The following is a 113039-nucleotide window of genomic DNA, read 5'->3' on the forward strand; positions in this document are numbered from 1 at the left end:
AGGCGACCGTGGAGGACGGGCAGACGGACGCCTCGCTCGTCTCGGTCGGCATGCTCCCGATCCGCGTCACGGCCGTCGGCGGCACGAACGTCGACCTCGTCTCCGGCCAGGTCGGCAGCATCCAGGTGCCGGCCAACGGCGAGGACTTCTACAACGTGTCCTCGGCGCTGCACCTGCCGCTCTGGGGCTGGATCCTCTTCGGCGCGGTCTGCGCCACCCCCGTGCTCTGGACGATGCTGGTCGGACTCCCCGCCGAGGCCGAGCCGCGCGGCGAGCACGGCCGCCGGGCCCGCGCCGCCGAGACCGAGACCACGCCCGCCGAGACCGCCGAGACCGCCGAGACAGAGTCGGCCGCCCGATGAGCCGCCACCGCCGCACCCGCTCCGGCCTCCTGGCCCGCCTCCGCTCCGCAGCACCGCGCACCCCGCGCACCACCCTCGCCGCGCTGCTCGTCGCCGCCCTCTCGGCCGTGCTGTTCCTCGCCCCCGCCACCTCCGGCGCCTACGTCGCCTCCATCCGCAACTCGAACAACACGGTCGGCAGCGCGGCGGCCTTCTTCACCTGCGACTCGGCGCTCGCCGCCGACAGGGGCGACGCACTGTTCTCCTACACGCTCGCGCAGGCCACCGGAGCGACGACCGCCGTCGACACCGACTCCGGCGCCTACCCCGGCACCTACCGTCCGGCGATGACCAGCTCCGCGACCACCCCGAAGGCCTGCCCGCGCGACGCCGGCGGCTCCTGGCTGCTGAACGGGACGAACGGCTACCTCAGCACGCCGCTGCAGCTGGCCAACCCGACCACCTTCAGCACGGAGATCTGGTTCAAGACCACCGTCGCGGGCGGCAAGCTCTTCAGCTTCAACAGCAGCCGCGACACCGCCGGCAGTCAGTACGACCGGCACACCTACATCGGCGCGGACGGCCGCCTCGTCTTCGGCATTTACAACAACGGCGTCCAGTCGATCACCAGCCCGAACCCGGTCAACGACGGAGCCTGGCACCACGTCGTCTCCACCCTCTCGCCGACCGCCGGGACGAGCCTCTGGCTCGACGGCGTGAAGGTCGCCGGCAACACCGCCTTCCGCAGCGCGGAGAACACCACCGGCTACTGGAAGATCGGCTACGACACCCTCGGCGGCTCCTGGACGAACGTCGGCCCCGCCTCCTTCTCCGGCAGCCTGCGCTACGCCGCCGTCTACTCGACCGCGCTCACCGCGACCCAGATCCAGAACCACTACAACGCCGGTCGCTGAGTCCCTGCTCCGCACCCGCACCGCTCCGCCCTGCACCGCCTCGCCCGCTCCCCTCCGCACCCGAACGGATCCCGCCATGACCAGCACCCCCGCGCCCGGACTCTCCCGCCGCTCGCTCACCACCACCGCCCTCTGGACCGTCCCCGTCGTCGCCATCGCCACGGGCGCGCCCCTCGCCGCCGCGTCGACCACCCCCTGCACGAGCGTCACGCAGTTCGCCGCGACGAACGCGAGCGGCAACCCCGCCGTCCTCGGCGCGACCTCCGCGTCCGGCCGCACCTCGACGATCCGCATCACCTCGACCCTCGCCGCCGGCACGACCGACCTCTCCGGCGGCACGCGCTACAACATGAGCCAGAACGGCTCGGGCTGGGCCGGGAACGCTCCCGGCGGCGTCCCCTCCGAGTACTCCTTCGCCGGCTTCGGTCCGGCGGGAGCGCTCGTGCTCAATCAGCGTCGCGAGGGCGACCTCGCCGTCCTGCCCACCCCCGGAGCCGACGCGCAGACCCTGACCTTCGAGTTCCGCGACGCCGACGGCGCGCTCTTCGACCCGGTCGACTTCCAGCTGACGATCTTCGACATCACCTCGAACACCGACGCGAACTCGTGGGTGCCGACCTACTGGGACGCCGTCGGCTTCAGCACCGAGCCGACCTCGATCGCCACGTCCGGCTCGCTCCCCGGCGCCGGCGCCGGCACCCTCGCCGACCCCTTCCGCCGCGCGACCGGGAACGAGTACACGACGGACGGCGTCACCCGCTCCGACACCTTCCGCTTCGGCGTCTTCCCCTCGGGCAGCACCCTGACCTACACCCAGCACGACGGCCGCCAGGGCTGGCACTTCGTGTCGCTCACCGACCTCCGCTTCGGCGCCGACGACTGCTGACTCGCTGCCAGGATGAGGGCATGCGCGCTCTCGTCCTCGACTCCGTCCGCGGCGAGCCGGAGGTCCACGACGTCCCGACGCCGGTCGCCCCGGCCGACGGCGTCGTCGTGCGGGTGCTGGCCACCGGGCTCTGCCGGAGCGACTGGCACGCCTGGGCCGGGCACGACGACATCGCCTTCCCGCATGTCCCGGGGCACGAGCTCGCCGGAGTGATCGCCGAGGTCGGGCCCGAGGTCCGGAACTGGGCGGTCGGCGACCGGGTGACCGTGCCCTTCGTCTGCGGCTGCGGCCGCTGCGAGTGGTGCCTGCAGGGCGACGCCCAGGTCTGCCCGGACCAGGAGCAGCCCGGCTTCACGCACTGGGGCTCGTTCGCCGAGTCCGTCGCGCTGCACGCGGCCGACACCAATCTCGTCGCGATCCCGGAGGGCGTCGACTTCGCGACCGCCGCGAGCCTCGGCTGCCGCTTCGCCACGGCCTACCGCGCGCTGGTCGGGCGGGCCCGGGTGCAGCCCGGCGAGTGGGTGACGGTGATCGGAGCGGGCGGCGTCGGCCTCAGCGCCGTGATGGTCGCGCACGCGCTCGGCGCCCGCGTCATCGCGGTCGACCGGAACGCCGCGGCCCTCGAGGTCGCCGCGAGCGTCGGAGCCGAGCACGTCCTCCTCGCCGACGGCCGCGATCTGCCGGCCGCCGTGCACGCGCTCACCGGCGGCGGGAGTCACGTCGCCGTCGACGCCGTCGGCAGCGAGCAGACCTGCGCCGACGCCCTCCTCAGCCTGCGCCGCCGCGGCCGGCACGTGCAGATCGGCCTGCTGCCGCCGGTCGAGGGCCACCCGCGCGTGCCGATGGCGCGCGTGATCGCCTGGGAGCTCGACGTCCTCGGCAGCCACGGGATGGCGGCGCGCGACTACCCGGGGATGCTCCGGCTGATCGAGCAGGGCGTCCTCGCCCCGCAGCGCCTGATCGAGCGCACCATCGGACTCGAGGAGGCGGCCGAGCTGCTCCCCGTCTTCGACCGCTCGAACCCGGCGGGCATGACGATCATCGACCCCACTGGTCACCGGTAACCACTTTCCGATACGCTGGCCGGATCATGCAGAGCAGACGAGACGACCGCAGCCGCCCGCTCTCCGGAGTCCGACCGTGATCCCCCGGATCGGGCTCGTCGGCATCGGCGGCTACGGCGCCTCGCACCTCGGCGCCGTCCTCGCGGCGCACCGCGACGGCCGCGTCCGGCTCGTCGGCGTCGCCGACCCCCGGCCGCCGGTCGAGGGGCTGCTCCCCGACGGCGTCGCGCACCACCCCGACGCGACCGGCCTCTTCGCCGCCGGCGGCACCGACGTCGTCATCATCAGCACCCCGATCCACACCCACGCCGCGATCGCCCTCGCGGCGATGGACCACGGCAACGACGTCCTGCTGGAGAAGCCGCCGGCCGCCTCGCTCGCCGAGTTCACCGCCATCACGGGGCGCGCCGCGGCGACCGGCTCGCTCGTGCAGGTCGGCTTCCAGAGCCTCGGCTCCTCCGCGATCCCGGCGATCCGCGCGGCCGTGGCCGACGGCGAGATCGGCGACGTCCTGCGCTACGGCGCCTCCGGAGTCTGGGTCCGCGACGACCGCTACTGGTCGCGCTCCCCCTGGGCCGGCCGCCGCACGCTCGACGGCGCGGTCGTCGCCGACGGCGTCCTGACCAATCCCTTCTCGCACGCGACCGCGACCGCGCTCGCGATCGCCGGCGCCGACCGGCTCGAGGACGTCGTCGACGTGCGGCTGGACCTGCGCCGCGCGAACGACATCGAGGCGGACGACACCTCGGTCGCCGTGCTGACCCTGGCCGACGGCCTGCGGGTCACGACCGCGGTCACCCTCTGCGCCGAACGACCGGAGGAGCCCTCCGTCGAGATCGTCGGCACCCGCGGGACGCTCCGCTTCTACTACACGCTCGACGTGGTGCAGCTCGTGCGCGAGGACCTGCCGCCGCGCACGCTGCAGTACGACCGGATCACGCCGTTCGAGGGGCTGCTCGCCGCTCGAGAGCTGGGCACGCCGCTGCACGCCGGGATCGAGCGCACCGGCGGCTTCCTCCGCCTGCTCGACGCGGTGATGGCGGCTCCGTCGCCGCGGGCTCTGCCTGCGGACGCCTGGCGCGAGGTGCAGGACGTCGAGGGGCGCCACCGCGTGGTCGACGGCGTCGAGCACGCACTGCAGGAGACGCTGCGCCGCGAGACGACGTTCGACGCGCTGGATCTGCCGTGGAGCTAGGCGCGTCGCATCTCTAGAAGGCCCCTTTAGGAGAAGGAGCCCGGTCCGCCGCTCACCCTCCAGCGACGGCGGACCGGGAGTTCAGGGGTGCGCCGCTCAGAGGTACGGCGACACCGTCTCGGCGAAGGCCGCGACGACGCGCTCGGCCACCTCGGGGTACGCCGTGTCCCAGACCTCCTGGTGGAAGATCTCGACCTCGACGTCGCCGGCGTAGCCCGCCTCGACGACCGCGCGGGTGAGCGATCCGAAGTCGATGACGCCCTCGCCCGGGTAGCGGCGGGCGAGCAGCACGTCGGCCGGCAGCGGGGTCGCCCAGTCGCAGACCTGGTAGCTCGCGATCCGGCCCTCCACTCCGGCGCGGGCGATCTGCGCGAGGACCTGCGGGTCCCACCAGACGTGGAAGGTGTCGACGACCACGCCGACCGCGGCCGCGTCGAACGGCGCGGCGAGGTCGAGGGCCTGACCGAGCGTCGAGACGACAGCGCGGTCGGAGGCGTACATCGGGTGCAGCGGCTCGATCGCCAGCTGCACGCCCGCCGCCGCGGCGTCGTCGGCCAGCTCTGCCAGAGCCTCCTGCACGCGGGCCCGGGCGCCGATCACATCGCGCGAGCCGGCCGGCAGCCCGCCGGCGACGAGCACGAGCGCGGGGGCACCGAGCGCGGCGGTCTCCTCGATCGCGCGGCGGTTCTCGTCGATCGCCGCCCGCCGCTCCGGCCCCTCGGGCGCGGTGAAGAAGCCGCCGCGGCAGAGGGAGGAGACGCGCAGGCCGGAGTCGGCGACGAGGCGCACGGCCTCCGCCAGCCCGACCTCGGCGACCGGCTCGCGCCAGAGGCCGATCGCGGACATCCCCGCCGCGACCGTGGTGTCGAGCGCCTCGGCGAGCGAGGCGTGCTTGATCGTGGCCTGGTTCAGCGACAGGCGCGGGTCGGCGCTCATGCGGGCACCGCCTCGACCAGGTGCAGCCCCTCGACGGCGCGGGTCACGTCGACCCCGTTCAGCGCGAGCAGCCCGGTCCAGCGGTCGGCCGCGAGCTCCGGCCGCTCCAGCGCGCCGGACGCGTTCGCGAGCCGGACGATCTCGGACAGGTGCGGCAGCGAGCGCGCGGAGTGCAGGCCGCCCACCATCGAGAAGGCAGGCTGGTGGCCGTTCAGCCAGGAGAGGAACGCGACTCCGGTCTTGTAATACTGCGTCGGCGCGGCGAAGACCTGGCGCGAGAGCGCCTCGGTCGGGCCCAGCACACGGCGGTACTCGGCGGTGTCGCCCGCGTCCAGCGCCTGGATCGCGGCGGAGGCGCTCGGCGCCAGCGCGGCGAAGGCGCCGAGCAGCGCGTCCGACCAGCGCGGCGTGCCGTCGGCGTCGGGGGCGCCCTCGATCAGGCCGACGTAGTTGAAGTCGTCGCCGGTGAAGAGGGTCGCGCCCTCGGGCAGCCGCGAGCGCAGCGCGATCTCGGCGTCCGCGTCCAGCAGCGACATCTTGATGCCGCGCACCGAGTCGAGGTTGTCCTCGATGATCCGCTGGACGACCGGGAAGGCGTCGACCGGGTCTGCCGCGCCGAAGTAGCCCTCGAGCACGCCGTCGAAGGCGGTGCCGAGCCAGTGCAGGACGACCGGCTTCGTGGCGCGGGCGAGCACGGCGGCGTAGACGCGCTCGTAGTCGGCGGCGGTCTCCGCGGCGCGGGCGAGGTGCCGGCTGGCCATCAGCACGACCTCCGCCCCCGCGTCCTCGGCGAAGGCGAGCTGCTCGACGTAGGCGTCGATGACGGTGTCCAGCGGGACGACGTCGTCGGTGAGCTGGTCGGTGTTGATCCCGACCACGAGCGCCCCGCCGACCGACGCGGCCTCGGCGGCGCTGCGGCGGATCAGCTCCTGGGTCGCAGTCCAGTCCAGGCCCATGTTGCGCTGCGCGGTGTCCATCGCGTCGGCGACGCCCAGGCCCCAGGACCAGACGTGGTGGCGGAAGCCGAGCGTCGCGTCCCAGTCCATCTGGGCCGGGTGGCCGGGCCGGTTCTCGCCGTGCACCAGCGGCACGACGTGCGCGGCGGCGTAGGCGGTGCGCGAGCGCAGCGGCGCGGTGGGCCTCGCGTGCGCGGGCGCCGGGAGCAGCTCGATGGAGCGGGTCGCGCCGTCGGCGCCGAGGAGGGTCAGCCCGCTCACTGGACGGCGCCCGCCTGCACGAGCACCTCGGCGTCGGCGGCGGCGTCGAGCGCGGCGACGTCGATCCGGCGGCCCTCGCGGGAGGACTCCAGGCCCAGCTCGGCGAGCCGCACGCCGCGCGCACCGGCGAAGAAGTCGTACTCGTGCGGAGCGTCCTCGACCACGTGGCGGATGAACTGCTCCCACTGGGTCTTGAAGCCGTTCTCGAACACGTCGTTGACGGGCAGCTCCTGCCAGTCCTCGGCGTAGTCGTGCGTCTCGGGCAGGTCCGGGTTCCAGGTGGGCTTGGGGGTCGCGACGCGCGGCTGGATCTTGGCGCCGAACAGGCCGACCACGGCCGAGCCGAGCGTGCCGTCGACCTGGAACTCGACGAGCTCCTTGCGGTCGACCCGCACGGCCCAGGAGGAGTTGAGCTGCGCGGTGATGCCGCCGGCGAGATCGAAGATCGCGTAGGCCGCGTCGTCGGCCGTCGCGGTGTAGGGCGCGCCGTTCTCGTCGACCCGGGTCTCGATGTGGGTGGTCGCCTTGGCGTAGACGCCCTCGATCGGTCCGAAGAGGTTCTCGAGCACGTAGTTCCAGTGCGGGAACATGTCGACGATGATGCCGCCGCCGTCCTCGCTGCGGTAGTTCCAGCTCGGACGCTGGGCGGCCTGCCAGTCGCCCTCGAAGACCCAGTAGCCGAACTCGCCGCGGACGCTGAGGATGCGGCCGAAGAAGCCGGAGTCGATGAGGCGCTTGAGCTTCTGGAGGCCCGGCAGGTAGAGCTTGTCGTGCACGACGCCGTTCTTGATGCCGGCCTCCTTGGCCAGCTCGGCGATCTCGAGCGCCTCGGCGTAGGACTCCGCCGTGGGCTTCTCGGTGTAGATGTGCTTGCCGGCGGCGATCGCCTTCTTGATCGCGGGGACGCGCGCCTTCGTCACGAGGAAGTCGGCGTAGACCTGCCACTTCGGGTCGGCGAGCGCGGCGTCGAGGTCGGTGGTCCAGTTCGTCAGGCCGTGCTTGCCGGCGAGCTCGGCGAGCTTCGCCTCGGAGCGCCCGACCAGCAGCGGCTCGACCTGCACGCGGGTGCCGTCGGAGAGCAGCACGCCGCCCTGCTCGCGGATCGCCAAGATCGAGCGGACGAGGTGCTGGCGGTAGCCCATCCGGCCGGAGGCGCCGTTCAGGATGATCCCGAGGGTGGGGGTGGTCGACTCTGACACGGTGCGCCTTTCGAGGAGTGGGAAGCGTTTTCCTGATGGTAGCCGCGGAGCGGCCCGGCGGGCAAGCGCTTTCCCATCCAGCGGAGGAACGGTGGTGGCCGGGTCTCGATACGCCCTTCGGGCTACTCGACCAGCAAGGGACGGCCCACGTCGACGCGTTCGCCGCGCACTCCATGCTGATCGAGTAGCCCGCGCAGCGGGCGTATCGAGATCCACCCCCGTCAGAACAGGCGTCTGCAGACCTGCCCTTCGGGGGACGGCGGGTCTCGATACGCCCCTGCAGGGCTACTCGACCAGCACGACGCGCGCTACGCGGGCGGCGCGGCTCGCGGCGGGGTGCTCGCGCGCAGGACGACGCGGGTGGGCAGCTCGACCGAGGCGCCGTCGGCCTCGTCGCCGAGGGCCGCGGCGACGGCGCGCTCGCCGAGCGCGGCCAGCGGCACCGCGACCGTGGTCAGCCCCGGGTGCACGTCCTCCGCGATGGGCGCGTCGTCGAAGCCCGCGACGCCCATGCCCGCGCCGGGCTCCACTCCGGCCGCGCGCATCGCGGAGGCGACGCCGACCGCCATCAGGTCGGTCACCGCGAAGACCAGGTCGATGTCGGCGGAGCGCCCGGCCAGCAGCGCGGCCGCCGCGTCGAACGCGCCGTCCCGGGTGAGCGGCGCCTCGACGATCAGATCCGGATCGACGCTCACACCGGCCGCGGACAGCCCCTCGAGGAACCCCGCGACCCGGTCGGACGACGTCAGCACCGCCTCCGGACCGCGCACGATCGCGCAGCGCCGGTAGCCGGCCTCGGCGAGCGCCGCCGCGAGCGCACGCGCTCCGGCGCGGTTGTCCACCTGCACCGAGGGGAACGGCAGCCCGCCCTGGCTGATCATGGCGACCCGCCCGCCGGACGCCTCGTAGGCCTGCAGCTCGGCGATCAGCGCGTCGCGGTGCCGGTCGGCGGCGAAGCGGCTGCCGGCCAGGACGATCGCCCGCGGCCGGCCGCCGCGCAGCGAGCGGACCAGGCCGAGCTCCTTGTCCGGGTCGCGGTCGGTGACGGCGATCCGGACGTCCAGCCGCGACGCGTCGGCCGCGCCGATCACTCCGGAGGCGATGCCCGAGAAGTAGGGGTCGGTGATGTCGCTGACGAGCAGCGCGATCGTCGAGGTGGTCCCGCGCGCGACGGCCTGCGCCGCCGGGTTCGCGGAGTAGCCCAGCTCGGCCGCGGCCGCCTCGACCCGCTCGCGGTACTCGCCCTGCACCTTGCGCGCGCTGCCGTTGAGCACCCGCGAGGCGGTGGCCAGGGACACCCCCGCCGCCCGGGCGACGTCGTGCAGCGTCGCGGCGGCGGTCGTTCGTCGTGCTGCCACGGTGCTCCTCGGGGTCCGGCGGCGGCTTCCCGCGCGCTCGCCAGTGTACGGAGGAGCCGGGATCGGGCGGGAGCGGGTGTCCTCGACGGGCGGTCGCGCTCAGCTCGCGTCGAGCGGCGACACCCCGGTCAGCTCGACGGCGCGGTCCCAGAGCCGGCGCGCCGTGTCCCGGTCGCGGGCGGCGCGGTTCGGGTTCACCTGGCGCGGCGCCCCGCGGACCTCGCCGAGGCCGCCCGGTCCGTAGTAGGCGCCGGAGCGCGCGTCGGGCGAAGTCGCCGCGAGCAGCGTCGGCAGCGCGCCGTCGTCACCGCTCTGCCCGACCGTGCGCATCAGGGCGCCCATGATCGCGCCCTGCCCGTCGCCGGTGTGCGTGTGCAGCTCGGTGACCGACATCCCCGGGTGCGCGGCCATCGAGCCGACGCTCGAGCCGGCCCGGCGCAGGCGTCGGTGCAGCTCGAACGCGAAGACGAGGTCGGCCAGCTTGGACTGTCCGTAGGCCGGCCACGGGCTGTAGCGGCGGCGCTCCCAGTTCAGGTCGTCGAAGTCGAGCGCGCCGAAGCGGTGGGCGAGGCTCGAGAGCGACACCACGCGGTCCGCGATCCGCGGCAGCAGCAGCCCGGTCAGCGCGAACGGCCCGAGGAAGTTCGTGCCGAACTGCAGCTCGAAGCCGTCCGCGGTGCGCCCCTCCGGGACCGCCATGATGCCGGCGTTGTTGACCAGCACGTCGATCGGCCCGGTCGCCTCGGCGAACTCGCGCACCGAGGCGAGGTCGGCGAGGTCGAGCCGCCGGACGACGACGTCGCCGCCCATCCGCTCCGCAGCCCGCTCGCCCTTCTCGACGGTCCGGCAGGCGAGGACCACGCGGGCGCCGTGCTCGGCGAGCGCCCGCGCGGTCGCCTCCCCCAGTCCGCTGTTCGCGCCGGTGACGACGAACGTCCTGCCGGTCTGGTCGGGGATGTCTGCGGCGCTCCAGGAGGTCATCCGCCCACCCTAGATTCCGGGCGTGCACGCCACCTGGACGCCGGTCGGTCCTCGGTCCACCGGTACCAGTGCGCCAGGACGACCGGGCCGAGCTCGAGAAGAGGAGAAGCGTCCCGTCGCCGGCGCTCCTCGGCGCTCCCGGTCAGGCCGATCCGCGCGTCGGGCGACATCGGCAGGATCTCCAGGACGACGTCCCCGGAGCCCGCGTTCAGCTCGTCCAGGTCGAGCACCCACGGCCCACCGTCCCAGAACTGATCGGCGACGACCTCGCCGCCGACGAGGATCCGGGCGACGTCGCCGGCCCAGTGGATCTCGAGCTCGCGGCGCTGCGCCGCCGGATCGGTCTCCGGCAGCTCGAGCCGGTGCGCGGCCGCGGCCGCGAAGTCGGCGTCCCGGGGTGCGGAGGCGCGCCCCGCGGACTCCCCGTAGGACACCGGCACGGCGTCGCTCGCGCGGAGCAGGGGCGCCTCGACCGCCTCCGTCTCCGGCCGCATCGACGCCGCCGATCCGGCGACCGGGACGAAGCGCCGCCCTTCCGGGTCGTAGTCGCGCGGCAGGCGGCTCCCCGCGCGGACGTCCCCCGCGATCCGCCCCGCTCCGTCGAGCCAGACCGGGTCCTCCGACAGCACGAGGCGGCGCTTCCCCGTGCCGGCGGCGATGAGCACCGACGCCTCCTCGCCCGCCTCCGCGGACAGGACCAGCACCGAGCACGCTCCGCCGTCGCCCTCCGCCCGCACCAGCACCGGCTCGTCGACGTCGAGGCGGAGGAGCGCGCCGTCCTGCCGCTCCCCGTCCACCTCCAGCCGCGTGCCCTCGGCGAAGGCCAGCTCGGCGACGACGCCCGCGGCCGCCACCAGGACCAGCGTCGGCTCCGCCCCGTCGAGGAGCGTCAGCGGCGTCGCGGTCGCCCAGTCCAGCCGGACCCCGCCGACCGTCAGGCGCACCGGCCAGACCGCCAGCGTCCCGGCCGGCACGGGCGTGCTCACCGAGGGGAACCGCACGACCTCGTCGTCGAGACCGATCTCGAGCACCACGCCCGGGTGCTCCGGCAGCGGCTCGTGCGGCTGGTGCCAGGTGACGAAGACGAAGCCGCTCGCCCCGTCGCTCCGCAGCGCCCAGCGGAGCGTGTCCGTGTCCTGCTGATCCGTCGGCAGCTCGTCCGGGAGCGTCGACGGCATCTGCGCGAGCCGCTCGCCGAAGGCCTCGAGGAAGGCGTGCTGGCGCCGCAGCAGCGCGAGGGTCGGCGACGGCCGGCCGCTCGCCCCGATCGGCGCGCGGAAGTCGTAGTCGAACCGCGGCAGGTCGTTCGGGTAGCCGGTCGCCTGCGACTCCTGCAGCCCGTCGGCGACGGAGCCGCGCGGGTTCGTGCCGCCGGCGTACATGTAGTAGCCCTGCCAGGCCGAGCCGTTGCCGATCTTGGTGTGCGCGACCGCCGCGATGTCGAGCGGCTGCACGGCCGGGCGCCGGTGGTAGGCAGTGGCCATGCCGCCGCCGAGCTCGCAGGTCGCCGGCGGGTAGTCGAGCGAGGGGGCGCGGGGCGTCACCGCGTCCGTCGTCGCGCCGCGGACGTCGGCGCCGATGCCCGGGTCGTCCCACTGGTGACTGAAGAAGAAGTGGTCGCGGAACGTCGAGTCCCACGGCGAGTCCGACTCGACCCAGAAGCCGTCGGCGTAGCCGCCGAACAGCGGCAGCACCTCGTCCAGCGGCAGATCGGCGCCGCCCCAGCCGGTCGACGTCCAGATCGGCGCCGTCAGCCCCGCCTCCCGGACCAGGCCCTTCAGGGTCCGGATGTGCTCGGGCTGGTCGTAGATCTCGTTCTCGATCTGGATCGCCACCACGTTGCTGCCCGGTCCGCACCGCCACGCCAGCTCGCCACCCAGCGCGCCGAACCACTCCCGGACGAGCGCGAGGTACCCCGGGTCGTCCGTCCGGTGCTCCACCTCGGCGGCCTGCACCCAGTCCGGGAAGCCGCCGTTCCGGACCTCGCCGTGGCACCACGGCCCCACCCGCAGCACGACGTCCAGGCCGATCTCCGCGCACAGGTCCACGAACGCGCCGACGTCGAGGTCGCCGTCGAAGCGACGCTGCCCGCGCACCTCCTCGTGGTGGGTCCAGATCGTGTAGAACGCCACTACGCTCACGCCGCTCGCCCGCATCAGCCGCAGGCGCTCCTCCCAGCGCTCGCGCGGCACCCGGCTGTAGTGCAGCTCACCGGAGACCGGGATGAAGGGCCGGCCGTCGCGCAGCACCGAGCGGCTGGTCAGCCGCCAGCGGTCGTGGCGGTCGACCGCGGTGCTCATCGCGGGCTCCCGCGCGGGCGCGGCCCACGGGAGGTGCCGCACAGTGGCGGTGCTGACGGTGTCCTGGTGTGCTGCGGTCATCGAGATGCTCCTTCGGATCCGGTCGACGATCCCGTCCACGCTAGCGGGAGCCCGATCCGCGGCCGCCGCCTCAGCGCCGCGCCCGCGTCGACGCCCGCGCGACCAGCTCCGGCAGGAACACCGTCTGCCGCGGGATCAGCTCCGGGTCCGCCGCCTCCTCGAGCAGCACGCGCAGCGCCGTCCGCCCGATCACCGAGCTCGGCTGCCGCATCGAGGACAGCGGCACGGCGGCGGCCGCGGCGAAGGAGATGTCGTCGAAGCCGATCAGCGCGATCTCGTCCGGCACCAGCATCCGCCCGTCCACGGCGAGCGCCTGCAGCAGCCCGAGCGCGACCAGGTCGTTGGCCGCGAAGAGCGCATCGGGGCGGTCGCGCCGCGGCCGGGCCAGGATCCGCATCCCGGCGGCGACCCCCTGCGCGACGGTCAGCGCCGTGGTCGCCACCACCTCGAGATCGACCGACGCATCGCTGTTCTCCACCGCGACCCGAGCGCCCGCCAGCCGGTCGGTGACCTGGCGGATCTCGAACGGCCCGCCCACGAAGGCGAGCCGGCGCCGCCCGGTCTCGATCAGGTGCTCGGCCGCCATCCGCCCGCCGGCGACACTGTCGACCGAGACCGAGCTGTAGCGGCCGTCCCCGCTGAAGCGGTCGACCAGCACGACCGGCACCCCGCGCCCGCGCAGCTTCTCCAGCCGCTGCGAGATGTCACCGTACGGCGCGATCAGCACGCCGCGCACCTGCTGCTCCTCGAACAGGTCCAGGTACTGCCGCTCGCGCGACGGGTCCTCGTCGGTGTTGCCGTAGAGCACGGCGATCTGGTGGCGGGACGCCTCGTCCTCCGCCCCGCGGACCACGTCGTTGAAGAACGGGTTCTGCCCATCGAGCACCACGAAGCCGACGGTCGAGCTCACGCCGTTGCGCAGCTTCCGGGCAGCGTCGTTGCGCACGTAGCCGAGCGACTCGACGGCGGCGTTCACCCGGGCGAGCGAGTCGTCGGAGACCTCGTCCGGCCGGTTGAGCACGTTGGAGACCGTGCCGACCGAGACGCCGGCGCGCAGGGCGACGTCGCGGATGCTCACTCGCGCCACATCGCCTCCCCTGGGACGCCGAGCCGCATCTCGCGTTGACCGCTCCGGCTCGGCGTCCCTATAGTAGCGATGAAGCTGGATGAATCGATTCAGGTCCTCTTCATCCGAAGCCGGGACCTGACCGCGATTCCCCTCGATGAGGAGGTACCACCCGTGGCATCAGATCCGCCACCCGCACTCGAGCTCGCCCGCGTGGTCAAGGCGTTCGGCGCCGTCGTCGCGCTGCGCTCGGGCACCATCGCCGTGCACCGCGGGTCGATCCACGCGCTGGTCGGCGAGAACGGCGCCGGCAAGTCGACGCTCGTCAAGATCATCGCCGGAGTCCACCAGCGCGATGCGGGCGAGTTCCTCCTCGACGGCGAGCCGGTCGACTTCTCCTCGACCTCGCAGTCGAAGGCCGCGGGGATCGCCGTGATCTACCAGGAGCCGACGCTCTTCCCCGATCTCAGCGTCACCGAGAACATCTTCATGGGCCGGCAGCCCCGCGGTCGCCTCGGCCGCATCGACCGCAGGGCGATGCGCACCGAGGTCGTCGGCCTCTTCGAGCGCCTCGGCGTCCGGATCGACCCCGACCGCCCCGCCGAGGGCCTCTCCATCGCCGACCAGCAGATCATCGAGATCGCCAAGGCCATCTCGCTCGACGCGAAGGTCCTCGTGATGGACGAGCCGACCGCCGCGCTCTCCGGCGTCGAGGTCGAGCGCCTCTTCACCGTCGCCCGCTCGCTCCGCGACGAGGGCCGCGCGCTGATCTTCATCTCGCACCGCTTCGACGAGGTCTTCTCGCTCTGCGACACCATCACCGTGATGCGTGACGGCGCCTACATCTCCACCACCGCCACCGAGGACGCCACCGTCGACGGCATCGTCCGCGAGATGGTCGGCCGCGACATCACCGAGCTCTTCCCCAAGCAGGCGACCGAGATCACCGACGTCCTGCTCGAGGTGAGCGGCCTCACCTCGGCCGGCGTCTTCCACGACATCTCCTTCACCGTCCGCGCCGGCGAGATCGTCGGCCTGGCCGGCCTCGTCGGTGCCGGCCGCAGCGAGGTGGCCCGCGCCGTCTTCGGCGTCGACCCCTACGACTCCGGCTCGGTCACCCTCGTCGGCGGCCGGATCCCGGCCGGCAGCCCCTCGGCCGCGATGCGCGCCGGGCTGGCGCTCGTCCCCGAGGACCGCCGCAAGCAGGGCCTCGTGCTCGACTCCTCCGTCTCGCGCAACATCACGATGGCGATCCAGAAGTCGCTCTCCAGGGGCGGCCTGATCACCGGCCGCCGCGAGAACACCGCCGCGCGCGACTGGGCCGCGCGCCTCGAGGTCAAGACCGACGCGCTCGACACCGTCGCCGGCACGCTCTCGGGCGGCAACCAGCAGAAGGTCGTGCTGGGCAAGTGGCTCGCCACGGATCCGAGGGTCCTGATCATCGACGAGCCGACCCGCGGCATCGACGTCGGCACCAAGTCCGAGGTGCACCGGCTGCTCTCCCAGCTCGCCGGGGAGGGAATGGGCATCCTGATGATCTCGTCCGAGCTGCCCGAGGTGCTCGGCATGGCCGACCGCGTCCTGGTGATGCGCGAGGGGCGGATCACCGCCGAGCTCGACCGCTCCGACGCCACCAGCGAGACCGTGATGCTCGCCGCCACCAGAGGGGCAGCCGCATGAGCACCGCCCAGGCGCCGGCGCAGAAGCGCGTGCCGGCCGCGAAGCCCAACGCCTTCTCCTCCGGCTTCGGCTCCTTCATCCGGGCCCGCGAGACGGGAATCCTGCTCGCGCTGGTCCTCGTCGTCATCGCGACGACCGCGAAGAACCCGACCTTCCTCTTCTCCCCCGACGGCTGGCGCGACCTGCTGCTGACCCCGTCGATCCTGATCCTGATCGCGGTCGGCCAGGCCATCGTGATCATCACCCGCTCGGTCGACCTCTCGGTCGGCTCGATCCTGGGGCTGACCGCCTACCTCACCGGCCGGCTGTTCCTGGACGTGCCGGGGATCCCGATCCTCGCGGTCTTCGCCGCCGGCGTCGTCTTCGGCGGACTGCTCGGGCTGATCAACGGCGCGCTCGTCGCGTTCGCGAAGGTCCCGGCGCTGGTGATCACCCTCGGCACGCTCTACGCCTACCGCGGCATCAACGTCGCCTGGACGGGCAGCGACCGGATCAACGCGTCCGATATGCCCAAGGACTTCCTCGCCCTGGGCACCGGCCAGTTCCTCACCATCCCGTACCTCACGATCATCGCCCTCGTCGTGCTGGTCGCCGCGGGCTGGTACCTGCGCAACCAGCGCGCGGGCCGCGAGTTCTACGCGATCGGCTCCGACCCGGACGCCGCGCGGCTCTACGGCCTGCCCGTCACCCGGCGCATCCTGGTCGCCTTCGTCGTCTCCGGCGCGCTGACCGGCCTGGCCGGCGTGCTCTACGCCGCCCGCTACGGCACCGTCAACTCGCAGGCCGGCTCCGGCTACGAGCTCGACGCGGTCGGCGCCGCGGTGATCGGCGGCGTCGCGATCTTCGGCGGCTCCGGCACGGTCTGGGGCGCGGCGATCGGCGCGGTGCTGCTGCTCACCATCAACCGGGCCCTGCCGATCCTGGGCGTGCCCGACTTCTGGCAGCGCGCGGTCGTCGGCGTGCTGATCATCGGCGCGATCGTGCTCGACCGCGTGCTCTCCCTCCGACAGTCCCGCAAGCTCCTCGAAGAGAGGGACGACTCCTGATGAGCCTCGTCACCGACACCACCGCCGTGCGCACCGCGCGCGAGTACCGCGACTACGCCCGGCCGGCCTGGCAGCGCGTCCTGTTCAGCCGCGAGACCGCGATCGTCGTGCTGCTGATTCTCGTGATCGTCGTCGCCTCCGCCTCGGTGAAGAGCTTCGACAAGCCGATCACCATCACCTACCTGTTCCTCGACATCGCGCCGACGCTGCTGATCGCGCTGCCGATGACGCTGATCATCATCACCGGCGAGATCGACCTGTCGGTCGCCTCCACCGTGGGCCTCGCGAGCGTGCTCACCGGCACGCTGCACCAGGCCGGAGTGCCGTTCGAGGTCGCCGCGCTCATCGCGATCGTGGCGGGCGCCGTCGGCGGAGCGCTGAACGGCTTCCTGGTCACCGTCGTCGGGCTGCCCTCGCTCGCCGTCACGATCGGCACGCTCGCGCTCTACCGCGGGCTCGCGGTCGGACTGCTCGGCACCACCGCGGTCACCGACTTCCCCGAGTTCTGGACCGACCTCGCGAAGGCGAAGCTGGTCGGCCCGGTGCCGCTGGTGGTGCTGCCGTTCGCGATCCTGGCGATCGTCTTCGCGGTGGTGCTGCACTCCACCCGCTTCGGCCGCGGCGTCTTCGCCATCGGCCTGAACGACGAGGCGGCGATCTTCTCCGGCGTGAACGTGAACCGCACCAAGTTCATCCTCTTCGTGGTCTCCGGCGCCGTCTCCGCACTGGCCGGCATCTACTACACGCTCCGCTACGGCTCCGCCCGCGGCGACAACGCGACCGGGCTCGAGCTGCAGGTGATCGCGGCCGTCCTGCTGGGCGGCGTCTCGATCTTCGGCGGCCGCGGCGCCCTGCACGGCGTGATCGCCGGCGTGATCCTGATCGGCGTGATCGCCTCGGCCCTGCGCCTCGCGAACGTCACCTCCGACGTCATCAACATCATCACCGGAGTGCTGCTCGTGCTCTCGGTGGTGTCCACCAGCTTCCTGGCCTGGCTGTCGCGACTGCGGCGCTCGGCCAGGAGACGCCCCTGATCCCGGATCACCGGCACAGCACCCGCACCACCCCGCACCACCCCCACAGCACCTCGACGAAAGGCAGACGATGATGTTCTCCTCCCGTGGGCGCCGCTTCGGCACCCTCACCGCACTGGCCGTCTCGGTCGCGCTCGTCGCGACCGGCTGCTCCGCCTCCGACGGCGACGCCGGCGGCGACTCCGGTGGCGACGCCGGCTCCGGCTCCGGCGACTACTCGATCACCTTCCTGCCGAAGAACCTCGGCAACGCGTACTTCGACACCTCCGACGCCGGCGGCGAGAAGGCCATCGAGGAGTTCGGCGGCACCTACGCCGAGGTCGGGCCCGCCGAGGCCTCCCCCGACGCGCAGGTCTCCTACATCAACACGCTCACCCAGCAGGGCGCCGGAGCGATCGTCGTCTCGGCGAACGACCCGAAGGCGATCTGCGACGCGCTGAACGAGGCGCGCGACAACGGCACCAAGGTCGTCACCTTCGACTCCGACACCAACGCCGACTGCCGCGACCTCTACATCAACCAGGCCACCGCCGAGGGCATCGCCAAGGCGCAGGTCGACCTGATCACCGAGCAGATCGGCGACAGCGGCGAGGTCGCGATCCTCTCCGCCTCCGCGAACGCCACGAACCAGAACGCCTGGATCGAGCTGATGGAGGAGGAGCTCACCGCGAACCACCCGGACGTGACGCTCGTCGACACCGTCTACGGCGACGACGACGACCAGACCTCGTTCGACAAGACCGCGGCCCTGCTGCAGACCCACCCCGACCTCAAGGGCATCATCTCGCCCACGACGGTCGGCATCGCCGCCGCCGCCCGCTACCTCTCCACCTCGGACTTCAAGGGCAAGGTCGCGCTGACCGGTCTCGGCACGCCGAACCAGATGCGCGAGTTCGTCGAGGACGGCACCGTCACCGCGTTCGCGCTGTGGAACCCGGGAGACCTCGGCTACCTCGCCGCCTACGCCTCGAAGGCCCTGATCGACGGCGACATCACCGGCGCCGAGGGCGACACCTTCGAGGCCGGCGACCTCGGCTCCTTCACGGTCGACGCCGACGGCACCGTCCTGCTCGGCGACCCCTTCACCTTCACCGCCGACAACATCGCCGACTTCGACTTCTGACCCGTTCCGCAGCCATGCTGATCGAGTAGCGCCCACAGGGCGACCCCGTTCATGCTGATCGAGTAGCGCCCGCAGGGCGCGTATCGAGATCCACCGTCCCTGAAGCGGTGGGTCTCGATACGCCGCTCCGCGGCTGCTCGACCAGCGAGGCTGCATGCCGCTCGAACAGCTTCCGCAGGGCGACGCTGTTCATGCTGATCGAGCAGCGCCCGCAGGGCGCGTATCGAGATCCCCCACCGAGAGGCCCCACCCCATGCAGCGCGTCTGCTTCCAGCTCCAGGTGCGACCCGAGCGCATCCCCGAGTACACCCGCCGGCACGCCGCGATCTGGCCCGACATGGCCGCCGCCCTGAAGGCCACCGGCTGGAACAACTACTCCCTCTTCCTCCGCCCCGACGGCCTGCTGATCGGCTACTTCGAGACTCCGTCGCTCGAGGCCGCCCGCGCCGGGATGGCCGCCACCGAGGTCAACGCCCGCTGGCAGGCCGAGATGGCCGAGTTCTTCGTCGAGCTCGACGGCGCTCCCGACACCGGCTTCCTGCAGCTGACCGAGGTCTTCCACCTCGAGGACCAGCTGCCCTGACTCCTCCCCTCCTCCCCGACACCCATCGGACAGAGCCGCGGCTCCGAATGATGCACGGGGCCGATCGAGGAGGTAGTGCGGAATGTCGTTCAACAGCCGCCGCTGGCAGGTCCGCACCATCGTGGCGCGGGTCCAGGCCACCGCAGCACTCAGCACGTCGACGCTGGACACGGCCGGCCGCGCCGACCGCAAGCTCGAGATCCTCCGGATCGCGGACGGCGTCGACGCCGGGCGGGTCAGCAACGACGAGGCCGTCGCCGCATTCGAGCGCCTGGCCCAGGACGTCGGCCACACTCCCGAGGCGCGGCTCGGTTGACGCCTCCGCACCCGGGCGCACCGTGACGGACGGCGCCCCGTCCGCGCAGGACGACCTCGTCCCGACGCTCGCCGACGGCGACCACGCCGCGTTCCGCCGGCTCTACGAGCGCACCGTCCGGCGCGTCCGCTCGATCACCGTCGGCATCCTGCAGGACCACGCGCAGGCGGAGGAGGTCGCGCAGGAGACCTACTTCGAGCTCTGGCGCTCAGCAGCCCGGCACGCGGTCCTCGAGGAGCAGCAGCACCTCGTCGCCGTCATCGCCCGCCGCCGCGCCATCGACCGGGTCCGCGCCGCGCAGTCCTCCCGCGAGCGCGACCACCGCTACGCGATCCACAGCTACCTCCGCGAGATCGACGAGGCGGAGTCGCACGGCGAGATCGTCGGCGAGTTCCGCCGCGCCGCGGCCGAGATCCGCCGCCTCGCCCCGAAGCACCGCGACCTGCTCTTCCTCGCCTACGTCCGCGGCCTGACCCACGCCGAGATCGCCACCGAGCTCGGCCTGCCGATCGGCACCGTCAAGACCCGCCTCCGCGACACCCTCGCCCGCCTCCGCCGCGAGCTGACGCCCCCGCCCCCCTGACGCCCCCTGCACGCCGGCCGAGCACCCTCGCAGCGCCCCTGCATGCTGGTCGAGCACCCGCGCAGCGCCCCTGCATGCTGGTCGAGCACCCGCGCAGCGCCCCCTCCAGGCTGGTCGAGTAGCCGCGCAGCTGCCCTGCATCCTGGCCGAGCACCCGCGCAGCGCCTCCTGCATGCTGGTCGAGTAGCCGCGCAGCAGCCCCTGCATGCTGGTCGAGTAGCCGCGCAGCGGCGTATCGAGACCCACATCCTCAGCCCTACGGCCCTGCAACCTCCCCTCCGACGTCGTCATCGTCCGACGCGGACGCAGAACATCAGCCAGGAGTCCGTCTCATCGCCCATCAGCGATGACACGCGACTCCAGCGGATGTTCTGCCGACGTGGCCGCGCAACGGCCCCACCCCTGCTGCTCGAGCACCCGCGCAGCGCCCTTGCATGCTGGTCAAGTAGCCGCGGAGCGGCGTATCGAGACCCGCCCACGCCGAAGCCCCCGCCCTCCGAGAGTGGAGAGCGGGGGCCACGGCGAGACCGTCAGCGCGTCAGAGCGTCTGCGCGAACGGGTCGAAGTCCACCGGCACCGCGGGCACCGGCGCGGAGAGCGTGCTGTCGATCGCGACGAACTCGCCGCTCTCGGCCGACTCCTGCGCCGACAGCATGACGTCGAGCACGTGGAAGCCGAGCTCGCCGGTGGCCACGTGCGGGCGGTCCTCGGCGATCGCGCGGACCATGTCGAGCAGGCCGAGGCCGCGGCCGACGACCGTGCCCTTCTGCTCGATCTCGGTCCACTCCTGCTCGCCCCACTGGCCGTCGGCGATCGAGGTGCGGGCCTTCACGTAGGCGGTGCGCCCCTCGAACTGGTTCGGGTCGGGGATCACGATCGACCCCTCCGTGCCGTGGATCTCGAAGACGCCGTGGCGCTCGAGCGCGGAGTCGAAGCTGAGCAGGCTCGACGCCTGCTGCCCGGCCGCGAACGAGGTCAGCACCTGCAGCGAGGTGGGCACCTCCACCGGGAACGTCGTCCCCGCGTCGGGGCCGGAGCGGATGACCCGCTCCTCGAGCTTCTTCCGCCCGAGGGCCGCGACCCGCTGGACCGGTCCGAACAGGCTGACGAGTCCGGTGAAGTAGTACGGACCCATGTCCAGCAGCGGGCCCGCGCCCTCCGCGAAGAGGAAGGCCGGGCTCGGGTGCCACAGGTCCGGTCCGACCGTCTGGAAGACGGTGGACGCGAACATCGGCTCGCCGATCACGCCGTCCGCGATCGCGCGCTTCGCGGTCTGGAAGCCCGGGCCGAGCAGCGTGTCCGGCGCCGAGCCGACGCGCAGCCCCTTGGCGGCGGCGTCCTGCAGCAGCTGCGCGGTTCCGGCGCGGTCCAGGCCCAGCGGCTTCTCGCTCCAGACGTGCTTGCCCGCGGCGATCGCCGCGGCCGAGACCTCGACGTGCGCGGCGGGGATGGTCAGGTTGACGACGACCTGCACGCCGGCGTGCGCGAGGACGTCCTCGGCGGAGCCCCAGGCGGGGACGCCGTGCTTCTCGGCCTGGCTCTTCGCCCGGTCGAGCAGCAGGTCGCCGACGATCAGGACCTCGACGTCCGGGAAGGACGCGAGGTTCTCGAGGTAGGTGTCGCTGATGACGCCGACGCCGATGACGCCGATCCCGATGGGCCCGCTCATGCCGCGTACCCGCCCTTCACGAGGAAGTCGTAGCTGGCCTGGATGTCCGCGAAGACGTCGCCGGGGGCGTTGTCGTACTCGATGACGGCGTACTTGATGGCACCTTCGCCGGCCTTGAGCGCCTCGACGAGCGGCACGTCGCCCTCGCCCGGGCGGCGCTGGTCGAGGGTGTCCGAGCCGAAGGCCGCGGCGCCGGGGGCGAACGGGTTCTCGGCCGGCGCGATGCCGTCCTTGACGTGCACCGCGACCAGGCGCGAGCCCAGCTTCGACACCAGTGCGGGGCCGTCCTGGCCGCCGGTCAGCGCCCAGAACAGGTCGAGCTCGATCTCGACGCGCTCGTCCGTCGTCGCGACGAAGCGCTCATAGGCGGTCTGGCCGTCGAAGGAGGCGATGAACTCCTGCGCGTGGTTGTGGTAGCCGACCTTCAGGCCGAAGGTCGCGGCGACCTCGGCGGCCTTGTTCAGGCGGTCGGCGATGTCCGCCACGCCGTCCTCGGTCAGCCAGCGCTCGGCCGAGACGAACGGGTCGATGACGGTCTGGATGCCGATCTGCGCGGCCGCCTCGAAGACGACCTCGGGGGCGGGCGTGGGGATGGAGCCGTCCGGCGTCCACAGCTCGTCGGAGAGCAGCGGAGCGTGGCCGGTCGGCGAAGCGAGACCGCTCGCGTCGAGCGCGGCGCGGATCTCGGCGGGACGGCGGACGAAGTCGAACGCCTCGACGTTCTTCAGTCCGATCGCCGCGAGCTTCTCGAGCGAGCCGTTCGGGTCCTCGGAGAACTCCTTGGCCAGCGTGTAGAGCTGGATGGAGGCCAGGGGCAGAGTCATGATCGATGTCGCTTTCACTGGTGATGGTGGTGCGGGCAGGACTGTCGTCTCCGACCAGCCTGTCCTATGGACGTCCGAGAAAGGCCTATCGGACTTTCTTGATGGGGAGGATGACGAGTGCGCCGACCACTGCGGCCAGTGCGCAGACCGTGAACCACAGCCCGTAGTTGTTGCCGGTCGGGTCGCTGACGTAGACGAGGATGCCGCCGACCAGCGGCGCGAGCGTCTGCGGCAGCGCGTTGGCGATGTTGAAGACGCCGAGGTCCTTGCCGGAGTCGTCGGGGTTCGGCAGCACGTCGACGACGAGCGCCAGGTCCACGCCGACGTAGATGCCGTAGGCGAGTCCGAGGACCGCCTCGAGGACGTAGAAGGCGCCGATGTCCTGCACGAAGATCAGCGCGAAGGTGCCGACCGCGAAGAGCGCGGTCGAGCTCCAGACGAACACCTTGCGGCGCCCGATCCGGTCGGAGAGCCAGCCGGCGAAGTAGCTCGCGCCGACGAGGGTCACCGTGTAGATCAGCACGCTGGTGGTGATCACGGCCGGGATGCTCCCCTCCTCCACGCCGATGTGGTTGAGGAGGTAGAAGAAGCGGAAGGTGGTGAAGCCGAAGCTCGCGAAGATGATCAGGAAGCGCGACCACCACGCGAGCGCGTAGTCGGGGTTCTTCACCGGGCTGACCCAGAAGGTCTCGGCCCAGTCGCGCAGCGTCGCGCGCGGCGGCGCCTGCGGCAGGCGCTTGTCGGGCAGCACGACCGCGAAGACGACCATGGCGACGATCGCGAGGATCGACGGGGCGACGAACATCACGACCAGCTGGCCGGCGAACGCCTGGGCGACGTAGGTGCCCCCGAGGATGCCGACGTTCTGCGCGATGCCGAGCGCCGCGGTGATCTTGCCGCGCTGGAACTTCGGCACCTGGTCGGCGAGCGTCGCGGTGAAGGGGGCGAGCGTCATGTTCGCGCCGAGCTGGGCGAGCGACCAGCCGACGGTGGCGACGAGCAGGGTGGGGGCGAGCGCCATGATCGCGAAGGCGACCGTCATCAGCACCGTGCCGGTCACGATCCAGATCCGGCGCCGGCCGAAGCGGCTCGTCGTGCGGTCGGAGAGGCGGCCGACGACGACGTTCGCGATCGTGGCGAAGAGGGCGCCGAAGCCGCCGAGCACCGCCACGGCGCCGGTCGCGCCGTCCTGCGCGATCTCGCCCGACTCGACGAGCGACTGGATCTTCAGGCCGATGCCGACGACCGCCGGCCCGAGCAGGGCGATGAAGAAGATCAGCTGCGCCGCGAGCAGCCAGAAGACGTAGCCCTTGGTCGCCGGCTCGGTCGGCTCGGAGAACGCGTGGTGCCCCCGCACCGTCGCCGTCGCGGTGGTCATGCCCGAGGGCATCCCCGCGGCGGATCCGCTGGACGTCGTCATGATCGTTCCCTCTCGTCATCGAGTGTGCAGAATCGAGCGGTCGTGCCCAAAACCTTGCGTCGTGTGGTTTTGAGTATGCAGGGCGGCTCACCTCGCCGCAACCGTCGGCCGCCCGAGACGCCGGTCGGGAGTTGCGCAAGATTCTGCCCCCACGACGCTAGCCCTCCCCCTCGCGCCCCCGCCGCCCCTCACCCGAGCTGGCGCGCGACGTCCCGCGAGCAGACCCCTGACGTCGGACTGCACACCCCTCCGCGCCGAACCGCAGACGCCCCAGCGGCCGAACGTACGCTCGAAGCATGCCGACCATCAGCGTCACCGACGCGTGCGCGAACTTCTCCGAACTGATCGTCCGCTCACGCACCGAGGCTGTCATCATCGTGCGCCAGGGACGTCCGGAAGCCGTGCTCATCAGTCCCGAGCAGTACGAGCGGATGAGAGACGCTCTCGAGGACGCGGAGGAGGTGAAGGCCTTCGACGCGGCGCTGGCGGAGGACGGCGACAACATCCCCTGGTCAGAGGCGGAGGCGGAACTCGGCCGTCTGCGAGCGGACGAACGACCTCAGTCCGGAGATGCGGAGGCTGCACCCTGAACCAGGCGTTGAACCAAGAACGGCCCGCCGAAGCGGGCCGTCCTGTTCTGTCTCAACCAGAGTGCGCCCGGAGGGATTCGAACCCCCAACCTTCTGATCCGTAGTCAGATGCTCTATCCGTTGAGCTACGGGCGCAGTCCATCGCGTGGCCTTGGGGGCGCACGCAACGAGGTACGACTATACACATCGGGGAGCCCCTCCGCGAATCGAGCGGGCGCCCGCCCGGGCCCGCGTACCGTGGCAGTCATGGAGGCCGCCGCGATCGAGCTCGTGCGCTTCGTCGTCTCGCCGCTGCACCGGTTCGAGGGGCGGCCGGCGGACGGCCCGATCCCCTCCGAGGGCAACGAGCAGCCCGAGCGGATCGAGATCCGCGCGGGACTCGGCATCGTCGGCGACCGCTACTTCGCCCAGCGCGCGCACCGGACGGCCGCGGTCACCCTCTTCGCGATCGAGTCGCTCGAGCACGTCGCGGCGGAGCTCGGCCGTGCCGCGTTCGACCCCGCCGACACCCGCCGCAACATCATCGTGCGCGGCGCCGACATCGACGCGCTCGCCGGCCGCACCTTCGCGGTGGAGCAGGGCGGCGAGCGGATCGAGTTCCAGGGCGGCCGCCCGGCCAACCCCTGCGCCTGGATGGACGTCTCGCTCGCGCCCGGAGCCTTCAAGGCGATGCGGCGCCGCGGCGGCGTCCGCTGCGCTCCGCTCACCAACGGCGTCCTCCACATCGGGCCCGCCCGGCTGATCCTCCACCGCTCCGAGGACATGCTGATCTGAGCGGATCGGCCAGCGCCTAGGCTCTCCCCCGACCCGTTCCCGCCAGGCCGCTGCGCCGCGACACCCGAGGAGGCGCCCGTGCCCTACCCCGGCCGCCCCCTGCGCGCCCTCGCCTCGAGCGTCCGCCACGGCCTGCGCGACGCCTTCTCCACCACGCCCTCCCGCCGGCGCGACCCGCGCCGCCGCTACAAGAACACCGACGTCTCCGTCCTCCGCGTCCACCGCCGCGACGTCTACGCCCGCGTCAACACCGTCGGCCACACCGGCGAGCGCACCTTCGTCCTCGTCCCGGGCATCGGCGTCGCCGCCACCTACTTCGAGCGGCTCGCCCCGGCGCTCAACGAGTTCGGACCCGTGCACGCCCTCGACCTGCCCGGCTTCGGCGGCGTCCCGCACCCGCCGAACGCCCGGCACATGACCATCGGCGACTACGCCGAGCTCGTCGGCGCGGTCATCGACGACCTCGGCCTCGACGACCCGGTCGTCCTCGGCCACTCGATGGGCACGCAGGTCGTCGCCGAGCTCGCCGCGCGCCGGCCCGAGCTCACCACGATCGTCCTGCTCGGCCCGGTGATGAACCCTCACGAGCGCCGCATCCCCGTCGCCGCCTGGCGGTTCCTCCAGTCGAGCGTCCGCGAGCCGGTCCAGGTCGCCGTCCTCGCCGCCGCCGCGTACCTGCTCTGCGGCCCGCGCTGGTTCTCACGGGTGCTGCCCGAGATGATGCAGTACCGGATCGAGGACGTCCTGCCCCGGATCCGCGCCTCCACGCTGGTCATCCGCGGCGAGTTCGACCGCCTCGTCCCGCGGGAGTGGGCGGAGGAGGTCGCCGAGGCGATCCCGCACGCGCGCGCCTGGGAGATCCCGGACGCCTCGCACTCGGTGATGCACGCCCACGCGGAGGAGGTCGCGCGGCTCTGCGTCGAGCACGCCCGCGCGCCGCAGCCCGACCGCGACGAGGCCGAGCTGCGCCGCTTCCCGGACGACGAGGTCGACCGCTCGCAGGAGGACGCCCCGATCGAGGACCCGCTGGGCGCCGTCCGCGGCCGGGTGACCGAGCTCGCCGGCATCCTCGTCGACGACGACTCGCTGATCGCCGAGGGCAAGACCCAGCACGCGGAGGCGACCGACCCGGCCGCCCTGCAGGAGTCCGACACCGATGCCGGAGACGGCGACTCCGGGCCCGGCCTCTTCGACACGCCCGCCGCACGCTGAGCGCGGAGCCCGCTCAGGACTCCTCGCCCACGATCTCCTCGCGGATGCGCCGCAGGTCCTCGGCGAGCGCCCCCAGCAGGATCCAGTGCTCCGGGTGCGGGGTCACGATCACCAGCGGGGCGGTCAGCGCCGGCAGCTCATCGGTGATCGGCTCGGGTTCCGGCACCGCGACCGAGGACTGCACGAGCAGCCGCAGGTCGTGCGCCGCCCGGTGCAGCTGCACCGCGATGTCCCCGATCGTCGGCTCGCCCACCAGGTCCTGGTCGTAGAGGTCGTGCACCGTGCGGGTCATCCCGCGCACGCGCGTCACGATGCGGGCGAGCCGCGGAGTGACGGAGTCCAGCGCCAGCAGCCGGTCGCGGTGCGCGGAGCGGCGCGGGTTGAGCCGCAGCGACTCCTCACCGGTCGCGATCGCCTCCTCCGCCTTCGTCTGCATGGTCTGCAGCAGCCGCGCGTTGATCAGCAGCTCACTGAGGCGCTCCCGGCCGACCCTCGTCTCGAGCACGTCGGCCAGGTCGTCGAGCGCCGCGGCGAGCTGCGCGGTGAGGTCGCCGACGGCCCGCTCCGCCGGCGCGAGGGTGATCGGCGGGACGATCAGCGCGTTGACGACGATCCCGACGGCCGCGCCGATCAGCGTCTCGAGGATCCGGTCCACGGCGTAGTTCGGCGTCACCGAGCCGACCGAGAGCACGAGCATCGCGCTGATCGGGATCTGCACCGCGGAGGCGGGCGTCAGCCGGACCGCCCAGCCCACGGCGATCGCGGCGACGATCGCGCCGAGGACGATCGCGCTGTCGTCGCCGAAGAGCGTCCCGATCAGCGAGCCGACCACGACGCCGATGATCACGCCGACGCTGCGCTCGAGCGCCTTGGAGAACGACTGGTTCACGCTGGGCGCGACCACCAGCAGCGCCGCGATCGCGCCGAAGACGGGCAGCGTCCCGGGGAAGATCAGGGCGGCGATGATCCAGGTGACGACGGTCGCCGCCGCCGTCTTGACCAGCTGGAGCACCGGCGGCCGCGTGTCCACGGTGAAGCTGGACGTGAGGCGCATGGCTCCACGGTAGCCGCGGCGTGCGGGCGCGGTCACCGCTCCGGCGCCGCCTCGATGCTCGCGAGCACCGCGCGCAGCCCCCGGGCGGCGTCGTCGCGGAGCGCGTCGGGCACCGCGGCGAGCAGTTCCCGCTCCACCTCGAGCACCTCGGGGAAGGCGGCGTCGACCAGCGCGGTCCCCTCGGCGGTCAGCGCGATCAGCGCGCCGCGCCCGTCCGCCGGGTTCGCGGTCCGCAGCACCAGACCGCGGCGCTCGAGCGCGTGCAGCCGCTTCGTCACGGCCGGGGCGGAGGCGAGGCCGATCGTCCGCAGCGTCGTCGGCGACTGCGGTGCGGCGAGCCGGCGCAGCGTCGTCAGCACGTCGAACTCGCCGCGGGTCAGCTCGAAGGCGGCGAGCCGCTCCTCGGTCGCCCGCACGAGCAGGGCGGAGGCGCGGATCAGCCGACCCGCGACGTCCACCGCCGAGGTGTCCAGCTCGGGCCGCAGCCGGCGCCAGCCCGCACGGATCTCATCGACGGCGTCCGGAGCCGCGCCGGGGTCCGGATTCGACGAGTCGCTCGACAGAAGATGATTCACGAGTAAAGTATATCTGGTTCACCCGTGAACGACCTCTCCGGCCGGTGCCGCTCGGACCCGCCCGCCGACCCGAGGACTCCGATGCCCGCCACCCCCTCCCTCCGCAGCGCGCTGCCGCACCCCCCGCGAGCTGGTCGCCTTCGGCCCGCACGACGGCGCCCACCGCGTCGCCCTGCGCGCCGGGATCTCGATGGCGGTGCCGCTCCTCCTCCTCTGGGTCTTCGGCCGCACCGATCTCGCCCTCTACGCCACCTTCGGCGCCTTCACCGCGCTGTACGGACGCCGGCACACCCACCGCCCGCGCCTGCTGATGCAGGCCTCGGCCGCCGCCTACCTGGTCGCGATGGTGACGATCGGCACCGCCGTCGCCCTGTCGCCGCAGCGCGACTGGCTGATCATCCCGGTGGTCACGCTCGCCGCCATCGGCGCCGCCTACCTCAGCGACGCCCTGCACTGGCACCCGCCCGGCCCGCTCTTCCCGGTGTTCGCCGTCACCGCCTGCGCCTCGGTGCCCGTCGAGGCGACGCGGATCCCGGAGGCGTTCGCCCTCGCCGCCGCCTCCGCCGCCTTCTCGCTGCTCATCGGAGTGAGCGGGATCGCCGCCCCGCGCGCCCGGCTGCTGCCCGCGACGCCCTGGCGCCCCTCCTTCCGCGCCGCCGCCGTCCGCTCCACGACCCGCGCCGGGATGCTCCGCTTCGGCGCCGTCGTGCTGATCGCCGGCGCGATCCCCACCGCGACCGGCCTCGGCCACCCCTACTGGGCGATGGTCTCCGCCGTCGCGGCGGTCTCGGGCGCCGACGCGACCGCCCGTCTCGTCCGCGCCGGCCACCGGATGCTCGGCACCGTCATCGGCGTCGCGATCGCCGCGGCGCTGCTCGCCCTGCCGCTGTCCCCGCTCGCCACGATCGGCGTCGTCGTGCTGCTGCAGATGCTCGCCGAGCTCGTCGTCGGCCGCAACTACGGCCTGACCCTCGCCCTGATCACCCCGCTCGCGATCCTGATGGTCGAGCTCGCCCACCACACCGACGAGTTCATCCTTCTGCGCGACCGCGCCCTCGAGACCGCGATCGGCGTCGCCGTCGGCGTGGCCGCCACCCTCCTGTCCCACGCGATCGCCACCCGCACGCACAGCGGAACCGCCGCCACCCGCTGACCGCCGCGCGCCTGCGGAGCACATCGCCCAACTCCAGATCTGCTCCAGATTCAGACACGATCTGGAGCAACGGGGCGCTCGGGTGGGGACCACAAGCGGACTGTCGTGCGGCTCCCCCAGCAGAGCGATCGCGCGTCCGGGCACGACGGAACCCCCGGTCGGCTCGCGCTGACCGAGGGCTCCACGGCGGGGGTCGGCGGGCGCCGGACCCGATGGGCCCGCCCGCCCCCGCACGAGGCGCGGAGTCGCGCGGCGGTTCCCCCCACCGCGCGACCCTCACGCCTCAGCTAGGCGACAAAGCTCCACTTCTGGTGGTTGCCTCCGTTGCAGGACCAGGTCCCGAGCTGACGACCCGCGGTCGTGCTCTCGTCGGGCACGTCGAGGCAGGCGCCGCTCGCGCGGTTGACGATCGTCTGACCGCTCACCTGCCACTGCGCCGTCGATCCGGACGTGCAGGGCGCCTGCACCAGCGCGCCGCCGGACCCCGACGTCCCGGACTGCGCGAGGCAGAGCCCGCTGTGCTGCGTCTGGAACTGCACGTAGCCACCGGCCGACGCCCGGGCGAACACGGCGTTCGACCCGTTGCCGCAGGTCCACTGGACCACCTTCGAGCCGGTCGCGGTCGAGTCGTCCGCGACGTTCACGCAGAGTCCGCTCGAGGCGGACTTGATCGTCGACCGCGGCAGCGCCGGGGCGGCGTTCACCGTTCCCGCCGCGGTGTCGATGACGACCCCGTCCACCTCAGGCATGGCGACCGATGTGTTCGACGGGAACTGCAGCGGCTGCCAGACGTAGCTGGAGTCGTTGACCGCGCCGTTGTTGGCGCCCGCCCAGCGGTCGCCCATGTAGAGGTAGGACGTGCCGGCGCTGCCGCTGATGGTCGCGACGTAGGTCGGCTGCGAGCGGTTGCCGGTCGGCCCGCCGAAGTCGGTCGGCGTCGACCACGGCCCGGTGATCTTCGTGGCCGTGGAGTACTTGTTCTGGTTCGGGCTCCAGCCGGTGGTCCCGGACGAGAGCGCGAAGTAGACGCCGTTGCGCTTGAAGATCGTCGGCGCCTCACGCGACTGGTTCTCCCAGTGCAGGCCCTGGAACGACTCGACGTTCGTGTACGACGCGTTGAGCTTGAAGATCGCCGTCGACGCGTTCGTCGTGGGGATGGCCGTCGACGAGAAGAGGTACGCCGACCCGTCGTCGTCCTGGTACACCGTCATGTCGCGCGACTCGTAGCCCTGCGGCCGGAAGCTGCCCTGGTAGGCGTAGGAGCCGTCGATCGTGCTCGAGGTCGCGACCGCGACCCGGCCCTCCCAGTAGTTCTGCCCGTTCTCCCAGTGCATCCAGAGCACGTACTTCTGCGTCGCCGCGTTGTAGACGAGCTTCGGCCGCTCGATCGTGGAGACGTTCAGCTCCGGCGCCGAGTTCTTGGTGAGGATGTCGCCGCGGAACTCCCAGTTCTTGAAGTCGGTGGAGCGGTAGAGCGGGACCGAGATGAACCGGTTGTCCGCGTCGGTGCTCTGACCGACCCAGTAGTAGTACTGCCCGACCTTGAGCAGCCCGGCGCCGTGCCCGTGGATCGGCTGGCCCTGGGTGGTGAGGAACTGCGTGCCGTTGGTGACGGTCTGCGGCGCCGCCGTCGCGGGCGCCAGGCCCGTGACCGCGACCAGCGCCGCCGTGGCGAGCGCCATGAGCGCCAGCCTGATCCGTCCTCGTCGTTTCGTCATTGAAACTCTCCTTCTAGTTGAGGGTCATCGAGGGGACGACCCACGTGGTGGTCGACATCGCGGGAGCGGATGCCGTGAACCGGTTGCCGGCGAGCGCGGCCGAGGGCAGCGCCGCGAGGTCCTGGGAGCCGCTGGTGCGCACCCCGGAGGCGGTCGCGGTGGCGGGAGCGAATCGGGTGAGGTCGTAGGTGACCGTCGCGGCCGTCGAGGTGGTGTTGACCGTGACGAGGACGACGCGCCTGCCGGCCTCGTCGTGGAAGGCGACGGTGTCGTTGTCGCTCACGCCGATCACCCGGTAGCCGCGGCGGATGTAGCGGCTCCACTGCGCCATCGCCCAGAACTTCTTGTTCCGGGTGTAGCTCGACAGGTCCGCGGAGGCGTTGTTGAGGTCGGTGTCGAGCATCCCCCAGCCCCCGGAGTCGACCGCCTGCCAGTAGGCGAACGCGCTCGCGCCGAGCCACTTCACGTCCCAGAGGATGTTCTGCGAGAGGGTCGTGCCGCTGGCGTCGCCGTTGCCGTGCTCGGAGTCCCAGATCCGCGTGCCGCGAGCTGCGGTCTTGAAGCCGGTCCGGTCGGAGCCCTCGTAGCTGTGCACGTTGTACTGCCCGACGAGCGCGCGGGTCTGCGCGGACCAGCTGTTCACCGTGTCGCGGCCGACGTCGATGCTCGTCTCGTCCGACGCCGCGATCCGCGTCGGCGACCCCTGCCGCGCGAGCTCGTCCGCCAGCGCCTCGAGCATCGTCGCCTGGTTCGCCGGGAGCATCCGGTTGCCCTCCTGGCGGTTGCCGAAGGTCCAGTAGGCGGCGCTCGGCTCGTTCACCGGCGACAGGGTGCGGAACGGGACGCCCCACGTCGTGCGGAAGCGCTCGTTGACCGTCACGAGGTAGCGGGCGAAGGCCTCGTAGCTGTCGGGGCGCAGGTTCTCGGCGGCGTTCCTGCCCCCGGTGACACTGCCCGAGATCGTCATCCACCAGGGCGGCGAGTTGGCGAAGGACTCGGCGAGGAAGTCGCTGGCCGGGATCCGCGACTTCGCGGCCTGGAGGAACCAGCGCTGATTCGGATCCGCCGACCAGTCGTAGGCCGCCGAGGCGGACGCGAGGTAGCCGGGGATGCGGGCGCGCAGGTCCATGTGCCCGGGGTAGGCCGGGTTCTCGCCGCCACCGATGTTGTAGCGGACGATGTTCAGCCCGAGACCCTTGTCGCGGTCGAAGAGCAGATCGGCGTAGGTGTCGCGCACGGCCGCCGTGCCGCCGATGCGGTGCGCGAACCAGCAGAGCGCCGTGCCGAAGCCCTCCCACACCGGTCCCCGCTGCGCCGGGTCGACGACCGCCGTGCCGGTGGCGGCGTACGCGGGTGCGGCGCCCGGCCCGGCCACCGCCGTGACCGCGCCCGTGAGCGCTGCCGTGCCTGCGAGGGCGAGAAGCCCTCTCCTGTCCATCGTCATGGGTACCTCCTTGTACCGTGGTGCTCGTGCAGCGGCGCTCGATCGGCGTCTCCACTGCGCGGATGTCCACGTCAACATCACTTCGGTGAACGTAGCATGGCAGCGCAACCATGGCCAGCACGATGCGCGCCACGATGGTCAGGAGCCTCGGACGGGGGTCACTCACGTCCAGGGAGGATCGTCGTCCCCGAGCACCAGGAGCGACGCACCCGGGAACGACAGAACCCCCGGTCGGCTCTCGCTGACTCGGGGGTTCTGACTGGCGGTACCGGTGGGATTTGAACCCACGGTGGACGCAAGCCCACACATGTTTTCGAGACATGCTCCTTCGGCCGCTCGGACACGGTACCGAGGACGAGTGTACGCGAGGCTCAGGAATCCCGCCAATCGGCGCGGGAACCGCGGCCGAGCGCGGGCGTGCGGCCGGCGCCGAGGCGTCAGGCGGGCTCGGGCAGGAGGAAGGCGAGCACCCGGTCCCACTCGGAGACCGCGAGCAGATGGCCTCGGCCGGGCACGACCTCGAGGCGCGAGTCGGGCAGGCGGGCGGCGTACCACTCGCCGTGCTGGCGGCCGACGGTCGCGTCCTCGCCGCCGTAGAGGAGGAGCGCCGGGGCGTCGACCGTCTCGACCGCGAAGCCCCACTCCTGGAGGGTGTAGCCCACGATGTCCGCGGCCTGGCCGAGGTTGCCCTGGGCGACGGCGCGCTCGAGCATCACCAGGAGCCGCTCGCGGACGCCGGGCGCCTCGAGCACGTCCGTGTCGGCGGCGTCCCCTCCGAGCACGCCGAGCAGCGACTCGGGGGTGGGTGACGGACCGAACGCCGTGTCGAGCGCGGCGGCGAGGGAGCGGACGGCCTCGTCCACCGGCAGCTCGCGCAGCTGCTCGAGCATCGCCCGGTTCTGCTCGCCGACCCACGGCACGGCGTCATCGGGCGCGGGAGTGCCGAGGACGGCGACGCGCCCGACCAGGCCCGGGTAGTTGGCCGAGAGGGCGAGGGCGACGCGGCCGCCCGCCGACCAGCCGGCCGCGGTGACGGAGGCGATGCCCGCGGTGGCCAGGTACTCGGCGATGTCGGCGGCGGCCTGCTCCGGGCTCGCCCCGGCACCGGCGCCGGCGGGATCGACGTCGGTCAGCAGCTCCGAGGCGCCGTAGCCGGGGCGGTCGAACGAGAGCAGCCGCACGCCGTGGCGGGCGGTGGCCGCGGGGTCGGGGTCGAGTCCGGCGGCGCCGGGTGCGGGGTGCACGAGCACGACGACGTGCTCGGCGCCCTCCGAGCCGGACCAGGCGACTCCGAGCGCGCGGCCGGACTTGAGCGTGTGCACCGTCGAGGTCATGGGCCCAGTCTCCCGCAGACGACCGACACCGCCGGCGCGCCGCTCGGGTGCCGGCCGGACTCCTCCCCAGCGAGTCACTCGGCCGGCTGTCCACCGTCCGGGCGCGGCGCGTCCGGGTGTCGGCGGTGGCCGCTAGGGTCGAAGACACGTTCGAAAGAACTCTCCGATGTCGGAGGCCGGCCGTAGCGTCGCCGGTGCTCCCGCACTCCACCCCTGCCCCGCACTCCCCCGGCCCGGAAGGACCCCATGGCCTCCTCGAAGACGCGCACCGCCGCCTACCGCTGCTCCGAGTGCGGCTGGACGACCGCGAAGTGGGTCGGCCGCTGCGGCGAGTGCCAGCAGTGGGGCTCGGTGATCGAGAGCACCGAGCGCACCGGCCTCGTCCGCGCGGTCGCCGCCGTCGCCCCCACGGCGGCGCGGCTCGCCAAGCCGATCACCCAGATCGAGACCACCTCCGCCGCGCACCGGCCCACGGGCGTCGGCGAGCTCGATCGGGTGCTCGGCGGCGGCATCGTCAACGGCGCCGTCGTCCTCCTCTCCGGCGAGCCCGGCGTCGGCAAGTCGACGCTGCTGCTCGAGGTCGCCTCGCGCGCCGCCGCCGAGGGCCAGCGCGTCCTCTACGTCAGCGCGGAGGAGTCCGCCGCCCAGGTGCGGATGCGGGCCGAGCGCACCGGCGCCATGCACGACAGCCTCTTCCTCGCCGCCGAGACCGACCTCGCCACCGTCCTCGGCCAGATCGACGAGGTCCGCCCGGACCTCTTGATCGTCGACTCCGTGCAGACCGTCGCGAGCGACACGGTGGACGGCCTGCCCGGCGGTCCGAGCCAAGTCCGCGAGGTCGCCGCGACGCTGATCCGCGTCTGCAAGGAGCGCGCGCTGCCCCTCGTGCTCGTCGGCCACGTCACGAAGGACGGCTCGATCGCCGGCCCGCGCCTGCTCGAGCACCTCGTCGACGTCGTCTGCCACTTCGAGGGCGACCGCCAGACGGCGCTGCGCTTCGTCCGCTCCCTCAAGAACCGCTTCGGCCCGACCGACGAGGTCGGCTGCTTCGAGATGACCGCCGAGGGCATCGCCGAGATCCCCGACCCCAGCGGCCTCTTCCTCAGCCGCACCCGCTTCCCCACCCCGGGCATCTGCGTCACCGTCGCGATGGAGGGGCGCCGCGCCCTGCCCGTCGAGATCCAGGCCCTCGTCATCGCGAACGACGGCGACCACCCGCGCCGGGTGACCAACGGCGTGGACGCCTCCCGCGTCGCGATGATCCTCGCGGTGCTCGAGCGCCAGGCCGGGATCCCGCTCCGCCGCTGCGACGTCTACGTCTCGACCGTCGGCGGAGTGAAGCTGATGGAGCCGGCCGCCGACCTCGCCATCGCCGTCGCGATCGCCTCGGCCCACGCCTACACGCCGCTGCGCCCCGGCATCGCGGCCTTCGGCGAGATCAGCCTCTCCGGGGACATCCGCCCGGCGTCCGGCGCGAAGCAGCGCGCCAACGAGGCCACCCGGCTCGGCCACCCCTCCCACCTGGACTCGAGCGCCTTCACCCTCTCGAGCGCGATCACCCACGCCCTCGTGCCGGTGCCGACCCGCATCCCCGTCGGCTGACGGCCCCCGCGCCGGACCGCCGCCCTAGGCTGACCCCGTGAGCAGCGACACCGAGCGGGCCGGCACCGACCAGGACCGTCCCGCCACCGACGGACGCTCTGCCCCCGCCTCCGCACCGGCGGTCCGCCGCCGCCGCCGCTTCCCGATCCCCGCGCTGCTCGACCAGGCCTTCTTCGTCCTCGGCGGCGTCGCGGCGACGCTGCTGGCCGTCGTCCTCGTCACCGACGGCGTCCGCTCCGGCTGGGCCCAGATCGGCTTCTACGTCGCCGTCTGGGTCCTGGTCGCCTACCTCGTGCTGCCGCGGCTGCACCGGATCCTCACCCGCCTGTACGTGCCCGACTACTTCATCGGCCGCGCGCGCACCAGCGACGGCCTGCTCGGCGACCCGGTCAACCTCGCCTTCCAGGGCAGCGACGCGCAGCTGGTCCACGCGATGACCTCCTCCGGCTGGACCCGCGCCGACGAGGTCACGGTGCGCAGCAGCCGGCGGATCATCACCGCCACGCTCACCCGCCGCAGCTACCACCGCGCCCCCGTCTCGCCGCTCTTCGTGTTCGGGCGGCAGCAGGACGTCGCGTTCCAGCAGGAGGTCGCCGGCAACCCGGGCAAGCGCCACCACGTGCGCTTCTGGCGCTGCCCCGAGAACTGGTTCCTGCCCGGCGGGTTCCCCGTCGAGTGGGTCGCCGCCGGCACCTTCGACCGCAGTGTCGGACTGTCGCTCTTCACCCTCCAGGTCACGCACAAGATCTCCCCCGACACCGACCAGGAGCGCGACCACATCGTGGCGAGCCTCCGCGAGCACCACCCCGAGGTGACGGTCGACGTCATCCAGGACTTCTCCACCGGCTACCACTCCCGCAACGGCGGCGGCGACTCCATCGTCACCGACGGCGATCTGCCGGTCGTCGACCTCCGCGCGATCCCCCTGCCGTCCGGGGCCGCCGAGCGCGACGCGATCGCCCCCGTCGCCGCCACCGAGCTCGCCGGTGCACTCGGCACCTCGTCCGCGACGGTCCTCCGCCGGCCCGTCACCACCCACGTCGGGGCCCTGATGCTCGTCGCCCGCGGCCTCGCGTACGCGCTCCAGGCCGTGCTGCTGCTCGCCGGCGCCGCCTCGCTCGACGACCTGACCTGGCTCGACGGCGGCACCGCCACCGCGGGCGGCTCCACACTCGACGAGGCCTCGACCCGGCCGATCGCCGCCGCCCTCCTCGGGGCGGCGACGCTCCTCTGGCTGCTCCTCGGCGCGCTCGTGCTCCGCGGCTCCGGGACGGCCCGCCTGCTCGCCCTCTCCTCCAGCCTGCTCAGCACGATCACCGCCTTCGCCGCGGTGCTCCAGGGCGGCGCGGCGATCAGCCTGCAGACCAACCTCGGCAGCGTCGCCTTCGACATCCTCGTGCTGCTCGCCCTCTCGAGCCGCAGCTCCCGCGACTACGCGGCCGCGAAGAGCCGGCTCCGCGCCGACCGCCGTGCCGAGAGCAGGTCGAGACGGGCCGCGCGCAGCCGGACGGGCTAGACCCCGCCGCCTCCGCCGCCGCCCCCGCCGCCGCCGGAGCTGCCGCCGCCGCCCGCGCCGCCGCTCGACGAGCTCGACGAGGAGCCGACGAAGCTCGACGCGGTCGAGGAGAACGAGGAGATGCTCCCCGCGAACGCCGCGGCGTGGAACCCCGTCGACCCCGAGTACCAGACCGGGCTCTCACCCGTCTGCTCGTAGGCGGTCGCGAGCGCCGCCGACCACTCCTTCTCCAGCCCGAGGAGCACCGCCCACGGCAGCAGCCGCTCGGTCACCTCGACGACCTCGACCGGACCGACGCTGCGCCGGTCGGCACCGCGGGGCGACTGCAGCATCGCGAACCGGTCCGCCTCCGCCAGCCGCAGGTACAGCTCGAGACCCTTCAGGTGGTCGCGCAGCTCCGCGCCGGCCGCAGTCAGCGGCACCTTCGCGAGCAGGACGCAGACCAGCGCCCCCACGACCAGCGCCGAGAGGAGCAGCACGATCGGCAGAGCCCCGCCGAGCGCCGCCCCGAGCAGGAGCGCCCCGGACAGCACGACGCCGACGACGGCGACCACCGCGAGCACGACCAGGAGCACGGAGCCGCGCACCGTCCCGGAGCGCCGCAGTCCCTCCTCCACGACCCGCGCGGACATCACCGTCTGGAAGGACGACACCGCCTTCCCGAACTCCTTGTCCTTCCCGCTCAGATCGCGGACGGCGCCCGGCGAGGGCGAGGGCCCGAACGCGATGTCGAAGAACTCCCGGTCGACGGGAGGGACGACCCGCGGTCGGCCGGCCCGTCGCGGCGCGGCCATCGCCGGATCGAGCACGCGGAGGAGGAAGCCCGGCTTCCTCCCCGAGTCCTTCTCCTCGACCCGGACCAGACCGCGGACCGCCGCGTCGAGCAGCGCCGCGGCCGGAGCGCGCGAGGACCGCCCGCGCAGCGCCGCGGAGAGGAAGAGCCCCTGCGCGGGCGGCTCGTACTCGGCGATCACCGTCGGGCGCCCCGGAGCATCGCGCAGCACGGTGGCACGCCGACGGATCGCCGCGACGAGCACGCCGAACAGCACGAGCATCGACGCCAGCTGCACCCAGGCCCAGCCCGAGGCGAAGTAGCCGTCGTCGCGCGGCGTGAAGGTCCCCGGCGCGAATCCGACGGCGACCGTCACGTTCTCGTACGCCGCCAGGTCGGTCCCGCTCGCAGTCAGCACGGCGCCGTCGCGGCCGATCGAGCAGCCGTCGGTGGAGCCGGCCGCGCCACGGTAGCAGGACGCGGTCCCGGTCGCCGCCTCGGCCAGGCCGCCGGTGAGCCGGACCCGGACGTCGTAGCGGTCGAAGGGCTGCCGCCACTGCGTGCCGTTCGCGTCCCAGTAGAACTCGTCCTCGCCGCTCCTCGTGCCGGAGCCGGGCAGCGTCACGTCGTGCTGGGTGTAGGTGAAGACGTAGGTCTGGCTGCCGCTGACGAAGCCGTCCGCGGCGCTCGTCACGAGGAGGATCCCGTCCTCGGTCTCGGTGTCGACGGGCCGAGCCCGTCCCGTCTCGTCCGTCACCGACACCAGGTCGACGCCGGTCGGGTAGCCCTGGTATTCGAGCGGGATCGCCCGCTGCATCCCGCGGTTCTGGTCCTCGGGGAACTCCGCGACGAAGGTCTCGACCGTCGTCAGCGTCGAGCGCCCCTCGGCGTCGCGGCCGAGGTCGTAGTCGACGGCGTAGCGGGAGAAGCGGAAGTCGTCGACGGCGCGTGCTGGTCCGCCGATGGCGGCGGCGCCGACGGCAGCGGCGGCGGCCGGCTCGCCCGCGTGGACCGCCGGCAGTGGCCCGGCCGCCGCCGTGGGCGCCCCCGCCAGCACGGCCGCGAGCAGCATCCCCGCCGCTCCCGCGGACAGCCCGGGTCCGCGCGCTCCGGAGCCCCGCCCCCTCGGCGTGATCGCGGACAGGAGCCGGCGGAGCGTCCTCATCATGTCCGTGAGCGTACGCGCGCGTGTTCCGCGCCACCTCCCCCTGATGGGCGACAGGCGGGACGGACTACTGCAGCAGGAACTGCGTCGTCGACCCCGACGGGATGCCCGCGACCGAGACCGACAGGTTGTAAGCCGCGCCGCCCCCCTCGACCGCCTCGCGCCCGCCGGAGCAGGTGTCCGGCGAGGAGCGGGTGCGGTCCCAGGTGATCGAGCTGCCCGTCACCGAGGTGCCGGCCGGGAGCAGGATCTCCAGGGACGACGCACCCGTCTGGCAGTCGGTCGAGGTCCAGACCGGGTCGGACCCGCTGGTGATCGTGAAGACCTGTCCGCTCGTCCCGGCGTCGATCACGCAGTCGGTGCTCGAGATGTTCGCGAGCGACAGCGAGAGCTGCGGCGCCTCGTCCGGCCCGTAGCTCGTCGCGTCGGTGACGGCCGTGACCGCGACGGTGTCGGTGGTGCAGGCGGCGGCGTCGGCGGGCGGCGAGCCCTCCGGCGCCGTCGAGGGGTAGAGCGTCGGCAGCGACGAGGCCGTCGGGCTCGCGCTCTCAGCGGCTCCGCGCGCGCCCGCCCACGGCTGCAGCGAGACCAGCGCGGCGATCCCGGCGATGATCACCAGGAGCGCGAGGATCAGGCCGGCCCTGCGCCGCCGGTAGACCCGGGAGGGCAGGCGGCGGGGAGGCGGAGTCACCGACACAGGCTACGACGCGCGAGCGCTCAGAGCGTCTTGAGCATGCGGGTGTTGCCGAGCGTGTTCGGCTTCACCCGGGCGAGGTCGAGGAACTCGGCCACGCCCTCATCGGGAGAGCGCAGCAGCTCGGCGTACACCTCGGGGTCGACGACCTTCTCGCCGATCGGCGCGTAGCCGTGGCGCTCGAAGAAGCCGACCTCGAAGGTCAGGCAGAACAGGCGCTTGAGCCCGAGCTCCCGCGCGTCGTTCTCCAGGCGCTCCAGGATGTGGTGGCCGACGCCCCGGCCGAGCCAGTCCTTCGCGACGGCGAGGGTGCGCACCTCCGCGATGTCGTCCCACATCACGTGCAGCGCGCCGCAGCCGATGGCGGTGCCGTCACCGGACTCCGCGATGCGGAACTCCTGCACGGCGCCGTAGAGCACCACGCGGTCCTTGCCGAGGAGGATGCGCTCGTTGACGAGCGGCTCGCTGAGCTCCTGGATGAAGGGGACGTCGCTCGTGCGCGCGCGGCGCACCGGGTACTTCCAATCGGCCATCCGACAAGCGTACGGCCGAACGACGACGAGCCCGTCCCTCCGCGAGGAGGAACGGGCTCGCTGTCGTGCTGTGCGGGTGCTACGCCATCAGGTCGGGCGTCGCCGGACCGGCGGTCGCCGCTCCCGCCGTCGCACCGGCGCTGATCGAGATCAGGCGCGGCGTCGTCGTGAAGACGAACTTGCCCTCCGCGAAGTCCACGTGCACGTGGTCTCCGGCACCGAGCTGGCCGTGCAGGATCTGCTCGGACAGCTGGTCCTCGATCTCGCGCTGGATCGCGCGGCGCAGCGGGCGGGCGCCGAGGGCCGGGTCGAACCCGACCTCGATCAGCCGCTCCTTGGCCGACTGCGTCAGCTCCACCGTCATGTCGCGGTCCAGCAGGCGGTCGCCGAGGCGGCCGATGAACAGGTCGACGATCTGGAGCAGCTCGGGCTTCGACAGCTGCGGGAAGACGATGACGTCGTCCACGCGGTTGAGGAACTCGGGCTTGAAGTGCTTCTTCAGCTCCTCGTTGACCTTGCCGCGCATGCGGTCGTAGCCGGTGGCGTTCTCGCCCTCGATCTGGAACCCGACGGGACCACCGGCGATGTCACGCGCACCGAGGTTGGTGGTCATGATGATGACGGTGTTCTTGAAGTCGACGACGCGCCCCTGGCCGTCGGTCAGACGACCCTCCTCGAGGATCTGGAGGAGCGAGTTGAAGATGTCGGGGTGGGCCTTCTCGATCTCGTCGAAGAGGACCACGCTGAAGGGCTTCCGGCGGACCTTCTCGGTGAGCTGGCCGCCCTCCTCGAAGCCGACGAACCCGGGAGGGGCACCGAACAGCCGCGAGACGGTGTGCTTCTCGCCGTACTCCGACATGTCGAGCGAGATCATCGCGTTCTCGTCGTCGAAGAGGAACTCGGCGAGCGCCTTGGCGAGCTCGGTCTTTCCGACGCCGGTGGGGCCGGCGAAGATGAACGATCCCGAGGGGCGCTTGGGGTCCTTGAGCCCGGCGCGGGTGCGGCGGATGGTCCGCGAGAGGGCCGCGATGGCCTCCTCCTGGCCGATGACGCGCTGGTGCAGCGCCTTCTCCATGAAGACGAGCCGCGAGGACTCCTCCTCGGTCAGCTTGAAGACCGGGATGCCCGTCGCCTGGGCGAGGACCTCGGCGATCAGGCCCTCGTCGACGACACCGGTCGCCTTGACGTCGCCCGACTTCCACTTCTTCTCCAGGCGCAGGCGCTCACCGAGCAGCTGCTTCTCCTCGTCACGGAGCGACGCGGCCTTCTCGAAGTCCTGGTCCTCGATCGCGGCCTCCTTCGCGGTGCGGACGACGGCGATCTTGTCGTCGAACTCGCGCAGCTCCGGCGGGGCCGAGAGGATCGAGAGGCGCAGGCGGGCGCCGGCCTCGTCGATCAGGTCGATGGCCTTGTCGGGGAGGAAGCGGTCGCTGATGTAGCGGTCCGCGAGGTTGGCGGCCGAGACGATGGCACCGTCGGTGATGGACACCTTGTGGTGCGCCTCGTAGCGGTCGCGCAGGCCCTTGAGGATGTTGATGGTGTGGGGCAGCGACGGCTCCGCGACCTGGATCGGCTGGAAGCGGCGCTCGAGCGCGGCGTCCTTCTCGAAGTGCTTGCGGTACTCGTCGAGCGTGGTCGCGCCGATGGTCTGCAGCTCGCCGCGGGCGAGCAGCGGCTTGAGGATCGAGGCGGCGTCGATCGCGCCCTCCGCGGCCCCTGCGCCGACGAGGGTGTGGATCTCGTCGATGAAGGTGATGATGTCGCCGCGGGTGCGGATCTCCTTCGTCACCTTCTTGAGGCGCTCCTCGAAGTCTCCGCGGTAGCGGGAGCCGGCGATGAGCGAGCCGAGGTCGAGCGTGTAGAGCTGCTTGTCCTTGAGCGTCTCGGGCACGTCACCGCGCACGATCGCCTGGGCGAGGCCCTCGACGACGGCGGTCTTGCCGACGCCGGGCTCGCCGATCAGGACGGGGTTGTTCTTGGAGCGGCGGGAGAGGATCTGCATGACCCGCTCGATCTCCTTCTCGCGCCCGATGACCGGGTCGAGCTTGTTGTCGCGCGCCGCCTGCGTGAGGTTGCGTCCGAACTGGTCGAGGATCTGCGAGCCGCCCTGAGGCTGCTGCTGCTCACCACCCACGGCGACCTGCTCCTTGCCCTGGTAGCCCGAGAGGAGCTGGATGACCTGCTGGCGCACCCGGTTGAGGTCGGCGCCCAGCTTGACGAGCACCTGTGCGGCGACGCCCTCGCCCTCGCGGATGAGGCCGAGCAGGATGTGCTCGGTCCCGATGTAGTTGTGGCCGAGCTGCAGCGCTTCGCGCAGGGACAGCTCGAGGACCTTCTTCGCACGCGGCGTGAAGGGGATGTGGCCGGTGGGCTGCTGCTGCCCCTGGCCGATGATGTCCTGGACCTGCTCGCGCACCGCGTCGAGCGAGATGCCGAGGGATTCGAGCGCCTTGGCGGCCACTCCCTCGCCCTCGTGGATCAGGCCGAGCAGGATGTGCTCGGTCCCGATGTAGTTGTGATTGAGCATCTTGGCCTCTTCTTGGGCCAGGACGACGACGCGCCGTGCGCGATCGGTGAATCTCTCGAACATGCTGTCACTCCCTACAGAACCCGCAGGGGTGGGCTCCGATAGCTCGACTGTAGCCAGCGCTCCCCCCGGTCGGACCCCCTGTTCGCCCTGGGCGTGAGGACCGATTTCTATGCACAGACATAGACTTCCGCTATGAGCAATCTGGAGGAGCATCCGGACGAGCACGCGGTCGCGTCCGAGCCGGTCGCCGCGTCTCCCGTCGAGATCCTCGAGGCGCGACTCGTGCCGCTCGGCGGAGCCCGCGCCATCGAGGTGCGGCGCACCCTCCCCCAGCGCTCGCGCTCCACGATCGGCGCCTGGTGCTTCGCGGACCACTACGGTCCGGTGCGCCTCGGCGAGGAGGCGGGGATGGACGTCCCGCCGCACCCGCACACCGGACTGCAGACGGTCAGCTGGCTCTTCGAGGGCGAGATCGACCACCGCGACAGCGTCGGGAGCCACCAGCTCGTGCGTCCGGGCGAGCTCAATCTGATGACCGCCGGGCGCGGCATCTCGCACTCCGAGGTCTCCACCGGCGCCGAGCCCGTTCTGCACGGTGTGCAGCTCTGGGTGGCGCTGCCCGAGGAGGCGCGCCTGGGCGAGCCGTTCTTCGAGCACCACCGCGGCGTGCGGGTGGAGCTGCCCGGTGCGACGGCGCAGGTCTTCGTCGGCGAGCTGCTCGGCGCCTCCGTGCCCGCGAGCGTGTTCACCCCGCTCGTCGCCGCGCAGCTCGACCTCGAGCCGGGCGCCCGCGTCGAGATCCCGCTCGAGACCGCGTGGGAGCACGGAGTGCTGGTCGACGCCGGCCCGCTCGAGGTGGACGGCGTCGACGTCCCCCGCTCCGACCTCGCCTACCTCGCGCCGGGTCGCGACGTGCTGGTGCTGGCGGCCGGGGACGCGGGCGCCCGGGTCGTGCTGATCGGCGGCGAGCCGTTCCCGGACCAGCTGGTGATGTGGTGGAACTTCGTCGGCCGCAGCCACGACGACGTCGCCTCCGCGCGCGAGCGCTGGCAGAGCGACGTCATCGCGGGCGGTGACGCGGACGGGCCGTTCGGCACGGTCGCGGACTACCCCGGCCTGGCACTGCCGGCGCCGACCCTGCCGACCGTCCGGCTGAAGCCGCGCCGACGCGCCTGAGCGCGCCGGCGCCGGTCCGGCTCAGGAGGTTCGGCTCAGGAGGCTCCGGCCGCCTTCTCCTTCTCCTTCGCCGCGCGCTTCTCCGCCGCCTCGCGGTCGGTCGCCTCGGCGGTCTCGCGGAACGCGCGGCGCGGATCCTGCAGCGCGCTCATCGGCGACAGGTCGCGGCGCGAGACAGCGTCGACGACCCAGCCGGCGATGATGCGCCACTTGCGGTCGAACGTCGGCACGGCCGCCCCGTGGTACGCCCGGTGCGCGAGCCAGGCGGGCACTCCGCGGAGCTTCACGCCCTTGATGACCCCCGCGCCCTTGCCGATCCCGTACTCGGCGACCGTGCCGACGGACACGTGCCGGTACTCCTCGACCAGGCCGCCGGTGATGTCGGCGATGATGTTGCGCGCCAGCAGCTTGGCCTGGCGGACGGCGTTCTGGGCGTTCGGCGGGTAGTACGCGGGCTGCTTCGCGGCGGTGAGGTCGGGCACCTGCGCGCCGTCGCCCGCCGCCCAGGCCGAGCCGACGGGCTCGCCGTCCTCGGTGATCACCCGGAGGCGAGCGTCGGCCATCACGTGCCCCTTCGGCCCGCGCGGCGCGTCGGTCGCGTCGAGGATCGGGTTGGGCTTCACGCCCGCGGTCCAGACGATCGTCGCGGCGGGGATCCGCTCACCGCTGGAGAGCTCGACCACGCCGTCCTCGCAGGAGGGCATCGTCGTCTTCAGGTGCACGTGCACGCCGCGCTCGCGGAGGTGGTCGAGCGTCCAGACCGAGAGCTCCGGGCCGACCTCGGGCGCGACGCGGTCGAGCGCCTCGACGAGGTGCCAGGTGACGTCGCCCATCGACAGCGAGGGCTGCGCGGCGAGGGTGCGGCGGCTGAGGTCGAGCAGTTCGCTGAGCGCCTCGACCCCGGTGTAGCCGCCGCCGACGAAGACGAAGGTGAGCAGGCGCCGGCGCTCGGTCGGATCGGTGGTCAGCGCGGCCTTCGCGATGTTCTCGATGACGCGGTCGCGCAGGTGCGCCGCCTCCTCGACCGTCTTGAAGCCGATGGCGTGCTCGGCGAGACCGGGCGTCGGGAAGGTGCGGGTCACCGCGCCGAGCGCGAAGACGACGTGGTCGAAGGGCAGCGTGCGGCTGGTGCCGTCCATCGCTGCGACGGTGGCCGAGCGCTCGGCCAGGCTGACGCCGGTGATCGCGCCGCGGACGATGCGGGTGCGCTTCAGCGCCTGCACCAGCGGCACCGTGACGTGGCGCGGCTGGACGTGCCCGCCGGCCACCTCGGGGAGGAGCGGCTGGTAGGTCATGTAGGGGTTCGGCTCGACGACGGTGACGTCGATCGGCGTCGCTCCGCGGAGCTTCTCGAGGCCCCAGGCCGTGTAGAGGCCGACGTAGCCGCCGCCGAGGATGAGGATGCGCATCGTTCTGCTCGCCGCCATGACGTTCCCTTCTGAAGTGCCGGCCCCGGAAGGACCGACGGCCCACCGTGCTGAGGACGCTCCGACGCTACGCCGGGCGCCTCGGACAGCACAGGGCCTTGCGCGAGCCGCCGTCACCCGCAAGCGCCGAGGGCGGGCGACGATCGGCGGAACCGCGGGCGAGGGCCGGCTCAGCCCGCGGCGAGGTCCTCCCCGTTCAGACGGCGGCGGTACTCGCTCGGGGACAGTCCCGTCTCGGTCGCGATCGCGCGCCGCAGCCGCTCGGGCGACGAGAAGCCGGAGCGCCGCGCGATGTCGCTGAGCGGGAGGATGCTCGACTCCGGTGTGCCGACCAGGCGCAGGGCGTTCTCGGTGCGGACGTCGGAGATGAGCCTGCGCAGGGTCGAGCCGCGCTCGTCGGCCACCGCGCGCTGCAGCGTGCGCAGGCTGACCCGGCAGCGCCGCGCCACCGTGCTCGGGTCGAGCGTCGGGTCGCTGTAGTCGGCCTGGATGACCTGCAGGGCGGCCTCGACCATCTCGTGCAGACCGAGGCGCTCGCGCGAGCCCTCCTCCCGCTCCGAGCCGAGCAGCCGGGCGAGTCGCAGGACGGTGCCCTCGAGGTACTCGGCCTGCACCGGGTTCTCGGGGTCGAGCTCGGCCAGGAACGCCCGCAGCATCGTCCGCGCGGTGTTCGTCGTCGAGGTGGCGGGGACGAGCCGCACCGGATCGGCGCGACGGCGCTCGGAGACGCCGTTGTCGGCGCAGAGCACGAGGAAGCGGGCCGGACGGGACGTGCGGACGACGACCGGATCCTCCGAGGAGAGGGCGAGCCCGCCCTCCTCGACCTCGAGCAGGCCGGACGACGTGTCGACGGCGAGGACGCCGTCCATCGGCAGGAGGAAGACCGAGGAGCCGTCGACGGCGCTCGCTCCGGGCCAGCGGACGGCGAACGGCGTCGAGACGACGTGGACCACGCGGACGCGCTCGGTCGCGGCGATGGCGAGGTCCATCCGGAAGCCGGACGTCGTCGGCACGGAGACGTCCACCGTGCGGCGCAGTGCCACGGCGCCCGCTGAGCCCCGGAGCCGCACGGCGCGGGCTCCGGCACTCAGCGGGACGCAGAGCGGATTCAGATGGGAGGGACGAGGGATCACGAGGGCGACTCCGATCGAAGAGGAGCGGACGTCGAGGAACGTTCGCCTTCGGAGCGTAACAAGAAGTGAGAGAGTCTCGCCATTCCTGAGCGAAGCTCGAGCCTCCCCTATTGGAGGGCCGAGGTGAGCCGCGCCAGATTGTCGAGGATCGTCGAGCGCAGCGGCTGCTGGCGCCACTCGCGCAGTGTCAGTTCGCGGGAGTGCTCCCGGTAGTCCTGCTGCACCTCGCGCAGGTCCTCGACGAAGTCGGAGCCGCGCACCATCAGCGACACCTCGAGGTTGAGCGTGAAGGAGCGCATGTCCATGTTGCTCGAGCCGATCACGGCGACGTCGTCGTCGATGGTGAAGTGCTTCGCGTGCAGGATCGTGGGCTTGCGGTACATCCAGATCCGCACGCCGGCGGTGAGCAGCGTCTCGTAGTAGGAGCGCTGCGCGTGGTAGACGACGGCCTGGTCGCCGATCTCGGAGACGAAGAGCTCGACGTGCACGCCGCGGCGGGTCGCGGTCGTGATCGCGTAGAGCATCGCCTCGTCGGGGACGAAGTAGGGGCTCGTGATGATGATCGACTTCTGCGCCGAGTAGAGCAGCGCGAGGAAGAGCCGGAGGTTGTTCTCGCCGTCGAAGCCCGGGCCGCTCGGCACCACCTGGCAGTCGATGGTGTCGCGCTGCTGCAGCGCCTCCATCGGCTCGGACTCGCGCAGGAGCAGCTCGTCCGTCTCGCTGTACCAGTCGGTGATGAAGATCGCGTTGATGCCCTGCACCACCGGGCCCTCGAGGCGCACCATCAGGTCGTGCCAGTGCAGGCCGCGGCGGATGTTGCCGCGCTTGTTGTAGCTCGAGTCGACGACGTTCTGCGAGCCCATGAACGCCGCGTTGCCGTCCACGATCAGCAGCTTGCGGTGGTTGCGGAGGTCCGGGCGCTGGTACTGGCCGAGCCACGGGCGGACGGGGAGCATGTACGACCAGCGTGCACCGGCTCGCTCCAGCGCCCTCAGGCGGCGGTGCGTCCCGGTGTAGTAGCCGGGGACGCGGATCGACGCGATGTGGTCCAGCAGGATCCGCACCGTCACGCCGCGGGCGACGGCGCGGTCGAGCGCGTCGAAGAACGGGGCCGTCGTCGCGTCGGCGGCGAGGATGTAGAACTCGCAGTGCACGTAGCGGCGGGCGCGGTCGATCTCGTCGGCCATCGCGCGGATGGTCTGCTCGTAGCCGCCCTGCAGGCGGGCGTCGTTGCCGCCGACGAGGGGCATCGCGCCGAGGTTGCGGTTGAGGGTGACGACGGACTCGAGCCAGAGCGGCCAGGGGTGGTCGCGGGCGACCCGGTCGATGCCCTCGGTCGACTCGAGGATGAAGCGGTTGATCTCCTCCTGCTTGCGCCGGCGCTTGCGCGGCAGCCGGTAGCTGCCGATGAAGAGGAAGAGCAGGATGCCGACGTAGGGGATCAGGAAGATCGCCATCAGCCAGGCGAGGCCGGTCGTCGGGCGGCGGTTGCGCGGGACGACGACGACCGCGATCACGCGGACGACGAGCTCCACGACGATCGCGCCGACCGCGAGGACCAGCGACCAGTCGGGGGAGTTCACGCGGGCTCTACGCCGCGTCGCGCGGGGGCAGACCGCGGCGAGCCCGCTCCTGCGCCTCGATGCGGTCGTAGGCGCGGCGCTCGTTGCGGTCCGAGCGGATCAGCGCGCGCATGATGAACCAGAAGAGGAGTCCGATGGTGACGGTCGGCACGAGTGCCCACAGTCCTTGATTCCACAGCTCCCAGTCCATGGAGGCGATCCTACCCGGCCCGGCCGGGAGCGGGCCCGGAGCGGCCGCTCAGCGAACGGGCCGGACGGACCGGTCCCCCGGCGGCCCGGCGCGGCTCAGCTGCTCTCGATCGACTGGTTGAGGGCCGACGCGTCGGCGTTCAGCCCCTCGAGCTCGGCGCGCAGGCCGTCGTAGATCGCGACGTCGGTGTCGATCGCGGCCCGGGTGGCGTCGATCGCCTCGCCCCGCGCGAGCAGGTCGGCGCGCTCGGCGTCGAACGCGGCGTCCGAGGCGAAGTCGCCGCTGTCCGCCCGGGCGTTGAAGGAGTCGATCTCGGCGTTCAGCGCGTCGTACTCGGCGTTGTTGGCGTCGATGCGCGCGGTGAGGTCCGCGTACATCGCGTCGATGCGGGCGACCAGCTCGGTGATGCGGTCCTCGAGGTCGGTGAAGACCGCCTCGTACTGGGCGTTCAGGCCGACCACGACCGAGCGGTCGGCGAAGTACTCGGCGTAGTGCGCCTCGAGCGCGGGCGGCAGGTCGGCGACCTCGGTGCCGAGGATCGAGTGCAGCTCGTTGACGCGCTCGCCGAGGCCACCGGTGCGGTAGAGCTCCAGGCGCTCGGCGATCGGGCCGTCCTGCGGCAGGGCGGCGTAGGCCGCCTCGAGCTGCGCACCGACCTCGGCCTGCTCGGCGGCGTCCATCCGGACCCACGCGGCGTGCAGCATCTCGTGCGCGGCGGTCACGTCGCGGATCCCGTCGAGGTCGGGGTTCTCGACGTCCGAGATGTAGATGTCGCTGCCGGTGTAGCAGCCGAGCACGATCTCGTCCGAGGCGCCGTAGCCGCAGAGCGCGTTGAAGCCGGCCGTCGGCTCGACCGAGGGGTTCGAGGCGTAGTAGAGGGCGCGGCCGCGGGTGGACATCGCGGTGCGGTCCGCGAAACCGGTGATCGTGGCGTCGGGGGTGAACGACTCCGCCGCCCGCTGATCCGCCAGCGCACGGCCGACATCGGCGGAGTCGACGAGCACCGAGCCGGCGACCGCCGCGCCCACGCCGAACTGCGCGAGGGTGAGGACGCCGGCGACGACCGTCGCGACGATGCTGGATGCCCTGACCACGCCTCGAACCTACTTGACCAGCGGGAAGAGGATGGTCTCGCGGATCCCGAGACCGGTGACGGCCATCAGCAGCCGGTCGATGCCCATGCCCATGCCGCCGGTCGGGGGCATGCCGTGCTCGAGCGCGCGGAGGAAGTCCTCGTCGAGGCGCATCGCCTCGTCGTCGCCGGCCGCGGCCTGGAGCGCCTGCTCGACGAAGCGCTCGCGCTGGACGACCGGGTCGATCAGCTCGGAGTAGCCGGTCGCCAGCTCGAAGCCGCGGACGTAGAGGTCCCACTTCTCGACGACGCCCGGGACGCTGCGGTGCGCGCGCACCAGCGGCGAGGTGTCGACCGGGAAGTCCATCACGAAGGTCGGGCGGACGAGGTCGCCCTTGACGAAGTGCTCCCAGAGCTCCTCGACGTACTTGCCGTGGGTGGGCACGTGCACCTCGACGCCCTCACGCGCGGCGAGCGTCTCGAGCTCGACCAGCGGGGTCTGCGGGGTGATCGCGATGCCGGCGGCCTGCGAGAGGCTCTCGTACATCGAGAGGCGGTCCCACTCGCCGCCGAGGTCGTACTCGGTGCCGTCGGCCCAGGTGACCACGTGGGAGCCGGCCACGGCGAGCGCCGCGTTCTGGATCAGCTCCTGGGTGAGGTCGGCGATGCTCGAGTAGTCGCCGTAGGCCTGGTACGCCTCGAGCATCGCGAACTCGGGCGAGTGCGTCGAATCGGCGCCCTCGTTGCGGAAGTTGCGGTTGATCTCGAAGACGCGCTCGATGCCGCCGACGACGGCGCGCTTGAGGTAGAGCTCGGGCGCGATGCGCAGGTAGAGCTCGGTGTCGAAGGCGTTCGAGTGCGTGGCGAAGGGGCGGGCCGAGGCGCCGCCGTGCATCACCTGGAGCATCGGGGTCTCGACCTCGAGGAAGCCGTGGTCGACGAAGGTCTTCCGGAGGGACGCGTTCACGGTCGAGCGGGCGATGACGGTCTCGCGGGCCTGCGGCCGCACGATCAGGTCGAGGTAGCGCTGGCGCATCCGGGTCTCGTCGCCGAGCTCGTTGTGCAGGTTCGGCAGCGGGAGGATCGCCTTGGCCGCGATGCTCCACTCCGACACCCAGACGGAGAGCTCGCCCCGCTTGCTGGAGAGCACCTCGCCGGCGACGAAGAGGTGGTCGCCCAGGTCGACGAGCTCCTTCCAGCTCGCCAGCGACTCCTCGCCGACGTCGCCGAGCGAGACCATCGCCTGGATCCGCGAGCCGTCGCCGGCCTGCAGCGTCGCGAAGCAGAGCTTGCCGGTGTTGCGCTGGAAGACGACGCGGCCGGCGAGGCCGACCCGCTCGCCGGTCTTGACGTCGGGCTCGATGCCCTCGTGGCGCGCGCGCACCGCGGCGATGGTGTCGGTGACCGCGACGGACACCGGGTAGGCGCCGCCGCCGAGGTCGTCGCCGGCCAGCTCGATCAGGCGCTCGCGCTTGGCCAGGCGCACGGCCTTCTGCTCGGAGGCCTCCTCGGGCGTGGGCTCGGACGGGGGCACGGGGGCGCCGGGAGTGTCGACCATGTCAGAACGCGGGTGCTTTCGGTTGGAGGCGGCGGGCGCGATCAGGCGAGCAGGATCGGGCCGTTGTCGAGGAGCCGGGTGGAGCCGACGACCGCGGCGACGAGCACGAGGGCCGGGCCGCGGTGGTCGTCGTCGACCGGCAGGAGCGTCGCCGGGTTCGCGACGACGAGGTAGTCCAGCTTAACCAGCGGCTCGCCCATCGAGGCGGACTGCGCGGCGGCGATCACGGCGTCGATCCCGCGGTCCGCGGCGGAGGCCGCGGCCTCGAGCAGCAGCGGGATCGTCCGGGCGGCCCGGCGCTCGCGGGCGTCGAGGTAGCGGTTGCGGCTGGAGAGCGCGAGGCCGTCCTCCTCGCGGACGGTGTCCACGCCCTCGATCGCGACGGGCAGATCGAGGTCGCGCACCATCCGGCGGACGAGGAAGAGCTGCTGCGCGTCCTTCTGCCCGAACATCGCGACGTCCGGCTGGACGATGTGCAGGAGCTTCGAGACGACGGTCAGCATGCCGTCGAAGTGGCCGGGGCGCGAGCGGCCCTCGTAGAGCGAGCCGACGTTCCCCGCGACGACGCGGGTGGAGGAGGGGCCGTCCGGGTACATCTCGGCGACGGTCGGCGCGAAGACGTACGCGACGCCGCGCTCCTCGAGCAGGGCGACGTCGGCCGCGAGGTCGCGCGGATAGCGGTCGAGGTCCTCGTTCGGGCCGAACTGCAGCGGATTCACGAAGATCGAGACGACGACGACGTCCGCGATCTCCCGCGCCCGGTCGACGAGCGCGAGGTGCCCGTCGTGCAGGGCGCCCATCGTCGGCACGAGGGCGATCCGCGCCCCGGCGCGCCGCGCCTCCTGCAGGGTCTCCCGGAGCTCGCCGATGCGTTCGATGGTGCTGATCACCCGAGAACCCTACCGGCGGTGCGGAGTCCGGTGATCGAGGAGCCCGCGCCGCGGGCGCCCTCCCCTCTATGCTGATCGAGGAGCCCGCGCCGCGGGCGTATCGAGATCCACCAGCGTCAGAGCAGGAGTCTGCAGACCCGCACTGCTGATGACGTCGGGTCTCGATACGCGCCTCCGGCGCTACTCGACCAGCATGGGGCGCGCCTCCGGCGCTCCTCGGCCGGAGGGCGGCGTCAGCCGGCCGCGCGGCGGAGGGCGTCGTCGACGGAGGAGCGGACGAGGCTGGAGAGGAAGAAGCCGGGCTTGTCGACGCCGATGCCGGCGAGGAGGCCGGCGGCCTGCTCGACGATGGCGGTGGAGAACGTGGTCGCGGTCGAGACGGCCTCGGCGTAGGCGGGGCGGTCCGCCTCCGCGACGGTGACCGGCTCGCCGCCCATCTCGACGACGAGGGCCTGCGCGATCGGCAGCACCGGGCCGGGCGCGGTCACGGCGAAGTACGTCTCCGCCAGGCGCGCCAGGTCGAGGCTGGTCCCGGTGAACGTCATCGCCGGGTGCACGGCGAGCGGGATGACGCCCGAGGCCAGGGCGGGCGCCAGCACGCCGAAGCCGTGCTCCGCCGCGGTGTGCAGCACGAGCTGCCCGGGCTGCCAGGCCCCGGTCGCGGCGAGGCCGGCCACCAGCGCCGCGATCTCGGCGCCGGGGACGGCGATGATCACCAGCTCGCTCCGCTCGACGAGATCGGGGATCGCGAGCACCGGAGCGCCGGGCAGCAGGGCGTCGACGCGCTCGCGGCCGGTGTCGCTCGTCGTGGCGACGCCGACCACGGCGTGCCCGGCGTTGGCGAGCGCGGCACCGAGCACCGGGCCGACGGGTCCGGCCCCGATGATCCCGACGCCGAGGCGTCCGTCGCGGCGGGTGTCAGGCATACGGGTCCCCCTCGGGTGCGGCCCACGCGTCGCGGGGCGTCGGAGCGGCGGCGGCGCGCCGCCCCCAGTGGTGGCTGGCGTCGCGCTCGGCCGCAGCGGTCCCGGCTCGACCCACGCTCTCGAAGAAGGCGACTCCGTCGGCGACGCTCATCACCGGCACCAGCGGCGTGACCGGGCCGGCGACCGTGTGCACGCGCGCCGAGGCCAGCCCGAGCATCCGCTGCAGCGGCCCCTGCTGCACGCCGACGCTCTGCATCCGTGCGAGCGGGACGACCGTGACGCGGCGCCAGACGGCTCCGCTGCGCAGGACCACGACGTCCTCCGCCAGCCGGAAGCCGGTGCGCCGCCAGGAGAAGGGCCGGAGGAGCATCGCCGAGCGGGGCGCGCTCGTGAAGCCGGGGGCGTCCCGGCGGCGCAGCGCGTCGCCGACCGGGGTCGCCTCGGCGCCCTCGTCGTCTCCGGGCAGCAGCAGCGCGAGCACGCGCTCGACGGCGGCGAGGTCGCCGACCGGGAGGATCGTGGTGTTCGGCTCGCCGTTCGCACCGCGGGACGCCGCATGGCCGGCCCGGTCGATCTTCACCTGCCACCAGCCGAACGGCCGCCAGAGCAGCGGCTGGGTGATCTCCACCGCGTGGATCCGGCCGGGCGGCAGGGTGTCGCTGCTGGTCGAGAGCACGCCGTAGCCGACGCGCACGCCGTCCGGCGTCGCGGCGATCGAGTAGCGCAGCGAGCGGACGAACTGGCGGATGTAGTAGCTGCCGGAGCCGATCAGGCCGGGCAGGATCGCGATCAGCACGTAGGGCGAGCCGTAGACCGAGGTGAGGACGACGGCCACGATCGCCACCACCAGGAAGACGGTGAAGCCGCTGAACACCAGGGAGCCGAGCAGCCGCCCGGGCGGGATGGAGACGACCGACTCGGGCGGAGCCTGCTCCTCCGGCTCGGCGAACTCCTCCAGCCGGCGCGCGAGGAAGCCGCCGGCCGGCGCCTCCCCCGCGACCGCCTCCCGCTCGCGCACCCCCGACGCCAGCCGCAGGATGTCGCGACGCAGCGCATCGACCAGCCGCGAGCCGAGGTAGGAGAGCTGCACGTTCGCGTCCTGCCCGGCGACGCTGACCTCGAGCTTGGCCGCGCCGAAGAGCCGGGCGAACAGCGGGCGCTGCACGGCGATGCCCTGGATGCGGTCGAGCCGCGCGCGTCGGTTGGTGCGGAACAGCACTCCCGAGCGCACCTCGACGATCTCGTCGGTGATGCGGAAGGTGTGCATCCGCCAGGACAGCCAGAAGGCGAACACGGCGACGGCGAGACCGGCCGCCACGGCGAGGAGCGCCCAGCCGATCAGCCCGCGATCGATCAAGGCGTCGACCGGGTCGCCGCTCTCGTAATCGCCGGGGCCGGGGAGGAAGAGCTCGAGCAGGCGCTCGCGGAGGTTGGTGATCAGGATGCCGAGGACCACCAGCAGGCCGATCCCGCCCTTGAGCACGGGCGTCGCGGGGTGCAGGCGGTGCCACTCGCCGTCGGCGAGGTCGGTCTCGATGCCGCGGACGGCCGCAGGAGCCTCGCTCACAGGCCGGCCCGGCGCGACTCCGCCAGTTCGACGAGCCGGTCGCGCAGCTCCTCCGCGTCGCCGTCGACGAGCCCGGGGATGCTGACACCGGTCGCCGCGGCGGCCGTCACGAAGCGCAGGTCGGCCAGGCCGAGGGCGCGGGCGAGCGGGCCGCGGTTGACGTCGATCAGCTGCATGCGGCCGTAGGGCACCGAGACGAAGCGCTGGAACATGATGCCGCGGCGGAAGAGCAGGTCGTCCTCGCGCAGCCGGTAGCCGTACGCGCGAGCGCGGCGGGGGGCGACGATCAGCAGCGTGACGGCGAGGATCGCCGCTGCGAGGACGAGGATCCAGGCCCAGTCGACGCCGATCAGCAGCAGGAAGGTCGGCACGGCGAGGAGCACCACGCTGGAGACGACGGCCGAGACGACCTCGACGGCCACGTACTTCGGCGAGACGCGCCGCCACGGACCGGCCAGGTCGAGGCGGCCACCGATCGCGCGCTCGGGACCGACGGAGTCGAGCCGGACGCCCTCCGGGTGGACCGCCTCACGCTCGGACTGAACCGCGTCCGGCTCCGGCTGAACCGCGTCCCGCACGGGCCGGACCGACTCGCGCTCCTGCTCGAGCGCCGCCTCGCGGCTCCGCGCCTCACGCCGGCTCAGCGGCTCCGGGCTCAGCGGCTCCGGAACGGCCGCGGGGGTCGCCTCCTGGTCGTCGGCCATGATGACGTCCTCCCTGCCTGCGTCCGAGCGGGCGTCGGCGTCAGGCGTGGTTCACCTCGCCGACAGCGGGGTCGTCGTCGTCGGTCGGCGGGATGGTGCACAGGTGCTCGGCGACCAGACCGGCCACCAGCAGGACGATCGCGCCGACGATGGCGGCCACGTCCTGCCACACGGAGCCTAGCGAAGGCACCACGGGCCGGCTCAGCAGGTAGACGAGCACCCCGCCGGAGGCCCCGAGGAGCAGAGCGCCGACGAGACTCGACGCCTTCGCCAGCACGACGACGCGCATCGCGCGGAACGGGTCGATGGGGCGGCGGAGCGTCCCCTTGGTCGCGCGGTGGATCGGGATCGCGAAGCCGATCACGAGCGCCGCGACCACCACGAGCGTCAGCGGGACGGTGAGCGGCGGGATCAGCACCGGACGTCCGGCGGAGGCGATGGCCAGGTCGATCAGGAAGCCGGCGACGGCGCCGACGAGGGCCAGGCCGAGCAGGGAGCTGATGCGGGTGCGCTTCACGGAGTGCTGCTCTCGGGGTCGGTGCGGCCGGGGGCGGGGGCGGTCTCGGAGGTTCGCGGGCGCCGCCACGCTATCGCCTCGGGCCGGTCGGTCACCCGGTCCGTCGCGCGGGCGCGCAGCTCGGCGATCGGGCCGCGCCCCGGCAGGACGGCGTGCGGCTCCACGTCGAGCCACGGCTCGAGCACGAAGGCACGCTCGCCGGCCCGGGGGTGCGGGAGCGTGAGGTGCGCGTCGTCGCGGACGACCCCGCCGACCGCGATCAGGTCGATGTCGAGCGTGCGGTCGCCCCAGCGCTCCTCGCCGTCGCCGCGGATCCGCCCGCCGGCGCCCTCGATCGCGGCGGTGGCGGCGAGCAGGTCGTCGGGCTCGAGCGTCGTCGAGCCGATCACGACGGCGTTGAAGTAGGCGGGTGCTTCCTCGTCGGCGCCGTCGAGCTTCCAGGCCGGCGACTCGACCACCTTCGAGACCGCGTCGAGACGGAGCCCGGGCGTCGTCGCGAGCGCGCGGACGGCGGCCTCCAGGTGCGCGAGCCGGTCGCCCAGATTGCTGCCGAGGGCGAGGACGACGCGGCGCTCGGGCAGCAGCCGCTGCTGCCGCGGCCTCACGGGCGGACCCGGGTGATCTGCACCGCGACGTCGTCGAACGGCAGCGGGATGGGGGCGTCGGGCTTGTGCACGGTGATCCGCACCACCTCGGCGGCGGCGAAGCTCAGCGCGACCGCGGCCAGGCGCTCCGCGACGGTCTCGATCAGGTCGACCGGATCGCGGGTGACGGCGTCGGCGAGGGCGATCGCCAGCTCGCCGTAGTGCACCGTCTCGGCCAGCGCGTCGCCGCTCGCCGCGGGAGCGAGGTCGAGCCAGACGGTGGCGTCGATGACGAAGTCCTGGCCGTTCTCGCGCTCGAAGTCGAAGACGCCGTGGTGCGCGCGCACCCGCAGACCCGTGAGGGTGATCGAGTCGCGCAGCGCGAGCGCGGCGGCGTCGAGCGTCGGCGGAGTGGCGGCGGAGCGGGCGGGGTCGGTCACGGGAGCTCCTCCTGGAGGCGGGCGCCGAGCGCGAGGGCGCGGGCGCTCGAACGGACGTCGTGCACCCGGACGCCCCAGGCGCCGCGGTCGACGGCGGCGAGGCTCAGCAGCGCCGTCACGTCGTCGCGCTCCGCCGCGGTCGAGCCGGCCGGCGCGAAGGGCGCGAGGAAGCGCTTGCGGGAGTGGCCGACCAGCACGGGCAGGCCCAGCGAGACGATCGCGTCGAGGTGCGCGAGCAGCGCCCAGTCGTGGCCGCCGTCCTTCGCGAAGCCGAGTCCGGGGTCGAGGATCAGGTGCTCGTCGCGGATGCCCGCCGCGCGGGCGGCGTCCACGCGGCGCTCCAGCTCGGAGCGCACCTCGGCGACCACGTCGGCGTAGGAGGCGAGCTCCGTCATCCCGGCGCTGTGACCGCGCCAGTGCATGGCGATGTAGACCGCACCGCGCTCGGCGACCAGCGGCAGCATCGCCGGGTCGGCGAGCCCGCCGGAGACGTCGTTGACGACGACCGCGCCCGCGTCCAGGGCGGCCTCCGCCGTCGCGGCGCTCATGGTGTCGATGCTGACCCGGACGCCCTCGGCCGCGAGAGCGCGGACGACGGGCAGCACCCGCCCCTGCTCGGCAGCGGCGTCGACGCGCGCGGCGCCGGGCCGGGTCGACTCCCCACCGACGTCGACGAGGTCGGCGCCGAAGGACGCGGGGCCGTCGCCGGCGGGGCGGGTCATCCCGAGTCCGTGCTCGACCGCGTCGTCGACGGACAGCCAGCGACCGCCGTCGCTGAAGGAGTCGGGGGTGACGTTGAGGATCCCGAGGAGCGCGGCGCGGTGGCCGGGTGCGAGATCGGTGACGGCGAGACCCACGTCAGGCCTCCCGGGCGGCGCCGATCAGCGCGATGATCTCGGCGCGCGCGGCGGGGTCGGCGAGGGTGCCGCGGGCGGCGACGGTGACGGTCGAGCTGGCCCTCTGGCGCGCGCCGCGCAGCCGGACGCAGCCGTGCTCGGCGTCGACGACGACCAGGACGCCCTCGGGCGAGAGGCCGGCGTCGAGGACGTCCGCGATCTGCTCGGTGAGCCGCTCCTGCAGCTGCGGCCGGGACGCGACGGTCTCGACGACCCGCGGGAGCTTGCCGAGGCCGACGACCCGCTCACCCGCGCGGTAGGCGATGTGCGCGACTCCGGCGAAGGGCAGCAGGTGGTGCTCGCAGACGGAGCGGAAGGCGAGGTCGCGGACGACGACCGTCTGGGTCGCCGGCGGCTGCTCCCCCTCCTCGACGACCGCGAAGGTCTCGGCGAGGTGCGAGGCGGGGTCGAGGTCGAACTCGCCGAAGAACTCCTCGTACGAGTCGGCGAAGCGCTGCGGGGTCGTCGAGAGGCCCTCGCGGCCCGGGTCCTCCCCGATGGCCGCGAGGAGCTCGGCGACGGCGGCCTCGATGCGCGCCCTGTCGACCGGCACGGTGCTGCTACGCCGTCGTCGGGCGCGGGTTGATCAGCGGCGGCCGCTGCGGGGCGGCGGGCTCGGAGCTCTCCGAGACGACCGCGCCGTCGGTGGCGCCGGCGTCGATCGGCGCCTTGGCCGGCGGCATGGCGATCGGCGGGAGGTCGGAGAGCGGGCGCTTGTCGCTCGAGAGCCACTGCGGGCGCTCGTCGATCTTGCGGACGTCCTTGAAGATCTCGGCCAGCTGGTCGTGGTCGAGCGTCTCCTTCTCGAGGAGGTCGGCGGCGAGGCGGTCGAGGATGTCGCGGTTGGCGTTGATGACCTGCCAGGCCTCGTCGTGCGCCTGCTCGATCAGCTGCCGGGTCTCGAGGTCGACGCGCTCGGCGACCTGCTCGGAGTAGTCGCGCTGGTGGCCCATGTCGCGGCCGAGGAACATCTCGCCCGAGGAGGAGCCGAGCTTCACGGCGCCCACGTTCGAGGACATGCCGAACTCGGTGACCATCTTGCGGGCGATCGAGGTCGCCTTCTCGATGTCGTTCGAGGCGCCGGTGGTCGGGTCGTGGAAGACGATCTCCTCCGCGACACGGCCGCCCATCGCGTAGGCGAGCTGGTCGAGCAGCTCGTTGCGGGTGGTCGAGTACTTGTCCTCGAGCGGCAGCACCATCGTGTAGCCGAGGGCGCGGCCGCGCGGGAGGATCGTGACCTTCGTGACGGGGTCGGTGTGGCGCATCGCCGCGGCGGCGAGGGCGTGGCCGCCCTCGTGGTACGCCGTGATCAGCTTCTCCTTGTCGCGCATGACGCGCGTGCGGCGCTGCGGACCGGCGATGACGCGGTCGATCGCCTCGTCGAGCGCGCGGTTGTCGATCAGCTGCGCGTTCGAGCGGGCGGTGAGCAGCGCGGCCTCGTTGAGGACGTTCGCCAGGTCGGCACCGGTGAAGCCCGGGGTCTTGCGGGCGACGACCTCGAGGTCGACTCCGCCGGCCAGCGGCTTGCCGCGGCCGTGCACCTCGAGGATCTTCTTGCGGCCGAGCATGTCCGGGGCGTCGACGCCGATCTGGCGGTCGAAGCGGCCCGGGCGCAGCAGCGCGGGGTCGAGGATGTCGGGGCGGTTGGTCGCCGCGATCAGGATGACGTTGGTCTTGACGTCGAAGCCGTCCATCTCGACCAGGAGCTGGTTGAGGGTCTGCTCGCGCTCGTCGTGCCCGCCCCCCATGCCGGCGCCGCGGTGGCGGCCGACGGCGTCGATCTCGTCGACGAAGATGATGGCCGGCGAGTTCTCCTTGGCCTGCTGGAACAGGTCGCGGACGCGGCTCGCGCCGACGCCGACGAACATCTCGACGAAGTCGGAGCCGGAGATCGAGTAGAAGGGGACGCCCGCCTCACCCGCGACGGCGCGGGCCAGCAGGGTCTTGCCGGTGCCGGGAGGGCCGTAGAGCAGGACGCCCTTCGGGATCCGCGCGCCGACGGCCTGGAACTTGGCGGGCTCCTTGAGGAACTCCTTGATCTCGTGCAGCTCCTCGATCGCCTCGTCGGCGCCGGCGACGTCGCCGAACGTGACCTTGGGCGACTCCTTCGAGACCAGCTTCGCCTTCGACTTTCCGAACTGCATGACGCGGTTGCCGCCGCCCTGCATGCCCGAGAGCATCAGCCAGAAGAACGCGCCGATCAGGAGGATCGGGAGGAGGAAGCCGAGAGCGGAGAGGAACCAGTTGGTCTGCGGGACCTCGTCGTCGTAGCCGTCGGACGGAGCAGCGGTGGTGACCGCGTCCACGACCTCGGCGCCGCGCGGTGCCACGTAGTAGAACTGCACCTGCTTGCCGTTGTCGCCGTCGTCCTGCGCGAGGGTCAGGTCGACGCGCTGCTCGCCGTCGACGATCTTCGCGGAGTCGACCTTGCCGTCGGAGAGGAGCTGGAGCCCCTCCTGCGTGCTGATCTGCCGGAAGCCCGACATCGTGATCAGCGAGGAGCCGATCCAGACCGCCACGATCGCGAGGACGACGTAGAGAATGGGACCCCGGAAGATGCGCTTGACGTTCATGAATGTTGCGGGCGCAGGCCCGGCACCTTTCTGACGAGGAAATGTGAGTGTCAGGCTACCTCCCGCTCTCTGAGCGCGCGCCACGCGTTCGCCCTGGGCGGAGGAAGCGCGGGCTGGGCGCGGGGCGGCCGCGTTCGGCGCGCGGAACGGGCTCCCGACACTGCCTGCCTGCTGATCGAGTAGCCCGCGCAGCGGGCGTATCGAGATCCACCAGCGTCAGAACGCGAGGCTGCAGACCCGTCCTGCTGAGGACGGCGGGTCTCGATACGCCGCTGCGCGGCTACTCGACCAGCATGCTGGGCGCCACCGCCGCAGGCGTCCTCCGGTCACGCCGTCTCGCAGCATGCTGCGCGCCGCCGCAGCCGGCGGCCTCCGGTCACGCCGTCTCGAGGAGGGGCTCCGGGTCGCGCAGCGCCGGCGTCAGGCCGCGGCGGCGGCGGGCGGCGGCCAGCACGGTGACGGCGAGGGCACCGAGCAGCCAGAGCGAGAGCACCAGCACGGCGTTCGCGACGCCGATGCTGCCGCCCGCGATCAGGGAGCGGAACGCCTCGACCGTGTAGGTCAGCGGCAGCACCCCGTGCACGGCCTGGAAGAAGGCGGGCGCCGTCTCGATCGGGTAGGTGCCGCCCGCCGAGGAGAGCTGGAGCACGATCAGCAGCAGCGCGAGGAAGCGGCCGGGCGCGTCGAGCAGGGCGATCAGCGCCTGGTTGATCGCGACGAAGGTCAGGCTGGTGAGGACCGCGATCCCCATCAGCGCCGGGAGCTGCGCCATCTCGACGCCGACGCCGAAGCGGATCACCAGCGCGGCGAGCACGCCCTGCGCCACCGCCATCAGCGCGCCGGGGAGGTAGCTGCGCAGCGCGATCACCCAGGCGGGCCGGCGGGCGGCGAGCAGGCGCTCGCTCAGCGGCGCGCTCATCAGGTAGAAGGCGAGGGCGCCGACCCAGAGCGCGAGGGCCATGAAGTACGGCGCGAGTCCGGAGCCGTACTCGGGCACGCGGTTCAGGCGCTCGGTGTCGAGAGCGACGGGGGCCGCGGCGACGGCGCTGAGCGCGTCCGCCTGGTCCGACGTGTAGGACGGGACGTCGGCCGCCCCGTCGGCCAGCTTCCCGGACAGCGTCTCGGAACCGGAGGCGAGGGAGTCGACCCCTGAGGCGAGGCTGCCCGCGCCGGTCGCGGCGTCCGCGCTGCCCTGCGCGGCGGAGTCGGCGCCGGTGGCGAGGGCGTCGGAGCCGGAGGCGAGCGAGGCGGTGCCCGAGGCGAGTGCTCCGGCCCCGCTCGCGGCGGAGTCGAGGCCGGTCGTCAGCGGGCCGACGCTGCCGGCGAGGGTGCCGGTGCCGGCGGCGACCTGCGCCGCTCCGGAGTCGAGGGACGCGGCGCCGGTCGCGAGGGACTGCGCCCCGGTGCTGAGCGACTGCGCGCCGGAGTCGGCGGAGGCGGCTCCGGAGGCGAGCGACTGCACGCCGGTCGTGAGGTCGGCGGCGCCGGAGGACACGGAGGCGGCGCCCGCGGCGAGCGCGGTCAGCCCGCCCGAGGAGTCGCCGACGAGCGCCGAGGACCCGGCGGCGAGGCTCTGCGCGCCCTGGTCCGCGGCGGTCGCTCCGGACGAGACCCCGGCGGCTCCCGACTCGAGCTGCGTGAGGAGGGCGAGGCGCTCGGTGTCGGTGAGGGTGCCGTAGCCCGCGATCAGCGACCGGAGGCCGGTGTCGACCGTCGCCGCTCCGGTGGCCAGGGCGGGAGTGCTCGCGGCCAGCGCCGCCGAGCCGTCGCGCAGCGTCCCGGCGCCGGCGAGCGCCGCCGTCGCGCCGCCGGAGACGGAGGAGGCTCCCTCGGCGAGGGACTGCGCGCCGGTCGCGGCTGTCGCCGCTCCGGAGGACAGAGCGGCGGTGCCGTCGGCGAGGGTCGCCGCTCCGGTCGCCAGGTCCGCGGCTCCACCGTCGAGCGACTGCGCACCCGTGGCGACCGACTGCGCACCGGCGTTCAGCGCGGCGGCGGACGACGGCAGCGCGGACGTCCCGTCGGCGAGCTGCTGCAGGCCGGAGGAGAGAGTCGCCGCTCCGTCCGCAGCGGAGTCGGCCCCGGTGCGGAGCGAGTCCGCCCCGGTGGCGAGCTGCGCGGTGCCGTCCTGCAGCTGCTCGACGCCGACGACGAGCTCGTCCGAGCCGCTCGACGCGGTGGCCGCGCCGTCGGCGAGCTGCGTCGCGCCGTCGGCGGCCTGCTCGAGGCTGTCGTGCACGTCCGTGAAGCCGACGTAGACGTTCTTCAGGTACTCCTCGCCGACCTGCTTCTCGAGGGTCTGTGTGACCGTGCTGCCGATCGTCGCGGCGATGTTGCCGACGATCAGGTTGGCGCCGTCGTTCGTCGCGATCGACAACCGGGCCGCGGTCGCCGCCGACGGGTCGTCCCCGCCGACCGAGGCGACGTCGGCCGAGAAGCCGGCCGGAACGGTCAGCACTGCGTAGACGGCGCCGGAGGCGAGCTCGCTCGCGGCCTCGTCGGCGTCGGTCCGCGTCCAGTCGAAGTTCGAGGCGGAGGTGCTCGTCGTCAGCTCGTCGGTCAGCGCGTCGCCGAGCGCGAGGGCCGAGCCGTCGGCGGCGGTCGCGCCGGTGTCCTCGTTCACGATCGCCGCGGGGACGGTGTCGAGGTGGTGGGTCGGGTCGAGGTTCGCCGAAGTCAGCAGGCCCGCGTAGATCAGCGGGATGAGCGCGATCGCGGAGAAGACGACGACGAGCCGCGGGGAGACGGAGCGCAGACGGTGGAGGAGCCGGGGTGAGCGGCGGGTGGCGGAGGCGGGCATGGTCCTTCTACTTCGAGGAGTCGGTGGCGGGTGCGGTGAGCCGCGGCGATGCGACTCCGGTGACGAGGAGCTCGGCGATCTCGGCCGAGGCGGCGGCGACCGGGCGGCGGTCGTCGCCGTCGAGCAGCCAGCCGACGACGAGCCAGACGGTCCCGGCGGCGAGGAAGACGGCGAAGCGCTCGACCCGGGCGCGGTCGCCCGCCTCCTGCGCGGCCAGCGGCGAGAAGGCGAGCAGCCGCTGGGCGAGGAAGGCGACGACCGACTCCTGGACGGAGCGGGCGGTGCCACCGCTCAGCGCGCGGCGGTAGAAGTCGGCGTGCTCGAGCAGCCCCGAGAGCAGGCCGCGGACGACGCGCGGCACCGCGGTCTCCCAGTCGTCCTGCGGCGAGGGCGGCACGACGGCGGCGAACAGCGCGTGCATGCGCTCGAGCGCGGCGGCCTCGACCAGCGAGGGCACGTCGCCGAAGTGCTGGTAGAAGGTCGGCCGGCTGACGCGGGCGGCCGAGCAGAGGTCGGTGATCGACGGCTGCTCGTCGCCGGGGTGGTCGAGCGCGACCGTGATCGCGGCGATCAGCTGCTCGCGCGAGCGGGCGAGGCGGGGGTCGGCCATGGTGCCTCCTTTACGTTCGTAATCTACATTACAACCGTAAAGGAGCGGGAGGAAGCATTGCGGTGGAGCGAGCAGTTCGCGCCGCCTACATGCCGATCGCGGAGCACCCCTTCATGCTGATCGAGTAGCCCGCGCAGCGGGCGTATCGAGATCCACCGTGGTCAAGAGGGAAGTCCGCAGACCTTCCTGCTGACGACGCCGGGTCTCGATACGCCCCTCCGGGGCTACTCGACCAGCATGAGAGGGAGACAGCAGCACTCCCGTTGCATGCTGATCGAGTAGCCCGCGCAGCGGGCGTATCGAGATCCACCGTCACCGGACGTCGAGTCTGCAGACCTCCCTGCTGACGACGCCGGGTCTCGATACCCCCCTGCGGGGCTACTCGACCAGCATGGTGGCGCTCGGAGCGTCAGGTGGTCGGTGCCGCTCCGTCGGGCTCGGCGGCGAGGATCGTCGCGATCTCGGTGGTGTCGATCACGAGGGTGTCGTGCGGGGTGAGGCCCGGGCTCTTCGGGGTGGGCACGGGCAGGCGGACGAGCAGCGCGCCGGGGTCGACGCTGAAGCGGCCGCTCGTGGTGCGGCCGATCGGGTCGCCGTCGAGCTCGGCGAGCACGGGCTGGTCGAGCGAGAAGGAGAACTCGCGCCCCGGCCACTGGTGCAGGGACGCGAGGCCGTTGCGGTTGCCGGTCGCGACGTCGAGAGCGAGGCCGAAGCGGCGGCGCAGCAGCACCAGCTCGAGGTCGCCGTCGTCGAGGACCGCGCCGGCGGCGAGCTCGATGTTCGCCACGACCGAGCTGCAGTTGCAGGCCAGCACCATCAGGGTGCGGGTCGGCGGCTCCGGCTTCCCGTCGATCGTCAGCGTCACCTCGAAGCCGGCCTTGAACATCACCTCGGCGCCTGCCGCCACGTAGGCGCCCCAGCCGACCCGTTTCTTCAGCTCGTCGTCGGTCTTGTCCATGATCTCCGCGTCCAGGCCCACGCCGCCCATCACCATGAAGACGCGCTCCTCGCCGTCGTCGAAGGTCGCTGTGCCGACGTCGATCGCCCGGTCCTGCCCGAGCAGCGCGATCTCGACCGCGTCGGCGAGCGCACCGAGCGGGATCCCGAGGTTGCGGGCGAGCAGGTTGCCGGTGCCGCTGGGCAGCAGTCCGTAGGGAACAGAGGTGCCGCGCAGCACCGAGGCGACAGCGCGCACGGTGCCGTCGCCGCCCATCGCGCAGACGAGGTCGGCGCCCGACTCGAGCGCGGCCCGCGCGGCTCCGGCTCCGGAGTCGTCGGCGCTGGTCTCGAACCAGAGCGGCTCGCGCCAGCCGGCCCGGCGGGCGACCGTGGCGACCACGTCCTGCGCCGCGCCGACGTCGTCGAACTTGCTCGGATTGATGACGACGGCGACCACGGGTCGCGCGGCCGTGGATCTCGCGGAAGGGGCTCTCACGCACTCAGTCTGCTGTGCCGCGCGCCGGCTCCCGCACCGTGCGCCGCTCGAGGGTCGCCGCCGCCTCCGTCGCGAGGACCGCGCCGAGCTCGGCCGAGAGCGTCGCGGGCAGGGTCGGCGGGGCGTCCCAGCGCGGCCCGGCGAGCAGAATCCCGCCGCGCTCGCTCGAGCGCCAGAGGGCGTCGACGCTGCCGGTGACGAAGCGGCGGATCCGCGTGGCGGACGCGGCGTCGACCCCGTCCGCCGTCGCGAGGTCGACCAGGTGCCGGTAGGCGATGCCGCCGAAGAGCGCGCCGTCGCCCGCACCCTGGTCGACGAAGACGCCGTCGGGTGCGAGGCGCGTGAGCAGGTCGTCGGCGGTGCGGGAGGCGTGCGCGAGCAGCCGTCCATCCGGACGCAGCCGGTGCAGCGCCAGCGCCGCGCCGATGTAGACGCCGTGGTTGTAGCTGAACGCCCAGTCGTCGCGGGCCGAGCCGCCCTCGCGGCCGATGCCGTCGGCGACGAAGCCGGTGTCGTCGTCGCGCAGGCGCACGTGCAGCCAGTCGAAGGCGGCGCGGGCCAGCTCCTCGCGGCCGTCCGGGCGGAGGCGCTCCAGCCGGGCGCCGAGGATCGCGAACGGCCCGTTCGCCGGCGCGTTCTTGTAGTCGAGCTGGCGGCGGCGCCAGGCGAGGCTCGCGCCGTGCCGGAGGTTCCAGCCGCGTGCGACCGCGAAGCGCCAGAGCCGGTCCGCGCGGTCGAGCCAGCGCCCCTCCCCGGTCGCCTCGCCGAGGCGGGCCAGCGCGCCGCCGAGCCACATCATGTCGTCGAAGTAGCCGTTGACCAGCCGGCCGCCGTTGCGGAGCCGGACGGCACGGTGGATCCGCGCGGCGCGCTCGAGGTGCCCGGTGTCTCCGGTGCGCTCGAACGCGTCGACGGCGGCGTCGATCGCGTGCGCGAGCCACCAGTAGTCGAACTCGAGATCCGCGCGCAGCGACGTCGGGTAGCTCACGTGGTAGCCGAGCACCGGCACCGCGAAGAGCCGCTCGAGGCTCGACTGCGCCGCGTCCGCGCGGGCGACGGCCACGGACCGGTCAGGCGTAGACGTGGGGAGCGAGGATCGCGACATCGCGGAGGTTGCGGTAGCGCTCGGCGTAGTCGAGGCCGTAGCCGATGACGAAGTCGTTCGGGATGTCGAAGCCCACGTACGCGACGTCGACCTCGACCTTGGCGGCGCGGGGCTTGCGGAAGAGCGCGCAGATCTCGACGGACTCCGCGCCGCGGCTGCGCAGGTTGCCCTGCAGCCAGGAGAGCGTGAGGCCGGAGTCGATGATGTCCTCGACGATCAGCACCTTGCGGTCGGTGATGTCGGTGTCGAGGTCCTTGAGGATCCGCACCACGCCGGAGGACTTGGTGCTGCTGCCGTAGGAGGAGACGGCCATCCAGTCCATCACGATGTCGAGCTTGAGCTCGCGGGCGAGGTCCGCCATCACCATGACGGCACCGCGGAGCACCCCCACGATGAGCAGGTTCTCGCCGGCGTAGTCGCGCTCGATGGCGCGGGCCAGGTCGCGGATCCGCTCGTGGATCTCGGCCTCGGTGAAGAGGACCTCGGTGATGTCGTCGGCGATGTCGGCTGCTTCCACCCGGCCACTCTACGGGCGGGGACGCCCTGCTCCCCTCCGCGAGATGCCACTTGTGCACGCCTTCCACGGCGTGTCGCGTGCACAAGTGGCATCTCGCGGAGGGGAGATCACACGGGGGCGAAGACGAGGGTTGCGGAGACCCGGGTGGCTCGGACGCCCGGGAGGTCGACGCCCTTCTGGCCGTGCCAGTCGGTGACGAGGGCGGCGACGGCGAGGGTCTGGGCGCGGGAGAGGGCGACGCCGAACTCGTTCTGCACGACGAGGCGGATGATGCGCTGGCGCAGCGCCGGCGGGTCGGCGGCGAGGCCGCGCGCGTCGACCGTGACGTGGCCGTCGTCGTTCTGGCCGACGAGCTCGAGCGCCCAGTCGAGCGCCATCGCGTCGAGCGCGTCGCCGTCCTCGCGGAGCTGGTCGGCCGTGCGGGCGAGCGCCTCGGCGACTCCGGGGCCGAGCTCGTCCTCGAGCACCGGCAGCACCGAGCGGCGCACGCGGACACGGGTGTAGCGCGGGTCGTCGTTGTGCGGATCGCTCCAGGGCTGCAGCCCGGCGTCCGCGCAGGCGGCCATGGTGCTCGAGCGCCGGATCCCGAGCAGAGGGCGCCGCAGCACCCCGCTCACCGCCGCCATGCCGTGCAGACTCGCGGCGCCCGCGCCCCGGGCCAGCCCGAGGAGCACCGTCTCGGCCTGGTCGTCGAGGGTGTGCGCGAGGAGGACCGCCGCGGCACCCGTCGCCTCGACCGCGTAGTCGAAGGCGCGGTACCTCGCCGTGCGGGCCGCCGCCTCCGGCCCATCGCCATCCGGCAGCACCGACACGACCTCGCGCAGCACGGGGGCGAGACCGAGGGTGTGCGCCTGCTCCGATGCGTGTCGCGCGACCTCCGCTGATCCGTCCTGGAGACCGTGGTCGACGATCACGGCGCCGGCCCGCCGACCGCCGCGCTCGGCCTCGAAGGCGACCGCCGCCGCGAGGGCCAGCGAGTCGGCTCCGCCGCTCAGCGCGACGAGCACCAGAGCCCCCGGGTCGAGCTCGTCGAGGCTCGCGCGCACCGCGCGCCGGATGTCGGCGACGGCGGGAGTCAGGCGGGGGCGATCGGGCACATCAAGTAACGTTAGGCCAGCGATCCGGCCTGCGAGCGCGCGCGTCCGCACGAACTCCCCCGGCCGGTCCGACCCGCCGATGCGCCGCCCGCGGCGCCACCGACTCAAGGAGCGAACATGGCCGCATACGACGTCGTCGTAGAGATCCCCAAGGGCAGCCGCAACAAGTACGAGGTCGATCACGAGACCGGTCGCGTCTACCTCGACCGCGTGCTCTTCACCTCCTTCGTCTACCCGACGGACTACGGCTACTTCGAGAACACCCTCGGCCTCGACGGCGACCCCGTCGACGCGCTGGTGCTGCTCGAGTACCCCGTCTTCCCGGGCGTGGGCGTCTCCGTCCGCCCGGTCGGCGTGCTCAACATGAGCGACGAGGCCGGCTCCGACGCCAAGGTGATCGTGGTCCCCGCGAAGGACCCGCGCTGGCAGCACATCCAGGACATCTCGGACGTCCCGGAGCAGACCAAGAACGAGATCAAGCACTTCTTCGAGCGCTACAAGGACCTCGAGCCCAACAAGTGGGTCAAGGTCGAGGCCTGGGGCGACGCCGCCGAGGCCGAGCAGATCGTCCAGGACGGCATCAAGAAGCTGGCCGAAGAGGGCCACTGACCCTCACGGGTCTTCTCACGACGGAACCCGCCCCGTCGAGTCGACCGGCTGCTGCCGGCGCCTCGAGGGGGCGGGTTCTCGTGTCTTCGGGCGGTGCTGCCCGGGCGGCGCTACGCCGTCGGGCGGCCGACCATGCCGGTCGGGGTGCCCCAGATCGAGTGCACGCGCACGGGCGAGTTGGGGTTCGGCGCCTCGATCATCTGGCCGTCGCCGAGGTAGATCGCGACGTGGTAGTAGTCGCCGGGCGAGTCGGACCAGAAGAGCAGGTCGCCGCGCTGACGCTGGCTGTAGGGGACGAGCTTGCCCTCGTTCGCCATGGTGTTGTACTGGTTCGTCGCGGAGTGCGTGCCGATGTACTCGCCGGCGCTCGCGTACGACTGCTTGGTGAGACCCGAGCAGTCCCAGACGTCCGGGCCCATGCCGCCGAGCACGTAGCGCTCGCCGAGCTGCGCCATCGCGTAGGAGATCGCGGTCTCGACCTGGTCGACCTGCGGCTCCGGGTTCGCCACCGGGACCGGCGCGGGCTGCGGTGCGGCCGGCTGCGGGAGCTGGACGGCGGGCTGCTGCGCGGGGGCCGCCGGCGCAGCGGGCTGCTGCGGTGCCGGCTGCTGCTGCGGCGCCTCGGGCTGGGGGGCGACCGGCTGCTGTGCGATCGGGGCCGAGGGCTGGTTCGCGGCCGGCGCGGCCGGGCGGGAGCCGGACGAGGCGGAGCCGGACGACGAGCCCGACGAGGGCTGAGCGGCGGCCGGTGCCGCGGCGACGGGCTGGGCGGCCGCAGCGTCGGCCTCGGCCTTCGCGGCGGCTGCGGCAGCGGCCGCGGCGGCCTTGCGCTCCTGCTCGCCGGCGAGGAACGCGGTCTCGATCTCGACGGTGGAGTCCTTGAGCAGGGCGAGCTGCGCGATGAGCTCCTCCGACTTCGCCTCCTGCGCCGCGAGGGCACTGCGGGCGGAGGCGGCGGCGTCGTCGGCGCCCGTGCGGGCTTCGTCCGCGGCGTCGGACAGCTTCTGGTGCTCGACGACCGCGACGTCGGCCTGCTCGGCGAGCGACTCCGCGGTCTGCTTGTCGGCGAGGGCGTCGGCGTAGACGCGCTGCGACTGCTCGGAGAGCTGCGACATGGCGCCGAGCTGGTAAAGCAGGTCGCCCGCGTCCTGGCCCTTCGCGACGAGGCTCATCGAGAGGTCGCCGCCGGCGGAGCGGGAGAGGTGCGCGGCGAGGAGGCCGGCCCGCATCTGCGACGTGTGCGCCGTCGACGCCGCCGCGTTCGCGCGGTCCTCGAGCTCGGTGACGGCGGCGGCCGCGGCGTCGAGCGCCTCCTGGGCCTGGCGCCAGGCCTCCGCCTTCTTCATCGCGACGAGCGAGGCGTCGTCGACCGAGGTCTGCAGCCCGCCGATCAGCGCGGTGATCGAGTCGATCTCGGCCTGCTTGCTCGCCTCGTCGGTCTTCGCGTTCTGGACGTCGTCCCACGAGGGGTACGACGGGTCGTCGGCCTGGGCCGGCACGATGCCGAGCGACGCCGTGACGGCCGTCACCGCGAAGGCAGCCGAGACCGCCAGCGGAAGACGGCCCTTCCAGGCCCGCTCACGCGGGGCGGGGGTGAAGCTGCGGGCGGTCTTCTGCGCGTCAACCAAGTGTGACTCCTCGTGCGGCCATGAAGGGCTGAGCGTCGACGGCGGTGCCGTTGACGCGGGTCTCGTAGTGCAGGTGGCAGCCGGTGGACGCGCCGGTAGTGCCGACGGCGGCGATCTGCTGGCCCGCCTCGACCCGCTGGCCGACGCTGACGTAGATGCCGCCGGGCATGATGTGCGCGTAGCCGGTGCTGATGCCGTCGCCGTTGCTGATCTCGATCCAGTTGCCGTAGGTGCCGAACCAGCCGGCGTAGGTCACCGTTCCGCTGTGGGCGGCGAAGATCGGAATGCCGCAGCCGCCGGCGATGTCGGTGCCGCGGTGGTAGGAGCTGGTCGAGCCGCCGCCGGTGGAGAGGCTGCCGCGGGGGCCGAAGGTGCCGGTGATGCGGCCCGCGGCAGGACGAACCCAGCCGGAGTCGCTGACCGCGGTCGAGCCGCCGCCCGGGGACGGGGCGACCGGGGCGCTGTAGCCACCGCCGCCGCCGGATCCGCGGGAGGGAGCCGCTGCCGCCGCGGCAGCCGCGGCCTCTCGGGCGGCCGCCGCCTGCTGGCGGGCGAGCTCGGCCTGCGCCTGACGGGCGGCCTCCTGCTCGGCGAGGATGCGCTGGCGCTCGGCCTCGCGCGCCGCGACCCCGGCCTCGTACTCGGCGACGGTCGTCGACTCGGTGTCGCGGAGCGCGGCCAGCTGCTGCTCGAGCACGATGCTCTGGTTCTGCTGCTCGGTGAGCGCGGCCTCCGAGGCGGCCTGCGCGGCCGTGGCCTCGGCGAGCTTCGCCTCGGCGGCGACGCGGAGCTTCTCCCGCTCGGCCTGCGCGACCTTCGCCTGGTCGCCGAGCGACTCGGCGGTGTTCTTGGTGGTGCTGGCCTGCTCGTAGATGGCGTTGGAGCGCTCGACGAGCTTCGTCATGTTGCCGATGCGGCCGAGGAGGTCGTCGGCCTTGCCGCCCTCGCCGTCGAGGAAGATGTTGACCGAGAGGTCGGTGCCGGTGGTGCGGTAGAGCTGAGCGGCCAGGAGGCCCGCCTGCTGCGTCGCGGCGTCGGCCTGGTCGGCACTGGCGGTGGCCTTGGCCTCGAGCTCGGTCGCCCGATCCGAGGCGTCGTCGAAGTCCTGCTGAGCCGCGAAGTACTCCTCGCCGCGCTGCTCGGCGACCTGCTGCGCCGCCGCGACCTCGCTCTGCAGGCCGTCGATCAGCGAGAGGATGCTGTCCACCTGCGCGGCCGCCGCCTGGGTGTTGCCCTTCGCCGCCTCGACGTCGGCCCAGCTGGGGTACTCGACCGCCTGCGCGGGAGTGGCGACCAGCAGACCCGCGACCAGGGCCACCGCGGCCGAGACGAGGGCGGTGCCGCGGAGACGGCCGATCCGCGGCGCGCCGGAGCGGCGTGCGGGGCGGTTTCGGCGCGAAGAGTGGATCATGGGACCTCGGTGCTGGAGACGGACTACTCCCCCGACGGCGGTGCGGCTCCGTCGCGAGGAAGTGGCGATTCCGACCCACACTAGCCAAGCCCTCCCCGTACGCCTAGGGATCGGCGTCGCCCGTCCGGGGCACAGGCGCGCATCGACGTGCGGGGGCCGACCCGCGATCGGCGCCCCTCGAGGGCCGATTTTGCATATCCGGCCGGCTGTCCCTATGCTTGCGTGTCGGTAGTCATGGTGGGTCGGCCGCAGGGTCGCCCCGGCGAGCTTCCGGCCCCATCGTTTAGTGGCCTAGGACACCGCCCTTTCACGGCGGCAGCACGGGTTCGAATCCCGTTGGGGTCACGGATGAGGACTACCACCGCAAGAGAAGTGCACCACCGCAGAACGGCCGGAGACGGACGGGATGTGAAAATCGAACAGCCTCGAAGGCAGTATGCTTGTCTTCGCAACGAGGCCCTGTAGCGCAGCTGGTTAGCGTGCCGCCCTGTCACGGCGGAGGTCGCGGGTTCAAGTCCCGTCAGGGTCGCAGAGAGGCCCTTCCGAGAGGAAGGGCCTTTTCCAGGAGACGACTCGTTCGTCTCCTCGCGGCATCGATGTCCTCGGACATCCTCGGCTGCAACGGCTCTGTAGCTCAGTTGGTAGAGCGCACGACTGAAAATCGTGAGGTCACGGGATCGACGCCCGTCGGAGCCACGGAAACCCTCGCCTAGCTTCTACATGGCGGGGGTTTCTTCCGTTAACGGGTCGTTCCCGAGCCCCACCGATCGGGCCGCGCCTCACTCCGCAGAAGTCGTCGTACTCGATGCAGGAGTACGACGGATCTCGCGCAGCAGAGTTCGAGAGCGGCTGCTCGGCTCGTCGGATCGGCCTCGGCTCGCGAGAACGGCTCGATCCTGCGAGCCGGACGTGGTTCTGCGAGCCCGAGGTGCGCTCCGGGCGCTCAGCTGGGCTGCGTAGCCTGAGCGGGCCATGAATCCCGCCGCCTTTCCGCCGCCCGATCCGTCGACCGTCGCTCCTGAGCAGCCTGCCGTCGCCGCCGCGCCGCCGCACGGTGGGCCCGTCTTCGCCTGGGCGCCGCCGCCCGAGCCGCAGCCGTCGGTCGACGCTCCGTACTCCTCTCTCCTCTATCTGCCGGATCCGCGGGTGCGCTGGGGACTGCCGACGGCGGCGCTGACGATCGCCGGGATCGTGCTGCCGCTCGCGCTGCTGATCGTGCTGTTCGGCTTCGGGGTGCTGCCCTACTCCCCCGGGCTCGTGTTCGCGGGGTCGTTCGCCAGCTACCTGGTCGCGCTCGTCATCCCGTTCGCGGCGTCGAGGCTCCGCGGGCTGGGGTCGCTCGCCGCGGACTACGGGCTGCGGTTCCGCTGGATCGACGTGCCGATCGGCATCGGGCTGGGGATCGGCGTGCGGATCGCGATCGTCGCCGTGCTCATCGTGTTCTCGCCGCTGCTGGGCGAGGCGGAGAGCAACCTCGAGCTCGACCCCGACCCGCTGTGGTTCGTGCTGAGCTCCGTGATGATCCCGGTGCTGGTCGCTCCGATCGTCGAGGAGATCCTCTGCCGCGGGGTCGTCATGCGGGCGGTCCGCAACCGGATGCTGCGGACGAAGGGCGACGCCGCGCCGCCGACCCGCGGACGGCGCGTCTGGGCGGCGGTGTTCAGCGTGATCGCGTCGACGCTGGTCTTCGCTCTGCTGCACGGGCACCAGATGGTGAACCCCGCGACGGTCGTCACGCTGGGGACGACGACGGTGATCGCCGGGCTGGCGCACGGTTGGATCTCCACGGTGACCGGGCGGCTCGGCGCGGCGATCGTGTCGCACGCGACGCTGAACGGGTCCGCGGTGCTGCTGCTGGTGCTGGTGACGGCGCTGGGGTAGTCCCGGGGACGGCGGATCTCGATACGCCCGCTGCGCGGGCTACTCGATCAGCATGAACGGTGCCGCGGGTCAGACGTCGAGGATGCGGAGGACCGGGTCGAGCGGGAGCTCGCCGCGGACCTGGCGGTGCAGGCGCTCCATGTCGGCGTCGAGGGCGGCCGCGGTGCGTGCGGCGTCGGACAGGCCGTCGAGCAGCTGCTGCGGGACCTGGCGGTCGTACTTGTAGTAGATCTTGTGCTCGAGGCTGGCCCAGAAGTCCATCGCGATGGTGCGGAATTGGACTTCGACGCAGACGTCGACCGAGCCTCCCGAGAGGAACACCGGCACCTCGACGATCGCGTGCAGGCTCTTGTAGCCGTTCTCCTTCGGAGTGGCGATGTAGTCCTTCACCTCGAGGACGCGGACGTCGGCCTGCGTGGTGAGCATGTCGAAGACGCGGTAGACGTCGGAGACGAAGCTGCAGGTGATCCGGACGCCCGCGATGTCGGTGACGGCGGCGGCGATGCCCTCGAAGGAGGTGTCGCAGCCCTTGCGCTCGATCTTCTCGATCAGGCTGTCGGCCGACTTCAGCCGGCTCGACACGTGCTCGATCGGGTTGTACTCCCGCATCTCGCGGAACTCCTCCTGCAGGATCGTCACCTTCGTGACGATCTCGTCCATGCCGAACTTGTACTGCAGCATGAACCGCGCGAAGTCGTCGCGGAGGGCGCGGATCTCGGCGACCGTCCCGGCGTCGAGCGCCTGCGCGACCTCGTCGCTGAGCGGGGGGACGGCGGGCGCCGCGCGGTCGGGAGATCGGGGTTCCACGGGGAGTCACCCTACGCGCGGGCACCTCGGGCCCGGATGTGAAGCGCCATCGGGGTTCCGAGGAGTCGCTGCTCCGTCACGCGGGGGACGACCCGCTCGATGTCCGCTGGCTAGCGTCGGAGGATGTTCTCCGCTCTGAACGTCTTCGGCATCCTCTACATCGTCGCGGCCATCGCGGTCGTCGTGATCGTGCTCGTGCTCGCCGTGCTGCTCTGCCGGCTCGCGATCGCCGCGCGCGAGAACCAGCTGGCGACCGTGCGCCTGCGCGAGCTGCAGATCGAGCGGCTGCTCCTCGACGAGGAGTGAGCACGGCGGCCTGCGCGGCGCTCGGGCGAGCGCGCCGGCCGGAAGCACCGGTCAGGGCAGCGCCGGACGCACCTCCGGGCGGGACACCTTCGGGATCAGCAGCCCGAGCACCACGGCCACCACCGCGCCGATCGCGCCGATGACGAACGTCGTCTCGAACGCCTCCGAGCTCGGCAGATCGACGGCGCCGACCGAGACGGTCAGCTGCGCCAGCACGGCCGCGGTGACCGCGGAGGAGAGCGTCGTGCCGAGCGTGCGCATCAGTGAGTTCAAACCGTTCGCCGCCGCGGTCTCGGAGGCCGGGACCGCGTGCATGATCAGGGTCGGCATCGCGGCGTAGGCGAGGCCGAGGCCGACGCCGATCAGCGCGTTGATCACGAGGATCTGCCAGACCTCCGCGCCGAACGGGAGGATCAGCAGGTAGGACACGGCGATCAGTGCGGCTCCCGACACCAGCACCAGGCGCGGTCCGGACTGCGCCGAGAGCCGGGCGGCGAGCGGCGAGGTCGCCATCATCGCCAGGCCCGAGGGCGCCAGGACCAGGCTCGCCACGATCAGGCTGAGGCCGAAGCCGACGCCCGACGCGGCCGGCAGCTCGAGGCGCTGCGGCAGGGTGATCTGCGCGCCGAAGAAGGCGAAGCCGACGGCCACCGAGGCGAGGTTGGTGAACAGCACCGCGGGGCGGGCGGCGACCCGGAGGTCGACGAGCGGGCTCTCCTGGCGCAGCTCGTACCAGCCCCAGATCAGCAGGACCGCGACGCCGCCGAGGCCGGAGCCGAGGATGCCGGGGCTCGTCCAGCCCGCGTCGTTGCCGCGGGAGACGGCGATCAGGATGCCGCTGAGTCCGATCGCGAGGCCGATCGTGCCGACGACGTCGAAGCGGCCGGGCGAGCGCAGGGTCGAGACGGGGATGACGAGGAGCACGAGGACGATGTCGAGGACGCCGAGTCCGGCGGACATCCAGAACAGCACGTGCCAGTCGAGGTTCTCGGCGACCAGGGCGCTGAGCGGCAGGCCGAGCGCGCCGCCGATGCCGAGCGTGGCGCTGACGAGGGCGATCGCGCCGGGCAGGCGGTCGCGGTGCAGCGTGTCGCGGAGGATCGAGATGCCGAGCGGGATGACGCCCATCACCGCTCCCTGGAGGGCGCGGCCGACCACGAGCGTCCAGACGTCGTCCGCGAAGGCGCAGACGATCGAGCCGAGCACGAGGACGACGAGCGCGGCGAGGGCCATCCGGCGCTTGCCGTAGAGGTCGCCGAGACGCCCGGAGACCGGGGTGAGGATGCAGGCGCTGAGCAGGGTCGCGGTGATCACCCAGGCGGTCTCGCTCCGGTCGGCGCCGAGAAGGGTGGGGAGCTCCGACTGGATCGGGACGACCAGCGTCTGCATGAACGAGGCGCTCATCCCCGCGAAGGCGAGGACGGCGGTGATCAGGCGGGGGCTGGGCGAGCGGGTGAGCGAGCGTCTGTCGGAGTCGGGCACTGCGGTCCTTCGTGTCGGCGGCGTGCAGGAGCGGGACGCCGGTGGTCCGGCGTCCTGCAGGGCGGGTCGTATTGCTCAGCTTTGCATCGCCGGGCCTCTGAGCCGAACCGACCGATGCTCGGAAACCTTCCCGATCGCTCTACCGGGCTGCCCCGGGCGGGACGAGGATGGGCGCATGATCGAGATCGAGAGCTGGATCGCCGGCTACGAGAAGGCCTGGGCGACGGACGACCCCGCGGATGTGGCGGCGCTCTTCACCGAGGGCGCGGAGTACTTCACGGCGCCGTACGCGGAGGCGATCACCCCGCGGGAGGCGATCGTGGAGTGGTGGGTCGCGGAGAGCGAGCCGGACGACCCGACGTTCGCGTGGGGGCTCGTCGCGCTGACGGAGACGACGGCGGTGGTGGAGGCGCGGACCATCTACCCGTCGGACCGCACGTACTTGAATCTGTGGGTGATCCGCTTCGCGGAGGACGGGCGGGCGTGCTCCTTCACGGAGTGGTACATGGAGGAGCCGAGCGACTCGGTGAGCTGAGGGGGGTCTCGATACGCCGCTGCGCGGCTACTCGACCAGCATGAACGCGGGGCCGCTCCGGGGTGGGGTCAGAGGGCGGAGCCCGCGACGGCGAAGGTGTCGCAGGCGGTGGCGTCGGCGTCGAAGCCGGCCTGGAACCAGCGCTGGCGCTGCTCGGCGGAGCCGTGGGTCCAGCCCTCGGGGTCGACGGTGCCGGTCGCCTGCTCCTGGATGCGGTCGTCGCCGACGGCCGCGGCGGCACTCAGGGCGTCGCGGTACTGCTCCTGCGTCACGGGCTTCAGATAGGGAGTCCCGGTCTCGTCGGGCACGGTCGAGGCGTCGCCGACCCAGGCGCCGGCGTAGCAGTCGGCCTGCAGCTCGAGGCGCACGGAGTCGGAGTCCGGGCCGGTGCCGCTGCGGTCGGCCGACTCCATCGCTCCGGTCAGGCTCTGGATGTGGTGGCCCCACTCGTGGGCCAGAATGTACATCTGCGCGAGCGAGCCGCCCGAGGTGTCGAAACGGGTGCGCAGCTCGTCGAAGAAGTCGGTGTCGAGGTAGATCGTCTGGTCCGGCGGGCAGTAGAACGGGCCCACCGCGGCGGTGGCGTTGCCGCAGCCGGTGCTGGTCTGGTCCTCGAAGACGATCACTCCGCCGGTCGTCGTGTAGGTCGCCCCGACGGAGCCCGCCGCGCCGGCCCAGTAGCGGTCGAGCGACTCCGCCGCGCCCTCGAGCCGGCAGTCGACCTCGGCGTTGGCATCGGCGCCGCTGTCGCAGGCGACGGCCGTGCTGGTGATCTGCTCCGGCGAGGATCCGCCGCCACCGCCGACGAGACCGCCGAGCCCGGACAGGTCGACGCCGAGCAGCTGCGAGAGCAGGGCGAGGACGACGACGCCCACGGCGCCTCCGCCGACCGCGATGCCGGTGGTGCGGCCGCGCCGACGGACCTTGCCGCCGCTGAGCTGGGAGTCGTCGTTGAAGGTCATGCGGTCAAACTAGCGCCGACCGAGGACACGCTGCCCGGGGTTGCGGACGGCCCCCGCGGCTCGGCCGGATCAGCCCCAGCGCGACTCGCTGGCGTCGCGGATGATGTCGAGCAGCGCCTCGCGCAGCGGACCGTGATCGAGGGTCCCGGGCAGCATGTCGACCTCGAGCCGGTGCGCGCGCTGCCAGGCCTCGCGGCCCTTGTCGGTCAGCGACACGAGCTGCCGACGGCGGTCGGCGGAGTCGCTCACGCGGGAGACGTGCCCCTCGCGCTCGAGGCGCTCGATCGTGCGCGACATGGTCTGCACCTCGACGTGCGCGGAGGCGGCGAGCTCCTTCTGCGCGGCCGGCCCCGCCTGCAGCAGGTGCAACACGACCAGGCCCGCGTGGGTGAGGCCGATCTCGGCGAGCGCGCCGTGCCAGGCGTGCTCGACCATCCGGGACGCCGTGGCGAGGAGGCGGCCGGTGGGCCAGCCGTCCATCCCCTTGTCGTCGTCCGCGCGCATCCGCCCAGGCTAGTCCGCCCCGCCGGCCGGGCGGGACGGAGCCGCTGATCGGCTCAGGAGGCGAAGCGGTCGGTCGCCTCGATCAGCGCGTCGAGAATGCCCGGCTCGTCGAACGCGTGGCCGGCGTCCGGGATCAGGTGGAAGTCCGCCTCGGGCCAGGCCCTGTGCAGGTCCCACGCGGTGAACGCGGGCGTGCACATGTCGTAGCGGCCCTGGACGATGACGGCCGGGATGCCGCGGAGCACGCCGACGTCGCGGATCAGCTGCCCCTCCTCCAGCCAGCCCTTGTGCACGAAGTAGTGGTTCTCGATCCGCGCGAAGGCCAGGGCGAAGGCGGGGTCGGACCACGCCTCGATCATCTCCGGCTTCTGCAGGAGCGTGATGGTCGAGGACTCCCAGGTGGTCCAGGCGACGCCGGCGGGGCCGTGCACGGCCGGATCGGCGTCGTGCAGCAGCCGGTAGTAGGCCTCGATCAGGCTGCCGCTCGTGCCCGCCGGGATCACCGAGGTGTAGCCCTCCCAGAGGTCCGGGTAGACCGCGGCGGCGCCGCCCTCGTAGAACCACTCGAGCTCGGCCCGGCGCAGGGTGAAGATGCCGCGGAGGACGATCTCGGTGACGCGCTCGGGGTGCGACTCGGCGTAGGCGAGGGCCAGCGTGGAGCCCCAGGAGCCGCCGAAGACCTGCCAGCGCTCGATGTCGAGGTGCTCGCGGAGCTTCTCGAGATCGGAGACGAGGTACCAGGTGGTGTTGGTGGAGAGGTCGGCGTCCGGCTCGCTCGCGTGCGGGGTGGAGCGGCCGCACATCCGCTGGTCGAGGAGCACGATCCGGTACTTCTCCGGGTCGAACAGGCGGCGGTGGGTGGCCGAGGCGCCGGCGCCCGGTCCGCCGTGCAGGAAGACGACGGGCTTGCCCTCGGGGTTGCCCGAGGCCTCCCAGTAGATCTCGTGGCCGTCGCCGACGTCGAGCATTCCGGTGTGGAAGGGCTCGATCTCGGGGTACAGAGTGCGCATGGGCCGCACACTACTGACGATCAGGGTCGGGGGAGGCGATTTCACGCGGCCCGGCCCCGGATGCGCCCGGGGGTTGCGCATCCGGGGCGGCGTCAGGCCTGCTCGAGGACCGCCTCGGCGCGCTCGGCGTCGCCCTCGGCCAGGCCGCGATCGATCGCGCGGCGGGAGGCGAGCCAGAGCACGGCTCCGGCGACGAGGACGAGCACCTCGGTGGCGGTCAGCGCCCAGATGATGCCGCCGAGACCGAACCAGAGGTTCCCGAGCAGCACGACCGGGACGAAGAGGACGCCCTGGGTGAGCGACATGGTGGTCGCCGCGAGAGCGCGGCCGGTGGCCTGGAACAGCGAGGTGAGCAGCCCCGCGAAGCCGTTCGCGATCATCGCCACGAGCTGCGCCGCGAGCACCACGGCGCCGAGGGTCAGCACGGCGGGGTCGTCGGCGAAGACCGCGAGCACCGGCTCGTGCAGCAGCCAGAGAGCGGCGGCCGCGAGCACGGTGATCGTCCCGACCGCGACGGCGGCCCCGCGGACCGCCGCGCGCAGGCGCTCGCGGTCGCCCTTGCCGTAGGAGTAGGCGAGCAGCGGCAGCACGCCGAGGGTGATGCCCATCACCAGGAACTCGGGGACCTGGGCGATGCGGACCGCGACACCCATGGCCGCGAGCGGTCCGTCGCCGTAGGCCGCGGCGAGGTTGTTGAGCACGAGCGCGGTCACGATCAGGAAGCCCGACTGCAGCAGCTCGCCGGCGCCGACGCCGAAGACGGGCTTCAGCACGCTCGCGCGCAAGGTGAACCAGCGCGGCGAGAGGTCGATGTGCTCGCTCCGGCGCTGGAGCCAGAGGGCGAAGTAGCCGACGACGAGCAGGTTGGCGAGGCCCACGGCGAGCGCCGCCCCGGCGACGCCGAGGTGCAGCACCAGGATGAAGAGGACGTCGAGGAGGAGGTTCGCGACGGTCGAGAGGAGCAGGCCGATCATGACCTGGCGGGCCGCGCCCTCCGCCCGCACCAGCTGCTCGAGGCAGAAGGAGGCGGCGAGCACGGGCACGAAGGCGAGCGTGACCGCAGTGAAGGCGCCGGTCGCGGCGGCCGTGGTGGAGTCGGCGCCGAGGAGGGCGACCAGCGGGCCGAGCAGGAGCAGGCCGAGGCCGCCGAGGACGGCGCCGGTGATGATCGAGCCCCAGAGCGCGAAGGAGGCGACGTGCTTGATCTCGCCCGCCTTCTCGGGGTCGCGCTCGGAGGCGCCGAGCAGGCGCGAGATGAGCGCGCTGCCGCCGACCCCGAAGACTCCGCCGACGGCCATCACCAGCCCGAGCAGCGGGGAGCCGAGGGTGATCGCGGCGAGCAGGGTCGCGTCGTGCAGCGAGCCGACGACGCCGGCGTTGATCACGCTGTAGACGGCGGAGACGATCATCGCGGCGGCCATCGGCACGCAGAGGTGCACGAGCGCGCGGACGATCGGGGCGGAGGAGAGGTACCAGCGGTCGGTGCCGGGGGCGGCGGGGGGCGGGGTGGTGGTGGGCGTGGTGTCGGCGGGGGTGGTGTCGGTGGGGGTGGTGTCGGTGGGGGTGTCGCTGCTGGACATGGCTGGGCTTCTTCCGGGCAGGGTCGAGCGCGCGCCGAGGGTCGCCGGCACGGCGCGAGGAGGGAGGGCGCGCCGAGGAGGGCGCGGTGAGGAGGCGCGCGAGGAGGGCGGAACGGGAGGCGGGGGCGGAGCGCCCGGACGCCTAGCGGGTGGGGGGCGGGAGGACCGCGGTGATCTTGGTCAGGAGCGCCTGCAGGGTGGCGCGCTCCTCGGGGTCGAGGGGGGCGAGGAGGGTCTCGTCGGCGGCGAGCATGGCCTCCTCGAACCCGGCGATGAGCTCGGCGCCCGCGGGAGTCGCGTAGACGCGCTTGCGGCGGTCGTCGCCGCCCTCGGTGCGCCGCTCGACGAGACCGCGGCGCTCGAGCCCCTGCAGGAGGCTCGTGACGCTCGCGGGACTCGTTCGGCTGACCTCGGCGATCTCGCGCTGGATGACGCCGGGCGTCTGCGCGAGGTAGCCGAGGACGAAGGCCTGCTCGTGGCTGAGCTCGCGGGCGCGGATCCAGTCCTCGCCGGCCTTGCGCTGCGCCCACGCGAGCCAGCGGACGAGCTCGAGTCCGGAGGTGGGGCGGTCGCGGGGTTCCTGCATGCTCAGAAGACTAATGGTTAGAGGTCTAACGGTCAAGGGTCGAAGGGGTGGGGTCTCGACACGCCGCGTGCCGCGGCTGCTCGACCAGCATGCACGGGAGCGCGGCGGCGAGGGAGAGCGACGGCACGCACGGGCGCGGGAGGGAGAGCGCGGCGACAGCCGCTCCTTGTGCGGGTCGAGCAGCGCAGCGCGTCTCGGGACCCCGCTTCCGATGCGGCGCGCAGGCGGCCGGACTAGCGTCGGCCGCATGAGCATGCAGCGCACCCCCGTCACCGTCGCCGTCACGGGAGCGGGAGGCGCGATCGGCTACGCGCTCCTGTTCCGCATCGCCTCCGGGCAGCTCCTCGGGCCCGACGTCCCGGTCCGGCTGAGCCTCCTCGAGATCCCCGCCGGCCTGCGCTCCGCGGCCGGCACCGCGCTCGAGCTGCAGGACGGCGCATTCCCGCTGCTGCGCGGCATCGAGGTCACCGACGACCCGGCCGCCGCGTTCGACGGCGCGAGCGTCGCCCTGCTCGTCGGCGCCCGCCCGCGCTCGGCAGGCATGGAGCGCGCCGACCTCCTCGCGGCGAACGCCGGCATCTTCGGTCCGCAGGGGGCCGCGCTCAACGGGCACGCCGCCGACGACATCCGCGTGCTCGTGGTCGGCAACCCGGCCAACACCAACGCCTGGATCGCCCGCGCGAGCGCCCCGGACATCCCGGCCGGGCGCTTCACCGCGATGACCCGCCTCGACCACAACCGCGCCGTCGCGCAGCTCGCCGCGAAGCTCGATGCTCCGGTCGACGCGATCTCCGGCGTCACGATCTGGGGCAACCACTCCGCCTCGCAGTACCCGGACGTCAGCCACGCGGTCGTCGACGGCCGGCCCGTCACAGACCTCCTCGACACCGCCTGGCTGCACGAGGAGTTCGAGCCGCGGGTCGCCAAGCGCGGCGCCGAGATCATCGAGGTGCGCGGTGCCTCCTCCGCCGCCTCGGCCGCGTCCGCCGCGATCGACCACGTGCACGACTGGGTCACCGGCACCGAGTGGACCTCCGCGGCGGTCGAGTCGGACGGATCCTACGGTGTGGAGGAGGGCCTGATCTCCTCGTTCCCCGTCCGCTCCGTCGATGGCGAGTGGCGCATCATCCCGGGCCTGGAGATCGACGCCCACTCGCGCGCCAAGATCGACGAGTCCGTCCTCGAGCTCCGCGCCGAGCGCGACGCCGCCCTGGCCTTCCTCAAGCGCTGACGCAGGCCGCGAGATGCCACTTGTGCACACTTCTCACGGCGTGTCGCGTGCACAAGTGGCATCTCGCGGAGGGGGTCAGCGCTTGGGCGACTTCTCGGGGGTGGGGAGGGTGCCGTCCGCGCGGGCGGCCTCGTACCAGGCGTGCGCCTCCTCCTGGCGGGTCGCCTCGGCGCCGCTCGCGATCGACGCGCGGATGTGCTCGGGGCGGTAGCCGAACGCCGCGACCAGGTCGCCGGCGTGCGGGCGGAGGCGCGCGAGCAGGCGGTCGATGTAGGAGGTCACCGCGAGCGCCCGCTGCGACGAGAGCCGGCCGTGCAGCAGGTACCAGGCGAGGTGCTTCTCGATCAGCTCGAGGCCGAACAGGTCGCGGAGCCAGGTCAGCACCGTGCGCGTCCCGTCGTCCTCGATCGTGGCGAGCGCCTCGGTGAACGCCTCCCACTGCAGAAGCTCGGCGTGCGCGCGGGCGGCCTCGATCAGCTCGCTCTGGTGCGCGTTGAAGAGGCGGGCGGCCTCGTCGGCGGGCAGCTTCGACGCCGAGCGCAGGTGGGACGCGACTCCCGAGACCATGCTCTCGACGCGGTCCGTGAGCAGCTCGCGCTGCTCGTCGCGGAGCTGGCCGACGGAGCGGGCGGTCGAGCCGCGGTCGGCGACGACCTGCGCGAGCCGCCGCAGTCCGGAGTTGTTGACCGTCGCTCCGGCGACCTGGCCGACCGCGTAGCGGGCCAGCTCCCCCGGCTGCGCGTTCTTGAACCGGCGGCCGACGTCGGTCAGCAGTCGCTTGGCGACGAGCTGCAGCAGCACGGTGTTGTCGCCCTCGAACGTCGCGTAGACGTCGAGGTCGGCGCGGAGCTGGGTCAGCCGGTTCTCGGCGAGGAAGCCGGCGCCGCCGCAGGCCTCGCGCGCCTCCTGCAGGGTGTCGAGGGCGTGCCAGGTGGACAGCGCCTTGAGACCCGCGGCGAGCGTCTCGAGGTCCTGCCGCGACTCGTCGGTGTCGTTCCTGCCGGAGAAGACGTCGTCGAAGGCGCGCAGCAGCCTGTCGTGCGCGAAGCCCGCCGCGTAGGTCGTGGCCAGGCGCGGCAGCAGTCGGCGCTGGTGCCGCTGGTAGTCGAGCAGCACCTCCTCGCGGTCGCCGCCGCCGGTGAACTGGCGGCGCTGGTCGCCGTAGGTGATCGCGATCGTCAGCGCGATCTTCGACGCGGCGACCGAGGCGCCGTCGAGCGAGACGCGGCCCTGCACGAGCGTGCCGAGCATGGTGAAGAAGCGACGCCCCGGGCTCGCGATCGGCGAGGAGTAGCTGCCGTCGGCCGCGACGTCGCCGTAGCGGTTGAGCAGGTTCTCGCGCGGCACGCGGACGTGGTCGAAGTGCAGGCGGCCGTTGTCGATGCCGTTCAGCCCGCCCTTGAGGCCGTCGTCCTCGCCGCCGACGCCGGGGAGGAACGCGCCCTCCTCGTCGCGGATCGGCACGTAGAACGCGTGCACGCCGTGGTTCACGCCGCGGGTGACGAGCTGCGCGAAGACGACGGCGGCCCGGCCGTCGACGGCGGCGTTGCCGAGGTAGTCCTTCCATGCGGCGCGGAACGGGGTGGTCAGGACGAAGTCGCCGGCCTCCTCGTCGAAGGTCGCCGAGGTCGCGATCGAGGCGACGTCGGAGCCGTGCCCGGTCTCGGTCATCGCGAAGGCGCCGGGGATCTCGAGGCTCATGATGCCCGGCAGCCACTTCTCGTGGTGCGGCTGCGTGCCGAGGTGCAGGACGGCGGCGCCGAAGAGCCCCCACTGCACGCCCGACTTGATCTGCAGCGACGGGTCGGCGGTGACCAGCTCCTCGAAGCCGGCGATGTTGCCGCCGTGATCGGCGTCGCCGCCGAGCGCGACCGGGAAGGCGCGGTGCACGCCGCCCTCCGCCGCGAGGATGCTCATCTGCTGCGTGACCCGGGCGCGGTGCTCGGCCATCGGCAGGCCGTCGGTCCGGTGCAGCTCGGGGCGGGAGGTGAGGGCGCGGGTGGCGAGGCGCTGCTCGCGCCACTCGCCGAGCAGCAGCTCGCCGAGGGCCGCGACGTCGACGCCGGGGGCGCCGTCCTCGTCGAGCCGGGCGTCGACCTCGCTGCCGAGCACGTCGACGGGCGGCGGCGGGGTGACCGGGCCGGAGCGGGAGCGGCGGACCCGGGAGCGCGATCCGGCGCGGTCGGCGGCGTCGGCGGCGGAGTGGGGGCGGGGCGCTGTGGTGCTCATGAGGAGGATCCCTTCGACCGTCTTCGGCTCGGACCGCTCGCGATCGGCCGGAGCGGAGGATCGAGCGGTCGATCCCGTCGCTGCAGTGCGTCGGGAGGCGGTGCTCCTGCACGGTAGGTCGGGTCGGCGGATCGCGGAAACGTTCCGTCGCGCGGCCACAAAGGGCGGCGGGAGCGGGCGGGGGCGGGTTGTCGGAACCGGCCAGCGGAGCGGGACGCGGATCCGCCGGTGGTGGGGCTCGGGTCTGCGGAGCCTCAGTGCCTGGGCGGGTGGGTCTCGATACGCCCCTGCGGGGCTACTCGACCAGCATGGAAGCGGGTGGGTCTCGATACGCCGCCTGCGGCGGCTACTCGACCAGCATGAGTCGGATCCGACCCTTGTCGATCGGCAGGCTCACGAGGGACGTGCTCCGCTCGTCTCCACCGCTGCCCTGGGGTGGCGGGAGGGGCGTGGCTAGGCTCGGGGCATGAGCGAGCCGCAGCTGCCTCCGCCCCCGCCGCCCCGTCGCGAAAGTCGGCCGGACTGGCGGCCGCCCACCTCGATGGAGTCGGTGCAGGCGCTGGAGTCGGCGCGGCCCTCGGGGCCCGGTACACCGTGGACTGCGGCCCGGCAGCGGCGCCCGGTGCGGGTCTGGGACCTCGTGCTGACGATGGTGCTGATCCTGTGCGCGCTCGGGGCGACGCTGCTGCTGTCCTACTTCGGACTTTTCTTCGCGATGGCGAGCGACGCCTGCGGGGGCTCGAACGACTGCGACGGCGACCTGATCGGCTGGGGCGTGCTCGTCGCGGCCGGCGGGGTGTGGGTGCCGTTCCTCGCGGCTGTCGCAGTCTCCATCGTGCTGCTGGTGGTGCGGCGGATCGCGTTCTGGGTGCCGATCGCGGGGCTCGCGCTGTCGTTCGGCTGCACCGTGCTCGGCGGCTGGATGGCGACGGTCGGCTCGGGGACCTGAGCGGCGCAGCTCGGCCCGACAGCCGATCAGGCGCCACCGCGGGGAGGCCTCGCGGAGCCGGCGACGACGCGGGGTCGGCGCCGCGAGGTCAGCCGTTCATGAGATCAGCGTCGCCGCGGGCTCAGCGCCGCGGCGGGCTCAGTAGGTGTCCCAGCCGGGGTCCTCGTCGGGCTCCTCCGGCGGGACCCAGTCGTCCTCCGGCGGGGCCGAGGACACGGGCGGGCCGGACCGCTCGCCGCCGAAGGACGGGCGGGCGCCGGACGACCGGCCGGCCGTCGACCGCGCTGCGGGCTGACGCCTCGCGGGGGCCGCCTCCTGGTTCTCGTCGGGCTCGGCGATCGCGGGAGTCTCGCCGGCGACGACGGCGAGCACCGCCGCGCCGTAGGTGATCAGCTTCTTCTGGCCGACGCCGCCGATGACGCTGAGGGCGTCGATGGTGGTCGGCTCGACCGTGGCGATCTCGCGGAGGGTCGCGTCGTTGAAGACGACGTAGGCCGGGACCGACTGCGCGCGGGCCTGGGCGACGCGCCACTCCCGGAGCCGCTCGAACAGGGGCTGCGCCTCGGCCGAGAGGTCGGACACGGTGGAGCGGCCGGAGCGCGACGATCCGCTCGAGCGCGCGGGGCGCTCGGGCTCCTGCCGCAGCTCGACCTTGCGCTCGCCGCTCAGCACGGACGACGACTCGGGGGTCAGCACGAGCGTGCCGAAGCCGTCGTCGTTCACGCCGAGCAGGCTCTGCGCGAGGAGCTGGCGGGCGACTCCGCGCCACTGGGTGTCGCTGAGGTCGGCGCCGATCCCCCAGGTCGCGATCGAGTCGTGCTTGTGCTGGGTCGTCCGCGGGGTGGTCTTGCCGCGCAGGATGTCGATGATGTGGCCGGCGCCGAACTGCTGGTTGCGCTCGCGCTTGAGCCGCACCACCGTCGAGAGGAACTTCTGCGCGGCGACCGTGCCGTCCCACGAGGCCGGCGGCTCGAGGCAGGTGTCGCAGTTGCCGCAGGGGGTGCTGTCCTGACCGAAGTAGGCGAGGAGGTTCATCCGGCGGCACTGCACCGTCTCGGAGAGGGCGAGCATCGCGTCGAGGTGCGCGGACATCCGCCGCCGGTGCGCGAGGTCGCCCGGCGACTCGTCGATCATCCGGCGCTGCTGGACGACGTCCTGCAGGCCGTAGGCGAGCCAGGCGGTGGAGGGCAGGCCGTCGCGGCCGGCGCGACCCGTCTCCTGGTAGTAGCCCTCGACCGACTTCGGCAGGTCGATGTGCGCCACGAAGCGGACGTCGGGCTTGTCGATGCCCATGCCGAAGGCGATGGTGGCGCAGACGATGACGCCCTCCTCGCGGAGGAAGCGCGACTGCGCGGCGGCCCGGACCCGGGCGTCGAGACCCGCGTGGTACGCGACCGCGTCGAAGCCGGCCGCGCGCAGGGCCTCGGCCGTCGCCTCCACGCTCTTGCGGGAGAGCGCATAGACGATGCCCGCGTCGTCGGCGTGCTCGCGCTTGAGGAAGTCGATCAGCTGCTTGCGCGGCTCGACCTTGTTGACGATCCGGTACTGGATGTTGGGACGGTCGAAGCTGGAGATGAAGTGGCGGGCCGCGCCGAGGTGCAGGCGGGTGGTGATCTCGCGGTGGGTCGCCTCGGTGGCGGTCGCGGTGAGGGCGATGCGCGGGACGTCGGGCCAGCGCTCGGCCAGCTCGCCGAGGGCGAGGTAGTCGGGGCGGAAGTCGTGGCCCCACTGGCTCACGCAGTGCGCCTCGTCGATGGCGAACAGGGCGATGCGGCCGCGGGCGAGGAACTGCTTGGTGCCCTCGTTGCCGAGGCGCTCGGGGGCGACGTAGAGGAGGTCGAGCTCGCCGTCGAGGTAGGCGCGCTCGACGCGCTGGCGCTCGCCCATGTCCTGGGTGGAGTTGAGGAACTCGGCGCGGACGCCGTTCGCGCGCAGGGCGTCGACCTGGTCCTGCATCAGGGCGATCAGCGGCGAGACGACGACGCCGGTGCCGGGCCGGACGATCGACGGGATCTGGTAGCAGAGCGACTTGCCGCCGCCCGTGGGCATCAGCACGACCGCGTCGCCGCCGCCGATGACCTGCTCGACGATGGCCTGCTGCTCGCCGCGGAACGAGCCGTAGCCGAAGACCCGCTCGAGGATCTCCTGGGCCGCGGCGGAGGAGCCGGCCGGGGCGTCCGCGGTGGGGCGCTCGGCGGTTGAGAGGGCGGTCGCGGTCGGCTCAGTCACCCGTGGAACTCTACCCGCCGCCTCCGACGCGGCCCCGGGCGAGCGGCGTTCTGGGGAGGGTCGCGGCAGGTGCGGGGCTGGGGAGGAGGGACGGGCAGGCGGAATGGCGGGCGCCGGGGTGCCTCCGGCTCGCGGAACGGCCTCGGGCACGCGGGAATCGGTCGATCCCGCGAGCCGGAGGTGGAATCACGAGCCGGAGATGGGCGGTACGCGGCTTCGGCACGCGGAAGCATCTTCGGCACGCAGGAACCGCCCGACTCCACGAGCCGGGGGTGTAATCACGAGCCGGAGGTCGACGGGAGCGGGCGGGCCAGAAGCCGGCGGGCGGGGCGCGGGGCGGCGGGGTCGGCGAGGGGCCGGCGGGGTCAGAGGTCGGTGATCGTCTTGGTGTCGCCGTCCCAGAAGCGGATGCTCGCGAGGCCGACGGTGAAGGGCTCGCCGAGGAGGGGGACGGCCCGGCCGAGCTGCTCGGCGCGGAGGCGGCGGGAGACGCTGATGTGCGGCGTCCACGACTCGGGCAGCGAGGTGGGCACGGCGCCGGGCATCAGCTCGGTCGCGCGGGCGTGCAGGGCGTCGAAGGCGGGCGAGCGGACGGCTCCCCAGGCCAGCACGAATCGGCCGGCGTGCGGGAACAGCAGCACGGCGCCGAGCTCGACGGTCGCCGGGAGCTCGCCGAGCGCGCCGGGCGGCGGCGGGGTCAGCTCGGGGCCGGCGAGGAGGGTGAGGTGCGGGCGGTTGCTGGCGGACGTGTGCAGCGCGAGGCTCGGGATGCCGGCCGCCTCGAGCGCCTCCCACTGGCCGCGGATCCGCGCCTCCGACTCCGGGTCGAGGAGGACTTCGAGGCTGCGCATGCCCCCATCCTGCCGCGCAGCCCGTCCCGCTCTCGGCCGCCCGCCCGGTCCACGCCCGCGCGCCCGCGCGACCCTCCAGAAGTTGCGGTGGTCGACGGCGACTACCGCAACTACTGCGTTGTCGACGGGTCCCCGCGCACGGGGAGGCTCGCGAGCATCCAGGAGTTGCGGTAGTCGGGCGCGACTACCGCAACTTTTGGAGAGTGGAGAGAGGGGTGGCCGGGGGCGGGGTGGGTCAGCCGATGGTCACCAGGGCGGAGAGGAGCTCCGGGGCGCGGCGGTCGAGGATGCGGCCGCCGACGCGGATGCCGATCAGGGCGAGCACGGCGCCGAGGACCACGGCGGCGGCGAGCGCGCCGAGGCCGACGCCGAGGCTGCCGCCGACCAGCGAGATCGTGCCGAGGATCAGCGAGGGCAGGGAGAGCACCACGGTGGCGCCCATGCTGCCGAGCATCACGACGCTCGAGATCATCCCGGAGCCGGGCGGGGTCTTCAGCGGGCTGTCGCCGGGGGCCGGCACGGGGTAGACGACCAGCGCGGACGCCACGCTCGAGACGCCGAAGCCGCTGAGCACCAGCGCGAGCGCCATGCCGAGGACCGCGGGGATCGACTCCGGCCTACCCCCGTAGAGGCAGGTGCCGACGGTGACGATCAGCACGGCCGGCACGCCGATGAGGCCGGCGGCGATGACGCGGCCGGCGCGGTCGGCCGAGCCGGCGACTCCGGAGCTGACGTGCGCGGCCCAGGCGGTGCCGTCGTAGGAGACGTCGGCGCAGAGGGTCACGCCGAAGATCAGCGCGATGAAGAGGGAGGAGAGGACGACCAGCATCGAGCCGCCGCCCTGCAGCGCGCTGTAGAAGACGGCCAGCACGACGACCGCGGGGATCACCAGCAGTCCGCGGCTGTAGCGCGGGTCGCGCCACCAGTAGCCGAGGGCCCGCGCGGCGATCGCGCCGGTCGGGGTGCCGGGGAAGCGGCCGAGGAGACCGATGCCCTGCGCGCCCGAGGCGACCTGCGAGGAGGACGCGGCCGGCTCGGCCAGCGCGTGCCGCAGCGCCCGGGCCCAGAGCCAGACCACGGCGGCGAGCGTGGCGACGCCGATCGCGAAGCGGCCGACGGCGACCGCCCACTCCCCCGCGACGATCGCGCCGGGGACGCCCCAGATCGCGCCGAGCGGCGACCAGCCGAGGGCCGAGGCGACGACGGGGAGCATGTCGAGGCCGTCGCTGATCACGGTGGTGAGTCCGATGAACAGCGGTCCGAGCAGGATCACGACGACCAGGACGACGCCGCCGATCACCTCGCGGTAGCGGCGGCTCGAGCCGAGGCCGGTGGTCAAGGCGCCGATGAGGCGCGAGGCGACCACGCAGGTGGCGACGCCGATGACCGCCGAGACGAGTCCGGGCAGGATGCCGACGGGGTTGCTCCACCAGGCCGCCGCGGCGGCGAGCGCGCCCAGCGAGGTGACGATCCCGGGGAAGCCCGCGAGGCCCGCGGCGGCGAGGCCGAGCATCAGCGTCCGGAGCGGGATCGGGAAGGTCGCCAGGGTCGGCAGGTCCAGGCTCTGGTCCGAGCCGGAGACGAAGATCGGACCGAGGACCCAGCCCAGCAGCAGCGCGGAGCCGCCGAGGATCAGGGCGACGTTCGCGAACGCCGGGTCGGAGGCGCCGAGCGCGATCAGCCCGACGACCACCAGGCCGAGCACGCCGACCGCGTAGAGCCCGCCGAAGATCACGCCGATCAGCTGCCAGACGTTGCGGGTGAGCGTGTTGCGCAGCAGCAGCAGGCGCAGCCTCAGGAGATGCGCAACCATGCCGGGCCCTCCTGGTGGGTGCGGCCGCCGACGAGGTCGACGAAGCGCTCCTCGAGGCTGGAGCCGGCGCGGACCTCCTCCAGCGTTCCGGCGGCGAGGACCCGGCCGTCGGCGATGACGGCGACGCGGTCGCACATCCGCTCGACGAGGTCCATGGAGTGGCTGGAGACGATGACGGTGCCGCCGGAGGCGACGTAGCCGGTGAGGATGTCGCGGATGTTCGCGGCGGAGACCGGGTCGACGGACTCGAAGGGCTCGTCGAGCACCAGCAGCCGCGGGGCGCGGACCAGGGCGCAGGCGAGCGCGATCTTCTTGGTCATGCCGGCGGAGTAGTCGACGACGAGGGTGCGGTCGGCGGGGTCGAGGCCGAGCAGGGCGAGCAGGTCGTCGGCGCGCTCGAGGACGGTCGGGCGGTCGATGCCGCAGAGCAGGCCGTAGTAGGTGATCAGCTGCAGGCCGGTGAGGCGGTCGAAGAGCTTGACGCCGTCGGCGAGCACGCCGATCAGCCGCTTGGCCTCGAGGGTGTCCCGCCAGACGTCGACGTCGTGGATGGTGACGGTGCCCGCGTCGGGGCGGAGCAGGGCGGTCGCCATCGAGAGGGTGGTCGTCTTGCCGGCGCCGTTGGGGCCGACGAGGCCGAAGAAGGAGCCGGCCGGCACATCGAGGTCGATGCCGGCGACGGCCTCCTTGTCGCCGAAGCGCTTGCGGAGGCCGCGGATGCGGAGGGCGATCTCGTCCTGGCGGCCGGTGGCGTCCGGGGCGGCCCAGGCGGGGGCGGGGGTGGCGGTGGCCGGGGTCGCGGTGCTCGGGCTCGCGACGGCCGCGGTCGCGTCGTGCCGATCGACGCCGTCCTGCGGGGAGTCGGTCGCGTGCTGCGGGGTGCCGGTCGGCGTCGTGCCGTTCGTCCCGTCCATGGGAGTCCCTTCGGTGCATGTGTCCTCGGGGCCGCGGTGGGCGGCCGCTCCTCCACGGTAGCGAGGGGCGGGCCGCGCGGCATCAGTCGCGGGGAGGAGGGGGCGGGGCCGCGCGGAGGGGGTGCGGAGGGGGCGTGTCTAGGCTGAGCCGCATGCCCACGCTCCTCCTCGTCCGTCACGGGCGCACCACGGCCAACACCGCCGGGATCCTCGCCGGACGCACTGCCGGTGTCCGGCTCGACGACGTCGGGCGCACGCAGGCCGCGCGCACCGGGGAGCGGCTGGCCGCGGTCCCGCTCGCCGCGGTCGTGTCGAGTCCGCTCGAGCGCTGCCGGCAGACGGCGCGGTACCTGCTCGAGCGGCAGGACGGCTCGCCGGCGATGCCGATCGAGAAGGGGATCACCGAGTGCGACTACGGCGAGTGGCAGGGGCGCTCGCTCCGGGACCTCGCCAAGGAGCCGATGTGGTCGGTCGTGCAGAACCAGCCGTCGGCGGCGGTGTTCCCCGGGGGTGAGGGTCTGGCCGGGATGCAGGCGCGCTCGGTCGCCGCGATCCGGCGGCACGACGCGGCGGTGGCGGCGGAGCACGGGGCGAACGCGGTGTGGGCGGCGGTCAGCCACGGCGACATCATCAAGGCGGTGCTGGCCGACGCGCTCGGCATGCACCTCGATCTCTTCCAGCGGCTGTCGGTCGGACCGGCGTCGGTGTCGATCATCCGCTACGGCGCGGGGCGGCCGGACGTGATCGCGATGAACACGGAGGCCGGCGACCTGGGCTGGCTGCGGGCGCCGGCGCCGGCCGAGGCCGAGGCGCCGGTCGGGGGCGGGGCGGGGCACGAGTAGCGGCGCAGAACATCAGCTGAGAGGGGTGGGCCTCGGCTGTGGGGGGAGGGACACCGCTCTCAGCTGATGGTGGGCGGGGTGGATCTCGATACTCCCGCTGAGCGGGCGACTCGATCAGCATGGGGCGCCCGCTGCGCGGGCTGCTCGATCAGTGGGAAGGGGCGGCGCCCGCAAGGGCGGCTCCGTCGGCGTGCAGGGGCGGGTCAGGCGGGCGCTCGTAGACTGGGGGCATGCCCATCGTGCACGGATTCGACTGGCCGGACCGCGTCGTCGTGGGGACGATCGGCTCCCCCGGCTCCCGCTCCTTCTACCTGCAGGCCCGCACCGGGCCGCGCGTCGTCAGCGTCGGGCTGGAGAAGCAGCAGTCGGCGCTGCTCGCGGAGAAGATCGACGAGATCCTCGACCAGCTGATGTCCGCCGAGGGCAACCCGGCGAGCGTGCCGCCCGGCACTCCGCCCGAGCTCGTCGACAACGAGCCGCTCGACCAGCCGGTGGCCGCCGAGTTCCGCGTCGGCAGCCTCAGCCTCGGCTGGGATCCGTCGACGGCGCAGGTCGTCATCGAGGCGTACCCGGTGGTCGAGGGCGACGACGAGGACGACCTCAGCATCGACGACTCCCCCACGCTGCCCGACGAGATGCTGCAGGTGCGCATCCCGGTCGGCACCGCCCGCGCCTTCGCCAAGCGCACGCTCGAGATCGTCGGCGCCGGCCGTCCGCTCTGCCCGCGCTGCGGCGAGCCGATGGACCCCGACGGGCACGACTGCCCGCTGACATGACCGACGCGTCCGAGCCGGCCGCCGGGCAGCCCGGCATCGAGCTGCCCGCCGACTCCGAGCTGCAGAGCGGCGAGCTGGAGCTGACCGGCCGGATCACGGTCGCCTCGAACGCGACGTTCCTCGGCAGCATCGGCGGCACCTCCGTCGTCTACAAGCCGGTCGCCGGGGAGAAGCCGCTCTGGGACTTCCCGGACGGGCAGCTCGCGGGCCGCGAGGTCGCGGCCTACCTCGCCTCGGAGGCGCTGGGCTGGAACGTCGTGCCGCGCACCTGGCTCCGCGAGGGGCCGCTGGGCGTCGGCATGGTGCAGCTCTGGCAGGACATCGATCCGGAGCAGGACGCCGTCGACCTGGTGCCGGCCGACGCGGTGCCCGAGGGCTGGCGGCACGTCCTCGACGGCAGCGACGCCGAGGACCGCGACATCTCGCTCGTGCACGAGGACTCGGCGGCGCTGCGGCGGATGGCCGTCTTCGACGTCGTGGTCAACAACGCGGACCGCAAGGGCGGTCATGTGCTCGAGATGCCGGGCGGCCACCGCTACGGCGTCGACCACGGGCTGACCTTCCACGTCGAGCACAAGCTGCGGACGGTGCTCTGGGGCTGGGTCGGCGAGCCGCTGACCGAGGGCGAGCTGTCCGCGCTGCAGCGACTGCGCTCGGCGATCGACGGGCCGCTCGGCGCGGCGCTGTCCGAGCTGCTGCTGGACGAGGAGATCGCGACGTTCGCCAAGCGCTGCGACCGGCTCCGCTCCTCCGGCCGCTTCCCGGCACCGCGCGGCAGCATGCCCGCCGTGCCGTGGCCGCTGTTCTAGCCGCGGACGGCGATCCGGGCGCCCGGGAGCACCGGGCGCCCGGACACCCGACGCTCTAGAAGCCCCAGCCGCGGCCGAACAGCTCGTCGCCGGGCGGTCGCCCGCCGGGAGCCGCCCCGCGCGCGCCGAGGTACGACGACACGACGGCCGCACCGAGGTCGTCCGCCTCGGGGTTCACGACCGAGCCGCCGACGCGGCGGGCCAGCGAGTCGATGAAGCGGGCGAGCCCCGGGTCGTCGCCGAGCCGGAAGAACGTGGTGTGCGCGCCGAGGCGGGTGGAGGCGTCGAGCTCGCGGACGGAGACGGCGACGGTCACCGGGTCCGGCGGGTAGTCGAAGTAGATCTGCCCGTCCGGCTCGAGGTGCGCGGTCGGCTCGCCGTCGGTGACGATCAGCAGGACCGGCTGCGCGCTCGGGTGCTTGCGGAAGTGCCGGTTGGCCAGCAGCAGGGCGTGGTGCAGGTTGGTGCCCTTCTCCCACTCCGCGTCGAGGCCGACGAGCTGCTCGACCTCCATCACCTCGGCCTGGCGGCCGAACGCGATCAGCTGCAGCTCGTCGCCGCGGAACCGGCTCGAGATCAGGGTGTGCAGGGCGAGCGCGGTGCGCTTCATCGGCACCCAGCGGCCGTCCATCGCCATCGAGAACGAGGTGTCGACGAGGAGGGCGACGCACGCCTGGGTCCGCGCCTCCGTCTCCTGCACCTCGACGTCGCCGATCTCGATCCGGACGCCGGCGCCGGTCTCGCGGCCCTCGCCCGCGGTGCGGGTGAGCGCGTTGGTGAGGGTGCGGGTGACGTCCCAGGCCTCGGTGTCGCCGAACTCCCACTGCCGGGTCGCGCCGGAGCGCTCGCCCGCCGCGCCGGCCCGGCGCACGTCGCGCGCGCCCTGCCGGCCGGAGATCGTGTCGGCGATGTCGCGCAGCAGCGCCTTGCCGAGCTGGCGCATGGCCTTGGGAGTGAGGGTGAGGGCGCCGTCCGAGCCGCGGCGCAGGGTGCCGGAGTCGCGCAGCGCCTTCTCGAGGCGCTTGAGGGTCTGCGCGTCGACCGCCGCGTCGTCGCCGAGGCGGCGGGCCAGCAGATCGAGGTCGAGGTCGTCGAGGTTCGAGCGCTCGTGCGGCTGCGCGAGCTGGTCGGCGAGCGCGTCGAGGTCGGCGAGCTCCTGGAAGACGCCGGTGCCGTCGCCGAGGCCGAGGCCCTGCTCGCCGTCCATCCGCTCGGAGCCGCCCCAGTCCTCGCCGGGCCGCAGGCCCCGCAGGGTCTCGTCCAGCTGCCCGAGCGACTGCATCAGCTCGGGGGTGCCGAAGGCCTGCTGGGCGAGGGCGTCGAGCTCGTCGCGCTGCTGCTGGGTCATCGAGTTGCGCATCCGCTGGGCCGCGGCGGCGCGGGCGGCCAGGGCGTCGATCAGCTCGTCGACGGTCTCGGGCCGCTCGGGGAAGTACTCGCCGTGCTGCGCCATGAAGGCGTCGAACTGCTCGGGGGTGTCCTCGCCGCGGGCGTGCGCCTCGAGGAGCTGGTTGAGGTCGCGGAGCATCGCGTCGATCGCCGCGCGGTCCTCGTCGCTCGCGTTCTCGAGGGCCTGCTTCATACCCTCGAAGCGCTGCTCGAGCATCTCGGCGCCGAGCAGCTCCTTGATCTTCTCGAAGTCGGCGCGCGCCTCCGGGCTCTGCCAGCGGTAGTCCGAGAGCTCGGACACCGCTGCGGCGGGCGAGGGCGGCAGGCTGTCGAGCTGGATCTCGGCGAGGGCGCGGTCGCCGTCGTCCATCTGCGTGTCGCGCGCGAGCTGCTTGCGCTCGGAGAGGACGGCGCGGTCGAGCAGCTCGCGGACCTCGCGGAGGGTGCCGTCGAGGCCGTGCTTCTGCGTCAGCTCGCGTCGGCGCTCGGCGACCCGGGCGGCGAGGTCGTCGAGACCCTGGCCGTCGCGGCCGCCGCGGCGGAGGAACTCGCGCATCGCGCGCTCGGGCGAGGTGCCCGCCATGACGTCCTCGCCGATGGCGTCGAGCGCCTCCGCGAGGTCGACCGGCGGGGCGAGCGGGTCCGGGCCGCCGTCGTAGCGGGAGTAGCGGGCGTCGCGCCCGAGCCGGCGGTTGCCCCTAGGCACGCGAGCGCCCTCCGGGCAGCGGGCGTCCGGCGGACAGCGGGAGTCCGGCGGGCAGCGGGAGGCCGATGGCCAGCGGCTCAGCCATAGACGGCCTCGCCCCCGCCCGTCTCCTTGCTGAGCTTGCGGGAGAGGTAGAGGCCCTCGAGCGCGAGCTCGACGGCGCCCGCGCGGCGGCCCGCGCCGACGGCCTCGAGGCGGTCGGCGATGTCGCCGTAGAGGGTCGACTCACCGAGGACGGGCAGGGCCGCGAGGAACTCCTCGGCCGTCACCTGCTCGCCCGTGGTGATCATCGCACCGTTCTCCACTGCGGTGACGAGCGGGGTGAGGTCCAGCCCGCGCAAGTGCGCGCGGACCGTCTCGGCGGTGGCCTGGCGGAGGAGGTGGTCGAGGATCTCGTCCTCGCGGCCCTCCTCGCCCGACTCGAACTCGATCTTGCCGCCGAGGACGTCGACCGCGGTCTCGAGGTCGATCGGGCGGGCGACCGCCTCCTCCTCACCGCGCCGGGTGGCCCGGTGCAGCGCGGCGGCGGCGATGGTCTCGGCGCCGGCGATGGCGAAGCGGGCGCTCACTCCGCTGCGCTGGTCGACCGAGGACGACTCGCGCAGCGCCCGGGTGAAGCGGGCGAGGATCTCGATCAGCGCGTCCGGGACGGTGGCGACGAGGTCGGCCTCCTGGCGGATCACGGCGACCTCGTCGACGAGCGCGGTCGGGTAGTGGGTGCGGATCTCGGCCCCGAAGCGGTCCTTCAGCGGTGTGATGATCCGGCCGCGGTTCGTGTAGTCCTCGGGGTTGGCGCTGGCGACGACGAGGACGTCGAGCGGGAGCCGCAGGACGTAGCCGCGGATCTGGATGTCGCGCTCCTCCATCACGTTGAGCATCGCGACCTGGATGCGCTCGGCGAGGTCGGGCAGCTCGTTGATCGCGACGATGCCGCGGTGGCTGCGCGGGATCAGGCCGAAGTGGATGGTCTCCGGGTCGCCGAGGCTGCGGCCCTCGGCCACCTTCATCGGGTCGACGTCGCCGATGAGGTCGGCGACGCTCGTGTCCGGCGTGGCCAGCTTCTCGACGTAGCGCTCCTCGCGGCCGCGCCAGGCGACGGGCAGCTCGTCGCCGAGCTCGTCCGCCCGGCGCCTGCTGATCGAGGTGATCGGCTCGTAGGGGTGCTCGCCGAGCTCGGAGCCGTCGATGACGGGGGTCCACTCGTCGAGCAGGCCGTTGAGCGTGCGGAGGAGGCGGGTCTTGCCCTGGCCGCGCTCGCCGAGGAGCACGATGTCGTGCCCGGCGATCACCGCCCGCTCGACCTGGGGGATGACGGTGTCCTGGAAGCCGTGCAGGCCGGGCCAGGGGTCGCGGCCCTCGCGGAGGGCGTCGAGGAGGTTGTCGCGGATCTCGGTGCGGAGGGTCTTCTGCGCGTGCCCGGAGGCGCGCAGCTGGCCGAGGGTGCTGATCTGGGGGCGCATCACCTCTGCAACGCTACGCCGCAGGGGCGACATGCGGTGGGGGTGCGCGGGATCCGCGGGGGTGCTAGCGGCGGCGGCGGCGGCGCCGGGCGATGATGCGGCCGGTGCCCGGCAGAGCTCGGGTCTCGATACGCCCCTTCGGAGCTACTCGACCAGCATGTAAGCCGCCGGTCGTCGGCGAGGGAGCAGCCCGCGCAGCGGACCTTCTGGAGAAAGAAGCAGCCCGCGCAGCGGCCCCTCATGTTGATCGAGCAGCCCTCGCAGAGGGCGTATCGAGATCCACCCACCGAGCGACGGCGGGTCTCCATAGGCCCCACCGGGGCTGCTCGACCAGCATGGAAGTGAGAGTTCTCGAAGGTTGAGCGGGCAGCCTGGGGGGATGACCGGTCCCGTCCTCCGCTCGGCCCTCGTCGGCGCGACGCTCGCGCTCGGCGTGGGGCTCGCCTCCTGCAGCACGACTCCGGCCGCTCCCGGCCCCGAGGCGCGCGCGCTCGTCGGGGCGGGCAGCGTCGCGGAGGGACTCGAGGCGCCGTGGTCGGTCGCCTTCGTCGACGGCGGCACCGCGCTCGTCAGCGAGCGCGACAGCGGACGGGTGCTCGAGCTCGCGGCGGACGGCAGCACCCGTGAGGTCGGCGTGGTCGAGGGCGTGGTCGCCGAGGGCGAGAGCGGGCTGCTCGGGCTGGCCGTCGAGGACCGGACCCTGTTCGCCTACTCGACCGCGGCCGACGGCAACCGGATCCAGCGGTTCGCGCTCGAGGGCGAGGCCGGGGCGTACGCGCTCGGCGAGCCGGAGACGATCCTCGACGGCGTCCCGGCGGCGCGCACCCACGACGGCGGACGGATCGCGATCGGCCCCGACGGCATGCTCTACGCGACCGTCGGCGACGCCGGGCGGCGCGAGGCGGCGCAGGACCTGGGCGAGCTCTCCGGCAAGATCCTCCGGATGACGCTCGACGGCGCCGTGCCCGACGACAACCCCTACCCGGGATCGCTGGTCTGGAGCAGCGGCCACCGCAAGCCGCAGGGCCTCGCCTGGGCGGAGGACGGCACGCTCTTCGCGAGCGAGTTCGGGCAGGACACCTGGGACGAGCTGAACGTGATCGAGCCCGGCGCGAACTACGGCTGGCCCGAGGTCGAGGGGATCGCCGGCGAGGACGGCTTCGTCGATCCGGTGCAGCAGTGGGAGCCGGGCGCGGCCAGCCCGAGCGGGATGGCGCAGCTGGACGGCGTGCTCTATCTGGCGAACCTGCGCGGCGAGGTGCTGCGCGCGGTGCCGGTCGCCGATCCGTCGGCCTCGACCGACTACGCCGTGGGCGAGTACGGACGGCTGCGGGACGCGGTCGCGGCGCCGGACGGATCCTTGTGGTTCGTGACGAGCAACACGGACGGGCGCGGGTCGCCGGGGTCGGACGACGACCGCATCATCGGCGTCGCTCCGCCGGCCTCCGACTGACAGGGCGCACGAAGAAGGCCGAGCGGCCGGATCTCGAGGATTCTCGACGATTCCGGCCGCTCGGCCTCACTCGTGCAGGACGCGCTCGGGCGTCCTACTTGATCGAGCCGCGCATCACGCCGCTGACGACCCAGCGCTGGGCGAAGAGGTAGACGATCAGCAGCGGGGCCATCGCCATCAGGTACGAGGCGAAGGCGACGGTGTAGTTCGTGTTGAACTGCCCCTGGAAGACGTACTCCGCGAGCGGCAGCGTGCGGGCCGACGGGTCGGAGAGCACCACCAGCGGCAGGATGAAGTCGTTCCAGGCCCAGACGCAGGTGAGGATGCCGACGGTGGCGTTCATCGGTCCGAGCAGCGGGAAGATGATCTGCCAGTAGGTGCGCCAGGTCGAGGCGCCGTCGGTGCGGGCCGCCTCCTCGAGCTCGATCGGGATCGAGCGGATGAAGGCCGTGTAGATGAAGGTGTTGATCGAGAGGCCGAAGACGGCGTAGAGCAGGATCAGCCCGACCTGGTTGTCCAGGCCCAGCAGTGCCGTCTCCTTCACCACCGGCAGCATGATGATCGGGAACGGCACGAAGACCGCGGCGAGCAGATAGAAGTAGACGCCCTTGAAGAACGGCTTGTCGAGATTGCGGGCGACGGCGTAGGCGACCATCGAGTTCGAGAAGAGCGTCAGCGCGACCGCTCCCACCGTGATCAGCGCGGTGTTGACGAAGGCCTGCGGGAAGCGGGTCGCCTGCCAGGCCGTGGCGAAGTTCTCCCAGGAGATCGAAGTCGGCAGCTCGAAGCCGGTGCCGCCGAGCTGGTCCGGGGTCTTCAGCGCCGTGACGACGGCGAAGTAGAGCGGCAGCAGGATCGTCAGGGAGCATACGGCGATGAGCGCGGTGGCCCACCAGTTGATCCGGTAGGAGTCGCGGGAGGGGCGGCGCGGGCGCTTGCCGTCCTGCGGCTCGCCGAGGGCGATGGCGGTGGTGGGGGTGATGGTCGCGGTCATCAGAAGGACGCCTCTCTGCGGCTGAGGACTCGGAACTGGATCAGCGAGACCACGATGATGATGAGGAAGTAGAGGACGGCGTTGGCCGTCTGATAGGCGTACTCGCCGCCCTGGAAGCCGCCGCGGTAGATCAGCAGCGTGATCGACTCGGTGGAGGTGCCCGGCCCGCCGTTGGTGAGGGCGACGATGTGGTCGAAGACCTGGAGGAAGTTCTTCATCGACAGGACCATGTTGATCGTGAAGAAGGAGGCGATCAGCGGGAAGGTGATCGAGGTGAACTGCCGCCAGGGAGTCGCGCCGTCGAGCGAGGTCGCCTCGTAGAGCTCGCCCGGAATGGTCTGCAGACCGGCGAGGTAGATGATGATCGAGAAGGCCGAGGCCTGCCAGACCGCCAGGATCACGATCGCGACCCAGGCCCAGTCGGCGTTCGCGAGGATGTTCTCGCCGAGCACCGGGATCGCCCCGACGATCTGCGGGAGCGAGTTCGCGAAGAGGTACTGGAAGACGTAGCCGATGACCAGGGTCGAGAGCACGTAGGGGATGAAGTAGATCCCGCGGAAGGCGGTCTGGAACTTGATCTTCGCGTTCAGCGCGATGGCGATCCCGAGCGAGATCACATTGACGAGGATCGTCGCGACGATCGCGAAGCCGAAGGTGAAGCCGTAGGCCTTCCACACCCGGTCGTCCTGGAGCAGGGCCAGGTAGTTGGAGAAGCCGATCAGGTCCCACGAGCCGTAGCCGGCGTAGTTCGTGAAGCTGAAGAAGATGCCGGTGAGGACCGGCACGGTGTGCAGGACGAAGAAGAGCAGGACGGCGGGGACCGTCATCCAGTAGAAGGTCTTCGAGGTGCGGCCGAGGGTCCGCTTGCGCGGGGCGACCGGAGGCGTGGTGGCCGGCGTCTGGGGCGCCGCCGTGGTGGTCGTGGTCATGTCCTGCTCACTTCCGGGTCGTGCGTGCCGCGACCTTGCGCCACTCACTGTCGAGGGTGCGGAGCGCGGCGTCCGCGTCTCCGCTGGCGAGGAACGCCTGGAGGGTGGGGTTGAGCGGGATGCTCGCGGGGATCTGGTGGTCGACGAAGCCGATCAGGCGGCCCTGCTCGAAGTAGGGCTGCAGCTCGGCGAGCGTCGGGTCGCTGTTGGGGGCGGCGCCGACGAGCGGCGAGAACGCGGCCTGGCTCTGCACGTAGGGCTCGACCACGGCGGGGTCGAGCAGGAAGGCGACGAAGCGGCGGGCGGCCTCGAGCTTCGGAGTGCCGCGGCCGATCGCGACCGCGACGTCGACTCCGGAGGTGACCTTCGTGTCGGCGGGGTCGTCGAGCACGGGGTAGGGGAAGACGCCGAGATCGATGTCCGGGTTGTTCGTGCGGACCGGGTTGATCGCCCAGATGCCCTGCGGGTACATCGCGGCCTCGCCGGCGGCGAAGGCCTGGTTGCCGTCGTCGTAGCCGCGGCCGAAGGAGCCCTCCTGGGTGTAGGAGAAGAGCCGGCCGAGGCGCTCCATCGCCAGCGCGTAGTCCTTCGAGAAGGAGACGGGCGAATCGGGGCCCAGGTCGGCTCCCTCGGCGCGCATCGCGTCGAAGAAGCCCTCCGGCTGCAGCTGGCCGGCCAGGGCGTTGAAGGCCGGGGCGCCGGTCCAGTTGTCGAGCAGCGCGCCGTAGAACGGGGTGATGCCGGCGGCGACGAGGGTGTCGCAGACGGCGATCAGCTCGTCCCAGGTGGTCGGCACCTCGATGCCGTTGTCGGCGAAGATCGTGCGGTTGTAGAGGATGCCGTCGGCGTTGTTGGCGAAGGCGAGCGCGTTGATCTCCTCGCCGTTGAAGCTGCCGAGGGCGTCGATGATCTCGAGCGCCGCCGGGTTCACCCGCTCGACGAGCTCGTCGCCGGTGAAGTCGTGGAAGACGCCGGCCTTCGCCAGATCGGCGTAGTAGCCGGAGCCGTTGAGGGTGAGGACGTCGGGGATCTTGTCCTTCACGAGCAGCGTGCGCAGGGCGGTGTCCGGGTCGGGCACGTTGTTGGCGATCACGCGGATGTCGGGGTTGGCGGCCTCGAACTGCGCGATGATCCGGGCGAAGTCCTCGACGGCCTCGGCCTTGAACTGGAAGAAGTCGAGCGTGGTGACGCCGCTCTCCGCGCCGGGCGAGGCGCAGGAGGCGAGGGCGGCGATCGAGGCGGCGGACGCGGCGGCCGAGAGGAAGAGGCGCCGGGACAGGGCGCCGGGCGGCGGGACGTGGCGAGGGGTCATGGGTGGGGCGCCTCCTTGCGCGGGGGGGGTGAGGGACTGCAGGACGGTGGATCTCGATACGCCCGCGGAGCGGGCTACTCGATCAGCAAGAGGGGGGCCGCGGTGCGGGCTGCTCGATCAGCAAGAAAGCGGGTGCGGCCCGAGGAAAAAAAGCGGGTGCGGCCCGCGGAGCGGCACCCTCTTGCTGGTCGAGTAGCCGCGGAGCGGCGTATCGAGACCGCGCGCCTGCAGGACGGTGGATCTCGATACGCCCGCGGAGCGGGCTACTCGATCAGCAAGAGGGGTGCGCGGAGCGGGCTGCTCGGTCGGCGAAGGCGGCCCGCGGAGCGGGCTGCTCGATCAGCAAGAAGCGGAGCGGGCCGCTCGAGCGGCGCGGGCTACTCGACGGCGGTGGCGGTCAGGACGACGAGGGACTCCGGGTTCAGGACGGGGGTCTGCAGGCCGACCGTCGCGAGGACGCGGCCGGTGAGGACGGTGTCGTGGAGGGTCCAGTCGAGGGGCGACTGGCCGGGCCCGCCGAGCGGTGCGGACACCGGGGCGAGTCGGACGGCGTAGGCGGTGTCGGGATCGAGTCCCGGGAGAGTGAGCCGCCCGGGCGGGTAGCTCTCCCCCGTGCGGAGCTGGGCGAGGACGAAGAGGGCGGACGCGCGGTCGGCGGCGACGACTCCGGAGAGCGAGGCCGCGTCGTCGGCGAGGTCGGCGCGGACGACGGTGCCGCTGTGCAGCAGGTCGCGGTGCTCGCGGTGGAAGGCGACCCAGCGGGTCAGCTCCTCCTCCACGGCGGGCTCGAGGGCCGAGACGTCCCACTCGATGCCGAGGTGGCCGGTCAGCGCGGTGCCGGCGCGGAACGCGAGCGAGTGCGTGCGCTGGGTGGAGTGCGCCTGCGGTGGGCCGATGTGCTGCCCCATCAGCTCGGGCGGGACGACCAGCTGCGTGTACGGCTGGATGGTCTGCCGCTCGAGCGGGTCGTTGCAGTCGCTGGTCCAGATGCGGTCGGTGCGGGCGAGGATCCCGAGGTCGACGCGGGAGCCGCCGGACGCGCAGGACTCGATCTCGAGGCCGGGGTGCCGGGCGCGGAGCTCGTCGAGCAGCCGGTAGAGCGCGAGGACGTTCTCGTGCACGGCCGCGCGGCCGGTGGCGGGCGAGACCGCCTCGATCAGGTCGCGGTTGTGGTCCCACTTGAGGTAGGCGATCGGGTACTCCGTCACCAGCGCGTCGAGGGCGGCGAGCACGTGCTCGTACGCGCCGCGCTGGGAGAGGTCGAGGACCTGCTGCTGGCGCGCCGAGTGCGGGAGGTGGCCGGCCGGGCCGAGGATCCACTCCGGATGCGCGCGGGCGAGCTCGGAGTCGGGGCTGATCATCTCGGGCTCGACCCAGAGGCCGAACTGCATCCCCAGGCCGGTGACCGCCTCGATGATCGGCGAGAGGCCGCGCGGCCAGACGTCCGGGTCGACGGTCCAGTCTCCGAGGCTGGTCGTGTCGTCGCGCCGGCCGAGGAACCAGCCGTCGTCGAGCACGAACCGCTCCACTCCGATCCGCGCGGCGCTCTCGGCGAGCGCGGTGAGGCCGGCGAGGTCGTGGTCGAAGTAGACGGCCTCCCAGGTGTTGAGGGTGACGGGCCGCGGAGTGACGGGGTGCTGCGCGCGGGTCCGGAGCGACGCGTGGAACCGGGCCTGCAGGGCGTTCAGCCCGTCGCCCCAGGAGCCGTAGGCGACCGGCGTCTCGTAGCTCTCGCCCTGCGCGAGCTCGATCTCGGCGGGGCGGAGCAGCTCGCCGGTCGCGACCAGCGAGACGCCCTCGACGGTGCGCTCGGCGCGGATCGCGGCGTTGCCGCTCCAGCCGAGGTGCACGCCGTGCACGAGCCCGCGCTCCCAGCCGAAGCCCGGAGTGCCGACGGCGAGGAGGAGCGTCGCGTCGGCGCCGGGACGCCCGCGGCGCGTGCTGCGGGTGTGCTCGCCGATGGTGAGCGGGCGGCGCTGGGGGTGGCGCTCGCGGAGGTGGTGGCCGGTGGTGTCCAGGATCTCGCGGGCGGTCGCGGGGAGGGGGAAGCCGAGGTCGAGGCGCTCGAGGCGGAAGGGGCGCTCGTCGAGGTTCTCGACGCGGGCGCGTTGGGTGAGCAGTCCGGAGCCGTCGACCTCGACGTCGATCGTGACGCGCAGGCGGGCGCCGACGGCGACGACGCGGAGGGCGGCGCCGAGGCTCTCGAGGCTCTCGACGACGAAGCGCTCGCTCGCGGTCTCGCGCTCGTGCGTGCCCTCGAGGGTCGGCGCGTGCTGCCAGCCGTCCGCCTCGACGGCGACGAGGCCGAACGGGGCCGGGGCGTCGAGGCCGCCGGAGACGCGCTGCGGCACGGCGGCCGCGGCGAGCGCCGATAGTTCAGCGGCGGAAAGATGGCCGAGGTCGGCGCCCCAGTGCACGATCGCCGGGAAGGCGGCGGTGCGGGCGTCGACGACCACGCTCGTTCCTCCGCTGCGGAGGTGGAGGACGCGGTCGGCGGCGGATCCGAGGGACTCGGGGGTGCTCGTCGGTGCGGTGCTGCGCTGCATGCGTTAGTTCTACGGCAGAAGTAATAGGGCTGTCAAGAGGGCGGATGTGGTCGATGAGACCCGTTCGCGGGGTGGCGGTCGAGTAGCTTCGTGTCGGAACGGAAAGAAGGGCGGCAGCATGGCGATGACGGACACCGTCGCGGCGGAGGACGGCGCCGGCACCTCGGCGGAGCTCCTGGCCCGCGAAGTGCTCATCCACGGGCCGATCTCGCGCGCGGACCTCGGCCGGCGGCTCGGCCTCTCCCCCGCCAGCCTCACCCGGCTCACCCGCCCCTTCCTCGAGAGCGGCCTCTTCGTGGAGGGCGCCGAGCAGAGCGCGGGGGTCGGCCGGCCGGCCCGCCCGCTCGACATCCGCCCGGAGGCGCTGCGCTTCGCGGGCGTGAAGATCACCGGCACCGAGGTGCTCGCCGTCCGCACCGATCTGCGGGCGCAGACCGAGCGCGGGCTGGTCCGGACGCTGCCGGGGACCTCGCCGCGGGAGGTGATCGCCGCGGTCGTGGCCGTGGTCGAGGAGCTGGGCGGGGCCTCCGCCTTCGCCGGGCTGGGCGTCACGATCGGCGGAAGCGTGGACGCGGCGGGGCGGGTACGGCGCGCGCCGTTCCTCCGCTGGCGCGACGTCGACCTCGCCGGGCCGCTGTCGGCGGAGCTCGGGCTGCCGGTGGCGCTGGAGAACGACGTCGTCGCGCTCACCGCGGCCGAGCACTGGTTCGGGCGCGGGCGCGGGCTCTCGCACTTCGCGGTCCTGACGATGGGCGCGGGCGTCGGCTACGGACTCGTGGTGCACGACCGCGTCGTCGCGCCGCCGGCCGCGGGCCTCGGGCTCGGCGGCCACTTCCCGCTCGACCCGGGCGGGCCGGTCTGCGAGGCGGGGCACCGCGGCTGCTCGACGGCGATGCTGACGCTGCCGTCGCTGACGCGGCAGCTCTACGTGGCGACCGGGCGCGAGCTGACGCTGGCCGAGGGCTTCGCGCTGGCGCGCGAGGGCGACGAGGCGGCCGCGCGGATCCTCGAGGACTCGGCCCGGGCGCTCGGCACGATGATCTCGGCGATCGCGAACCTGGCGATGGTCGACACGGTGATCCTGGCCGGCGAGGGCGTGGCGCTCTACTCGGAGCAGTCGGCGCTGGTGGACGCGGCGATCGCGGCCGTCCGCGATCCGGACGCCGACGCGCCCACGCTGCTGGTCGACGACGGCGGCCTGATCGAGTGGGCCCGCGGCGCCGCGGCGACGGCGATCCAGCGCCTGCTCCCCCGCATCGCCGGCCCGGTGCAGTAGCGCGCGAGACGTCCCGCTCCGGTCGAGGCGTCCCGGTGCTGCGGGACGCCTCGACGGTTCAAGGACGCCTCGGCGGGCGCGTCAGGCGCCGGGGGTCAGCAGGCCGCTCTCGTAGGCGGCGATGACGAGCTGGGCGCGGTCGTGGGCCGAGAGCTTGGTCATGATGCGGTTGACGTGGGTCTTGGCGGTGTGCGGGGAGATGACGAGGTCGTCCGCGATCTCCTGATTGGAGCGGCCGCGCGCGACGAGCAGCAGGACCTCGCGCTCGCGGTCGGTCAGCTGGGCGAACTCCGGCGGCTCGACGAGCGGCGGCGACGCCTGCGGGGCGAGGACGTAGCGGGTGATCAGGCTGCGGGTCGCGGCGGGCGAGAGCAGGCTGTCGCCGGCGTGCACGGCGCGGACGGCGGCGGCGATCTCCTCCGGCTCGGCGCCCTTGCCGAGGAAGCCGCCGGCTCCCGCGCGCAGGGCGGCGATCAGGTACTCGTCCTCCTCGAAGGTCGTGAGGATCAGGACCTTCGTCGCCGCCAGCTCCGGGTCGGCGCAGATCAGGGCGGTGGCGCCGATGCCGTCGAGCTCGGGCATGCGGATGTCCATCAGGACGACGTCGGGGCGCAGGCGGGTCGCCAGCTCGACGGCCTCGCGGCCGGTGCGCGCCTCGCCGACGACCTCGATGCCGCTCTCGCCGCCGAGGATGTCGGTGACGGCCTGGCGGATCAGGGGCTGGTCGTCGACGACGAGGACGGTGGTCATCGCGGGTCCTCCGCTGGGGACGATGGGGTCGGCGGGAGTGACGCCGCCGGCACGACCGCCGCCTGCGGCAGCGGCAGCGACGCCGCCACCCGGTAGCCGACCGGCGTCGCTCCCGTCACCACCGTGCCGCGGACGGAGGCCACGCGCTCCCGGAGTCCGAGCAGCCCGTGCCCGCTGCCGCGCTCGGGGTCCGCACCCGCGACGGCCGCGACCGGGTTCGCCACGACGATCTCGACGCGCTCGTCCGCCACCGCGACGAGGACGTGCGCGCGGTGCTCGGCGCCGTGCTTGTGGGCGTTGGTGAGCGCCTCCTGGACCACGCGGTAGGCGACGAGATCGACCGCCCCCTGGACGCGCTCGAGCGCGCCCTCGGTGCGGACGGTGACCTGCAGGCCGTCCTCGCCGAAGCGGCGGACGAGCTCGTCGAGCCGGTCGAGGCCGGGCTGCGGCGCCGTGCCGGCCGCCTCGTCGGTGCGGAGGACCTCGAGGAGGTCGCCGATCTCGCCGAGCACCGACCGGGCCGCACTGCGGATCGTGCTCAGCGCCTCGCGCGCCTTCTCGGGCCGGGAGTCGAGCGCGGAGCTCGCGACCCCTGCGTTGAGGCTGATCACCGAGATCTGATGCGCGACGGCGTCGTGCAGATCGCGGGCGATGCGCAGCCGCTCCTCGCTGACGCGGCGCCGCGCCTCCGACTCCCGGGTCTGCTCGGCTCGCTCCGCCCGCTCCGTCACCGCGACGATGTACTCCCGGCGCGAGCGCGTCGCGTCGCCGGCTGCCGCCGCGAAGAGGACCGTGACGGCGTACTGCACCGCCCGGGCGTCGAGCGGGCTCACCGCCGCGCCGACGACGCTCAGGAGCACCACCGCGACCACCGTGACCCCGGTCACGACGAGACCGACCCGGCGGGAGCTGCGGTTCGTCACCGCGAACATCGCGATCGCCGTCGCGAGGACGACGCCCGGCGCGAGCAGGCCGAGGATCGCCGCGGCGGCGGACAGCGCGACGATCGCCGCGAGCACCGGGATCGGCCGGCGCCGCCGCAGCGTCAGCAGGACCGCCGGCGCGAGCACGATCGCGAACTCGAGCAGGCCCGAGGGCCGCTGAGCGGACCCCTGGAACGGCGCGAACGCCGCGGCGACGATGATCGCGGCCGCGAGGGCGTCGCCGAGCCGGGACCGCAGCCGCGGGTGGGCCTGCATCCGCGGCGTCATCCCCACATCCTGGCGGAGTGCGCGCGCAGCGGCGTCACCCCGCCGCGGTGCTCCGCCTACCGCGACCGCGGTACGGCGGGGACACCCTGCGAGGGACGCGCGATCGGGCGGCGCCGCCCAGGCTGGAGGGGCCGCCCCGGAACCCGCCGGGCGGCGGAGGGAGTCCCATGAGCACGCCCATCATCTCGGTGAGAGACGTCCGCAGGTCGTACGGCCGAGGCCAGAACCGCTTCGAGGCGCTGAAGGGCGTGAGCTTCGACATCCAGGAGGGCGAGAGCGTCGCCATCGTCGGCAAGAGCGGCTCGGGCAAGTCGACCCTGATGCACCTGCTCGCGCTGCTCGACGCGCCCAGCACCGGCGTGGTCGAGCTCGAGGGAGTGGACACCGGCACGCTCAAGGGGCGCCGGCTCGACGTCACCCGCAACCGCACCTTCGGCTTCGTGTTCCAGCAGTTCTTCCTCACGCCGAACGCGTCGGTGCTCGACAACGTGGTGCTGCCGATGAAGATCGCCGGGATCGGCCGGGCGGAGCGCAAGCGCCGCGGCCTCGCCGCGCTGGCCCAACTCGAGCTCGACGACAAGGCCGGCAGCAGGGCCGTCGACCTCTCCGGCGGGCAGAAGCAGCGGACGGTCATCGCCCGCGCGCTCGTCAACAACCCGCGCATCCTGTTCGCGGACGAGCCGACCGGCAACCTGGACACGACGACCGGCGGAGTGGTCGAGGACATCCTCTTCGCGCTCAACCGCGAGAACGGCATCACCCTGATCGTGGTCACCCACGACGAGGAGCTGGCCGCGCGCTGCGACCGGCGGCTGATGATCCGCGACGGCCTGCTGGTCGAGGACTCCGCGGCGGTGGCCGCATGAAGGCCGTCGACCTGATCGGGACCGCGATCGCCAACACCTTCCGCTCCCGGACGCGCACGCTCCTGACGATCCTCGCGATCTTCGTCGGCGCGTTCACCCTGACCCTCACGAACGGGCTCGGCACCGGCATCAACGCCTACATCGACGACACCGTCGACGGAGTCGGCGCCTCGGACGTGATGACCGTGTCGAAGACCTCCGAGTCGGCGACGGGCCTCGGCTCCGGGCCGGTCGAGTACGACCCCGACGCGGTCGCGAGCGGGGCGGCGGGGCCTCCCGGGCAGACCGTCGTCGCGCTGACCCCGGCCGACCTCGACACGCTCGCCGGAGTCGAGGGCGTGCTCGACGTGCAGGCGGTGAAGTCGATCTCGGCCGACTACGTGGCCGCCGGCGACGACGGCGCGAAGTACGTGATCGGGATCGGGAGCCTCGTGGAGGGGCAGACCGTCCAGCTCGCCGCGGGGGCCGGCCTCGACGACGCGTCGACGCAGCTCCAGGCCGTGCTGCCGGTGTCCTACGTCGAGCCGCTCGGCTTCGCGGACGACGCGGCGGCCGTCGGGACGACCGTGTCGATCGGCCTCACCGACGCGCAGCGGACGCCGCACGTGGTCGAGGCGACGATCGTCGGCGTCGCGGAGGAGAGCATCGCGGGAGCGGGCGGGGGCCTCGTCACCAACGACGCGCTCACCGACGCGCTGTTCACGACGCAGAGCATCGGCGTGCCGGCGGACCAGGTCGATCGCTTCGCCCAGGCCAGCGTGCGCTTCGACGCCGCGGCGGACGACGAGCAGGTCACCGCGCTGAAGGACCGCCTCGCGGACGCCGGCTACACCGGCACCACGGTCGCGGACCAGCTCGGCACGATCAAGGCCGTCGTCGACGGGATCGTGCTGGTGCTCAACGCCTTCGCGGTGATCGCGCTGCTGGCGGCGAGCTTCGGCATCGTCAACACGCTGCTGATGAGCGTGCAGGAGCGCACCCGCGAGATCGGCCTGATGAAGGCGATGGGGATGGGCAGCGGACGGGTGTTCGCGCTCTTCAGCATCGAGGCGGCCTTCATCGGCTTCCTCGGCAGCGCGATCGGCGCGCTGCTGGCGGTGGCGGCCGGGACCGGGCTGAGCGGGGTGCTCTCGGGCTCGCTGCTCTCGGACCTGCCGGGGCTGACCCTGATCGCGTTCGACCCGGTGTCGATCCTGACGGTGGTGCTCGTGGTGATGCTGATCGCGTTCGTGGCGGGGACGCTGCCGGCCGCGCGGGCGGCGCGGGCGGATCCGGTGCAGTCGCTGCGGTACGAGTAGCACCCCGGGGCCTGCCGCTGCAGAACATCGGCTGAGCGTGCGGCTCATCGCTCAGGGGCGATGAGGAGGCGTCTCAGCCGATGTTCTGCGTCCGTCAGCGGCCTCCGGCTCCGCTGCCCTCGTACTCCGCGTCGGTGATGTGCTCGGCCCAGGCCGTGGTCGTCGACGGGTCGTCGGCGGCCTCGAGCACGGCGAGGTGCTCCATGAAGACGCCGGGCGCAGAGGCGTGCCAGTGCTCCTCGCCGGGCGGGGTGTAGAGGGTCTGGCCGGCGTGCACCTCGAGGATCGTGCCGTCGCGTCCGCCGAAGCGGGCGACGCCCGAGGTCACGTGCAGGTACTGGCCGCGGGCGTGCGAGTGCCAGGCGGTGCGCGCGCCGGGGGCGAAGCGCACCCGGGCCATCGTGGTGCGCTGCTCGGCGTCGTGCGGCACGACGATGGTGTCGAGCCAGACGTCGCCGGCGAACTGCTCGGGCGGGTTCTTGACGGTGGGGGTCGTCGGTTCGATGTTCACGGGGTCCTTCTTCCGGGACGGACGGGCGGGGCGGGCTGGCGTCTCCGTCGCCACGCTAGGCCGGAGTCGGAGCACGGGACAGGCCCTGGCGGTACACGTTCCGGCAGGGCCTCGCTCGCGCGTGCACAGCGGTGTGGAGTGGTCGGGATCCCCCTTCCCCCAGCCCCGAGGAGACCCCGTGCCCGAGACCACCCCCAGCCCGCTCCGCGCCACCATCGGCGACCTCGCTCCGAAGATCGTCCAGCTCACCGAGGACGTGCTCTTCGGCGACGTGTGGGAGCGCCCCGAGCTCGCCAAGCGCGACCGCAGCCTGCTCACGCTCTCCTCGCTGCTCACCGGCGGGAGCACGGTGCAGCTCGACGCGCACATCCGCATCGGCCGCGACAACGGGCTGACCGAGGCCGAGATCGTCGAGGCGTTCACCCACCTCGCCTTCTACGCCGGCTGGCCCAAGGCGCTCTCGGCGATCGACGTCGCGAAGCGCGTCTTCGCGGAATGAGCACGCGCCGCAGCACGCGCCGCAGCACGCGCCGCTCCGTCTCGGAGCCGCTCGTAGGGTGGTCCCGGAACGACCTCGACGAGCGGAGACGACGATGACGAACGCGCAGGACGACGAGCGCCGCCAGGCGGTGGCGGGGCCGACCCGCTTCTTCGGCGACGAGGCGTTCGAGGACGACGGCGGCACGACGCTCCGCTGGCTCGGCATGGCCGGGTTCCTGCTCACCTCGCGCGGCAGCTCGCTGATGATCGATCCGCTGCTCGGCGGCTTCGACATGCCGGTGCTGATCGACTTCCCGATCGCCGCCATCGCCGTGCCGCGGCTGGACGCGGTGCTGGTGACGCACAGCGACAACGACCACTTCAGCCGGCCGACCTGCCGCGAACTCGCGCCGGTGACGACCGCGTTCCACTCGACGCGGTACGTCGCGTCGGAGATGACCGCCGAGGGGCTGCCGGCCCACGGGCACGGGATCGACGACGCGTTCGAGGTCGGCGGTGTGAGCGTCCGGCTCACCCCGGCCGACCACGCCTGGCAGAACGCGTTCCCCGAGCCGGGGCAGCGCTTCTTCGAGGAGGAGGACGCCTGCGGCTTCTGGCTCGAGACGCCGGACGGCACGGTCTGGGCGCCGGGCGACTCGCGGCTGATCCGCGAGCACCACCTGACCGGGCCGAGCCCCGACGTGATGCTCTTCGACTTCTCGGACAGCGAGTGGCACTTCACCTTCGAGGGCGCGATCGAGATGGCGGACGCGCATCCGACGTCGCAGCTGCTGCTGCACCACTGGGGCTCGGTGGACTCGCCGGACTTCGCGCCGTTCAACGGCGACCCGGCCGACGTGCTGCGGGCGGTGACGCATCCGGAGCGGGTGCACGTGCTCGCTCCTGGCGAGCCCTTCCGGCTGGGCTGAGAGGCCGGGCTGGGCTGAGGAGTCCGGCTGAGCGGCCTGGCGGACGGGCCGGCGGTCCCCGAGCTCAGACCGCCGGCTGCGCCGCGGGGAGCACCAGGGCCGAGCGGCGGCCGAGAAGCCAGACCGTGAGCGCGAAGCCGCTCAGCACGGCGCCGGCGATGCAGACCGCGCCCCAGCCGCCGTGGGTCCAGAGGAAGGACGCGAGGGCCGAGCCGAGCGCGCCGCAGACGAAGTTGGTCGTGACGAACGCGGTGTTCAGCCGGCTGCGCGCCGACGGGTCGACCTGGAACATCCGCGACTGCACCAAGATGTTGTGGCCCTGGATCGCGACGTCGAGCACCAGGATCGCGACGATCACGGCCACGATCGAGCCGCCTCCGATGCCCGCGATCACGAAGGACAGCAGCACCGCCGCCCAGGCGACGCCGATCGCCGGGAGCGCCAGGCCGCGGTCGTGCAGGTGCCCGGCGCGCTGCGCGGCGATGGCGCCGGCGAGGCCGATCAGGCCGAAGAGGCCGATCGTGCCGACGTCGAAGGAGAACGGCGGGGCGCTGAGCAGGAAGGTCAGCGAGGTCCAGAACATCGTGAAGACCGCGAAGGACGTGCCGCCGAGGGCGAGGCTCCAGCGCACCGAGCGCTCGCGGCGGACGATCGCGAAGACGGAGGCGATCAGGGCCGGGTAGCGCAGGCGGGTCCGCGGCGGGAGCGACGGGATGGCCCGGGCGAGCAGGACCGCGAGCACGACGCCCGCGACCGCCGCGACCACGTAGACGGTGCGCCAGCCGGCGGCCTGGGCGATGAGGCCGCTGATCGTCCGCGAGACGAGGATGCCGGTCAGGATGCCCGAGACGACGGTGCCGACGACCCTGCCGCGGGTGGCGTCGTCGGCGAGGTCGCCCGCGAGCGGGGCGAGGATCTGGCCGGCGACGGTGGTCAGGCCGACGAGGGCGAGGGTCGCGACGAGCACGGCGAAGGTCGGGGCGAGCGCGCAGGCGAGCAGGGCGAGGGAGGCGCAGAGCATCGCGGCGGGGACGAGGACGCGGCGGTCGAGCACGTCGCCGAGCGGGACGAAGAGGAGCACGCCGAGGGCGTAGCCGAGCTGCGTCGCAGTGACGAGCCAGCCCGCGGATCCGGTGCTCGTGCCGAGGTCGGTGGCGAGGAAGTCGAGCAGCGGCTGGGCCCAGTAGAGGTTGCCGACGGCGACGCCGCCCGCGATCGCGAAGAGGAGGGTGGTGCGGCGGTTCACTCGGCGGTCCTGTCGGCGGGGGCGGGGTGCGCGGCGGGGGTGTCGGCGCTCTGGGTCGCCGACCAGCTCGCGAGCAGCTTCAGGGCGTCGTCGCTCGGCGAGCCCGGCTCGGCGCTGTAGATGAGGAAGTCGAGGCCGGGGTCGCCGAGCGGCTCGAAGGCCTCGTAGCTGAGGTGCAGGTCGCCGACGATCGGGTGGTGGAAGAACTTGCTGCCGCTGGCGTGGTGGCGCACCTCGTGGGCGCCCCAGCGGGTGCGGAACTCGTCGCTCCGGGTGGACAGCTCGCCGACGAGGGCCTGGAGGTCGGCGTCGTGCGGGGCGCGGCCGGCCTCGGTGCGGAGGATGCCGACGGTGATGTCGGCGGCGGTGCTCCAGACCGGGTAGAACGCCTCCGCCAGCTCGCGCTGCAGGAAGGCGAAGCGGGCGAGGTTGACCGGGCGCTCCGGGAGCGCGTAGAGGT

100 protein-coding genes and 5 tRNA genes (2 of these 105 only partly in view) are annotated in these 113039 nt (G+C 72.9%); 37 read left to right on the forward strand and 68 right to left on the reverse strand.

Translation table 11 applies throughout. The features are described from left to right. From MT353_RS07085 to MT353_RS07105, 5 genes are all read left to right on the forward strand, one after another. A protein-coding gene (locus MT353_RS07085; RefSeq protein WP_308197512.1) for a signal peptidase I crosses the window boundary here: on the forward strand, positions 1-362 show its 3' portion. Its footprint begins 673 nt before the window's first position; 362 of the gene's 1035 nt are visible here — the last part of the coding sequence; its start codon lies beyond the left edge, outside the window; its stop codon occupies positions 360-362. After that, positions 359-1255 (forward strand): LamG domain-containing protein, encoded by an 897-nt coding sequence (locus MT353_RS07090; protein ID WP_123736646.1) that lies wholly within the window; start codon positions 359-361, stop codon positions 1253-1255. Before MT353_RS07085 ends, MT353_RS07090 begins: the two co-directional genes overlap by 4 nt. A gap of 76 nt (positions 1256-1331) precedes the next feature. Continuing rightward, positions 1332-2141 carry a hypothetical protein gene (locus MT353_RS07095; protein WP_243623964.1) on the forward strand — a complete coding sequence of 270 codons (810 nt, stop codon included), beginning with the start codon at positions 1332-1334 and terminating at the stop codon, positions 2139-2141. Positions 2142-2161: 20 nt separating this feature from the next. Continuing rightward, entirely contained in the window at positions 2162-3205 is a 1044-nt protein-coding gene (locus tag MT353_RS07100; RefSeq protein WP_243623965.1) for a zinc-dependent alcohol dehydrogenase family protein, read from the forward strand. Between the two features lie 76 nt (positions 3206-3281). Then, positions 3282-4400, forward strand: a complete 1119-nt coding sequence (locus tag MT353_RS07105) for a Gfo/Idh/MocA family protein (protein WP_243623966.1) — start codon at positions 3282-3284, stop codon at positions 4398-4400. A gap of 96 nt (positions 4401-4496) precedes the next feature. On the opposite strand, the gene MT353_RS07110 is transcribed toward MT353_RS07105, so the two are convergent. The 7 genes from MT353_RS07110 to MT353_RS07140 form a co-directional block, all read right to left on the reverse strand. Beyond that, a complete protein-coding gene (locus tag MT353_RS07110) occupies positions 4497-5336 on the reverse strand; it encodes a sugar phosphate isomerase/epimerase (RefSeq protein ID WP_243623967.1) in 840 nt (279 codons plus the stop codon). Further along, positions 5333-6553, reverse strand: a complete 1221-nt coding sequence (locus tag MT353_RS07115) for a DUF993 family protein (RefSeq protein WP_243623968.1) — start codon at positions 6551-6553, stop codon at positions 5333-5335. The genes MT353_RS07110 and MT353_RS07115 overlap by 4 nt, the downstream gene beginning before the upstream one ends. Next, on the reverse strand, positions 6550-7695 hold the full coding sequence (locus tag MT353_RS07120) for a Gfo/Idh/MocA family protein (protein ID WP_123447046.1): 1146 nt from the start codon (positions 7693-7695) through the stop codon (positions 6550-6552). The genes MT353_RS07115 and MT353_RS07120 overlap by 4 nt, the downstream gene beginning before the upstream one ends. Positions 7696-8060: 365 nt before the next feature. Beyond that, on the reverse strand, positions 8061-9110 hold the full coding sequence (locus MT353_RS07125; protein ID WP_243616045.1) for a LacI family DNA-binding transcriptional regulator: 1050 nt from the start codon (positions 9108-9110) through the stop codon (positions 8061-8063). Between the two features lie 99 nt (positions 9111-9209). Then, on the reverse strand, positions 9210-10091 hold the full coding sequence (locus MT353_RS07130) for an oxidoreductase (protein ID WP_243623969.1): 882 nt from the start codon (positions 10089-10091) through the stop codon (positions 9210-9212). Next, entirely contained in the window at positions 10088-12472 is a 2385-nt protein-coding gene (locus MT353_RS07135; RefSeq protein ID WP_243623970.1) for a beta-galactosidase, read from the reverse strand. Before MT353_RS07135 ends, MT353_RS07130 begins: the two co-directional genes overlap by 4 nt. A gap of 70 nt (positions 12473-12542) precedes the next feature. Beyond that, on the reverse strand, positions 12543-13559 hold the full coding sequence (locus MT353_RS07140) for a LacI family DNA-binding transcriptional regulator (RefSeq protein WP_243598171.1): 1017 nt from the start codon (positions 13557-13559) through the stop codon (positions 12543-12545). Between the two features lie 153 nt (positions 13560-13712). Here MT353_RS07140 and MT353_RS07145 point away from each other — a divergent pair, with 153 nt between their 5' ends. The 7 genes from MT353_RS07145 to MT353_RS07175 all read left to right on the forward strand — a co-directional run bounded on the left by MT353_RS07145 (position 13713) and on the right by MT353_RS07175 (position 19903). Further along, positions 13713-15218, forward strand: coding sequence for a sugar ABC transporter ATP-binding protein (locus MT353_RS07145; protein ID WP_243623971.1), 1506 nt, complete (start codon positions 13713-13715; stop codon positions 15216-15218). Continuing rightward, positions 15215-16264 carry an ABC transporter permease gene (locus MT353_RS07150; RefSeq protein WP_173251333.1) on the forward strand — a complete coding sequence of 350 codons (1050 nt, stop codon included), beginning with the start codon at positions 15215-15217 and terminating at the stop codon, positions 16262-16264. The genes MT353_RS07145 and MT353_RS07150 overlap by 4 nt, the downstream gene beginning before the upstream one ends. After that, positions 16264-17298 carry an ABC transporter permease gene (locus tag MT353_RS07155; protein ID WP_243623972.1) on the forward strand — a complete coding sequence of 345 codons (1035 nt, stop codon included), beginning with the start codon at positions 16264-16266 and terminating at the stop codon, positions 17296-17298. The genes MT353_RS07150 and MT353_RS07155 overlap by 1 nt, the downstream gene beginning before the upstream one ends. A gap of 70 nt (positions 17299-17368) precedes the next feature. Further along, the gene (gene rhaS, locus MT353_RS07160; RefSeq protein WP_243623973.1) at positions 17369-18421 is read left to right on the forward strand and encodes a rhamnose ABC transporter substrate-binding protein; all 1053 of its coding nucleotides are present in this window, start codon (positions 17369-17371) and stop codon (positions 18419-18421) included. A gap of 253 nt (positions 18422-18674) precedes the next feature. Further along, the gene (locus MT353_RS07165; protein ID WP_123705497.1) at positions 18675-19004 is read left to right on the forward strand and encodes an L-rhamnose mutarotase; all 330 of its coding nucleotides are present in this window, start codon (positions 18675-18677) and stop codon (positions 19002-19004) included. An 82-nt stretch (positions 19005-19086) separates the two neighbouring features. Next, complete coding sequence (locus MT353_RS07170) at positions 19087-19320, forward strand: hypothetical protein (RefSeq protein WP_243616057.1); 234 nt, start codon at positions 19087-19089, stop codon at positions 19318-19320. Between the two features lie 22 nt (positions 19321-19342). Then, positions 19343-19903 carry a sigma-70 family RNA polymerase sigma factor gene (locus MT353_RS07175; RefSeq protein WP_243623974.1) on the forward strand — a complete coding sequence of 187 codons (561 nt, stop codon included), beginning with the start codon at positions 19343-19345 and terminating at the stop codon, positions 19901-19903. A gap of 538 nt (positions 19904-20441) precedes the next feature. On the opposite strand, the gene MT353_RS07180 is transcribed toward MT353_RS07175, so the two are convergent. The 3 genes from MT353_RS07180 to MT353_RS07190 all read right to left on the reverse strand — a co-directional run bounded on the left by MT353_RS07180 (position 20442) and on the right by MT353_RS07190 (position 23816). Continuing rightward, the gene (locus tag MT353_RS07180; RefSeq protein ID WP_243623975.1) at positions 20442-21572 is read right to left on the reverse strand and encodes a Gfo/Idh/MocA family protein; all 1131 of its coding nucleotides are present in this window, start codon (positions 21570-21572) and stop codon (positions 20442-20444) included. Continuing rightward, entirely contained in the window at positions 21569-22396 is an 828-nt protein-coding gene (locus tag MT353_RS07185) for a sugar phosphate isomerase/epimerase (RefSeq protein ID WP_243616059.1), read from the reverse strand. The genes MT353_RS07180 and MT353_RS07185 overlap by 4 nt, the downstream gene beginning before the upstream one ends. A gap of 85 nt (positions 22397-22481) precedes the next feature. Continuing rightward, entirely contained in the window at positions 22482-23816 is a 1335-nt protein-coding gene (locus MT353_RS07190; protein ID WP_243623976.1) for an MFS transporter, read from the reverse strand. 296 nt (positions 23817-24112) lie between these two features. On the opposite strand from MT353_RS07190, the gene MT353_RS07195 reads away from it, so the two are divergent. Next, on the forward strand, positions 24113-24406 hold the full coding sequence (locus tag MT353_RS07195) for a type II toxin-antitoxin system Phd/YefM family antitoxin (RefSeq protein WP_243623977.1): 294 nt from the start codon (positions 24113-24115) through the stop codon (positions 24404-24406). Positions 24407-24468: 62 nt separating this feature from the next. On the opposite strand, the gene MT353_RS07200 is transcribed toward MT353_RS07195, so the two are convergent. After that, positions 24469-24541 (reverse strand) — tRNA-Arg (locus MT353_RS07200). 111 nt (positions 24542-24652) lie between these two features. Here MT353_RS07200 and MT353_RS07205 point away from each other — a divergent pair. Together MT353_RS07205 and MT353_RS07210 are read left to right on the forward strand one after the other, a co-directional pair. After that, on the forward strand, positions 24653-25180 hold the full coding sequence (locus MT353_RS07205) for an MOSC domain-containing protein (RefSeq protein WP_123736632.1): 528 nt from the start codon (positions 24653-24655) through the stop codon (positions 25178-25180). A gap of 78 nt (positions 25181-25258) precedes the next feature. After that, positions 25259-26392 carry an alpha/beta fold hydrolase gene (locus MT353_RS07210; RefSeq protein ID WP_243623978.1) on the forward strand — a complete coding sequence of 378 codons (1134 nt, stop codon included), beginning with the start codon at positions 25259-25261 and terminating at the stop codon, positions 26390-26392. Between the two features lie 13 nt (positions 26393-26405). On the opposite strand, the gene MT353_RS07215 is transcribed toward MT353_RS07210, so the two are convergent. Together MT353_RS07215 and MT353_RS21910 are read right to left on the reverse strand one after the other, a co-directional pair. After that, positions 26406-27446 (reverse strand): aromatic acid exporter family protein, encoded by a 1041-nt coding sequence (locus tag MT353_RS07215; RefSeq protein ID WP_243581167.1) that lies wholly within the window; start codon positions 27444-27446, stop codon positions 26406-26408. 32 nt (positions 27447-27478) lie between these two features. After that, the gene (locus tag MT353_RS21910) at positions 27479-28021 is read right to left on the reverse strand and encodes a MarR family winged helix-turn-helix transcriptional regulator (protein ID WP_243623979.1); all 543 of its coding nucleotides are present in this window, start codon (positions 28019-28021) and stop codon (positions 27479-27481) included. Positions 28022-28211: 190 nt separating this feature from the next. Here MT353_RS21910 and MT353_RS07225 point away from each other — a divergent pair, with 190 nt between their 5' ends. Then, the gene (locus tag MT353_RS07225) at positions 28212-29174 is read left to right on the forward strand and encodes an FUSC family protein (RefSeq protein ID WP_243623980.1); all 963 of its coding nucleotides are present in this window, start codon (positions 28212-28214) and stop codon (positions 29172-29174) included. Between the two features lie 287 nt (positions 29175-29461). Here the strand turns inward: MT353_RS07225 and MT353_RS07230 are convergent, their stop codons facing one another. The 4 genes from MT353_RS07230 to MT353_RS07245 form a co-directional block, all read right to left on the reverse strand. Further along, positions 29462-30892 (reverse strand): RICIN domain-containing protein, encoded by a 1431-nt coding sequence (locus MT353_RS07230; protein WP_243623981.1) that lies wholly within the window; start codon positions 30890-30892, stop codon positions 29462-29464. A gap of 13 nt (positions 30893-30905) precedes the next feature. After that, a complete protein-coding gene (locus MT353_RS07235; protein WP_243623982.1) occupies positions 30906-32336 on the reverse strand; it encodes a glycoside hydrolase in 1431 nt (476 codons plus the stop codon). A 260-nt stretch (positions 32337-32596) separates the two neighbouring features. Then, a tRNA-Ser gene (locus MT353_RS07240) sits at positions 32597-32686 on the reverse strand. Between the two features lie 87 nt (positions 32687-32773). Then, complete coding sequence (locus MT353_RS07245) at positions 32774-33670, reverse strand: alpha/beta fold hydrolase (RefSeq protein ID WP_243598155.1); 897 nt, start codon at positions 33668-33670, stop codon at positions 32774-32776. A gap of 246 nt (positions 33671-33916) precedes the next feature. Between MT353_RS07245 and radA the strand changes: the two genes are divergently transcribed. Both radA and MT353_RS07255 read left to right on the forward strand, forming a co-directional pair. Continuing rightward, the gene (gene radA / locus MT353_RS07250) at positions 33917-35272 is read left to right on the forward strand and encodes a DNA repair protein RadA (protein WP_123736624.1); all 1356 of its coding nucleotides are present in this window, start codon (positions 33917-33919) and stop codon (positions 35270-35272) included. A 37-nt stretch (positions 35273-35309) separates the two neighbouring features. Then, a complete protein-coding gene (locus MT353_RS07255; RefSeq protein WP_243623983.1) occupies positions 35310-36788 on the forward strand; it encodes an LssY C-terminal domain-containing protein in 1479 nt (492 codons plus the stop codon). Here the strand turns inward: MT353_RS07255 and MT353_RS07260 are convergent. The 4 genes from MT353_RS07260 to MT353_RS07275 all read right to left on the reverse strand — a co-directional run bounded on the left by MT353_RS07260 (position 36785) and on the right by MT353_RS07275 (position 42542). Next, positions 36785-38728 carry a DUF2207 domain-containing protein gene (locus tag MT353_RS07260; protein ID WP_243623984.1) on the reverse strand — a complete coding sequence of 648 codons (1944 nt, stop codon included), beginning with the start codon at positions 38726-38728 and terminating at the stop codon, positions 36785-36787. The genes MT353_RS07255 and MT353_RS07260 overlap by 4 nt on opposite strands. A gap of 64 nt (positions 38729-38792) precedes the next feature. Then, entirely contained in the window at positions 38793-39416 is a 624-nt protein-coding gene (locus tag MT353_RS07265) for a hypothetical protein (protein ID WP_243623985.1), read from the reverse strand. Positions 39417-39442: 26 nt separating this feature from the next. Next, positions 39443-39952 carry an amino-acid N-acetyltransferase gene (locus MT353_RS07270; protein WP_123446786.1) on the reverse strand — a complete coding sequence of 170 codons (510 nt, stop codon included), beginning with the start codon at positions 39950-39952 and terminating at the stop codon, positions 39443-39445. 79 nt (positions 39953-40031) lie between these two features. Then, positions 40032-42542 (reverse strand): ATP-dependent Clp protease ATP-binding subunit, encoded by a 2511-nt coding sequence (locus tag MT353_RS07275; RefSeq protein WP_123446787.1) that lies wholly within the window; start codon positions 42540-42542, stop codon positions 40032-40034. Positions 42543-42674: 132 nt separating this feature from the next. On the opposite strand from MT353_RS07275, the gene MT353_RS07280 reads away from it, so the two are divergent. Then, positions 42675-43658, forward strand: coding sequence for a pirin family protein (locus MT353_RS07280; protein ID WP_243623986.1), 984 nt, complete (start codon positions 42675-42677; stop codon positions 43656-43658). A 35-nt stretch (positions 43659-43693) separates the two neighbouring features. On the opposite strand, the gene MT353_RS07285 is transcribed toward MT353_RS07280, so the two are convergent. The 22 genes from MT353_RS07285 to tilS all read right to left on the reverse strand — a co-directional run bounded on the left by MT353_RS07285 (position 43694) and on the right by tilS (position 67279). Further along, entirely contained in the window at positions 43694-45085 is a 1392-nt protein-coding gene (locus MT353_RS07285) for an NAD(P)/FAD-dependent oxidoreductase (RefSeq protein WP_243623987.1), read from the reverse strand. A gap of 170 nt (positions 45086-45255) precedes the next feature. Then, a complete protein-coding gene (locus MT353_RS07290) occupies positions 45256-46128 on the reverse strand; it encodes a helix-turn-helix domain-containing protein (protein ID WP_243598149.1) in 873 nt (290 codons plus the stop codon). 197 nt (positions 46129-46325) lie between these two features. Beyond that, positions 46326-47801, reverse strand: a complete 1476-nt coding sequence (gene cls / locus MT353_RS07295; protein ID WP_243598148.1) for a cardiolipin synthase — start codon at positions 47799-47801, stop codon at positions 46326-46328. Positions 47802-47808: 7 nt separating this feature from the next. Beyond that, positions 47809-47991 (reverse strand): hypothetical protein, encoded by a 183-nt coding sequence (locus tag MT353_RS07300; RefSeq protein ID WP_123446793.1) that lies wholly within the window; start codon positions 47989-47991, stop codon positions 47809-47811. Between the two features lie 95 nt (positions 47992-48086). Then, positions 48087-49085 (reverse strand): hypothetical protein, encoded by a 999-nt coding sequence (locus tag MT353_RS07305; protein WP_243623988.1) that lies wholly within the window; start codon positions 49083-49085, stop codon positions 48087-48089. Between the two features lie 9 nt (positions 49086-49094). Beyond that, positions 49095-50621, reverse strand: a complete 1527-nt coding sequence (gene lysS / locus MT353_RS07310; protein ID WP_123736616.1) for a lysine--tRNA ligase — start codon at positions 50619-50621, stop codon at positions 49095-49097. A gap of 41 nt (positions 50622-50662) precedes the next feature. Beyond that, positions 50663-51511 carry a pantoate--beta-alanine ligase gene (panC, locus tag MT353_RS07315; RefSeq protein ID WP_243623989.1) on the reverse strand — a complete coding sequence of 283 codons (849 nt, stop codon included), beginning with the start codon at positions 51509-51511 and terminating at the stop codon, positions 50663-50665. A 233-nt stretch (positions 51512-51744) separates the two neighbouring features. Further along, entirely contained in the window at positions 51745-52437 is a 693-nt protein-coding gene (locus MT353_RS07320; RefSeq protein ID WP_243623990.1) for a Rossmann-like and DUF2520 domain-containing protein, read from the reverse strand. Beyond that, positions 52430-54004, reverse strand: a complete 1575-nt coding sequence (locus tag MT353_RS07325) for a PH domain-containing protein (RefSeq protein WP_243623991.1) — start codon at positions 54002-54004, stop codon at positions 52430-52432. The genes MT353_RS07320 and MT353_RS07325 overlap by 8 nt, the downstream gene beginning before the upstream one ends. Further along, entirely contained in the window at positions 54001-54480 is a 480-nt protein-coding gene (locus MT353_RS07330) for a PH domain-containing protein (protein ID WP_374204701.1), read from the reverse strand. The genes MT353_RS07325 and MT353_RS07330 overlap by 4 nt, the downstream gene beginning before the upstream one ends. Before the next feature lie 268 nt (positions 54481-54748). Continuing rightward, positions 54749-55225, reverse strand: coding sequence for a DUF3180 domain-containing protein (locus tag MT353_RS07335; protein WP_123446799.1), 477 nt, complete (start codon positions 55223-55225; stop codon positions 54749-54751). Then, positions 55222-55830 carry a 2-amino-4-hydroxy-6-hydroxymethyldihydropteridine diphosphokinase gene (gene folK / locus MT353_RS07340; RefSeq protein WP_243623993.1) on the reverse strand — a complete coding sequence of 203 codons (609 nt, stop codon included), beginning with the start codon at positions 55828-55830 and terminating at the stop codon, positions 55222-55224. The genes MT353_RS07335 and folK overlap by 4 nt, the downstream gene beginning before the upstream one ends. Next, complete coding sequence (folB, locus tag MT353_RS07345) at positions 55827-56249, reverse strand: dihydroneopterin aldolase (RefSeq protein WP_243581149.1); 423 nt, start codon at positions 56247-56249, stop codon at positions 55827-55829. Before folB ends, folK begins: the two co-directional genes overlap by 4 nt. Then, complete coding sequence (gene folP / locus MT353_RS07350; protein WP_243623994.1) at positions 56246-57106, reverse strand: dihydropteroate synthase; 861 nt, start codon at positions 57104-57106, stop codon at positions 56246-56248. Before folP ends, folB begins: the two co-directional genes overlap by 4 nt. Before the next feature lies 1 nt (position 57107). Next, positions 57108-57698: a GTP cyclohydrolase I gene (folE, locus tag MT353_RS07355; protein ID WP_123446802.1), complete on the reverse strand. Its 591-nt coding sequence runs from the start codon at positions 57696-57698 to the stop codon at positions 57108-57110. Between the two features lie 7 nt (positions 57699-57705). Beyond that, the gene (ftsH, locus tag MT353_RS07360) at positions 57706-59718 is read right to left on the reverse strand and encodes an ATP-dependent zinc metalloprotease FtsH (protein ID WP_123705529.1); all 2013 of its coding nucleotides are present in this window, start codon (positions 59716-59718) and stop codon (positions 57706-57708) included. 376 nt (positions 59719-60094) lie between these two features. Next, positions 60095-62515: a YhgE/Pip domain-containing protein gene (locus MT353_RS21505; RefSeq protein ID WP_279400580.1), complete on the reverse strand. Its 2421-nt coding sequence runs from the start codon at positions 62513-62515 to the stop codon at positions 60095-60097. Between the two features lie 7 nt (positions 62516-62522). Further along, on the reverse strand, positions 62523-63125 hold the full coding sequence (locus tag MT353_RS07380) for a TetR/AcrR family transcriptional regulator (RefSeq protein WP_243623995.1): 603 nt from the start codon (positions 63123-63125) through the stop codon (positions 62523-62525). A 409-nt stretch (positions 63126-63534) separates the two neighbouring features. Further along, positions 63535-64560, reverse strand: coding sequence for a diacylglycerol kinase family protein (locus MT353_RS07385; RefSeq protein ID WP_243598139.1), 1026 nt, complete (start codon positions 64558-64560; stop codon positions 63535-63537). Positions 64561-64564: 4 nt separating this feature from the next. Continuing rightward, positions 64565-65623: a glycoside hydrolase family 76 protein gene (locus MT353_RS07390; protein ID WP_243623996.1), complete on the reverse strand. Its 1059-nt coding sequence runs from the start codon at positions 65621-65623 to the stop codon at positions 64565-64567. A 7-nt stretch (positions 65624-65630) separates the two neighbouring features. Beyond that, positions 65631-66182 (reverse strand): hypoxanthine phosphoribosyltransferase, encoded by a 552-nt coding sequence (gene hpt, locus MT353_RS07395; RefSeq protein WP_123446809.1) that lies wholly within the window; start codon positions 66180-66182, stop codon positions 65631-65633. 107 nt (positions 66183-66289) lie between these two features. Continuing rightward, positions 66290-67279 (reverse strand): tRNA lysidine(34) synthetase TilS, encoded by a 990-nt coding sequence (gene tilS / locus MT353_RS07400; RefSeq protein ID WP_243623997.1) that lies wholly within the window; start codon positions 67277-67279, stop codon positions 66290-66292. 117 nt (positions 67280-67396) lie between these two features. Between tilS and ppa the strand changes: the two genes are divergently transcribed. Further along, complete coding sequence (ppa, locus tag MT353_RS07405) at positions 67397-67888, forward strand: inorganic diphosphatase (protein ID WP_123446811.1); 492 nt, start codon at positions 67397-67399, stop codon at positions 67886-67888. A 110-nt stretch (positions 67889-67998) separates the two neighbouring features. Here ppa and MT353_RS07410 read toward each other — a convergent pair whose 3' ends face one another. Next, positions 67999-69516 (reverse strand): NlpC/P60 family protein, encoded by a 1518-nt coding sequence (locus MT353_RS07410; protein WP_243623998.1) that lies wholly within the window; start codon positions 69514-69516, stop codon positions 67999-68001. After that, complete coding sequence (locus tag MT353_RS07415; RefSeq protein ID WP_243623999.1) at positions 69509-70927, reverse strand: M23 family metallopeptidase; 1419 nt, start codon at positions 70925-70927, stop codon at positions 69509-69511. Before MT353_RS07415 ends, MT353_RS07410 begins: the two co-directional genes overlap by 8 nt. 272 nt (positions 70928-71199) lie before the next feature. Here MT353_RS07415 and MT353_RS07420 point away from each other — a divergent pair. From MT353_RS07420 to MT353_RS07435, 4 genes are all read left to right on the forward strand, one after another. Beyond that, a tRNA-Glu gene (locus tag MT353_RS07420) sits at positions 71200-71272 on the forward strand. A gap of 110 nt (positions 71273-71382) precedes the next feature. Then, a tRNA-Asp gene (locus MT353_RS07425) sits at positions 71383-71456 on the forward strand. A gap of 94 nt (positions 71457-71550) precedes the next feature. Next, positions 71551-71623, forward strand: a tRNA-Phe gene (locus MT353_RS07430). A 276-nt stretch (positions 71624-71899) separates the two neighbouring features. Further along, positions 71900-72808: a CPBP family intramembrane glutamic endopeptidase gene (locus tag MT353_RS07435; RefSeq protein ID WP_243598134.1), complete on the forward strand. Its 909-nt coding sequence runs from the start codon at positions 71900-71902 to the stop codon at positions 72806-72808. Between the two features lie 69 nt (positions 72809-72877). On the opposite strand, the gene MT353_RS07440 is transcribed toward MT353_RS07435, so the two are convergent. Next, complete coding sequence (locus MT353_RS07440; RefSeq protein WP_243624224.1) at positions 72878-73489, reverse strand: GTP pyrophosphokinase family protein; 612 nt, start codon at positions 73487-73489, stop codon at positions 72878-72880. Between the two features lie 249 nt (positions 73490-73738). Between MT353_RS07440 and MT353_RS07445 the strand changes: the two genes are divergently transcribed. Continuing rightward, complete coding sequence (locus tag MT353_RS07445; RefSeq protein ID WP_123446814.1) at positions 73739-73921, forward strand: hypothetical protein; 183 nt, start codon at positions 73739-73741, stop codon at positions 73919-73921. Between the two features lie 51 nt (positions 73922-73972). On the opposite strand, the gene MT353_RS07450 is transcribed toward MT353_RS07445, so the two are convergent. Then, on the reverse strand, positions 73973-75403 hold the full coding sequence (locus tag MT353_RS07450; RefSeq protein ID WP_243581140.1) for an MFS transporter: 1431 nt from the start codon (positions 75401-75403) through the stop codon (positions 73973-73975). 175 nt (positions 75404-75578) lie between these two features. Here MT353_RS07450 and MT353_RS07455 point away from each other — a divergent pair, with 175 nt between their 5' ends. After that, positions 75579-75938, forward strand: a complete 360-nt coding sequence (locus tag MT353_RS07455; RefSeq protein WP_123446815.1) for a nuclear transport factor 2 family protein — start codon at positions 75579-75581, stop codon at positions 75936-75938. A 68-nt stretch (positions 75939-76006) separates the two neighbouring features. Here the strand turns inward: MT353_RS07455 and MT353_RS07460 are convergent, their stop codons facing one another. From MT353_RS07460 to MT353_RS07480, 5 genes are all read right to left on the reverse strand, one after another. Further along, positions 76007-76900: a neutral zinc metallopeptidase gene (locus MT353_RS07460; protein ID WP_123736601.1), complete on the reverse strand. Its 894-nt coding sequence runs from the start codon at positions 76898-76900 to the stop codon at positions 76007-76009. 69 nt (positions 76901-76969) lie between these two features. Beyond that, a complete protein-coding gene (locus MT353_RS07465) occupies positions 76970-77404 on the reverse strand; it encodes a MarR family winged helix-turn-helix transcriptional regulator (RefSeq protein WP_123732676.1) in 435 nt (144 codons plus the stop codon). A 53-nt stretch (positions 77405-77457) separates the two neighbouring features. Then, a complete protein-coding gene (pip, locus tag MT353_RS07470; RefSeq protein ID WP_123732675.1) occupies positions 77458-78414 on the reverse strand; it encodes a prolyl aminopeptidase in 957 nt (318 codons plus the stop codon). A 92-nt stretch (positions 78415-78506) separates the two neighbouring features. Next, positions 78507-79994, reverse strand: coding sequence for an MATE family efflux transporter (locus MT353_RS07475; RefSeq protein WP_243624000.1), 1488 nt, complete (start codon positions 79992-79994; stop codon positions 78507-78509). Positions 79995-80136: 142 nt separating this feature from the next. Further along, positions 80137-80580, reverse strand: a complete 444-nt coding sequence (locus tag MT353_RS07480; protein ID WP_123446820.1) for a MarR family winged helix-turn-helix transcriptional regulator — start codon at positions 80578-80580, stop codon at positions 80137-80139. Positions 80581-80833: 253 nt separating this feature from the next. On the opposite strand from MT353_RS07480, the gene MT353_RS07485 reads away from it, so the two are divergent. Beyond that, entirely contained in the window at positions 80834-81811 is a 978-nt protein-coding gene (locus MT353_RS07485) for a malate dehydrogenase (protein ID WP_308197516.1), read from the forward strand. Positions 81812-81886: 75 nt separating this feature from the next. Here the strand turns inward: MT353_RS07485 and MT353_RS07490 are convergent, their stop codons facing one another. Beyond that, positions 81887-84040: an acyl-CoA dehydrogenase gene (locus tag MT353_RS07490; RefSeq protein ID WP_243624002.1), complete on the reverse strand. Its 2154-nt coding sequence runs from the start codon at positions 84038-84040 to the stop codon at positions 81887-81889. A gap of 466 nt (positions 84041-84506) precedes the next feature. On the opposite strand from MT353_RS07490, the gene MT353_RS07495 reads away from it, so the two are divergent. Further along, positions 84507-84989 (forward strand): DUF6264 family protein, encoded by a 483-nt coding sequence (locus tag MT353_RS07495; RefSeq protein WP_243624003.1) that lies wholly within the window; start codon positions 84507-84509, stop codon positions 84987-84989. Positions 84990-85127: 138 nt separating this feature from the next. Here the strand turns inward: MT353_RS07495 and recQ are convergent, their stop codons facing one another. The 4 genes from recQ to MT353_RS07515 all read right to left on the reverse strand — a co-directional run bounded on the left by recQ (position 85128) and on the right by MT353_RS07515 (position 90796). Further along, positions 85128-87218 (reverse strand): DNA helicase RecQ, encoded by a 2091-nt coding sequence (gene recQ / locus MT353_RS07500; protein WP_374204691.1) that lies wholly within the window; start codon positions 87216-87218, stop codon positions 85128-85130. Between the two features lie 365 nt (positions 87219-87583). After that, the gene (locus tag MT353_RS07505; protein ID WP_243624004.1) at positions 87584-88069 is read right to left on the reverse strand and encodes a 2'-5' RNA ligase family protein; all 486 of its coding nucleotides are present in this window, start codon (positions 88067-88069) and stop codon (positions 87584-87586) included. Between the two features lie 235 nt (positions 88070-88304). Beyond that, positions 88305-89882, reverse strand: coding sequence for a transporter (locus MT353_RS07510; RefSeq protein WP_243624005.1), 1578 nt, complete (start codon positions 89880-89882; stop codon positions 88305-88307). Beyond that, positions 89864-90796 (reverse strand): ABC transporter ATP-binding protein, encoded by a 933-nt coding sequence (locus tag MT353_RS07515; RefSeq protein WP_243598125.1) that lies wholly within the window; start codon positions 90794-90796, stop codon positions 89864-89866. The genes MT353_RS07510 and MT353_RS07515 overlap by 19 nt, the downstream gene beginning before the upstream one ends. 152 nt (positions 90797-90948) lie before the next feature. Here MT353_RS07515 and MT353_RS07520 point away from each other — a divergent pair, with 152 nt between their 5' ends. The 3 genes from MT353_RS07520 (at position 90949) to MT353_RS07530 (ending at position 93223) form a co-directional block, all read left to right on the forward strand. Further along, positions 90949-91638 carry a histidine phosphatase family protein gene (locus MT353_RS07520; protein WP_243624006.1) on the forward strand — a complete coding sequence of 230 codons (690 nt, stop codon included), beginning with the start codon at positions 90949-90951 and terminating at the stop codon, positions 91636-91638. A gap of 230 nt (positions 91639-91868) precedes the next feature. Then, the gene (locus MT353_RS07525) at positions 91869-92414 is read left to right on the forward strand and encodes a DUF3090 domain-containing protein (RefSeq protein ID WP_123732666.1); all 546 of its coding nucleotides are present in this window, start codon (positions 91869-91871) and stop codon (positions 92412-92414) included. Next, on the forward strand, positions 92411-93223 hold the full coding sequence (locus MT353_RS07530; protein WP_243624007.1) for an SCO1664 family protein: 813 nt from the start codon (positions 92411-92413) through the stop codon (positions 93221-93223). Before MT353_RS07525 ends, MT353_RS07530 begins: the two co-directional genes overlap by 4 nt. Before the next feature lie 55 nt (positions 93224-93278). Here the strand turns inward: MT353_RS07530 and MT353_RS07535 are convergent, their stop codons facing one another. Both MT353_RS07535 and MT353_RS07540 read right to left on the reverse strand, forming a co-directional pair. Continuing rightward, the gene (locus tag MT353_RS07535) at positions 93279-95318 is read right to left on the reverse strand and encodes a VWA domain-containing protein (protein ID WP_243624008.1); all 2040 of its coding nucleotides are present in this window, start codon (positions 95316-95318) and stop codon (positions 93279-93281) included. A gap of 77 nt (positions 95319-95395) precedes the next feature. Continuing rightward, a complete protein-coding gene (locus tag MT353_RS07540; protein ID WP_243624226.1) occupies positions 95396-96778 on the reverse strand; it encodes a magnesium chelatase in 1383 nt (460 codons plus the stop codon). 379 nt (positions 96779-97157) lie between these two features. Between MT353_RS07540 and MT353_RS07545 the strand changes: the two genes are divergently transcribed. Continuing rightward, positions 97158-98231, forward strand: coding sequence for a sorbosone dehydrogenase family protein (locus MT353_RS07545; RefSeq protein ID WP_243624009.1), 1074 nt, complete (start codon positions 97158-97160; stop codon positions 98229-98231). A gap of 94 nt (positions 98232-98325) precedes the next feature. Here the strand turns inward: MT353_RS07545 and MT353_RS07550 are convergent, their stop codons facing one another. The 4 genes from MT353_RS07550 to MT353_RS07565 form a co-directional block, all read right to left on the reverse strand. Continuing rightward, a complete protein-coding gene (locus MT353_RS07550; RefSeq protein ID WP_127887579.1) occupies positions 98326-99225 on the reverse strand; it encodes a carbohydrate ABC transporter permease in 900 nt (299 codons plus the stop codon). Continuing rightward, positions 99225-100154, reverse strand: a complete 930-nt coding sequence (locus tag MT353_RS07555) for a carbohydrate ABC transporter permease (RefSeq protein ID WP_127887580.1) — start codon at positions 100152-100154, stop codon at positions 99225-99227. Before MT353_RS07555 ends, MT353_RS07550 begins: the two co-directional genes overlap by 1 nt. A 7-nt stretch (positions 100155-100161) precedes the next feature. Beyond that, a complete protein-coding gene (locus MT353_RS07560; RefSeq protein WP_243624010.1) occupies positions 100162-101466 on the reverse strand; it encodes an ABC transporter substrate-binding protein in 1305 nt (434 codons plus the stop codon). A gap of 377 nt (positions 101467-101843) precedes the next feature. Further along, positions 101844-104012, reverse strand: a complete 2169-nt coding sequence (locus tag MT353_RS07565) for an alpha-galactosidase (RefSeq protein ID WP_123446835.1) — start codon at positions 104010-104012, stop codon at positions 101844-101846. A gap of 118 nt (positions 104013-104130) precedes the next feature. Here MT353_RS07565 and MT353_RS07570 point away from each other — a divergent pair, with 118 nt between their 5' ends. Continuing rightward, positions 104131-105288 carry an ROK family transcriptional regulator gene (locus MT353_RS07570; protein ID WP_243624011.1) on the forward strand — a complete coding sequence of 386 codons (1158 nt, stop codon included), beginning with the start codon at positions 104131-104133 and terminating at the stop codon, positions 105286-105288. A gap of 81 nt (positions 105289-105369) precedes the next feature. Here the strand turns inward: MT353_RS07570 and MT353_RS07575 are convergent, their stop codons facing one another. Together MT353_RS07575 and MT353_RS07580 are read right to left on the reverse strand one after the other, a co-directional pair. Next, entirely contained in the window at positions 105370-106038 is a 669-nt protein-coding gene (locus MT353_RS07575) for a response regulator transcription factor (protein ID WP_243624012.1), read from the reverse strand. Further along, a complete protein-coding gene (locus tag MT353_RS07580) occupies positions 106035-107249 on the reverse strand; it encodes a sensor histidine kinase (protein WP_243624013.1) in 1215 nt (404 codons plus the stop codon). The genes MT353_RS07575 and MT353_RS07580 overlap by 4 nt, the downstream gene beginning before the upstream one ends. A 167-nt stretch (positions 107250-107416) precedes the next feature. Here MT353_RS07580 and MT353_RS07585 point away from each other — a divergent pair, with 167 nt between their 5' ends. Both MT353_RS07585 and MT353_RS07590 read left to right on the forward strand, forming a co-directional pair. Then, the gene (locus tag MT353_RS07585) at positions 107417-108115 is read left to right on the forward strand and encodes an ABC transporter ATP-binding protein (protein ID WP_127887585.1); all 699 of its coding nucleotides are present in this window, start codon (positions 107417-107419) and stop codon (positions 108113-108115) included. Continuing rightward, complete coding sequence (locus MT353_RS07590) at positions 108112-109413, forward strand: ABC transporter permease (RefSeq protein ID WP_243624014.1); 1302 nt, start codon at positions 108112-108114, stop codon at positions 109411-109413. Before MT353_RS07585 ends, MT353_RS07590 begins: the two co-directional genes overlap by 4 nt. Before the next feature lie 94 nt (positions 109414-109507). Here the strand turns inward: MT353_RS07590 and MT353_RS07595 are convergent, their stop codons facing one another. Beyond that, positions 109508-109924: a cupin domain-containing protein gene (locus MT353_RS07595; protein WP_243624015.1), complete on the reverse strand. Its 417-nt coding sequence runs from the start codon at positions 109922-109924 to the stop codon at positions 109508-109510. A gap of 178 nt (positions 109925-110102) precedes the next feature. Between MT353_RS07595 and MT353_RS07600 the strand changes: the two genes are divergently transcribed. Both MT353_RS07600 and MT353_RS07605 read left to right on the forward strand, forming a co-directional pair. Next, entirely contained in the window at positions 110103-110423 is a 321-nt protein-coding gene (locus MT353_RS07600; RefSeq protein ID WP_123705558.1) for a carboxymuconolactone decarboxylase family protein, read from the forward strand. Positions 110424-110517: 94 nt separating this feature from the next. After that, positions 110518-111333, forward strand: a complete 816-nt coding sequence (locus tag MT353_RS07605; RefSeq protein WP_243624016.1) for an MBL fold metallo-hydrolase — start codon at positions 110518-110520, stop codon at positions 111331-111333. A 64-nt stretch (positions 111334-111397) separates the two neighbouring features. Here MT353_RS07605 and MT353_RS07610 read toward each other — a convergent pair whose 3' ends face one another. Both MT353_RS07610 and MT353_RS07615 read right to left on the reverse strand, forming a co-directional pair. Then, positions 111398-112579 carry an MFS transporter gene (locus MT353_RS07610; RefSeq protein WP_243624017.1) on the reverse strand — a complete coding sequence of 394 codons (1182 nt, stop codon included), beginning with the start codon at positions 112577-112579 and terminating at the stop codon, positions 111398-111400. After that, positions 112576-113039, reverse strand: the 3' portion of a protein-coding gene (locus MT353_RS07615) for a helix-turn-helix transcriptional regulator (RefSeq protein ID WP_243624018.1). It continues 433 nt past the right edge of the window; only the last 464 of its 897 coding nucleotides appear in the window; its start codon lies off the right edge, out of view; the stop codon is at positions 112576-112578. Before MT353_RS07615 ends, MT353_RS07610 begins: the two co-directional genes overlap by 4 nt.

Source organism: Rathayibacter sp. VKM Ac-2927 (assembly GCF_022815525.1).
Classification (GTDB): domain Bacteria; phylum Actinomycetota; class Actinomycetes; order Actinomycetales; family Microbacteriaceae; genus Rathayibacter; species Rathayibacter festucae.

Coding starts and splice junctions, on each gene's coding strand:
- MT353_RS07090 (WP_123736646.1), top strand. CDS start 359: ATGAGCCGCCACCGCCGCACCCGCTCCGGCCTCCTGGCCCGCCTCCGC.
- MT353_RS07095 (WP_243623964.1), top strand. CDS start 1,332: ATGACCAGCACCCCCGCGCCCGGACTCTCCCGCCGCTCGCTCACCACC.
- MT353_RS07100 (WP_243623965.1), top strand. CDS start 2,162: ATGCGCGCTCTCGTCCTCGACTCCGTCCGCGGCGAGCCGGAGGTCCAC.
- MT353_RS07110 (WP_243623967.1), bottom strand. CDS start 5,336: ATGAGCGCCGACCCGCGCCTGTCGCTGAACCAGGCCACGATCAAGCAC.
- MT353_RS07120 (WP_123447046.1), bottom strand. CDS start 7,695: ATGGGCTACCGCCAGCACCTCGTCCGCTCGATCTTGGCGATCCGCGAG.
- MT353_RS07130 (WP_243623969.1), bottom strand. CDS start 10,091: ATGACCTCCTGGAGCGCCGCAGACATCCCCGACCAGACCGGCAGGACG.
- MT353_RS07135 (WP_243623970.1), bottom strand. CDS start 12,472: ATGACCGCAGCACACCAGGACACCGTCAGCACCGCCACTGTGCGGCAC.
- MT353_RS07150 (WP_173251333.1), top strand. CDS start 15,215: ATGAGCACCGCCCAGGCGCCGGCGCAGAAGCGCGTGCCGGCCGCGAAG.
- MT353_RS07155 (WP_243623972.1), top strand. CDS start 16,264: ATGAGCCTCGTCACCGACACCACCGCCGTGCGCACCGCGCGCGAGTAC.
- rhaS (WP_243623973.1), top strand. CDS start 17,369: ATGATGTTCTCCTCCCGTGGGCGCCGCTTCGGCACCCTCACCGCACTG.
- MT353_RS07165 (WP_123705497.1), top strand. CDS start 18,675: ATGCAGCGCGTCTGCTTCCAGCTCCAGGTGCGACCCGAGCGCATCCCC.
- MT353_RS07170 (WP_243616057.1), top strand. CDS start 19,087: ATGTCGTTCAACAGCCGCCGCTGGCAGGTCCGCACCATCGTGGCGCGG.
- MT353_RS07180 (WP_243623975.1), bottom strand. CDS start 21,572: ATGAGCGGGCCCATCGGGATCGGCGTCATCGGCGTCGGCGTCATCAGC.
- MT353_RS07185 (WP_243616059.1), bottom strand. CDS start 22,396: ATGACTCTGCCCCTGGCCTCCATCCAGCTCTACACGCTGGCCAAGGAG.
- MT353_RS07190 (WP_243623976.1), bottom strand. CDS start 23,816: ATGACGACGTCCAGCGGATCCGCCGCGGGGATGCCCTCGGGCATGACC.
- MT353_RS07195 (WP_243623977.1), top strand. CDS start 24,113: ATGCCGACCATCAGCGTCACCGACGCGTGCGCGAACTTCTCCGAACTG.
- MT353_RS07205 (WP_123736632.1), top strand. CDS start 24,653: ATGGAGGCCGCCGCGATCGAGCTCGTGCGCTTCGTCGTCTCGCCGCTG.
- MT353_RS07215 (WP_243581167.1), bottom strand. CDS start 27,446: ATGCGCCTCACGTCCAGCTTCACCGTGGACACGCGGCCGCCGGTGCTC.
- MT353_RS07225 (WP_243623980.1), top strand. CDS start 28,212: ATGGCGGTGCCGCTCCTCCTCCTCTGGGTCTTCGGCCGCACCGATCTC.
- MT353_RS07230 (WP_243623981.1), bottom strand. CDS start 30,892: ATGACGAAACGACGAGGACGGATCAGGCTGGCGCTCATGGCGCTCGCC.
- MT353_RS07235 (WP_243623982.1), bottom strand. CDS start 32,336: ATGACGATGGACAGGAGAGGGCTTCTCGCCCTCGCAGGCACGGCAGCG.
- MT353_RS07245 (WP_243598155.1), bottom strand. CDS start 33,670: ATGACCTCGACGGTGCACACGCTCAAGTCCGGCCGCGCGCTCGGAGTC.
- radA (WP_123736624.1), top strand. CDS start 33,917: ATGGCCTCCTCGAAGACGCGCACCGCCGCCTACCGCTGCTCCGAGTGC.
- MT353_RS07260 (WP_243623984.1), bottom strand. CDS start 38,728: ATGATGAGGACGCTCCGCCGGCTCCTGTCCGCGATCACGCCGAGGGGG.
- MT353_RS07270 (WP_123446786.1), bottom strand. CDS start 39,952: ATGGCCGATTGGAAGTACCCGGTGCGCCGCGCGCGCACGAGCGACGTC.
- MT353_RS07275 (WP_123446787.1), bottom strand. CDS start 42,542: ATGTTCGAGAGATTCACCGATCGCGCACGGCGCGTCGTCGTCCTGGCC.
- MT353_RS07280 (WP_243623986.1), top strand. CDS start 42,675: ATGAGCAATCTGGAGGAGCATCCGGACGAGCACGCGGTCGCGTCCGAG.
- MT353_RS07285 (WP_243623987.1), bottom strand. CDS start 45,085: ATGGCGGCGAGCAGAACGATGCGCATCCTCATCCTCGGCGGCGGCTAC.
- MT353_RS07300 (WP_123446793.1), bottom strand. CDS start 47,991: ATGGACTGGGAGCTGTGGAATCAAGGACTGTGGGCACTCGTGCCGACC.
- lysS (WP_123736616.1), bottom strand. CDS start 50,621: ATGGTCGACACTCCCGGCGCCCCCGTGCCCCCGTCCGAGCCCACGCCC.
- MT353_RS07320 (WP_243623990.1), bottom strand. CDS start 52,437: ATGCCTGACACCCGCCGCGACGGACGCCTCGGCGTCGGGATCATCGGG.
- ftsH (WP_123705529.1), bottom strand. CDS start 59,718: ATGAACGTCAAGCGCATCTTCCGGGGTCCCATTCTCTACGTCGTCCTC.
- MT353_RS21505 (WP_279400580.1), bottom strand. CDS start 62,515: ATGCCCGCCTCCGCCACCCGCCGCTCACCCCGGCTCCTCCACCGTCTG.
- MT353_RS07380 (WP_243623995.1), bottom strand. CDS start 63,125: ATGGCCGACCCCCGCCTCGCCCGCTCGCGCGAGCAGCTGATCGCCGCG.
- ppa (WP_123446811.1), top strand. CDS start 67,397: ATGGCCGCATACGACGTCGTCGTAGAGATCCCCAAGGGCAGCCGCAAC.
- MT353_RS07415 (WP_243623999.1), bottom strand. CDS start 70,927: ATGATCCACTCTTCGCGCCGAAACCGCCCCGCACGCCGCTCCGGCGCG.
- MT353_RS07435 (WP_243598134.1), top strand. CDS start 71,900: ATGAATCCCGCCGCCTTTCCGCCGCCCGATCCGTCGACCGTCGCTCCT.
- MT353_RS07440 (WP_243624224.1), bottom strand. CDS start 73,489: ATGCTGCAGTACAAGTTCGGCATGGACGAGATCGTCACGAAGGTGACG.
- MT353_RS07445 (WP_123446814.1), top strand. CDS start 73,739: ATGTTCTCCGCTCTGAACGTCTTCGGCATCCTCTACATCGTCGCGGCC.
- MT353_RS07455 (WP_123446815.1), top strand. CDS start 75,579: ATGATCGAGATCGAGAGCTGGATCGCCGGCTACGAGAAGGCCTGGGCG.
- MT353_RS07460 (WP_123736601.1), bottom strand. CDS start 76,900: ATGACCTTCAACGACGACTCCCAGCTCAGCGGCGGCAAGGTCCGTCGG.
- MT353_RS07465 (WP_123732676.1), bottom strand. CDS start 77,404: ATGCGCGCGGACGACGACAAGGGGATGGACGGCTGGCCCACCGGCCGC.
- pip (WP_123732675.1), bottom strand. CDS start 78,414: ATGCGCACTCTGTACCCCGAGATCGAGCCCTTCCACACCGGAATGCTC.
- MT353_RS07475 (WP_243624000.1), bottom strand. CDS start 79,994: ATGTCCAGCAGCGACACCCCCACCGACACCACCCCCACCGACACCACC.
- MT353_RS07480 (WP_123446820.1), bottom strand. CDS start 80,580: ATGCAGGAACCCCGCGACCGCCCCACCTCCGGACTCGAGCTCGTCCGC.
- MT353_RS07485 (WP_308197516.1), top strand. CDS start 80,834: ATGCAGCGCACCCCCGTCACCGTCGCCGTCACGGGAGCGGGAGGCGCG.
- MT353_RS07490 (WP_243624002.1), bottom strand. CDS start 84,040: ATGAGCACCACAGCGCCCCGCCCCCACTCCGCCGCCGACGCCGCCGAC.
- MT353_RS07495 (WP_243624003.1), top strand. CDS start 84,507: ATGAGCGAGCCGCAGCTGCCTCCGCCCCCGCCGCCCCGTCGCGAAAGT.
- MT353_RS07505 (WP_243624004.1), bottom strand. CDS start 88,069: ATGCGCAGCCTCGAAGTCCTCCTCGACCCGGAGTCGGAGGCGCGGATC.
- MT353_RS07510 (WP_243624005.1), bottom strand. CDS start 89,882: ATGGTTGCGCATCTCCTGAGGCTGCGCCTGCTGCTGCTGCGCAACACG.
- MT353_RS07515 (WP_243598125.1), bottom strand. CDS start 90,796: ATGGACGGGACGAACGGCACGACGCCGACCGGCACCCCGCAGCACGCG.
- MT353_RS07520 (WP_243624006.1), top strand. CDS start 90,949: ATGCCCACGCTCCTCCTCGTCCGTCACGGGCGCACCACGGCCAACACC.
- MT353_RS07525 (WP_123732666.1), top strand. CDS start 91,869: ATGCCCATCGTGCACGGATTCGACTGGCCGGACCGCGTCGTCGTGGGG.
- MT353_RS07530 (WP_243624007.1), top strand. CDS start 92,411: ATGACCGACGCGTCCGAGCCGGCCGCCGGGCAGCCCGGCATCGAGCTG.
- MT353_RS07540 (WP_243624226.1), bottom strand. CDS start 96,778: ATGCGCCCCCAGATCAGCACCCTCGGCCAGCTGCGCGCCTCCGGGCAC.
- MT353_RS07545 (WP_243624009.1), top strand. CDS start 97,158: ATGACCGGTCCCGTCCTCCGCTCGGCCCTCGTCGGCGCGACGCTCGCG.
- MT353_RS07550 (WP_127887579.1), bottom strand. CDS start 99,225: ATGACCGCGACCATCACCCCCACCACCGCCATCGCCCTCGGCGAGCCG.
- MT353_RS07555 (WP_127887580.1), bottom strand. CDS start 100,154: ATGACCACGACCACCACGGCGGCGCCCCAGACGCCGGCCACCACGCCT.
- MT353_RS07560 (WP_243624010.1), bottom strand. CDS start 101,466: ATGACCCCTCGCCACGTCCCGCCGCCCGGCGCCCTGTCCCGGCGCCTC.
- MT353_RS07565 (WP_123446835.1), bottom strand. CDS start 104,012: ATGCAGCGCAGCACCGCACCGACGAGCACCCCCGAGTCCCTCGGATCC.
- MT353_RS07570 (WP_243624011.1), top strand. CDS start 104,131: ATGGCGATGACGGACACCGTCGCGGCGGAGGACGGCGCCGGCACCTCG.
- MT353_RS07575 (WP_243624012.1), bottom strand. CDS start 106,038: ATGACCACCGTCCTCGTCGTCGACGACCAGCCCCTGATCCGCCAGGCC.
- MT353_RS07580 (WP_243624013.1), bottom strand. CDS start 107,249: ATGACGCCGCGGATGCAGGCCCACCCGCGGCTGCGGTCCCGGCTCGGC.
- MT353_RS07585 (WP_127887585.1), top strand. CDS start 107,417: ATGAGCACGCCCATCATCTCGGTGAGAGACGTCCGCAGGTCGTACGGC.
- MT353_RS07590 (WP_243624014.1), top strand. CDS start 108,112: ATGAAGGCCGTCGACCTGATCGGGACCGCGATCGCCAACACCTTCCGC.
- MT353_RS07605 (WP_243624016.1), top strand. CDS start 110,518: ATGACGAACGCGCAGGACGACGAGCGCCGCCAGGCGGTGGCGGGGCCG.